The 113,669-nt window shown below is 63.0% G+C and carries 102 protein-coding genes, 1 tRNA gene and 5 pseudogenes (1 of these 108 running past the window's edge); 67 read left to right on the top strand and 41 right to left on the bottom strand.

The genetic code is table 11. The features are described 5' to 3' along the window. Both ABOA88_RS06145 and ABOA88_RS06140 read left to right on the top strand, forming a co-directional pair. On the top strand, positions 1-317 hold the 3' portion of the coding sequence (locus tag ABOA88_RS06145; protein WP_070576981.1) for an FKBP-type peptidyl-prolyl cis-trans isomerase. Its footprint begins 169 nt before the window's first position; only the last 317 of its 486 coding nucleotides appear in the window; its start codon lies beyond the left edge, outside the window; it ends in the stop codon at positions 315-317. 145 nt (positions 318-462) lie between these two features. After that, entirely contained in the window at positions 463-945 is a 483-nt protein-coding gene (locus tag ABOA88_RS06140) for a glutathione peroxidase (RefSeq protein WP_043213841.1), read from the top strand. 172 nt (positions 946-1,117) lie between these two features. Here the strand turns inward: ABOA88_RS06140 and ABOA88_RS06135 are convergent, their stop codons facing one another. Next, positions 1,118-2,335 carry a glycosyltransferase family 4 protein gene (locus tag ABOA88_RS06135; RefSeq protein ID WP_196169699.1) on the bottom strand — a complete coding sequence of 406 codons (1,218 nt, stop codon included), beginning with the start codon at positions 2,333-2,335 and terminating at the stop codon, positions 1,118-1,120. Positions 2,336-2,468: 133 nt separating this feature from the next. Here ABOA88_RS06135 and ABOA88_RS06130 point away from each other — a divergent pair. Continuing rightward, positions 2,469-3,284 (top strand): annotated as a pseudogene (locus tag ABOA88_RS06130) (PAS domain-containing protein); the annotation flags it as partial. Between the two features lie 114 nt (positions 3,285-3,398). Then, on the top strand, positions 3,399-3,830 hold the full coding sequence (locus tag ABOA88_RS06125) for a methyl-accepting chemotaxis protein (protein ID WP_404694411.1): 432 nt from the start codon (positions 3,399-3,401) through the stop codon (positions 3,828-3,830). A gap of 60 nt (positions 3,831-3,890) precedes the next feature. Here ABOA88_RS06125 and cysZ read toward each other — a convergent pair whose 3' ends face one another. Then, entirely contained in the window at positions 3,891-4,619 is a 729-nt protein-coding gene (gene cysZ / locus ABOA88_RS06120; protein ID WP_196169697.1) for a sulfate transporter CysZ, read from the bottom strand. A 326-nt stretch (positions 4,620-4,945) separates the two neighbouring features. Between cysZ and trxB the strand changes: the two genes are divergently transcribed. Beyond that, entirely contained in the window at positions 4,946-5,908 is a 963-nt protein-coding gene (gene trxB, locus ABOA88_RS06115; RefSeq protein ID WP_196169696.1) for a thioredoxin-disulfide reductase, read from the top strand. Positions 5,909-5,992: 84 nt separating this feature from the next. Here trxB and nadC read toward each other — a convergent pair whose 3' ends face one another. Next, positions 5,993-6,841 (bottom strand): carboxylating nicotinate-nucleotide diphosphorylase, encoded by an 849-nt coding sequence (gene nadC, locus ABOA88_RS06110; RefSeq protein ID WP_367851368.1) that lies wholly within the window; start codon positions 6,839-6,841, stop codon positions 5,993-5,995. Positions 6,842-7,078: 237 nt separating this feature from the next. On the opposite strand from nadC, the gene ABOA88_RS06105 reads away from it, so the two are divergent. The 5 genes and pseudogenes from ABOA88_RS06105 to ABOA88_RS06085 all read left to right on the top strand — a co-directional run bounded on the left by ABOA88_RS06105 (position 7,079) and on the right by ABOA88_RS06085 (position 13,003). Further along, on the top strand, positions 7,079-9,250 hold the full coding sequence (locus tag ABOA88_RS06105) for a DUF1631 domain-containing protein (RefSeq protein WP_196169837.1): 2,172 nt from the start codon (positions 7,079-7,081) through the stop codon (positions 9,248-9,250). 76 nt (positions 9,251-9,326) lie between these two features. Continuing rightward, positions 9,327-9,893, top strand: a complete 567-nt coding sequence (ampD, locus tag ABOA88_RS06100; RefSeq protein ID WP_196169694.1) for a 1,6-anhydro-N-acetylmuramyl-L-alanine amidase AmpD — start codon at positions 9,327-9,329, stop codon at positions 9,891-9,893. Beyond that, positions 9,890-10,720 (top strand): regulatory signaling modulator protein AmpE, encoded by an 831-nt coding sequence (ampE, locus tag ABOA88_RS06095; protein WP_196169693.1) that lies wholly within the window; start codon positions 9,890-9,892, stop codon positions 10,718-10,720. The genes ampD and ampE overlap by 4 nt, the downstream gene beginning before the upstream one ends. Before the next feature lie 264 nt (positions 10,721-10,984). After that, positions 10,985-12,100, top strand: a pseudogene (locus tag ABOA88_RS06090) (methyl-accepting chemotaxis protein); the annotation flags it as partial. Then, positions 12,074-13,003 carry a methyl-accepting chemotaxis protein gene (locus ABOA88_RS06085; RefSeq protein ID WP_419183384.1) on the top strand — a complete coding sequence of 310 codons (930 nt, stop codon included), beginning with the start codon at positions 12,074-12,076 and terminating at the stop codon, positions 13,001-13,003. The pseudogene ABOA88_RS06090 and the gene ABOA88_RS06085, both read left to right, overlap by 27 nt. 108 nt (positions 13,004-13,111) lie before the next feature. On the opposite strand, the gene ABOA88_RS06080 is transcribed toward ABOA88_RS06085, so the two are convergent. After that, complete coding sequence (locus ABOA88_RS06080; protein ID WP_367851370.1) at positions 13,112-13,888, bottom strand: TatD family hydrolase; 777 nt, start codon at positions 13,886-13,888, stop codon at positions 13,112-13,114. Between the two features lie 2 nt (positions 13,889-13,890). Then, positions 13,891-14,886 carry a catabolite repressor/activator gene (gene cra, locus ABOA88_RS06075; RefSeq protein ID WP_196169690.1) on the bottom strand — a complete coding sequence of 332 codons (996 nt, stop codon included), beginning with the start codon at positions 14,884-14,886 and terminating at the stop codon, positions 13,891-13,893. A 286-nt stretch (positions 14,887-15,172) separates the two neighbouring features. Between cra and ptsP the strand changes: the two genes are divergently transcribed. From ptsP to ABOA88_RS06060, 3 genes are read left to right on the top strand one after another with little or no spacing between them, the layout of a single operon-like run. Beyond that, entirely contained in the window at positions 15,173-18,025 is a 2,853-nt protein-coding gene (ptsP, locus tag ABOA88_RS06070) for a phosphoenolpyruvate--protein phosphotransferase (RefSeq protein ID WP_367851371.1), read from the top strand. A gap of 1 nt (position 18,026) precedes the next feature. Then, positions 18,027-18,977: a 1-phosphofructokinase gene (gene pfkB, locus ABOA88_RS06065; protein WP_367851372.1), complete on the top strand. Its 951-nt coding sequence runs from the start codon at positions 18,027-18,029 to the stop codon at positions 18,975-18,977. Next, positions 18,974-20,710, top strand: coding sequence for a PTS fructose-like transporter subunit IIB (locus ABOA88_RS06060; RefSeq protein ID WP_196169687.1), 1,737 nt, complete (start codon positions 18,974-18,976; stop codon positions 20,708-20,710). The genes pfkB and ABOA88_RS06060 overlap by 4 nt, the downstream gene beginning before the upstream one ends. A gap of 42 nt (positions 20,711-20,752) precedes the next feature. Here ABOA88_RS06060 and ABOA88_RS06055 read toward each other — a convergent pair whose 3' ends face one another. Then, the gene (locus ABOA88_RS06055; RefSeq protein WP_070577002.1) at positions 20,753-20,974 is read right to left on the bottom strand and encodes a DUF3820 family protein; all 222 of its coding nucleotides are present in this window, start codon (positions 20,972-20,974) and stop codon (positions 20,753-20,755) included. A gap of 200 nt (positions 20,975-21,174) precedes the next feature. Between ABOA88_RS06055 and ABOA88_RS06050 the strand changes: the two genes are divergently transcribed. Beyond that, a complete protein-coding gene (locus tag ABOA88_RS06050) occupies positions 21,175-21,651 on the top strand; it encodes a ferritin-like domain-containing protein (RefSeq protein WP_196169686.1) in 477 nt (158 codons plus the stop codon). Here the strand turns inward: ABOA88_RS06050 and ABOA88_RS06045 are convergent. The 3 genes from ABOA88_RS06045 to ABOA88_RS06035 all read right to left on the bottom strand — a co-directional run bounded on the left by ABOA88_RS06045 (position 21,648) and on the right by ABOA88_RS06035 (position 25,116). Continuing rightward, positions 21,648-23,144, bottom strand: coding sequence for a GGDEF domain-containing protein (locus ABOA88_RS06045; protein ID WP_367851373.1), 1,497 nt, complete (start codon positions 23,142-23,144; stop codon positions 21,648-21,650). The genes ABOA88_RS06050 and ABOA88_RS06045 overlap by 4 nt on opposite strands. Before the next feature lie 208 nt (positions 23,145-23,352). Next, positions 23,353-24,687: an OprD family porin gene (locus ABOA88_RS06040; RefSeq protein WP_367851374.1), complete on the bottom strand. Its 1,335-nt coding sequence runs from the start codon at positions 24,685-24,687 to the stop codon at positions 23,353-23,355. A 204-nt stretch (positions 24,688-24,891) separates the two neighbouring features. Next, positions 24,892-25,116: a hypothetical protein gene (locus ABOA88_RS06035; protein WP_196169683.1), complete on the bottom strand. Its 225-nt coding sequence runs from the start codon at positions 25,114-25,116 to the stop codon at positions 24,892-24,894. Positions 25,117-25,487: 371 nt separating this feature from the next. On the opposite strand from ABOA88_RS06035, the pseudogene ABOA88_RS06030 reads away from it, so the two are divergent. Further along, positions 25,488-25,769, top strand: a pseudogene (locus ABOA88_RS06030) (PAS domain-containing protein); the annotation flags it as partial. 309 nt (positions 25,770-26,078) lie between these two features. Further along, positions 26,079-27,071 (top strand): annotated as a pseudogene (locus ABOA88_RS06025) (methyl-accepting chemotaxis protein); the annotation flags it as partial. Position 27,072: 1 nt separating this feature from the next. Here ABOA88_RS06025 and ABOA88_RS06020 read toward each other — a convergent pair. The 4 genes from ABOA88_RS06020 to norR form a co-directional block, all read right to left on the bottom strand. Further along, complete coding sequence (locus tag ABOA88_RS06020) at positions 27,073-27,807, bottom strand: YkgJ family cysteine cluster protein (RefSeq protein WP_367851376.1); 735 nt, start codon at positions 27,805-27,807, stop codon at positions 27,073-27,075. After that, on the bottom strand, positions 27,804-28,115 hold the full coding sequence (locus tag ABOA88_RS06015; protein WP_196169680.1) for a hypothetical protein: 312 nt from the start codon (positions 28,113-28,115) through the stop codon (positions 27,804-27,806). The genes ABOA88_RS06020 and ABOA88_RS06015 overlap by 4 nt, the downstream gene beginning before the upstream one ends. A gap of 89 nt (positions 28,116-28,204) precedes the next feature. After that, a complete protein-coding gene (locus ABOA88_RS06010) occupies positions 28,205-29,104 on the bottom strand; it encodes a chemotaxis protein (RefSeq protein ID WP_196169679.1) in 900 nt (299 codons plus the stop codon). 155 nt (positions 29,105-29,259) lie between these two features. Next, complete coding sequence (gene norR, locus ABOA88_RS06005; RefSeq protein ID WP_196169678.1) at positions 29,260-30,813, bottom strand: nitric oxide reductase transcriptional regulator NorR; 1,554 nt, start codon at positions 30,811-30,813, stop codon at positions 29,260-29,262. A 156-nt stretch (positions 30,814-30,969) separates the two neighbouring features. Between norR and hmpA the strand changes: the two genes are divergently transcribed. The 10 genes from hmpA (at position 30,970) to ABOA88_RS05955 (ending at position 41,253) form a co-directional block, all read left to right on the top strand. After that, positions 30,970-32,148, top strand: coding sequence for an NO-inducible flavohemoprotein (gene hmpA, locus ABOA88_RS06000; RefSeq protein ID WP_196169677.1), 1,179 nt, complete (start codon positions 30,970-30,972; stop codon positions 32,146-32,148). 526 nt (positions 32,149-32,674) lie between these two features. Further along, entirely contained in the window at positions 32,675-33,181 is a 507-nt protein-coding gene (locus ABOA88_RS05995) for a disulfide bond formation protein B (RefSeq protein WP_196169676.1), read from the top strand. A gap of 557 nt (positions 33,182-33,738) precedes the next feature. Continuing rightward, entirely contained in the window at positions 33,739-34,683 is a 945-nt protein-coding gene (cyoA, locus tag ABOA88_RS05990) for a ubiquinol oxidase subunit II (RefSeq protein ID WP_043208031.1), read from the top strand. A gap of 3 nt (positions 34,684-34,686) precedes the next feature. After that, on the top strand, positions 34,687-36,705 hold the full coding sequence (gene cyoB / locus ABOA88_RS05985; protein WP_070094176.1) for a cytochrome o ubiquinol oxidase subunit I: 2,019 nt from the start codon (positions 34,687-34,689) through the stop codon (positions 36,703-36,705). A 3-nt stretch (positions 36,706-36,708) separates the two neighbouring features. Then, complete coding sequence (gene cyoC / locus ABOA88_RS05980; protein ID WP_043208035.1) at positions 36,709-37,332, top strand: cytochrome o ubiquinol oxidase subunit III; 624 nt, start codon at positions 36,709-36,711, stop codon at positions 37,330-37,332. After that, a complete protein-coding gene (gene cyoD, locus ABOA88_RS05975; protein WP_043208038.1) occupies positions 37,332-37,664 on the top strand; it encodes a cytochrome o ubiquinol oxidase subunit IV in 333 nt (110 codons plus the stop codon). The genes cyoC and cyoD overlap by 1 nt, the downstream gene beginning before the upstream one ends. Before the next feature lie 11 nt (positions 37,665-37,675). Then, positions 37,676-38,563 carry a heme o synthase gene (cyoE, locus tag ABOA88_RS05970; protein WP_196169675.1) on the top strand — a complete coding sequence of 296 codons (888 nt, stop codon included), beginning with the start codon at positions 37,676-37,678 and terminating at the stop codon, positions 38,561-38,563. 272 nt (positions 38,564-38,835) lie between these two features. After that, positions 38,836-40,044 carry an alanine transaminase gene (gene alaC / locus ABOA88_RS05965; RefSeq protein WP_070577021.1) on the top strand — a complete coding sequence of 403 codons (1,209 nt, stop codon included), beginning with the start codon at positions 38,836-38,838 and terminating at the stop codon, positions 40,042-40,044. A gap of 204 nt (positions 40,045-40,248) precedes the next feature. Next, positions 40,249-40,626 carry a YkgJ family cysteine cluster protein gene (locus ABOA88_RS05960; protein WP_043208043.1) on the top strand — a complete coding sequence of 126 codons (378 nt, stop codon included), beginning with the start codon at positions 40,249-40,251 and terminating at the stop codon, positions 40,624-40,626. A gap of 87 nt (positions 40,627-40,713) precedes the next feature. Then, positions 40,714-41,253 carry a hypothetical protein gene (locus ABOA88_RS05955; protein ID WP_367851377.1) on the top strand — a complete coding sequence of 180 codons (540 nt, stop codon included), beginning with the start codon at positions 40,714-40,716 and terminating at the stop codon, positions 41,251-41,253. A gap of 70 nt (positions 41,254-41,323) precedes the next feature. Here ABOA88_RS05955 and ABOA88_RS05950 read toward each other — a convergent pair whose 3' ends face one another. After that, positions 41,324-41,797 (bottom strand): DMT family transporter, encoded by a 474-nt coding sequence (locus tag ABOA88_RS05950; protein WP_196169673.1) that lies wholly within the window; start codon positions 41,795-41,797, stop codon positions 41,324-41,326. Between the two features lie 91 nt (positions 41,798-41,888). On the opposite strand from ABOA88_RS05950, the gene ABOA88_RS05945 reads away from it, so the two are divergent. After that, a complete protein-coding gene (locus ABOA88_RS05945) occupies positions 41,889-42,815 on the top strand; it encodes a LysR family transcriptional regulator (RefSeq protein WP_367851378.1) in 927 nt (308 codons plus the stop codon). Between the two features lie 83 nt (positions 42,816-42,898). On the opposite strand, the gene mnmH is transcribed toward ABOA88_RS05945, so the two are convergent. Then, positions 42,899-44,017, bottom strand: coding sequence for a tRNA 2-selenouridine(34) synthase MnmH (gene mnmH, locus ABOA88_RS05940; RefSeq protein ID WP_367851379.1), 1,119 nt, complete (start codon positions 44,015-44,017; stop codon positions 42,899-42,901). After that, on the bottom strand, positions 44,017-45,051 hold the full coding sequence (gene selD, locus ABOA88_RS05935) for a selenide, water dikinase SelD (RefSeq protein ID WP_367851380.1): 1,035 nt from the start codon (positions 45,049-45,051) through the stop codon (positions 44,017-44,019). Before selD ends, mnmH begins: the two co-directional genes overlap by 1 nt. Before the next feature lie 120 nt (positions 45,052-45,171). On the opposite strand from selD, the gene ABOA88_RS05930 reads away from it, so the two are divergent. The 5 genes and pseudogenes from ABOA88_RS05930 to ABOA88_RS05910 all read left to right on the top strand — a co-directional run. After that, positions 45,172-46,026, top strand: coding sequence for a putative selenate ABC transporter substrate-binding protein (locus ABOA88_RS05930; RefSeq protein ID WP_367851381.1), 855 nt, complete (start codon positions 45,172-45,174; stop codon positions 46,024-46,026). Beyond that, a complete protein-coding gene (locus tag ABOA88_RS05925) occupies positions 46,023-46,817 on the top strand; it encodes a phosphonate ABC transporter ATP-binding protein (protein ID WP_196169668.1) in 795 nt (264 codons plus the stop codon). Before ABOA88_RS05930 ends, ABOA88_RS05925 begins: the two co-directional genes overlap by 4 nt. Next, positions 46,811-47,638, top strand: a complete 828-nt coding sequence (locus ABOA88_RS05920) for a PhnE/PtxC family ABC transporter permease (protein ID WP_196169667.1) — start codon at positions 46,811-46,813, stop codon at positions 47,636-47,638. The genes ABOA88_RS05925 and ABOA88_RS05920 overlap by 7 nt, the downstream gene beginning before the upstream one ends. Next, complete coding sequence (gene phnE / locus ABOA88_RS05915) at positions 47,635-48,402, top strand: phosphonate ABC transporter, permease protein PhnE (RefSeq protein WP_196169666.1); 768 nt, start codon at positions 47,635-47,637, stop codon at positions 48,400-48,402. The genes ABOA88_RS05920 and phnE overlap by 4 nt, the downstream gene beginning before the upstream one ends. A 33-nt stretch (positions 48,403-48,435) precedes the next feature. After that, positions 48,436-48,565, top strand: a pseudogene (locus ABOA88_RS05910) (addiction module antidote protein); the annotation flags it as partial. Positions 48,566-48,574: 9 nt separating this feature from the next. Here ABOA88_RS05910 and ABOA88_RS05905 read toward each other — a convergent pair. From ABOA88_RS05905 to ABOA88_RS05895, 3 genes are all read right to left on the bottom strand, one after another. Next, the gene (locus tag ABOA88_RS05905; RefSeq protein ID WP_196169665.1) at positions 48,575-49,054 is read right to left on the bottom strand and encodes a GNAT family N-acetyltransferase; all 480 of its coding nucleotides are present in this window, start codon (positions 49,052-49,054) and stop codon (positions 48,575-48,577) included. A gap of 263 nt (positions 49,055-49,317) precedes the next feature. Continuing rightward, positions 49,318-50,433 carry a hypothetical protein gene (locus ABOA88_RS05900; protein WP_367851382.1) on the bottom strand — a complete coding sequence of 372 codons (1,116 nt, stop codon included), beginning with the start codon at positions 50,431-50,433 and terminating at the stop codon, positions 49,318-49,320. 134 nt (positions 50,434-50,567) lie between these two features. Then, a tRNA-Leu gene (locus ABOA88_RS05895) sits at positions 50,568-50,652 on the bottom strand. 108 nt (positions 50,653-50,760) lie between these two features. Here ABOA88_RS05895 and queA point away from each other — a divergent pair. The 6 genes from queA to ABOA88_RS05865 all read left to right on the top strand — a co-directional run bounded on the left by queA (position 50,761) and on the right by ABOA88_RS05865 (position 56,832). Continuing rightward, a complete protein-coding gene (gene queA, locus ABOA88_RS05890; protein ID WP_367851383.1) occupies positions 50,761-51,810 on the top strand; it encodes a tRNA preQ1(34) S-adenosylmethionine ribosyltransferase-isomerase QueA in 1,050 nt (349 codons plus the stop codon). Between the two features lie 14 nt (positions 51,811-51,824). Then, entirely contained in the window at positions 51,825-52,940 is a 1,116-nt protein-coding gene (gene tgt, locus ABOA88_RS05885; protein WP_167358102.1) for a tRNA guanosine(34) transglycosylase Tgt, read from the top strand. Positions 52,941-52,983: 43 nt separating this feature from the next. Continuing rightward, a complete protein-coding gene (gene yajC / locus ABOA88_RS05880) occupies positions 52,984-53,319 on the top strand; it encodes a preprotein translocase subunit YajC (protein WP_023382222.1) in 336 nt (111 codons plus the stop codon). A 63-nt stretch (positions 53,320-53,382) separates the two neighbouring features. Further along, the gene (secD, locus tag ABOA88_RS05875; protein ID WP_367851384.1) at positions 53,383-55,245 is read left to right on the top strand and encodes a protein translocase subunit SecD; all 1,863 of its coding nucleotides are present in this window, start codon (positions 53,383-53,385) and stop codon (positions 55,243-55,245) included. Between the two features lie 10 nt (positions 55,246-55,255). Then, complete coding sequence (gene secF, locus ABOA88_RS05870; protein ID WP_196169661.1) at positions 55,256-56,164, top strand: protein translocase subunit SecF; 909 nt, start codon at positions 55,256-55,258, stop codon at positions 56,162-56,164. Positions 56,165-56,283: 119 nt separating this feature from the next. After that, on the top strand, positions 56,284-56,832 hold the full coding sequence (locus tag ABOA88_RS05865; protein WP_043208074.1) for a glycine zipper 2TM domain-containing protein: 549 nt from the start codon (positions 56,284-56,286) through the stop codon (positions 56,830-56,832). A gap of 143 nt (positions 56,833-56,975) precedes the next feature. On the opposite strand, the gene suhB is transcribed toward ABOA88_RS05865, so the two are convergent. Beyond that, positions 56,976-57,794 carry a type III secretion system regulator SuhB gene (gene suhB / locus ABOA88_RS05860; protein WP_043208077.1) on the bottom strand — a complete coding sequence of 273 codons (819 nt, stop codon included), beginning with the start codon at positions 57,792-57,794 and terminating at the stop codon, positions 56,976-56,978. 150 nt (positions 57,795-57,944) lie between these two features. Between suhB and trmJ the strand changes: the two genes are divergently transcribed. The 21 genes from trmJ to ABOA88_RS05755 all read left to right on the top strand — a co-directional run bounded on the left by trmJ (position 57,945) and on the right by ABOA88_RS05755 (position 76,653). Continuing rightward, on the top strand, positions 57,945-58,715 hold the full coding sequence (gene trmJ, locus ABOA88_RS05855; protein WP_196169660.1) for a tRNA (cytosine(32)/uridine(32)-2'-O)-methyltransferase TrmJ: 771 nt from the start codon (positions 57,945-57,947) through the stop codon (positions 58,713-58,715). A 6-nt stretch (positions 58,716-58,721) separates the two neighbouring features. Beyond that, positions 58,722-59,507, top strand: coding sequence for a serine O-acetyltransferase (gene cysE / locus ABOA88_RS05850; RefSeq protein WP_196169659.1), 786 nt, complete (start codon positions 58,722-58,724; stop codon positions 59,505-59,507). Between the two features lie 168 nt (positions 59,508-59,675). After that, complete coding sequence (gene iscR, locus ABOA88_RS05845) at positions 59,676-60,167, top strand: Fe-S cluster assembly transcriptional regulator IscR (RefSeq protein WP_043208084.1); 492 nt, start codon at positions 59,676-59,678, stop codon at positions 60,165-60,167. A 42-nt stretch (positions 60,168-60,209) separates the two neighbouring features. After that, complete coding sequence (locus ABOA88_RS05840) at positions 60,210-61,424, top strand: IscS subfamily cysteine desulfurase (protein ID WP_043208086.1); 1,215 nt, start codon at positions 60,210-60,212, stop codon at positions 61,422-61,424. Positions 61,425-61,470: 46 nt separating this feature from the next. Further along, a complete protein-coding gene (gene iscU / locus ABOA88_RS05835; RefSeq protein WP_043208088.1) occupies positions 61,471-61,857 on the top strand; it encodes a Fe-S cluster assembly scaffold IscU in 387 nt (128 codons plus the stop codon). Between the two features lie 42 nt (positions 61,858-61,899). Then, positions 61,900-62,223 carry an iron-sulfur cluster assembly protein IscA gene (iscA, locus tag ABOA88_RS05830; RefSeq protein WP_043208089.1) on the top strand — a complete coding sequence of 108 codons (324 nt, stop codon included), beginning with the start codon at positions 61,900-61,902 and terminating at the stop codon, positions 62,221-62,223. Positions 62,224-62,231: 8 nt separating this feature from the next. Next, on the top strand, positions 62,232-62,753 hold the full coding sequence (gene hscB, locus ABOA88_RS05825; RefSeq protein ID WP_196169658.1) for a co-chaperone HscB: 522 nt from the start codon (positions 62,232-62,234) through the stop codon (positions 62,751-62,753). Between the two features lie 43 nt (positions 62,754-62,796). Further along, positions 62,797-64,659, top strand: coding sequence for a Fe-S protein assembly chaperone HscA (gene hscA / locus ABOA88_RS05820; RefSeq protein WP_196169657.1), 1,863 nt, complete (start codon positions 62,797-62,799; stop codon positions 64,657-64,659). Between the two features lie 3 nt (positions 64,660-64,662). After that, positions 64,663-65,004: an ISC system 2Fe-2S type ferredoxin gene (gene fdx, locus ABOA88_RS05815; RefSeq protein ID WP_043208095.1), complete on the top strand. Its 342-nt coding sequence runs from the start codon at positions 64,663-64,665 to the stop codon at positions 65,002-65,004. A 9-nt stretch (positions 65,005-65,013) separates the two neighbouring features. Then, positions 65,014-65,214, top strand: coding sequence for a Fe-S cluster assembly protein IscX (gene iscX, locus ABOA88_RS05810; RefSeq protein WP_196169656.1), 201 nt, complete (start codon positions 65,014-65,016; stop codon positions 65,212-65,214). Positions 65,215-65,303: 89 nt separating this feature from the next. Then, positions 65,304-65,735, top strand: coding sequence for a nucleoside-diphosphate kinase (ndk, locus tag ABOA88_RS05805; RefSeq protein ID WP_023382208.1), 432 nt, complete (start codon positions 65,304-65,306; stop codon positions 65,733-65,735). Positions 65,736-65,759: 24 nt separating this feature from the next. Continuing rightward, positions 65,760-66,905: a 23S rRNA (adenine(2503)-C(2))-methyltransferase RlmN gene (gene rlmN, locus ABOA88_RS05800; RefSeq protein ID WP_196163715.1), complete on the top strand. Its 1,146-nt coding sequence runs from the start codon at positions 65,760-65,762 to the stop codon at positions 66,903-66,905. Positions 66,906-66,917: 12 nt separating this feature from the next. Then, positions 66,918-67,679, top strand: a complete 762-nt coding sequence (gene pilW / locus ABOA88_RS05795) for a type IV pilus biogenesis/stability protein PilW (protein WP_196169655.1) — start codon at positions 66,918-66,920, stop codon at positions 67,677-67,679. Beyond that, positions 67,676-68,725 carry a RodZ domain-containing protein gene (locus tag ABOA88_RS05790; RefSeq protein WP_367851385.1) on the top strand — a complete coding sequence of 350 codons (1,050 nt, stop codon included), beginning with the start codon at positions 67,676-67,678 and terminating at the stop codon, positions 68,723-68,725. Before pilW ends, ABOA88_RS05790 begins: the two co-directional genes overlap by 4 nt. A gap of 2 nt (positions 68,726-68,727) precedes the next feature. After that, complete coding sequence (ispG, locus tag ABOA88_RS05785; protein ID WP_043208105.1) at positions 68,728-69,837, top strand: flavodoxin-dependent (E)-4-hydroxy-3-methylbut-2-enyl-diphosphate synthase; 1,110 nt, start codon at positions 68,728-68,730, stop codon at positions 69,835-69,837. A gap of 24 nt (positions 69,838-69,861) precedes the next feature. Beyond that, a complete protein-coding gene (gene hisS, locus ABOA88_RS05780; protein ID WP_196169653.1) occupies positions 69,862-71,151 on the top strand; it encodes a histidine--tRNA ligase in 1,290 nt (429 codons plus the stop codon). A 39-nt stretch (positions 71,152-71,190) separates the two neighbouring features. After that, a complete protein-coding gene (locus tag ABOA88_RS05775; RefSeq protein ID WP_070093056.1) occupies positions 71,191-71,832 on the top strand; it encodes a tetratricopeptide repeat protein in 642 nt (213 codons plus the stop codon). Position 71,833: 1 nt separating this feature from the next. Then, positions 71,834-72,976 (top strand): outer membrane protein assembly factor BamB, encoded by a 1,143-nt coding sequence (bamB, locus tag ABOA88_RS05770; protein ID WP_070577057.1) that lies wholly within the window; start codon positions 71,834-71,836, stop codon positions 72,974-72,976. Between the two features lie 117 nt (positions 72,977-73,093). Then, entirely contained in the window at positions 73,094-74,560 is a 1,467-nt protein-coding gene (gene der, locus ABOA88_RS05765; protein WP_196169652.1) for a ribosome biogenesis GTPase Der, read from the top strand. Positions 74,561-74,722: 162 nt separating this feature from the next. Further along, positions 74,723-75,871, top strand: coding sequence for a pyridoxal phosphate-dependent aminotransferase (locus ABOA88_RS05760; RefSeq protein ID WP_367851386.1), 1,149 nt, complete (start codon positions 74,723-74,725; stop codon positions 75,869-75,871). Then, entirely contained in the window at positions 75,859-76,653 is a 795-nt protein-coding gene (locus ABOA88_RS05755; protein WP_043208116.1) for an amidohydrolase, read from the top strand. Before ABOA88_RS05760 ends, ABOA88_RS05755 begins: the two co-directional genes overlap by 13 nt. 83 nt (positions 76,654-76,736) lie before the next feature. Here the strand turns inward: ABOA88_RS05755 and ABOA88_RS05750 are convergent, their stop codons facing one another. Further along, a complete protein-coding gene (locus tag ABOA88_RS05750; RefSeq protein WP_367851387.1) occupies positions 76,737-79,292 on the bottom strand; it encodes a PepSY domain-containing protein in 2,556 nt (851 codons plus the stop codon). Positions 79,293-79,400: 108 nt separating this feature from the next. Beyond that, complete coding sequence (locus tag ABOA88_RS05745) at positions 79,401-81,641, bottom strand: TonB-dependent receptor (protein ID WP_367851388.1); 2,241 nt, start codon at positions 81,639-81,641, stop codon at positions 79,401-79,403. 221 nt (positions 81,642-81,862) lie between these two features. On the opposite strand from ABOA88_RS05745, the gene ABOA88_RS05740 reads away from it, so the two are divergent. Next, a complete protein-coding gene (locus tag ABOA88_RS05740; RefSeq protein ID WP_196169648.1) occupies positions 81,863-82,543 on the top strand; it encodes a Fe2+-dependent dioxygenase in 681 nt (226 codons plus the stop codon). Between the two features lie 3 nt (positions 82,544-82,546). Beyond that, entirely contained in the window at positions 82,547-83,296 is a 750-nt protein-coding gene (locus ABOA88_RS05735; protein WP_367851389.1) for a tetratricopeptide repeat protein, read from the top strand. A 156-nt stretch (positions 83,297-83,452) separates the two neighbouring features. Here the strand turns inward: ABOA88_RS05735 and ABOA88_RS05730 are convergent, their stop codons facing one another. After that, positions 83,453-84,616 (bottom strand): type III PLP-dependent enzyme, encoded by a 1,164-nt coding sequence (locus ABOA88_RS05730; protein ID WP_196169646.1) that lies wholly within the window; start codon positions 84,614-84,616, stop codon positions 83,453-83,455. A 593-nt stretch (positions 84,617-85,209) separates the two neighbouring features. On the opposite strand from ABOA88_RS05730, the gene ABOA88_RS05725 reads away from it, so the two are divergent. The 3 genes from ABOA88_RS05725 (at position 85,210) to ABOA88_RS05715 (ending at position 89,225) form a co-directional block, all read left to right on the top strand. After that, positions 85,210-85,710, top strand: coding sequence for an RNA polymerase sigma factor (locus ABOA88_RS05725; RefSeq protein ID WP_196169645.1), 501 nt, complete (start codon positions 85,210-85,212; stop codon positions 85,708-85,710). A 17-nt stretch (positions 85,711-85,727) separates the two neighbouring features. After that, positions 85,728-86,690, top strand: coding sequence for a FecR family protein (locus ABOA88_RS05720; protein WP_367851390.1), 963 nt, complete (start codon positions 85,728-85,730; stop codon positions 86,688-86,690). A 108-nt stretch (positions 86,691-86,798) separates the two neighbouring features. Beyond that, complete coding sequence (locus ABOA88_RS05715) at positions 86,799-89,225, top strand: TonB-dependent siderophore receptor (RefSeq protein ID WP_367851391.1); 2,427 nt, start codon at positions 86,799-86,801, stop codon at positions 89,223-89,225. A gap of 84 nt (positions 89,226-89,309) precedes the next feature. On the opposite strand, the gene ABOA88_RS05710 is transcribed toward ABOA88_RS05715, so the two are convergent. From ABOA88_RS05710 to ABOA88_RS05695, 4 genes are read right to left on the bottom strand one after another with little or no spacing between them, the layout of a single operon-like run. Next, positions 89,310-90,470, bottom strand: coding sequence for an osmoprotectant ABC transporter ATP-binding protein OsmV (locus ABOA88_RS05710; protein WP_367851392.1), 1,161 nt, complete (start codon positions 90,468-90,470; stop codon positions 89,310-89,312). Then, entirely contained in the window at positions 90,467-91,120 is a 654-nt protein-coding gene (locus ABOA88_RS05705; protein ID WP_196169641.1) for an ABC transporter permease, read from the bottom strand. Before ABOA88_RS05705 ends, ABOA88_RS05710 begins: the two co-directional genes overlap by 4 nt. Continuing rightward, the gene (locus tag ABOA88_RS05700) at positions 91,117-92,028 is read right to left on the bottom strand and encodes a glycine betaine ABC transporter substrate-binding protein (RefSeq protein ID WP_196169640.1); all 912 of its coding nucleotides are present in this window, start codon (positions 92,026-92,028) and stop codon (positions 91,117-91,119) included. The genes ABOA88_RS05705 and ABOA88_RS05700 overlap by 4 nt, the downstream gene beginning before the upstream one ends. A gap of 13 nt (positions 92,029-92,041) precedes the next feature. Continuing rightward, positions 92,042-92,755, bottom strand: a complete 714-nt coding sequence (locus tag ABOA88_RS05695) for an ABC transporter permease (RefSeq protein ID WP_367851393.1) — start codon at positions 92,753-92,755, stop codon at positions 92,042-92,044. 568 nt (positions 92,756-93,323) lie between these two features. Between ABOA88_RS05695 and ABOA88_RS05690 the strand changes: the two genes are divergently transcribed. Then, positions 93,324-94,907, top strand: a complete 1,584-nt coding sequence (locus ABOA88_RS05690) for a peptide chain release factor 3 (protein WP_043208143.1) — start codon at positions 93,324-93,326, stop codon at positions 94,905-94,907. A gap of 83 nt (positions 94,908-94,990) precedes the next feature. Here ABOA88_RS05690 and ABOA88_RS05685 read toward each other — a convergent pair whose 3' ends face one another. The 13 genes from ABOA88_RS05685 to ABOA88_RS05625 all read right to left on the bottom strand — a co-directional run bounded on the left by ABOA88_RS05685 (position 94,991) and on the right by ABOA88_RS05625 (position 110,780). After that, positions 94,991-96,070, bottom strand: coding sequence for a polyamine ABC transporter substrate-binding protein (locus ABOA88_RS05685; RefSeq protein WP_196169638.1), 1,080 nt, complete (start codon positions 96,068-96,070; stop codon positions 94,991-94,993). 56 nt (positions 96,071-96,126) lie between these two features. Further along, positions 96,127-96,468 carry a cupin domain-containing protein gene (locus tag ABOA88_RS05680; RefSeq protein WP_043208147.1) on the bottom strand — a complete coding sequence of 114 codons (342 nt, stop codon included), beginning with the start codon at positions 96,466-96,468 and terminating at the stop codon, positions 96,127-96,129. A gap of 33 nt (positions 96,469-96,501) precedes the next feature. Beyond that, positions 96,502-97,908, bottom strand: a complete 1,407-nt coding sequence (locus ABOA88_RS05675; RefSeq protein WP_367851394.1) for an NAD(P)/FAD-dependent oxidoreductase — start codon at positions 97,906-97,908, stop codon at positions 96,502-96,504. 64 nt (positions 97,909-97,972) lie between these two features. Beyond that, positions 97,973-98,782, bottom strand: a complete 810-nt coding sequence (locus ABOA88_RS05670) for an AraC family transcriptional regulator (RefSeq protein WP_196169635.1) — start codon at positions 98,780-98,782, stop codon at positions 97,973-97,975. A gap of 352 nt (positions 98,783-99,134) precedes the next feature. Continuing rightward, the gene (locus ABOA88_RS05665) at positions 99,135-100,103 is read right to left on the bottom strand and encodes a peptide ABC transporter ATP-binding protein (protein WP_196169634.1); all 969 of its coding nucleotides are present in this window, start codon (positions 100,101-100,103) and stop codon (positions 99,135-99,137) included. Then, positions 100,103-101,071: an ABC transporter ATP-binding protein gene (locus ABOA88_RS05660; RefSeq protein WP_196169633.1), complete on the bottom strand. Its 969-nt coding sequence runs from the start codon at positions 101,069-101,071 to the stop codon at positions 100,103-100,105. The genes ABOA88_RS05665 and ABOA88_RS05660 overlap by 1 nt, the downstream gene beginning before the upstream one ends. A gap of 10 nt (positions 101,072-101,081) precedes the next feature. Further along, positions 101,082-102,008, bottom strand: coding sequence for an ABC transporter permease subunit (locus tag ABOA88_RS05655; protein ID WP_367851395.1), 927 nt, complete (start codon positions 102,006-102,008; stop codon positions 101,082-101,084). A gap of 10 nt (positions 102,009-102,018) precedes the next feature. Continuing rightward, positions 102,019-103,029 (bottom strand): ABC transporter permease subunit, encoded by a 1,011-nt coding sequence (locus ABOA88_RS05650; RefSeq protein WP_367851396.1) that lies wholly within the window; start codon positions 103,027-103,029, stop codon positions 102,019-102,021. A 78-nt stretch (positions 103,030-103,107) separates the two neighbouring features. After that, the gene (locus ABOA88_RS05645) at positions 103,108-104,703 is read right to left on the bottom strand and encodes an ABC transporter substrate-binding protein (RefSeq protein WP_196169631.1); all 1,596 of its coding nucleotides are present in this window, start codon (positions 104,701-104,703) and stop codon (positions 103,108-103,110) included. Between the two features lie 66 nt (positions 104,704-104,769). Next, positions 104,770-106,146: an OprD family porin gene (locus tag ABOA88_RS05640; protein WP_367851397.1), complete on the bottom strand. Its 1,377-nt coding sequence runs from the start codon at positions 106,144-106,146 to the stop codon at positions 104,770-104,772. A gap of 203 nt (positions 106,147-106,349) precedes the next feature. Continuing rightward, on the bottom strand, positions 106,350-107,942 hold the full coding sequence (locus tag ABOA88_RS05635) for an ABC transporter substrate-binding protein (protein WP_367851398.1): 1,593 nt from the start codon (positions 107,940-107,942) through the stop codon (positions 106,350-106,352). 162 nt (positions 107,943-108,104) lie between these two features. Further along, positions 108,105-109,730 (bottom strand): ABC transporter substrate-binding protein, encoded by a 1,626-nt coding sequence (locus tag ABOA88_RS05630; protein WP_196169628.1) that lies wholly within the window; start codon positions 109,728-109,730, stop codon positions 108,105-108,107. A 333-nt stretch (positions 109,731-110,063) separates the two neighbouring features. After that, positions 110,064-110,780, bottom strand: coding sequence for an SIMPL domain-containing protein (locus tag ABOA88_RS05625; RefSeq protein ID WP_043208170.1), 717 nt, complete (start codon positions 110,778-110,780; stop codon positions 110,064-110,066). A 198-nt stretch (positions 110,781-110,978) separates the two neighbouring features. Between ABOA88_RS05625 and ABOA88_RS05620 the strand changes: the two genes are divergently transcribed. Together ABOA88_RS05620 and ABOA88_RS05615 are read left to right on the top strand one after the other, a co-directional pair. After that, positions 110,979-112,238: an ATP-binding protein gene (locus ABOA88_RS05620; RefSeq protein WP_196169627.1), complete on the top strand. Its 1,260-nt coding sequence runs from the start codon at positions 110,979-110,981 to the stop codon at positions 112,236-112,238. Next, positions 112,235-112,795 (top strand): response regulator transcription factor, encoded by a 561-nt coding sequence (locus ABOA88_RS05615; protein WP_070093026.1) that lies wholly within the window; start codon positions 112,235-112,237, stop codon positions 112,793-112,795. Before ABOA88_RS05620 ends, ABOA88_RS05615 begins: the two co-directional genes overlap by 4 nt. Positions 112,796-113,477: 682 nt before the next feature. Here ABOA88_RS05615 and ABOA88_RS05610 read toward each other — a convergent pair. Then, positions 113,478-113,669: IS3 family transposase (locus ABOA88_RS05610; RefSeq protein WP_440127973.1), on the bottom strand; the 192-nt coding region annotated here is incomplete at its 5' end.

The following is a 113,669-nucleotide window of genomic DNA, read 5'->3' as shown; positions in this document are numbered from 1 at the left end:
AACTGAACGTCTCCGTCGAGCCTGAGGAAGCCTACGGCGAGTACCTGGCTGAACTGGTCAGCACCCTCAACCGCAGCCTGTTCGAAGGCGTCGATCAACTGGAAGTGGGCATGCAGTTCCACGCTTCGGCACCGGACGGCCAGATGCAGATCGTCACCATCCGCGACATCGACGGCGACGACATCACCGTCGACGGCAACCACCCGCTGGCCGGCCAGCGCCTGAACTTCAAGGTCAAGGTGGTCAATGTGCGTGACGCCAGCGACGAAGAAATCGCTCACCGCCACATCCACGGTGAAGGTGGCCATCACCACTGATTTTCTGCGCTAAGCTCAGAGAGTCGCCAGGCGCTCGGGCAAGCCGACTTGCCTTCCTTGGGGAAGGTGAACGGTTTGACCGCGCGCCTTTTTAGTGGGCGCAATTCGCCCCTGCGACAACCGGGAACCTGAGAGGGGAGTCATCATGAGTGCATTTCACGACCTGACGTTGAAGGCGCTGAACGGCGAGGATCTGCCCCTTGCACCGTTCAAGGGCCAGGTGGTGTTGGTGGTCAATGTCGCCTCCAAGTGTGGTTTGACACCGCAATACAAAGCCCTGGAGAACCTGTACCAGGATTACAAGGACAAAGGCTTCAACGTCCTCGGTTTGCCTTGCAACCAGTTCGCCGGGCAAGAGCCGGGCAGCGAGGAAGAAATCCAGGCGTTCTGCAGCCTCAACTACGGCGTGAGCTTCCCGTTGGGGGCCAAGCTCGAAGTCAACGGGCCGCAGCGTCATTCGCTGTATCGCCTGCTGGCGGGTGAGGGGGCCGAATTCCCCGGGGATATCACCTGGAACTTCGAGAAATTCCTGGTCGGCAAGGATGGCCGCGTCCTGGCGCGTTTCGCTCCGCGTACCACACCGGACGACCCGACGGTGGTCCAGGCGATCGAGAAGGCGCTGGCCTGATTCCTATCTCTTCGGGGCTTAAGTCCTGCAAGTCGCCAAACATCTCCTGCGGTTGCAGTCCATTCGCGGGTAAACCCGCTCCCACAGGGGCTCTGCCAGCCTGAAGGCCGGCGCAGGCCTGTGAGAGCGGGTTTACTCGCGAATGGGCCACCGTTTTGAGTCCGACGAGCGCTCAGCTGCGCGGTGTGGTCGAACCTTGCTTGATCGCCAGATCCGTCTTCACTGGCTCAGTGTTCACGATCCCGACTTGGCGACAAGCACTGGCCAGGTACCCTTCGAACTGCTCGACGATCGCCGGCCAGCCCTGGCGACTGGCGTGCTGGCGGGCATTCAGACGTACCCTGCGCAAGGTTTCCTGCTCTTCTATCAGCCAGCAGGCCGCGTCGATGAACGCCGCCTGGTCGCCCGGCATTGCCAACGCGCCGCTGTGCCCGTGGCGGATGTGCTGGGCGGCCGCCGCTTCGTCATAGGCGACCACTGCCAGGCCCGAGGCGAGGGCCTCGAGAACAACGTTGCCGAAGGTTTCGGTCAGACTCGGAAACAGGAACAGGTCGCCGCTGGCGTAGTGCTCGGCCAATACCTCGCCCCGTTGGGCGCCACAGAATACTGCGTCGGGCAACTGCTGTTCGAGCGTCTCGCGCTGGGGGCCGTCGCCGACGATGACCAGGCGCATACGGCGCTGTGGATAAGCCTGGCGCAAGGCCTCCATGCACGGTCGCAGCAGCCCCAGGTTCTTTTCCGCGGCCAGGCGGCCCACGTGCAGCACGGCAATGTCATCCGCGCCCAGGCCCCACCGCTCGCGCAACGCCTGGCTGCGCCGAGCCGGGTTGAACAGGCAGGCGTCGACGCCGCGGGCCATGAGTGCCAGGCGCTCGAAACCACGGCGCTCCAGCTCCAGGCGCTGGCTTGCACTCGGCACCAGGGTGATGGCGGTGCGCCGGTGAAACCAGCGCAGGTAATGAGTGAGCAGGCGCGTCAGCAGGCCCAGGCCGTACTGCCCCGAATACTGCGGGAAATTGGTATGAAAGCCGCTGACCACGGCAATCCCCAACTGGCGCGCCGCACGCAGGGCGCTGAGGCCCAGCGGCCCTTCGGTGGCAATGTAGAGCACGTCCGGGCGTTGCTTACGCCAGCGGCGCAGCAGTGTGCGCTTGGTGATCTCGCCCCACTGCAGGCCTGGGTAGCCCGGCAGTGGCCAGCCCCGGCAGAGCAACAGCTCATCCCCTTCGCTCTGTGGGGTGTCGCTGGCCTGCCTTGGGCGCACCAGCTCGACCTGATGACCACGTTGGCGCAGCCCTTCGCTGAGGCGACCCAGGGTGTTGGCCACGCCGTTGATCTCGGGTGGAAACGTCTCGCTGACAAGGGTGATACGCAGGGGCGGTCTGTTCATGACAAAAAGTTTCTACCCGCCGCATTGCGGTTCTGTGACGTCATTGTGACGTGCGGATGACGCCATTTTTTTGAAGGAAAAACGCTTGAAAATTTCCCCGGCGGGGTACTCAAGAATCCCCCAGGACCAGCCGATGCAGATGTATTCAACACTCGAGGTGCGCTCCGGGAGAGCGGTCATGTTCAACAGCAAACTCAAGAAAGAAATCCAACAGCTGCGTGAGGACCTGATGTCCATCGAGCAGGTCAAGAGCAGCCTGGACAGCGAGATGTTGGTGCTTCAGCTAGACCCCCACGGGCGCATCGAGTCGGTCAACAGCAACTTCGAAAAGGAGATGCTGTACAGCGCCGGGCAGTTGATTGGGCGCAACATAGAGGACATCGTGCCGCCTCATGTGAAGGACCTGGACTTCTACCACCGCATGAAAGGCGCCATCACCCGCGGCGAACACCTCAACGGCGCGTTCCGCCTGCTACGCGGCAACGGCGAGGAAGCCTGGCTGCGTTCGATCCTGCAGCCGGTCAAGAGCAGTGACGGGCGGATCAAGCATTTCAGCATGCACTCCAGCGATCTGACCCGCACCATCGAGTCTTCTCGCGAGCATGAAAGCCTGATCAAGGCGTTGATGCGCTCCACTGCGCTGATCGAGTTCAACCTGCAGGGCGAAGTGCTGACTGCCAACGATCGCTTCCTCAATGCGATGGGCTACACCCTGGAGCAGGTGCGCGGCAAACCTCACCGCATGTTCTGTGAGCCAGAGGAAGCCAACTCGGCAGCTTACCAAGCGTTCTGGGACAAGTTGCGCCGGGGCGAATTCGTCGCTGATCGTTTCAAACGCGTGGATGCCCATGGCCGGACCGTGTGGCTGGAAGCGTCCTACAACCCGATCATCGACGCCCACGATGTGCTGTACAAAGTGGTCAAGTTCGCCACCGTGATCACCGACCAGGTCAACCAGGAAATCGCCGTGGCCCAGGCTGCGGACATCGCCTACAACACCTCGCTGGGTACCGACGCCAGTGCCCGCAAGGCGACCGAAGTGGTCACCCAGACCGTCGATGTCATGCGCGGTCTGGAGAGCTCCATGCAGGATGCCGCCCAAGGTATCCAGGCACTGGACACCCAGTCCCGGGTGATCGGCTCGATCATCAAGACCATCAGCGACATTGCCGGGCAGACCAACCTGCTGGCGCTCAACGCCGCCATCGAAGCGGCGCGTGCCGGTGAGCAGGGGCGAGGGTTTGCCGTGGTCGCTGACGAAGTGCGCCAGCTCGCCTCGCGCACCAGCACCGCCACCGACGAGATCGCCAAGGTGGTGCAGCAGAACGAACAACTGGCCCAGGCGGCGGTGGACATCATCGACACCAGCAAGCGGCAGGCCGAGCAAGGCCTGACCCTGGCTGCCGAAACCGGCAGTGTGATCGTCGAGATCCAGGATGGGGCGAAGAAGGTAGTGGATGCGGTGGGGCAGTTTTCCAGCCAGTTGAATCATTGATGCCACGCCCTATGGGGGCGGGGTACCCGCGCAAGGGGCGCAGCGCGCCCCCTCGCTGGGTCAGCTGCGCTCACGGACCCAGAACAGCGTCGCGCCCGCCACTGCCGCGGGCATCATCACCACGTTCACCAGCGGGATCATCAGCGCCAGGTAGGTGATGCCGCCAAAGCCCAGCGACTGCCAGCGCTTTTCGCGCAGCCAAGCGAGCATGTCCTGCCAGCTCATCTTGTTGTTGTCCGCTGGGTAGTCGATGTACTGGATGGCCATCATCCAGACCCCGAAGATCAGCCACAACGGGGCGGCCACCACGTTGACCACCGGGATCAAGGACAGGATGAACAGGCCGATGGCCCGTGGCAGAAAATAGCCGAGCTTGCGCATTTCACGGCCAAAGGTGCGTGGCACCATGGCGATCAGTTCGCCCCAGCTGAACGCGGGGAAGTTATCCTGCCCTCGGACCACCACCTCGACCTTTTCGGCCAGAAACCCATTGAAGGGCGCGGCGATGACGTTGGCCACCAGGGTGAAGGTGAAGAACACCATGAGGATCACCAAGGCGACGAACAATGGCCACAGGATGTAGGTCAGAAAACTCAGCCAATTCGGTAGGGTGGGCATCAGGGTATCGACCCATAGGCTGAACTGATGCCCTGCGAAGTAGATCAGCCCGCCGAACAGCAACAGGTTGACCGTCAGCGGCAGCAGTACGAACAGGCGCAGGCTGGGGCTCATGACCAGTTTCAGCCCTTCGCGCAGGTACTGTGGGCCAGAGAGGACAGGGGCTTGCATCGAGACGCTCCGGATCAGGGGAAACGCGCTGACCTTACCGAGTTTGAGGCGTCGACGAAAGCCACCCAGCGCGGGAGCAACGGGCTGTAACAAAAGCGAGTGAAGATTTTCTATCGGTTTGCTCGGCAGATAGAGCCAGCCTATAAGGTGGATTGTCGAAGGATATTTCCTTAATCTCTGCGACCTCGCTACAGTGCGCTCAACTTTTTGGTTTCGGATCTGCGCGTCATAGGCTTCCCCAAGCGCTGCGTAGGTCCCTTTTCATTCCAGCCGGCACTGCCGGTGCACCGACGCCGGCCCAGCGGCCGTCTCGACAGGAGTTCGACATGTCTGAAGTACGTCATTCGCGCGTCATCATTCTCGGTTCCGGCCCTGCCGGTTACAGCGCCGCGGTCTATGCCGCCCGCGCCAACCTGAAGCCGCTGCTGATCACCGGCATGCAGGCGGGTGGTCAGCTGACCACCACCACCGAAGTCGACAACTGGCCGGGCGACCCCCACGGCCTGACCGGCCCGGCCCTGATGCAGCGCATGCAGGAGCACGCCGAGCGCTTCGAGACCGAGATCGTCTTCGACCACATCAACGCCGTGGACCTGGCCAACAAGCCGTTCACCCTGCGCGGCGACAGCGGTAGCTACACCTGCGACGCCCTGATCATCGCCACCGGTGCCAGCGCTCGCTACCTGGGTCTGCCGTCGGAAGAGGCCTTCATGGGCAAAGGCGTTTCGGCCTGCGCGACCTGCGACGGTTTCTTCTACCGCAACAAGCCGGTTGCGGTGGTGGGGGGTGGCAACACCGCCGTGGAAGAAGCGCTGTACCTGGCCAACATCGCCAGCAAGGTCACCCTGGTCCACCGCCGCGACACCTTCCGCGCCGAGAAGATCCTGGTCGACAAGCTGCACGCCCGTGTGGCCGAAGGCAAAATCGAGCTCAAGCTCAACGCCACCCTGGACGAAGTGCTTGGTGACAACATGGGCGTGACCGGTGCACGTCTGAAGAACAACGACGGCAGCAGCGACGAAATCAAGGTCGACGGCGTGTTCATCGCCATTGGCCACACCCCGAACACCTCGCTGTTCGAAGGCCAGCTGACCCTCAAGGACGGCTACCTGGTGGTCAACGGTGGCCGTGAAGGCAACGCCACCGCCACCAACATCGAAGGCGTGTTCGCGGCTGGCGACGTGGCCGACCACGTCTATCGCCAGGCGATCACCTCCGCCGGTGCCGGCTGCATGGCTGCACTGGACGTGGAGCGTTACCTGGACGGCTTGGCGAACGCTTCGTTCTAAGGCTTCGTCAGCGTCCACCGGGGCCTTGGGCTCCATACAAAAAAACCGGCCAGATGGCCGGTTTTTTTGTGCTTTGAAAAAGCCTTACAGGCTAAGGCGCATGGACAGGTCCACCGCCTTCACGTCCTTGGTCATGGCACCGATGGAAATGTAGTCCACGCCGGTCTCTGCGATCACCCGCAGCGTGCTCTCGTTCACGCCGCCGCTGGCCTCGAGCTTGGCCTTGCCGGCGGTGATGCTCACGGCTTCGCGCATTTCATCGAGGGTGAGTTCATCGAGCATGATGATATCGGCGCCGGCCGCCAAGGCCTGGCGCAGCTCGTCCAGGCTTTCGACCTCGATTTCCACAGGCTTGCCCGGCGCGATGCGGTGCGCTGCGTTGACGGCCTCGGCCACCCCGCCGCTGGCGGCGATATGGTTTTCCTTGATCAGGAACGCGTCGTACAGCCCGATGCGGTGGTTGTGGCAGCCGCCACAGGTGACTGCGTATTTCTGCGCCAGACGCAGGCCGGGGAGGGTCTTGCGGGTGTCGAGCAGGCGCACCTGGGTGCCCTGTACCAGGTCCGCAAGAAAGCGCGCCCGGGTCGCCACGCCCGACAGCATCTGCAGGAAGTTCAGCGCCGTGCGTTCGCCACTGAGCAGCGAGCGTGCCGGGCCTTCGAGGTGGAACAGCGCCTGGTTGGGCGTGGCCCGATCGCCATCGGAGACCTGCCAATGCACCGCGACCCGCGGGTCGAGCTGGCGGAACACCGCATCGACCCAGGCGGTACCGGCGATGGTGCAGTCCTCGCGGGTGATGATGGTTGCCTTGGCCAGGCGCTCGGCCGGAATCAGCTGGGCGGTGATGTCGCCACTGCCGATGTCTTCGAGCAGCGCGCGGCGCACGTTGGCTTCGATTTCGGCGGTCAGGTCGGCGAGGCGTAGGTTCGGCATGGTCGGCTCCACAAGCTAGGTGCGGCGATTATAGGGCAGGGGGGCGGCGTGTACAGCGGCAACCGGACTGACCTTTGGTCGGGACAGCTGAGCATTGTGGCGAATGGAGTGTCAGTTGCTGGCGTGTGAAGAACGCTCTAGTAGCTATCGGAATTTTTACCGATAATGCGCCCAGTATTTGGCGTCATGGTTTTGACTGGCATGACACCAACGCAAAACACCCACAAGGAGTCCGGGATGCAGAAAGAAGGCAAGGTAGTGCCTTTGGCGGTCGCCATCGATCGCGGGGCTCATGCGCCCTCGCCTTGCCTCCCGGTGCCGCTTCTGCAAGTGCGCGACCAGGCCGCATTGCAACTGCGCCAGGGGCTGCAGGCATTGTTCGACAATGCCGACGATACGCTCTTCGAAATGGCCGACAAGGCCCCTGATCGTTTCGAGCAGAACCTGTACTTCGAAGCCATGCGCGACCTGCGTCTGAAGCGCAAGCACATCGAGCGGGGCTTTCTCGACACTTTCTATGACGGCTTTGCCCAGGTAGGGCAGGCCGAAGCCTCGGCATTCACGGTCAGCGAGGACCCGCTCGGTTCGGCTCAGTTGGCGCGCACCGCCGCCTTCGAATCCATGGTCGGTCGCGTGCTGTCCCGTGATGGTCTTGCCCTGGAACACCTGGCGTTGCGTCTGCAGGCCCTGCTCGGCAACGCCACGGCGGCGCCGGACAACCCCCTGGGGCCGGACCGACTGTGCGGCTATTTCCTGGAGGCCGCGCGCAGCCAAGGCGTTACCCGCAGGGTCAAGCTGATCCTGCTCAAGCTGTTCGAACGCTACGTATTGCGTGAACTCGATCAGTTGTACGACCAAGCCAACCAATTGCTGGCTGACGCCGGTGTGTTGCCTGAGCTCAAGCCTACACCGCGCCGTCGTGCCGACGATCGTCGCCAATCCGCCCAACGGCTGTCGGCCGAGCTGGCGCGTGACGAAGCGCCGGAGCTCGATGGCGCAGGCCAGGCGTTCTTCGAGTCCGTGCAGGCGCTGCTGGTCCCAATCCGAGGCCGAATCGCGCCACGTGTGCAGCAGGTCGCCAGCGCCCAGCCGATCAGCACCGCCGACCTGCTGCGCCTGCTGTCGCATCTGCAGCACTATGTACCGGCCACCTGCGAGGCGGATGACTTCTCGCTTGGCCAGCAGTTGGAGCAATTGCTGCTGCGGGTGAGCGTGCGCAGCGGCACGCGTCGTCGGATCGACGCGGCTGACGAGGACACCCTCAATCTGGTCGGCCTGCTGTTCGACTTCATCCAGGCCGACAACAACTTGCCTGCGTCCCTGCGCGGGTTGATCGCTCGCTTGCACATTCCACTGCTCAAGGTCGCTCTGCTCGATAAAGGCCTGTTCAGTCGTGCCAGTCATCCCGCCCGGCGTCTGCTCAACGAGATTGCCGCCGCCGCGATTGGGTGGGAAAGCGGTAGTGAGGGCGTGCGCGACAGCTTGCATCTGCGCGTGGAGCGCGTGATCCAGCGTCTGCTCAACGACTTCACCGATGATTCCCGCGTGTTCGCCGATCTGCTCGAGGATTTTCTGGCGTTCAATCAGGAGGAGCGGCGACGCAACGAACTGCTCGAACAGCGCACCCGCGACGCCGAAGAGGGGCGTGCCCGGGCGCTGCAAGCCCGGCAACGGGTACAGCAGGCACTGAACCTGCGTCTGCAGGGGCGGATGCTGCCGCAAGCGGTGCTGCATATGCTGGTGCACGGCTGGAGCCAGGTCCTGCTGCTGGCCTGGCTCAAGGACGGCGAAGACTCCAGTGTCTGGCGCGATGGCCTGGCGACGCTCGATGCCCTGCTGGCCAGCATTGCTCCACACCGTGACCGACAGGCGCGGGAGCGCTTGTTGCAGCAGGTGCCGGTGCTGCTCAAGAACCTGCGTGACGGGCTGGCCGGGGTGGTCACCGAAGCCGCCGCGACCCGGGAGTTCTTCCTGCGGCTTGAGCAGTTGCACCTGCGTGCCTTTGCCGGCGGTGACATTTCATCCTCCGACGGCGCGCCTGACCTGGATGAGGTCTTGGTGGCCGAGCAGATCATCCTGGCGGTGGCCGATGAATCGGCCTGCGGCCCTTTGCTGCGCCTGGACGCGCAAGGCCCTGAGCTGGGACAGGTGCGGCGCCTGCGCATCGGTGCCTGGGTCGAGGTGAGGGATGACGACGAGCCCCTGCGCTGCAAGCTGGTGGCGGTGATCGACAGCAGCGACCGCTATGTCTTCGCCAATCGCACCGGCATGAAGGTGCGGGAGTGGAGCTGCGCCGGACTGGTCCAGGCCCTGCGGCGCGGTGAGGTTCGCCTGCTTGACGACGGCCTGTTGTTCGAGCGCGCGCTGGACGCGGTGCTTGAGCGATTACGCGGGCAGCAGGCGCGCTGAACAATCATTTACATGCAAGCCTGCCGGGCGCGGGGCATACTGGCAGCTCCTCCCTGGCGATTTCAGGATCTGCTCCATGCAATTGGACCGTGCGACTGGCTGGTTCTCCGGCGTCACCCACTGCCCCTCGCCGAATTTCAACGCGCGCCCTGAAGGCGAAGCCATCTCCCTGTTGGTCATCCACAACATCAGCCTGCCACCGGCCTGTTTCGGCACCGGCAAGGTTCAGCAGTTCTTCCAGAACCGGCTCGACCCCGCCGAGCACCCCTATTTCGAAAGCATCTGCCACCTCACCGTCTCGGCGCACCTGTTCGTCGAGCGGGACGGGGCGGTGACTCAGTTCGTATCTCTGCTGGACCGTGCCTGGCACGCCGGTGTTTCGCGCTTCGGCGAGCGCGAGGGCTGCAATGATTTTTCCATTGGTATCGAGTTGGAGGGCACCGATGAGCTGCCCTACACCGACGCCCAGTACCAGACCTTGAAGCAACTGACCGAGCAGATTCGCAGCGCGTGGCCGGTGATCGACCTCGGACGTATCTGCGGTCACAGCGACATCGCCCCGGAACGCAAGACCGACCCGGGCCCGGCTTTCGATTGGCGCCGCTACCGAGCGGCCCTGCAGTGCAGTGAGGACAACGCATGAGCTTTCTGGTGTTGGTGCTGGTGCTCTGGTTCGAGAAATTCTCGGCCCTGCGCCAGCGGTTGCAGCGCGACGGGTTCTTCATCGGCGAGCTGGTACGTCTGGAGCGCAGCGGCAAGGTGCACCCCTGGTGGACGCTGGCGATTCTGGTGCTGGCGCCTGTGGCGTTGCTGGTGCTGTTGCTGCACGTGCTGGATCCGGTGGCCTACGGCCTGCTGGCCTTGCCGGTGCACCTGGTGGTGCTGATCTACAGCCTCGGGCGTGGCGACATCAAGGCCTCCCTAGGGCCGTTTCGCGATGCCTGGCGCCGGGCCGATGACCAGGCCGCACTGCATGTGGCCGAGCGTGATCTGGGCCTGGTCGCCGACGACGCTCCTAGCTTGTTGGTGCGGGTGCAAGGGCATCTGCTGTGGCAGGCCTACCAGAGCTTCTTCGCGGTGATTTTCTGGTACTTCCTGCTCGGCCCGGGCGCGGCCTTGGCCTATCGCCTGCTGGCGCTGACTGTAGAGAACAGCCGACAGCCGGCACTCAAGGAACGCGCCGAGCAGTTGCGCCATGCCCTGGACTGGTTGCCGGTGCGGGTGCTGGCCCTGAGCTTTGCCCTGGTGGGCAACTTTGTCGCCGTGATGCGGGTGATGCTGCATGAACTGCTCAACTGGCACATCAGCGCGGGGCATCTGGTGGCGCGGGTCGGGCGCGTGGCGGACAGCATGCCCGAGGAGGAAGACACCCAGCGTGGGCTCGGTCGCCTGGACAGCCTCTGGGAATTGCTGCTGCGCTGCGCGGTGCTGTGGTATGCCTGCTTTGCGCTGTGGACGGTATTGGTCTGAGCGCTTTCCAGCAGGTGTCTTTGCCGGGGGAACGGCGATTTCTTCGCGGGTAAACCCGCTCCTACAGGGTTCAGCGGTGCTCTCGCTAACACTGCCGTACCTGTGGACGCGGCGGCACTATGTCGGCCTGCTGGCGAGTGAGCCGGGTCCACGCAAGCCTCGCTTAACCTTAAATTACAAACCTTGGATTCGATCTGCGATATACAAGTCCCTTGGCCGTTAATGGCCTTGTGCTACTTCGCAGAATAAAAAGAATCCAAGGAGATGCGCATGAAGCGTTTGCTCTATCCGGCCATCGCCCTGATGGACCGGCTGAGCTTCGGCTTGAAGTTCAGCCTGATCAGCACTTTGTTCTTCGTCCCCATGCTGGTCACCAGCTTCTATCTGGTGCGCGACGTCTACGACGAATTCCACGCCACCGGCGTCGAGCTGCAGGGCTTGGGCCCCTTGGATGGCGCCCTGACCCTGCGCAGCGATCTGGAAACCCTGGGCAACCTGTTGCAGATCAACGCCATGTTGGGCCAGTCGGGCCAGGCCGGTGACTTGGAGCAGCGCATCGATACGCTTGAGAAAAAAGTCGCCGCGGGGCTCGAGGCGATCCCCACGAGCGACCCACAGCTACAGGCCCGACGCGAAGAGTTGAGCGAGATCTTCACCCGCGCACGCAACGAGTCGTCCCTGCAAAGCAAGGCGGCCCTGTTCGACAAGCTGTTGGTTCAGGCTCAGGTCCTGACCAAGCAGGTGGCTAGCCAATCCGGGCTGGACCAGGACCACCAGGCCTCGGTGCGGCATCTAAGCGAGCTGCTGGGCAGCGCTACCGGTCAGGTGACCCAGACCTTGGGCGAGGGGCGGGCGCTGGGGGCCATGGCGTTGGGCCGGGGCTTCATCGACTCGGCCGGCAGCGCCCGCTTCGAAGACTTGTTGCAACGCTTGGAGCGGCTGTCTGCCGACTATGGCATTCGTCTGGACGACGCACTGGCCGCCGACCCGCGCGCAAGGACCGACTTGGCCGCGCTGGCCGAAGCCAGCCAGGCAACGGTGAAGCAGGCCGCGACCTTGTTCGAAGATCGCGTGGTGATGGCTGAAACCCTGGATGCGCCATGGCTTACGTTCTATCAGCAGGTCAGCGACCTGATGGAGCAGACCTACCGCCTCAACGACGCCATCCTCGCCCACCTTCAAGTGCAACTGCAGGACCGCCTGGACGAGCACCGTCTGCGCATGATCGCGTTGGTCGCCGCGCTGCTGGCGGTATTTGCCTTGATCATCTATCTGGACAGCGGCTTCTATGTGTCCATCCGCGAAACCCTGGGCAATCTGGGCGCGGCCATGGACAAGGTCGCTGCCGGCGACATGACCGTGAGTTTCAAGGCCCGCAGCCGCGATGAGCTTGGCGAGTTGGGTCAGGGCTTCAACCAGACGGTGTTGCGCATACGCGAACTGATCGATCAAGTGGGGCGGACCGTCTCGACGGTCGAGGAGCAAGCCGGGCAGGTGTTGGCCGTGTCGGTGCGCAGCAATCAGGCGGTCAGTGGCCAGCGTGAACAGATCGAGCAAGTGGCCACGGCCATGAACCAGATGAGTGCCACCTCCCAGGAGGTCGCCCGCAGCGCGGCCCTGGCTGCCGAAGGCGCGCAGCAGGTCAATCGCGAGAGCGCCACCGGCCGTGGCCTGGTGGAAAACCAGCAGGACAGCATCAGCCGCCTGGCCGGGGAGATTGACCAGAGCGTGGTTGCGGTCAATCAGCTGGCCGGTGACAGCCAGGCCATCGGCCGGGTGCTGGAGGTGATCCGCAGCATCGCCGAGCAGACCAACCTGCTGGCGCTCAACGCTGCCATCGAGGCGGCCCGGGCCGGCGAGCAGGGCAGGGGCTTTGCCGTGGTGGCCGATGAGGTGCGCACCTTGGCGCGTCGCACCCAGGACTCCACCGAGGAGATCGCCCAGATGATCCAGCGTCTGCAGGCGGGCGTCGGCGCGGCGGTCAAGGCCATGGGCAGCAGCCACCAGATGGCGGCGGGGACGGTGGACGAAGCACGCCAGGTGCAACAGGCGCTGGGCAACATCCTTGGTGCGGTGGGCGGCATTGTCGAGCAGAACCAGCAGATTGCCGCGGCCGTCGAGCAGCAGACCGCGGTGGCCCATGACATCGACCTGAACATCGTGGCGATCAACCGCGCTGCCCAGGACACTACTCAAGGCGCCTGCCAGACCGAAGAGTCCAGCCGGGCGCTGTCGAGCCAGGTGGACGAACTCAAGCGGCTGATCGGCGCGTTTCGCGTCTAGCCTGACTCGCGGGTAAAACGGGGAAAACCACGGAGAACTTGTGGGAGTCACTGTCCTGAACCGTGGCGACTTCTTCGCGGGTTTACCCGCGAATGGGCCTACGATGGCCTACCAGCCGAACAGCTCACAGGCATTGCTGCTGCTGATCTGAGCCAGGCGCTCGGCCTCTATGCCCATCACCTCGGCCAGCGCTTGGGTGATTTCCGGCAGGTGTTCCGGGCTGTTGCGCTCGCCGGGGAACATCACCGGTGCCATGTCCGGGGCGTCGGTCTCCAGCACCACGCTTTCCAGCGGCAACCGGGGCAAGGTCTTGCGCAGGCGCAGGGCCTGGGGCCAGGTGGCTGCGCCGCCCAGGCCCAGCCTGAAGCCGAGCTTGATGTATTCGCGGGCCTCTTCGTAGCTGCCGGCGAAGGCGTGGATGATGCCTGCGCGCGCGGGCTTGTAGCGCTTGAGGGTGGCGATCACCTGGGCATGGCTGCGGCGTACGTGCAGCAGGGCGGGCAGGTCGAAGTCGCAGGCCAGTTGCAACTGCGCCTCGAACAACGCCTGCTGGCGGTCCTTGTCCAGTTCCGGCAGGTAATAGTCCAGGCCGAACTCACCCACCGCACACAGGCGTGGGTCGCCGCGCAGACGTTCGAGCCAGGTGCGCAGTTGTGCCAGGTGCTCGGGGCGGTGCTGGTCGAGGTACACCGGATGCAGGCCCAGGGCCGCGAACAGCCGCTGTTCGCCACAGACCAGGTCCCACACCCGCTGCCAATTGGCCTGATACACCCCCAGCACCACCATGCGCTCCACGCCTCGCGCCGCCGCGTCGGTCAGCAGGCGGTCGCGGTCGGCGTCGAAGTCGGGGAAGTCCAGATGGGTGTGGGTGTCGATCAGGCGCATGGTCAGACTGCGTTGATGCGTTGCTTGAAGGTCCGGGCTACCGCATGCACGCCGGGCTCGTAGCGCTTGTCCTCGATTGCGGCCAGGGCCAGTTCCAAGGCGGTGGCGGCGATCAGGCCGTGCTGCTGGGCCATGGCGTTGACCGGCAGGGGCAGGAAGTCCAGCAACTGGTTGTCGCCGAAGGTGCCCAGTTGCAGTTGGCGCGAGTCGGCTGGGCGCGTCTGCAGGGTATCGAACACGCCCTGGAGCAACACGTAGGAGGTGGTCACCAGGGCGTCGGGCAGGCCGCCGAAGTCCTCGATCAGTTGCTGCATCAGGCGCTGGCCACATTCGCGGCTGAAGGCTTCGCCCTGGTAGCGGCGCACCTGGCCGGTGAACGGTAGCAGGGCTTCGTCGAAACCGCCGGCACGGGCCTGGCTGACCGACAGCTCCGGGCGTGCGCCGATCAGGGCGATGCTGGCTGGGCGGGTATCCAGTAGGCTCTGGGCCAGTTGGCGGCTGGCGTCGCGGTCGTCGCTGATCACTGAGCAGAAGTATTCGGGGGCCATGCGTCGGTCGATGGCGATGACCGGTAGGCCTTTGTCCTGCAGCTCACGATAGCTTTCGTCATCCGGCGGCAGGCAACTGGCGACGAACAGCGCATCGCAACGACGGGCGCGGAACAGCTGCTGCAATTGGCGTTCGCTGTCGGGCTGGTCATCGCTGCTGGCGATCAGCAACTGGTAGCCGCGGGCGCGGGCACCCTGCTCGAGTTGCTTGGCAATGCGGGCGTAGCTGGGGTTCTCCAGATCCGGGAGAATGAAGCCCAGGGTACGGGTGTGTCGGCTGCGCAGGCCGGCTGCCTGGGGGTTGGGCGTGAAGCCATGGGCCTCGACCACCGCACGCACACGCTCGACGGTGCTGTTGCTGATGCGCTGCTGTTCGGCCTTGCCATTGATGACGTAGCTGGCGGTGGTCACGGACACACCGGCCAGACGGGCGATATCGCTGAGTTTCACCGAATTTTCCTTGTTATTACCGGGGCTGCCTGCGAGGCCGGACCGGGTAGTTTCACCTGGCGCCGGGGCCCTGGGCAGGAGACCATTGTCGCAATTGTCCGACAGGATGGGGCTTTTTCGTCGGAAGATTATCGAGTAACGTGGCCACCTGGTCAGGTTAAACGATTCAGCAGGCAAATTTTCTGCCCCGTGTACCGTCTGCGCAAGACCGTTGAACAGACCCGATTCGTGGAATTCACAACAATACCTCAGGTCCCCGCCCCGGGGGCTGCAAAAGGAGAAGGTCATGCTGGAGCTCGCTCAGGAGCAGATCGCTATGGACCAGGTGGCTATCGACAAGGCCGAGGCACTGCGCCTTCTGGCCGATCGATTGGTCGCCGATGGCCTGGTCGCCGAGGGTTACCTGCAAGGGCTCCTGGACCGCGAGGCGCAAGGCTCGACATTCCTTGGCCAGGGTATCGCCATCCCCCACGGCACGCCGCAGACCCGCGACCAGGTCTTCGCCACCGGCGTGCGCTTGTTGCAGTTTCCCGAGGGGGTGGACTGGGGAGAGGGTCAGATTGTCTACCTGGCCATCGGCATTGCCGCCCGGTCCGACGAGCACCTGCGCTTGCTGCAATTGCTGACCCGTGCCCTGGGCGAGACCGACCTGGCCGAGGCCCTGCGCCGTGCCTCCAGCGCTGAAGCGTTGCTCAAGCTGTTGCAAGGCGCACCCCAGGCCCTGGCGCTGGACGCGCAACTGGTGGGGCTGAGCCTGGCCGCTGAAGACTTCGATGAGCTGGCCTGGCGTGGCGCGCGGCTGCTGCAACGTGCCGGCTGCGTCGATGCCGGGTTTGCCAACGTGCTGCAACAGGCCGAGCCGCTGCCCCTGGGCGAGGGGCTGTGGTGGCTGCACAGCGAGCGCCTGGTGCGCCAGCCAGGTCTGGCCTTCGTTACGCCGCAGCAACCGCTGCGCTACCGTGACCAGCCGCTCAATGGCCTTTTCTGCCTCGCCAGCCTGGGTGTCGCTCATCAAGCCTTGCTCGAGCGCCTGTGTGAAGTGCTGATCGAAGGCCGTGGGCAAATGCTCTACCAGGCGCCCAACAGCCGCGCCGTGCTGCAGGTGCTCGGTGGTGAGGCCCCGGCCGACTGGCCGAGCGTTTGCGTGGTGTTGGCCAACCCCCACGGTTTGCATGCCCGTCCCGCCAAGGTACTGGCCCAGCTGGCCAAAGGTTTCGAGGGCGAGTTGCGTGTCCGCCTGCAGGACAGTGTTGAGCCGGCAGTGTCGCTCAAGAGCCTGAGCAAGCTGCTCAGCCTCGGGGCCCGGCGCGGCCAGACGCTGGAGCTGATCGCCGAACCCAGCATTGCCAACGACGCCCTGCCGGTCTTGCTGGCGGCCATCGAGCAAGGCCTGGGCGAGGTGGTGGAGCCGCTGCCCGAAGCGGCCTCGCCAAGTGTTCAAGAGCCTGTGCAGACGCTCCAGGCGCCAGCGGCCGGTAGCGTCGTCCAGGGTGTCGGCGCTGCGCCGGGCATCGCCAGCGGCCCGGCCTTTGTGCAGGTAGAGCGCCAGATCGATTACCCGCTACGCGGCGAGTCGCCTGCCCAGGAGCGGCAAAAGCTGCGCGATGCGCTGGCGACGGTGAATGCCGAGCTGCAGGCGCTGGTGGAGCGTAGCGACCCCTCGATCGGCGAGATCTTCGTCACCCACCAGGAAATGCTTGCCGACCCGGGCCTGAGCGATGAAGTCGAGCAGCGACTGGCCCAGGGCGAGAGCGCGGCGGCCGCCTGGATGACGGTGATCGACAGCGCGGCGCGTCAGCAGGAGGCGTTGCACGACACCCTGCTTGCCGAGCGTGCTGCGGATCTGCGTGACATCGGCCGGCGCGTGCTGGCGCAACTGTGCGGTGTCCAGGACATCCCCGAACCCCAGCAGCCCTATGTGCTGGTGAAGGCCGAGGTGGGCCCGTCGGATGTGGCCCGCCTGGACCCGGCCCGAGTCGCCGGTATCGTCACCGCCCAAGGCGGTGCTACGGCCCACAGTGCGATTGTTGCCCGCGCGCTGGGCATCCCGGCGGTGGTGGGGGCCGGTGCCGCCATTCTGTTGCTGGAGGCCGGCACGCCGTTGTTGCTCGATGGCCAGCGTGGCCGAGTCAGCGTTGCGCCGGCGGCCGATGACCTGCAGCGGGCCCTGGCCGAGCGCGACCTGCGCGAGCAACGCCTGCAGGCCGCCTGGGCCAAGCGTCACGAGCCGGCGGTGACCCGCGATGGCCATGCGGTCGAAGTGTTCGCCAACATCGGCGAGAGCACGGGGATCGACAAGGTGGTGGAGCAGGGCGCCGAAGGCGTCGGCCTGCTGCGCACTGAACTGATCTTCATGGCCCACCCCCAGGCACCTGACATTGCCACCCAGGAGGCTGAGTACCGCCGTGTGCTCGATGGCCTGGACGGGCGTCCCCTGGTGGTGCGCACGCTGGATGTGGGGGGCGACAAACCGCTGCCGTACTGGCCGATCGACGCCGAGGAAAACCCCTTCCTTGGGGTTCGCGGTGTGCGCCTGACCCTGCAGCGTCCTCAGGTGATGGAAGCACAGCTGCGCGCCTTGCTGCTGGCGGCCGATGACCGCCCCCTGCGCATCATGTTCCCGATGGTCGGACAGGTGCATGAATGGCGCGAGGCCAAGGCCATGGTCGATCGCCTGCGTGCGCAAATCCCGGTGGCTGACCTACAAGTGGGCATCATGGTCGAGGTGCCGTCAGCGGCGCTGCTGGCACCACAACTGGCGCGTGAAGTGGATTTCTTCAGTATCGGCACCAACGACCTGACCCAGTACACCCTGGCCATCGACCGTGGCCACCCGAGCCTTTCGGCCCAGGCAGACGGCCTACACCCGGCGGTGCTGCAACTGATCGACATGACCGTGCGCGCCGCCCACGCCCAAGGCAAATGGGTGGGCGTGTGCGGCGAGTTGGCGGCGGACCCGCAGGCGGTCGCGGTGCTGCTGGGCCTGGATGTGGACGAGCTGAGCGTCGCGGCCCGCAGCATCGCCGAAGTCAAGGCGCTGGTTCGCCAGGCCGATCACCAGACGGCACGCGCCCTGGCGCGCGAGGCTTTGCAACAAGACAGCGCCGCGGCGGTCCGGGCGCTGGTGGAGCGTTATTGAAATGGCCAAGATCCTCACCCTTACCCTGAACCCGGCGCTCGACATCACCGTCAGCCTGGATACCCTGCGCCCCGGCCATGTCAATCGCAGCCACAGCCAGCACAGCCATGCCGCGGGCAAGGGGCTGAACGTGGCCCAGGTCCTGGCCGACCTAGGCCACAGCGTGACCGTGGGCGGCTTTCTGGGGCGCGACAACCTGGAACCGTTCGAGGCGCTGATCGCCTGGCGCGGCTTTGCCGACTGTTTCGTCCGGGTACCGGGCGAGACCCGTAGCAACATCAAACTGGTGGAGGCCGATGGCCGGGTCACCGACATCAATGGTCAGGGGCCGGCAGTTGAGGAGGCAGCCCGTGTCGCCTTGCTACGTCGTCTGGAACAGGTGGCGGTGGGGCACGATGCGGTGGTGGTGGCCGGCAGTCTGCCCCGAGGTGTCGATGCGCAGTGGTTCCATCAGCTACTGCTGCAACTGAAGCAGCAGGGCTTGAAGATCGCCCTGGACACCAGCGGCGAAGCCTTGCGTGTCGGCCTGCAGGTCGGGCCCTGGCTGGTCAAGCCCAACACCGAGGAGCTCGGCGAGGCGCTGGGTGCAAAGGTGGACACCGCGCAAGCGCAGCGTCTGGCCGCCGAGCGGCTGCTGGCCAGCGGCGTCGAGCACGTGGTGGTGTCCCAGGGCGAGCAGGGCGTGAGCTGGTTTGCCCAAGGTCGTCCACCCCTGGATGGGCGACCGCCGAAGGTGCAGGTGGCCAGCACTGTCGGCGCCGGTGATTCGCTGGTCGCGGGCATGGTCCATGGCCTGCTGCTAGGTGAGCCGCGCGAACAGACGCTGCGCCGGGCCACGGCCATCGCCGCCCAGGCGGTCACTCAGGTCGGCTTCGGGATTCGCGACCGCGAACAGCTGGCGCGCCTGGAAAACGCTGTGCAACTGACAGAACAACAAGAGGGTTGCCGATGAACATCGCCATCATCACCGCCTGCCCCAACGGCCAGGTGTCCAGCGTGCTGAGCGCGCGTCTGCTGTCGGCTGCCGCCCGGCAACGCGGCTGGGGCGCTGTGGTCGAGGTGCAGGATGTCGAACGTGCCGAGGCACGCTTGAGCCCGGCGCAGATCGCCGAGGCCGACTGGGTACTGGTGGTCAGCACCGGCCCCGTGGATCTGGAGCGCTTCGTCGGCAAGCGGGTCTACCGCAGCACACCGGCCCAGGCCCTGGCGGATCGGGAGCGTTTTCTGGATGAGGCGCCAGCCCAGGCCCAGGTGCTGGAGGCGCAGACGCCTGCGGTGCCCACGGCGATCGGTACGCTGCCAAAGGTCGTTGCTGTCACTGCCTGCCCGACCGGTGTGGCCCACACCTTCATGGCCGCCGAAGCGCTGCAACAGGCTGCCAAGGACTTGGGCTATCAATTGACGGTGGAAACCCAAGGCTCGGTAGGGGCGCGCAATCCGCTCTCGGCCGAGGCCATCGCCGACGCCGATGTGGTATTGCTGGCCGCCGACATCGAAGTGCCCACGGCGCGCTTTGCCGGCAAACGCATCTACCGCTGTGGTACTGGTATCGCGCTTAAGCAGGCGCGCACCATCCTCGACAAGGCCCTGGCCGAAGGCAAGGTCGAGGTGGGGGGGGAGGCTGCCACTGAAACCGTGAAGAAAAGCGAGAAGAGCGGTGTCTACAAACACCTGCTCACCGGTGTGTCGTTCATGCTGCCGATGGTGGTGGCCGGTGGCCTGTTGATCGCTTTGTCGTTTGTCTTCGGCATCGAGGCCTACAAGGAACCTGGCACCTTGCCTGCGGCCTTGATGCAGATCGGCGGCGAGGCGGCGTTCAAGCTGATGGTGCCGCTGCTGGCCGGCTATATCGCCTGGTCCATCGCCGACCGCCCGGGGCTAGCCCCGGGCATGATCGGTGGTCTGCTTGCCAGCACCTTGGGCGCGGGCTTCATCGGCGGCATCATCGCGGGCTTTCTGGCCGGCTACAGCGCCAAGGCCATCAGCCGTTGGGCGCGCCTGCCGAGCAGCCTCGAGGCGCTCAAGCCGATCCTGATCATTCCGCTATTGGCCAGTCTGTTCACCGGATTGGTGATGATCTACGTGGTCGGCCAGCCAGTGGCGGCGATGCTCGAAGGCTTGACGCGCTTTCTCGACAGCATGGGCACCACCAACGCCATTCTGCTCGGGCTGTTGCTGGGCGGCATGATGTGTGTCGATCTGGGCGGGCCGATCAACAAGGCGGCCTATGCCTTCTCGGTGGGGCTGCTGGCCTCGTCCAGCTATGCACCGATGGCGGCGACCATGGCCGCAGGGATGGTGCCGCCGATCGGCCTGGGCATCGCCAGCTTCCTGGCCCGGCGCAAGTTCGCCCAGAGCGAGCGCGAGGCGGGCAAGGCGGCATTGGCCCTGGGGCTGTGCTTCATCTCCGAGGGCGCGATCCCGTTCGCCGCCAAGGACCCGCTGCGGGTGATCCCGGCCAGTGTCGCGGGCGGCGCGCTGACCGGGGCGCTGTCGATGTACTTTGGCTGCAAGCTGATGGCGCCCCATGGCGGGCTGTTCGTGCTGCTGATCCCCAACGCGATCAATCATGCGCTGCTGTACCTGCTGGCGATCTTGGCGGGCAGCCTGCTGACGGCGGTGGTGTACGCGCTGATCAAGAAGGGCGAGCGTGTGGAGTTGACGGTGGCGCCGGCAAAAGGCTGAAGAAAGCTGGAGCCTGGGGCCGTACCGCGGCTCCAGGCGGGTTCAGCGGCGGTGTTTCTGGCGCAACGGTGTCAGCAGTTCACCCAGCCCGTTGTGGTCGATCTCGTGCATCAACGCCAGCAATCCACCCAGCTCTCCAGGAGGGAAGCCCTTGCGGGCGAACCAGGCCAGGTAGTCGCCGGGCAGGTCGGCGATCAGGCGGCCTTGGTATTTGCCAAAGGGCATGGTGCGGGTGACCAGCAGTTGCAGGGTTTCAGGTTTCATCGCCAGCCCTTCGCCGAACAAAGCGCCGACCATACTGCAAACTGCACGAACCCCCAAGCGGCGATCATGCAGAACGCGGTTCAAGGCGTTTTATTAATGAATCGTAATTTGTTGATTTAGCTGGCATTTATCCGTATCGCGGATTTGGCACGATGCCTGCTCCATTCCAGGTGACTATCACCTGCCAAGGAGTTCGCGCCATGAGTCATCCAAACAACGACGTGATCGATGTGCTCAACGACCTGATCGAGTACAGCAAGGACGGCGAGAAGGGTTTCAAGGAGTCGGCCGAAGACGTCAAGAACACCGAGTTGAAGGCGTTCTTCGTGCAGCGTGCCGGTGAATGCGCCAGCGCTGCTGCCGAGCTGCAGAGCGAGGTTCGTCGTCTGGGCGGCGACCCGGAAACCTCTACAAGCCTCAGTGGCGACCTGCATCGGGGCTGGGTCAACTTCAAGTCGATGCTGACCGGCAAGAGCGAGGAAGCGGTCCTCAACGAGGTCGAGCGCGGCGAGGACTTCGCCCTGAAGGCCTACAAGGATGCCCGCGAGAAACTGGTCAAGCTCGGCCGCAGCGCCAGTGACCAGACTTACGCGTTGGTGGAAAAGCAGTTGCAAGGCGTGCAGCGCAACCATGACCAAGTCAAAGCCTTGCGCGACGCCGCGCGCGCCCGGTCCTAAACCTCCGGGTCCTCGACACGGTTGCGGCCGTTGGCCTTGGCCCGGTAGAGCGCCTCGTCCGCGCTTCCCAGCAGGCCTGTCAGGTCCTGCTGGGGGCCGGGGACGTGCACGCCGATACCAATGCTGACGGTCACCGGTCGCTCGTCGCCTGCAAAGGTCGGCAGCGCCTCGACCTGGGCGCGGATGCGCTCGGCGAGCAGGCGCGCCCCCGCCAAGTCCGTCTCCGGTAGCACCACCTGAAATTCCTCCCCGCCATACCGCGCCGCCAGATCCGCGGGGCGGCGAATACAGTGTTCGAGCGTATGGGCGACTTCACGCAGGGCATGGTCGCCCCCCGCATGGCCGTGGCGCTGGTTGAACGCTTTGAAGTGATCCACATCCACCATGAGAATGGCCAGCGGCTGGCGATTGCGCTGGGCCCGCGCCCATTCCTGTCGCAGCACCTGATCGAGATGCCGGCGATTGGCCAGGCCCGTGAGGCTGTCGGTGGCCGCCAGGGTCGCCAGGCATTGCTCGGCTTCGTGACGACGACGCAATTCGCGCCCAAGCAGCAGGGTCAGCCAGAGGATGCCGATGCACAGCATGCCGGTCGCCACGCTGACCAGGATCGCGGTGCGTCGCCAGGACTGAAACACCTCGTCGGTCGAGTCCACCACCAGGACGATCAACGGCAGGTCGGCGACCCGGGCGAACGTATAGATATGCGGTGTGCCGGCCGAACCGGAGTGCGCGGTGAAGCTGCCGCTGCGTTCGCTCAGGATGCGCTGGAAATTGGGCCGTTCGCGGTAATTGCTGCCGATCATCGGGTCCTGCGGCCGGGATGGCTGGCGGGCCAGCAATTGCCCGTCGGTGTTGAGCAGGTTGATGCTGCTGTCGTTGCCGATGTCCAGCCGTTCGAACAGCTCGCTGAAATAGGACAGGCGCAGGGCACCGGAGGCGATGCCGGCGAATTCGCCATCGGGGCCGGAAATGCGCCGGCTGAAACTGATGCACCAATCCAGATCGCCCAGGCGTGCTTTGAACGGCGGGCTGATGAACAACCCAAGGCCCGGGCGGTCGCGATGGGCCTTGAAGGCGACGCTGTCGCTCAGATCACCTTGCCTCGGCGGCACGCTGAGCGAGTCGCCGAGCACCTTGCCCTGGGCATCGACCCAGAGGATATCGCCCCGCACGGGGGCGGCGAAGGTCTGGTTGAACAGGATTTGTTGGCGCAGCTCAGGCGAGGTATCCAGCAGTTCAGGGTGCTTCACCGCCCAGATCAGCCCGTGCAGGGTCTGGTCGTAGAGTTCGACGTTGCGCAGGATATCGCTTTCGATGAGCTGGACGATGTTGCTGGAGGAACGTTTGGCCGATTGTTCGACACTGTCGCGCTCGCGGCTCAGCAGATAGCTGACAATCGCCACGATGGCGAGCACGGCAAGGCAACTGCCCAGGTTGAGGATCAGTTCGGGGTGCGACCTGTACAGGGTAAAGCGCGATGATCGGGTGGGCATGTTCGCTACTGCACAGGCGGGGCCATTATGCGGCGGCGGTATTCTAGGGAAGCCGGAATTGTCGGACAAGATTCGTTCGACGGAAAAACGATGCCGGCCGCTGTACGGTCTATCCCAGGCTTCGCCCGCTCCCACAGGGGCTATGGTGCCCTCTGCAGGCGCGGGCTTGCCCCGCGATCGAGGGCAAAGCCCTCGCCGGGGCTTCGGGTCAGAAGATGTTCAACGGATAGTCGACGATCACCCGGACTTCATCGTTGTCGCTGTTGCCATCGATGGCGGCATAGCCCTGGCTGCCGCGATGGCTGGCGTAGCGCAACAGCACCGACAGGTCCTTGAGGCTGCCTTCCTGGAAGACGTACTTCACGTCCAGGTCGCGCTCCCAATGCATGGCGTTCTTGCCTTCGGGGTTGTAGTACGCGTAGTGGGTGGTGTCCTGGTCGGCCTTGGTCAGGTCCGCTTCACCGCGCGAGTACGACAGCGAGGTGCTCAGGCCGGGCATGCCGAGGCCGGTGAAGTCGTAGTCGTACTGCAGTTTCCAGGACCGCTCGTTGGGCGCGTTGAAGTCCGAATACATGCGCGAGTTGTCCAGGTACACGCTGTCGCCCAGGTTGATGTAGTCGAACGGCGTATTGCCGTTCACACGCTGGTACGCGGCCGTGATGCTGTGGTAGCCGGCATTGACCGTGAAATGCAGGCTGTAGGTGTTGTTGTCGATATTGCCCAGCAGCGCCTGACCGGTGTCCTGGGTGTGATAGAAGTGCAGGCCTGGGTTGAGGCTGACCAGGTCGTTGACCACATAGGTGTAGTCGAAGTCGACGTAGTACTGGTTCCAGATGTCCTTCAGTTCGGCGGCATAGAGATTGGTGGTGACGTTCTCGGTACCGCTCCAGGACAACCCGGCCCAGGTCAGGTGCTCACTCTTGGTGCCATCGTCCAAGCTGCCGTAGTAGGTATCGATACGACGATGCCCGCTCTGGTTGTACGGCTTGGTGAAGCTGGCCTGGCCACCTTCGAGCAGCAACCCGTCGATGCTGGTGTTGGTCAGGCTCACGCCGCGGAAGGTCTGCGGCAGCATGCGCGACTCGCCACCGGCGATCACCGGGTTGGTGAGGAACAGGTCACCGGCCTTGAGCTCGGTGTCGAAGGCCTTGAACTTGATCGCCGCGCCCGCAGTGGAGAACGAATGTGGGGCCGCCCCCGGTTCGCCATCGTCCTGTACGTGTGTTGGCAGGATGCTGGTGCCGGAGTGGCCGCCACCGCCGTCGAGCTTCAGGCCCAGCATGGCATGGGCATCGACACCGACGCCGATCACGCCTGGGGTATAGCCGGACTCGAAACGCGCAACGAAACCTTGGCCCCATTCCCGCAAGTCGCGCTCACCGGGGTTGAGGTTGTTGCGATTGAAGTAGGCATTACGAAAATGCAGGTTCAGGGAAGAACCTTCGATGAAGCCATCAGCCTTGTCTTCATCGGCCTGAACAGCGAACGGCATCGTTGCAGTCAGTGCAATGAACAGCGGGGTAAAACGAAACGCGGAAGGCACCGGTACGAGCTCCTTTGGTTTGGCGGTGGGGTCGTTGTTGTTCTGCGAAGTGCAAGTTTCTTGTTATGTACGCAACAGCCTGGCTGATAGTTTTGGCACATAAAAAAAGCCGCTGATCGGCAGCGGCTTTGAAAGGCTAACATATTGGCGCACTGGGCGCCCGTGTGAGAGCCAAGGGAAAAAACAGGAGCGGTAAACAGTCGATCAGCTGTCGGCGCTGTCGTCGGCGATGGCCTTGGAAGCTGTCTGCTGTGCGTCTTTTGCAGCATCTGCCTTCTGTGCGGCATAGGCTTCGCGAGCCTGCTGATGGACCACTGCAAGTTCTGCGTTACGGGCAGCGAAGGCCGGCGATTCTTCAGCCATGGCCAGAGGCGACAACAACAGGGAAGACAGAATGAAAACGCTGGCAACACCCATACTGTTGGACATTTAAAACAACCTTCTTGCGATGCAAGTGTTAACGAGGACAGGCATAAGTTAGTCCCTTCAAACACAAGGAAACAGGCTGAAGTTGGATAAGCACTGTTACGCAAAAAGTAATGATTGGCTGCGAAAGCGCCCGGATCTAATGCGCAAACCCGCGTCCTTGAGCGCTTGGCAGGCAAAATGCCGAAGGGGTTGACCCCCGCCGCGCTGCGCACGAAAAACACCCCACTGTGCATCAAGGCTGACAGGCCATCCGTTTCAGCTGGTTGGTGGCCAATTGCCAATATGCTGCTCTGGATCAATGTTTTGTCAGTCATTGGCCCTAGAGTCGAACGCCCTGCCGATTTTCCCTACAACAACAACGAGTGCCTCCGATGAAGTGCAATTTGCCTGTTACCGGTCGCCAAGTGGATTACCCCGGCGATGCCAACATCCTGTCCACCACCGATCTGGACAGCCGGATCACCTATGCCAACGACGATTTCGTGCGGATCAGCGGGTTCACTCGCGATGAGTTGTTGGGCCAAGCGCACCATATCGTGCGCCACCCAGACATGCCGCCCCAGGCGTTCGAACAGATGTGGGGGGCGCTCAAGGCTGGGCGCTCCTGGATGGGGTTGGTGAAGAACCGCTGCAAGAACGGCGACCATTACTGGGTCAGTGCGTTCGTTTCGCCGATCAGCAGCGGTGGCAGAACCATCGAGTACCAGTCGGTGCGCACCCGGCCTAGCGCCGAGCAGGTGGCGGCGGCCGAGCGCTGCTATCAACAGCTGCGTGAAGGGCGGCGCAACTGGCGCACGCGCCTGCCGGTGCTTGGCCTGGGGCTGCGGCTGTCGCTGGGCGTCGCGGTGGCGCTGGCGCTGGTGGTCGGCGTCGGGCATGGCTGGCAGGGCGTGCCGCTTTGGTGGTCGCTGGCGCAAATCATGCTTGCAGCCGGGGCCAGCAGTGCGCTGTTGATCTGGCAGCTACGTCCCTTCGAGCGCTTGCGTCAGCAGGCCTTGGCGATTGCCGACAACCCGCTGAGCCAGCAGTTGTACACCGGGAGGCGCGATGCCATCGGCCAGATCGAATTCGCTATGCGCATGCTCAAGGCCCAGTTGGGTGCGGTGGTGGGGCGCATCGGCGATACCTCGGCGCGCCTGGCCGGGCATTCCGGGTCGTTGGTGCAGGCGCTGCAGGCCAGCCATGCCAACAGCCTGGAGCAGCAGGAAGAGGCGGATCAGGTGGCCACTGCCATTCACCAGATGAGCGCCAGTGTCGCCCAGGTGGCCAGCAGCGCGCAGTTGGCGGCCGTGGCCGCCAACCAGGCCGAAGATGAAACCCAGGCCGGCCACCAGGTGGTGGACCGCAATCGCTGCGCGATCCAGGACCTGGCCGGCTCGTTGGTCGAGGCCAGTGATGCGGTCCATCAACTGGAACAGCACAGCAGCGAGATTTCCGGGGTGCTCGATGTGATCCGGGGCATCGCCGAGCAGACCAACCTGCTGGCGCTCAATGCGGCCATCGAGGCCGCACGTGCGGGCGATCAGGGCCGAGGCTTCGCCGTGGTGGCTGACGAGGTGCGTGGCCTGGCCCAGCGCACCACGCAATCGACCCATGAGATCCAGCGCATGATCGGCACGCTGCAGGAAGGGGCTCGCGCCGCGGTGCAGGTGATGCGCCAGAGCAGCAGCCATGCCGGGCACAGCGTCGAGCAGGCGCAACTGGCCAGTGGTGCGCTCGATGGCATCAGCGCGCGGGTCAACCAGATTAATGAGATGAGCTTGCAGATCGCCGCCGCGGTGGAGCAGCAGAGCCAGGTGAGCGAAAACATCAACCGCAACATCATCAGCATCCGCGAGGCCAGCGAGGCGACGGTCGATGTCGGCCAGCGCAGCCACGCCAATGCGACCGACGTGGCGGACCTCGCCATGGACCTGCGGCGTCTGGCTGATGAGTTCTGGCGCCGTTGCCAGTGAATCAGAAGCCAATGAAGGCGTAGTAGAGCGGCGGCTCGGCGGTGGTCGACAGGCCGAGTGCGGCCAGCTCGTGTATCAGAGGCGGGGCTTCGATGTGCAAGGTCCAGGGCACCCGGTTGTCGGCCGGCACCTGTTCCAGGGCCGCGGCGAATGCCTCCATGGCGGGCAGGTAGGCCGTGAAACCGTTGCCCTTGAGGGCGCTGGTGGTCATGCCCAAGGCCTGGCAGAGGGCGACCTTGGCGGCGATGTCGTCACGGTCGGCCTGGCGCGAGGCTTCGATCAGGGCGCGCAGGTGCGGGTCCACCAGCGACTGGCCGTGGATCAGCTCAGGGCCTTGGGTCCAGGCATCGGGCGGGCAGTCTTTGTTTTCCGGGCGCAGGGGCAGGTGCGGGTTGATCTCGGCGGGGTAGATGCGGCACACCAGCGGGCGGGTTTCATAGATGGTGCACAGGTCGTTGTCGTCCAGATTGCGGCAACGGCCCGGGTTGAAGGCTGCGAAGGTCACCGACACGTGCAGCTGGGCCGTGCCGCAGGCGACTGGGTAGGCCCGGCGCAGCACATGGTCGCGTTGTTCTGTCGGCATGCCGGGGCCGTCGCAGACGAACCCTTCGATCAGCACCACCACCTGGCCGCCGTTGGCCGCCCATTGGCGGGTTTCGTCCAGGGTCAGCGGTACATGATGGCCGGTGCAGCACTTGCCGCAGCCGGTGCAGGCGAAACGAATGCTGTCGTTCACGGTGCGCCCGGGCTCCATTCGCTGACGAAGGCCTGGTGACGCTGGCGGTCATACAGGCACAGCTCGGTGCCGGTGCGCTGCGGCATGTGCTTTTGCGGGTAGATGCCCTCGATCAGCAGGGCACTGTAGCCCACCTGGTCGTCGAACTCCGCAGGTTTGCCACGGGCGTGAGCATCCTTGAGCTGGCTGGCGGCCAGGCAGCCCTTGAGCATCTGTTGGCGTTGTTCATTCCAGGCTTGGCTGCTGGAAGCCTGGGCCATGCCGCTGGCGAGGGCATAGGTGATCAGAAGGGTGCTGAGAAACTTCATACAGGGTACCGGCAACAAAACAACCGAAGGGCGCGAATTATGCCCGAGTCGTCCCTGGCAGCAAGCCAGGGAAATTGTCGCTGACTATATCAGTGCTCGGCGAAGACCACGGCCCGCGCCGCCACCACCAGACAATCGGTCAGCTCTGGCGAAGAGAACTTGGTGAGGATCGCGTTGGCGCCGGCCAGCTTGGCTTTTTCGCCGCTCATGGTGCTGTCCAGCGAGGTGTGCAGCAGTACATAGATGTGCTGGAAGTCCGGGCTTTCCCGCAGGGTGCGGGTGAAGGCGTAGCCGTCCATCTCGGACATCTCGATGTCCGAGACGATGATGTTGATTTCCCGCTCGGTGCCTTGCAGCTCCAGCAGCACGTTGATTGCATCTTTGGCGCTGCGCGCGGTGTGGCATTCGATGCCTAGGTTGCGCAGGGTATGGATCGACTGCTGCAAGGCCACTTGGCTGTCATCCACCACCAGGATGTTGGCGGCCGCCAGCAGGCTGGCGTCTTCCTCGCTGAGTTCGCCTGGGTGCGGTTCTGGCTCGGGTGGGGCGATGGCGTGGATGACCTTTTCGATGTCCAGCACCTGCACCAAGGTGTTGTCGACCCGGGTCACTCCGGTGATGAACGAGCGGTTGCCCGAGCCGTAGGGTGGCGGCTTGATGTCGGTGCTCAGGCAGTGAACGATGCGGCTCACCGCCTGCACATGCAGGCCCTGGCGCGAACGGCTGATCTCGGTGACGATCAGGCAGCCGCCGGATGGGTCGGCCAACGGCTGCTCGCCGATGGCGCGGGACAGGTCGATCACCGACAACGGGTTGCCGCGCAGTGTCGCCACGCCTTTGACGTGCGGATGCGACTCCGGCAAGCGGGTCAGCGGCGGGCAGGGGATGATCTCGCTGACTTTGAGCAGGTTGATCGCCATCAGCTTGCCGCTGCGCAAGGTGAACAGCAGCAGGGACAACGAGTCCGCACGGGCGTTTTGCGTGGCCATGGGCAACCTTCGAGTCTGTCGGTAATAAAAGGAGGATGCCGGGTTATCGGCCTGTTGGGGCCAGGCTTTAGGTTGTGGTGCGGTCAATCGCAGGCTTTGCCTGGGCAGGTATCGACAGCGCTGAGCTTTTTGCAGTGGCGCGACCGGGGGCTGGGTCAGCGCAACCCCAGGCGCTTGGCCAGGCGGCTGAGGTTGGCGCGATCGAGCCCCAGCTCGCGCGCCGCCGCTGCCCAGTTGTCCTGATGGCGCTCAAGGCAAGCGCCGATCACCTGCCGCTGATAATCGTCCACCGCTTCGCGCAAGCCACCCTCGGGCAGGTTGAGCAGTGGCTGGGCCGGGGCAGGGGAGGGGGAGTGACTGGGCGCAAGGACAGTGTGCAGGTCCAGGTCGCTGGCTTCCAGGGTCAGGATACGAGGACGCTCGGGATGCTGGCCGAGGGCCTTGAGTGCCGAACGGCCAATCAGATGCTCAAGTTCGCGCACATTGCCAGGCCAGTCGTAGGCCAGCAGGGCGGCCTGGGCGTCGGCGCTCAGGCGCAGGCTGTTCAGGCCCAGGCGGGAGCGGTTCTGCTCGAGGAAGTATCCGGCAATCAGCAACACATCACGGCCACGCTCTCGCAGTGGCGGGACCTGCAGCGGGTAGACACTCAGACGATGGTAGAAATCGGCACGGTAGTGACCGTTGCGCACTTCCATGGCCAGGTCGCGGTTGGTGGCCGCGATCAGGCGCACATCGACCCGGTGTTCGCGATCCGAGCCCAGGCGCTGCAACTGCCCGCTTTGCAGGACCCGCAGCAGCTTGGCCTGCACCGTCAGGGGCAGTTCGCCCACCTCGTCGAGAAACAGCGTGCCGCCATTGGCCAACTCGAATTTGCCGCGCCGCTCGCCATGGGCGCCGGTGAAAGCGCCGCGCACATGGCCGAACAGTTCGCTCTCCACCAGCGTGTCGGGCAGAGCGGCGCAGTTGAGGCTGATCAGCGGTTTGTTGGCGCGGTTGCTGGCCTGGTGCAGGGCCTGGGCCACGAGCTCCTTGCCGACACCCGTCTCGCCGGTGATCAGCACGGTCAGGTCGCTGCCGCCGACCAGGCGGATTTCCTCCAGCAAGCGTTTGTGCGCCTTGCTCTGACCGATCAGCTCTTTGGCTTGCCCGCTGGCCTGGCGATAGACCTCGGCGCGTTGGTGTTCATCCTCCGCGCGCAGGGCCAAGTCCTCGATGCGCTCGGCCACGGTGACAGTGGCCGCGGCAAGGCTGGCGAAGGCTTCCAGGGACTCGAGTTCCAGGCTCTGGAAACGCCCGGGCGTGAGGGCGTCGAGGGTGACCAGGCCCCAGGGCTGCTCATCGACCATCAAGGGGCAGCCCATGCAGTCGTGCACCTGCAGGTCGGCATGTGGCGCGTTGACCAAGCCGTCGTACGGGTCAGGCAGTTCGCTGTCGCTGGCGAAGCGGGTCGGGCCGGGACGGCTGAGCAGGATCTGGAAGCGCGGGTGTTCACTGACCCTGAAGCGCCGACCCAGCGTATCGGGCGCCAGGCCATCGACTGCCAGCGGCACCAGCCATTCGCCATCCAGGCGCAACAAGGCGGCGGCATCGCATGGCAGCAGGTTGCGCATGGCTTGCAGCAGGCGGCGATAGCGCTCCTGGTCCGGGAGGTCGCGGGATAGATCGCTGACCAGAGGGAGCAGGGAGGTGAGCAGTGGGCGTGTAGTCATATGGACTCCTATTGGTCGATATGACTATACGCGCATTGGTGTCGTTTTGACTCGCATTGCTTGAAAGCCCTGTAAACACTGGGTTCAAAAGTTGGCACGGTTGATGAAATACCGAGGGCAGACCATTTCAAGCCCTAGGCTCAGGAGTCGTTCCAAATGCTCAATGCCGAACAACGTGCAATCATCAAAGCCACTGTCCCGCTGCTCGAAAGCGGAGGCGAGGCCCTGACGACCCATTTCTACAAGATGATGCTCAGCGAGTACCCCGAAGTACGCCCGCTGTTCAACCAGGCCCACCAGGCCAGCGGCGACCAGCCGCGCGCCCTGGCCAATGGCGTGCTGATGTATGCCCGTCACATCGACCAGTTGGAGCAACTCGGTGGCCTGGTCGGGCAGATCATCAACAAGCATGTCGCCTTGCAGATCCTGCCCGAGCACTATCCGATCGTCGGCAGTTGCCTGCTGCGCGCCATCGAGGAAGTCCTCGGCAAGGACATCGCCACCCCTGAGGTGATCGAGGCCTGGGGGGCGGCCTACGGGCAATTGGCCGATATCCTGATCGGCGCCGAAGAAAGCCTCTATAAACAGAAGGAAGAAGCCGCCGGTGGCTGGCGCGGTACCCGTGAGTTTCGTCTGGTGCGTCGGGAGCAGGAGAGCAGCGAGATCGTCTCTTTCTATTTCGCACCGGTGGATGGCAAGCCGGTCCTGAAAGCCGAGCCTGGCCAGTACATCGGCCTGCAGCTGTTCATCGATGGTGTCGAGCAGCGCCGCAACTATTCTCTGTCTGCCCTGTGCGATGGCGAGCAGTACCGCATCAGCGTCAAGCGTGAGGCCGGTGGCAAGGTGTCCAATTACCTGCATCACCAACTGCAGGTCGGCCAGACCCTGCAGTTGTTCCCGCCGTCCGGGGATTTCACCTTGACGCACAGCGACAAGCCCCTGGTGTTGATCAGCGGGGGCGTGGGCATCACGCCGACCCTGGCCATGGTCCAGGCCGCCTTGCAGACGCAACGCCCGGTGCATTTCATTCATTGCGCGCGCAATGGGGCGGTACACGCCTTCCGTGACTGGATCGATGGCCTGGCTGCGCGTCATCCACAGCTCAAGCGCTTCTACTGCTATGCCGAGCAGGACGGCAAAGGCGAGGCCGACGCGGTCGGCCTGCTGAGCCAGGAGCAGTTGGGCCAATGGCTGCCAGCCGAGCGTGATGTGGATGCCTACTTCCTGGGCCCGAAAGGCTTCATGGCGGCGGTCAAGCGCCACCTCAAGGACCTGGGCGTGCCCGAGCAACAGAGCCGCTACGAATTCTTCGGGCCGGCGGCGGCGCTGGAGTGAGGCCTCGATAGTCCGGTCAGTCCGTTCGTAGGGAAACCCGCTCCCACAAGATGTGCGCCAGTCCTTGTGGGAGCGGGTTCGCCCGCGAAGCGAACGACGCTGGAGTTCCATCCCAATCGCTGGCAAGCCAGCTCCCGTACGCGGTGCTCCCGAACGTGGGTAATCGAGACGAAACGAACGCGACATCGTTCGTGCGGGGGCTGGCTTGCCAGCGATTGGGCCTGTAGGTCGCTTCTTATATAGAAGGAGATGAAATAAGCGGGGCCAATTTCATCTTTAATCTTCCTTTAATCACTGTATCCTTCACTCCCGGGTGTCGAGGGGCGTTCGCCTGTCCGACATCCGGGTTGCCGCTTTTTGGCGGCTGACGTTGAACCGACGTCGCCCCGGCTGGTCTGAAGTCGTCATCGGATAGCCCCGCGCAGTGCTATCACGCCGCTTCCTCGACGCACGTGTAGACTGTCGCCCAGGCAGGCCATTGCCCCGACAGGCCCGGCACTGCCTCTATCCATCGAAGGAATCGGTAATGAACGAACAAACATCGCGCCTGAATCGCGAACGGCGCTTCCTGGTGCTGCTGGGTGTGATCTGCCTGTCGTTGATTGGCGGGGCGCTCTACATGCAGGTAGTGCTCGGCGAGGCCCCATGCCCGTTGTGTATCCTGCAACGCTATGCGCTGCTGCTGATCGCGGTGTTCGCCTTCCTTGCTGCCGCCATGCCGGGAAAACGCAGCCTGACGTTCTTCGAGGCGTTGGTGGTGCTCAGCGCGATCGGCGGAATCGTTGCGGCCGGCAACCATGTGTATATACTCGCGCACCCGATGGTCAGTTGCGGTATCGACACGCTGCAACCGATCGTCGATGACCTGCCGCTGGCGCAGGTCTGGCCACTGGCGTTCCAGGTCGATGGATTCTGCAGTACGCCATACCCGCCGATCCTCGGGTTGTCCCTGGCTCAGTGGGCACTTCTGGCGTTCGTCCTCACTGCCATCCTGGTGCCGCTGGGCATCTATCGGAACCGACGCAAGGCTTAGACAAAAGTCCCGCTTCCGGCCTCTTCTGTTGCACGACGAGAAACCAAAAGAAACTTGCCTCCCGCTTGACTCAGATCAACCACGAAGCCTTGCGCAATGCGGGTTCCAGGTCTATCAAGCGGGGTGCGACAAACTGTCGCGAAGTTGATTTTCCCTTCTGTATTGTTACCAAATCCGTAAAAGACTGTTGCGCAATAAGTCATAGTCAAGGGTGGGCGACCTATCTACAATCGCCCCCAATTTCCGTTCGGCACTGCTTGCAAGTCGCAGGATTGAAGGAAGCCGAGGCTCCTTTTTGCTGACTTCGTCAAGTTTCGCCCAACGGCGATACCGGGCGGACCCCCCTCCGCGTTTTCCCGCACCAAATGGACTTGGTCTGAAGTACAGGCCTGTTGCCTACGAAACCATAAGCACCGCTAACCCGCTTGACGCCAAGGTCCTGCAGTCGGACCTCCGGCAGGAGCGAGTACGGGCGCGAAATGCCTCACTTGGCAGGACGAAGTGTTGGCTACCAAAACACAAATTGCATTGAAGCAAGCTGATCTAGAGGTCGTGAGATGAGTAAAAAGCGTTACCCCAGACTGTTTGGCATATTGCCCTTTTTAGGCATGCTTTTACTCAGTGGGTGCAACTGGACCCTGCTCGACCCGAAGGGCCAGGTCGGCATTGAGCAAAAGAACCTGATCCTGATCGCCACTGGCCTGATGCTGCTGGTCGTCGTACCGGTCATCATCATGACCATCGCGTTCGCGTGGAAGTACCGTGCTTCCAACAAGGCTGCCACCTACACGCCCGACTGGTCGCATTCGACCAAGATCGAGGCGGCTGTCTGGATCATCCCGATCCTGATCATCATTGCCCTGGGCTACGTCACCTACCACTCCACCCACAAACTGGACCCTTACCGTCCACTGGATTCCGAAGTGAAGCCGGTGCAGATCGACGTGGTCGCGCTGGACTGGAAGTGGCTGTTCATCTACCCGGAGCAGGGCATCGCCACCGTCAACAAGATCGTCTTCCCGGCTAACACCCCGGTCAACTTCCGCGTGACCTCCGACGCCGTGATGAACTCCTTCTTCATCCCGGGCCTGGGCGGCCAGATCTACGCCATGGCCGGCATGACCACCAAACTGCACCTGATCGCCAACGAGAACGGCGAATTCGACGGTATCAGCGCCAACTACAGCGGTGCTGGCTTCACCGGCATGAAATTCAAGGCTACTGCCACCTCCCAGGAAGACTTCGACAAGTGGGTCGCCGAGGTCAAGCAGTCGCCGAAGAAGCTGGACAAGGCTGAATACGACGCCTTGGCCAAACCAAGCGAAAACAACCCAGTCGCGCTGTATAGCGAGGCTTCGCCTGACCAGTTCCAGCTGATCGTCGACAAGTACGAAGGCATGAACCGCGGTCGTCCGAGCCACGAAGAAGCAGGCAGCAAAGATCTGGCCACTACCAAGGGTGTGGAATCGAGTATGCAACCAGCTGCCGGTGCAGAGGAGTAAGAGATGTTCGGTAAATTAAGCCTGGAGGCGATACCCTATCACGAGCCGATAGTCATGGTGACGCTTGCCATGATTGCGCTCGGTGGTATCGCTGTCGTCGGTGCTATCACCTATTTCCGCAAGTGGACCTACTTGTGGACCGAGTGGCTGACCACGGTCGACCACAAGAAAATCGGGGTGATGTACATCATCGTCGCGATGGTCATGCTGCTGCGCGGCTTCGCCGACGCCATCATGATGCGTACCCAGCTGGCTGCCGCTACCGGCGGCGCCGAAGGCTACCTGCCGCCTGAACACTATGACCAGATCTTCACCGCCCACGGTGTGATCATGATCATCTTCATGGCGATGCCGTTCTTCACCGGCCTGATGAACCTGGCGGTTCCTCTGCAGATCGGTGCACGTGACGTTGCCTTCCCGTTCCTGAACTCCCTGAGCTTCTACCTGCTGCTGGCAGGCGTGCTGCTGGTCAACATCTCCCTGGGCGTTGGTGAATTCGCCAAGACCGGTTGGGTTGCCTATCCGCCGCTTGCGGGTATCCAGTACAGCCCTGGCGTGGGTGTGGACTACTACATCTGGGCGCTACAGCTATCCGGCTTGGGTACGACGCTTACCGGTGTGAACTTCCTCGTCACCGTGATGAAGATGCGCGCGCCTGGCATGAAGCTGATGGACATGCCGATCTTCACCTGGACCTGCACCTGGGCCAACGTGCTGATCGTCGCTTCCTTCCCGATCCTGACCGCTGCACTGGCTCTGCTGACTGTTGACCGTTATCTGGACTTCCACATCTTCACCAACGAGCTTGGTGGGAACCCGATGATGTACGTCAACCTGTTCTGGGCCTGGGGTCACCCTGAGGTTTACATCCTGATCCTGCCGGCCTTCGGTGTGTTCTCGGAAGTCACCTCGACCTTCGCTGGCAAGCGTCTGTTCGGCCACCACTCGATGATCTACGCATCGGGCGCGATCGCCGTTCTGGGCTTTGCCGTCTGGCTGCACCACTTCTTCACCATGGGTGCAGGCGCGAGCGTCAACACCTTCTTCGGTCTGGCGACGATGCTGATCTCCATTCCGACCGGTGTGAAGCTGTTCAACTGGCTGTTCACCATCTACCAGGGCCGTCTGCGCTTCACCGCGCCGATCATGTGGACCCTGGGCTTCATGGTCACCTTCTCGATCGGTGGTATGACCGGCGTTCTGCTGGCTGTTCCAGGTGCTGACTTCGTTCTGCACAACAGCCTGTTCGTTATCGCCCACTTCCACAACGTGATCATCGGTGGTGCGGTGTTCGGCTACATCGCCGGCTTCGCCTACTGGTTCCCGAAAGCCTTCGGTTTCACCCTGAACGAGAAGTGGGGCAAGGCTGCCTTCTGGTTCTGGATCTCCGGCTTCTACGTAGCGTTCATGCCGCTGTACGCCCTGGGCTTCATGGGTATGACCCGTCGTCTGAACCACTCGGACAACCCGGCTTGGGAACCCTACCTGTACGTTGCCGTCGTTGGCGCCGTGCTGATCCTGTTCGGTATCGCATGCCAGCTGATCCAGCTGTACGTATCGGTCCGCGACCGCAACCAGAACCTGGACGTCACTGGCGATCCATGGGGTGGCCGTACCCTGGAATGGTCGACTTCGTCGCCACCTCCGTTCTACAACTTCGCCCACATGCCTGAGAAGGTTGGCCTGGACGCCTGGCACGAAGCCAAGGAAGCCGGTGTCGCCTACAAGCCTGCGGCCAAGTACGAAGCGATCCACATGCCGAGCAATACCTCCACCGGTTTGTTCATGGGCCTGTTCCTGACCGTCTTCGGCTTCGCATTCATCTGGCACATCTGGTGGCTGGTTGGCGCGAGCCTGGTTGCAACCATCGCTGTCTTCGTTCGCCACGCCGCGCGTGACGACCAGGGCTACATGGTTCCGGCCGAAGAAGTGGCGCGCATCGAAGGCGAGCGCATGAAAGCGCTGGCCAAAGCAGGTGCTCTGCCTGCCGGCGCACGTGTCGAATCGTTTGAGCGGGTGTAATCAATGTCCAGTCAAGTAATCCACGCCGGCGCTCATGGTCACGACCATGGGCACGACGATCACCACCACGACTCGGGCCAGATGACCGTACTCGGTTTCTGGCTGTACCTGATGACCGACTGCATCCTGTTTGCGTCGCTCTTCGCCACCTACGCGGTGCTGTCCGGCAGTTTTGCCGGCGGCCCGTCGGGTCATGACATCTTCCAGCTCGATTTCGTAGCTGTTGAAACCGCACTGCTGCTGCTGTCCTCGATCACCTTCGGCTTTGCCATGCTGCAGATGTTCAAGGGCAACAAAGGTGGCGTGCTGGGCTGGCTGGCCATCACCTTCCTGTTCGGTGCTGGCTTCATCGCGATGGAAGTCTATGAGTTCCATCACCTGATCGGCGAAGGCTTCGGCCCGAACCGCAGCGGCTTCCTGTCGGGCTTCTTCGCCCTGGTCGGCACCCACGGTCTGCACGTGACTGCCGGTCTGATCTGGATGGCTGTCCTGATGTATCAGATCAGCACCAAGGGCATCACCCCGACCGCCAAGACCCGCATGAGCTGCCTGAGCCTGTTCTGGCACTTCCTGGACGTGGTCTGGATCTGCGTATTCACCGTCGTCTACCTGCTGGGAGTTCTGTAATGGCTAGCGCACACGACACTCATCACGAAGGCAACCACGGCAGCGTCAAGTCGTACGCGATCGGCTTCATCCTGTCGATCATCCTGACCGCGATCCCGTTCGGTCTGGTGATGTACCCGAGCCTGCCGAAGAACCTGACCGTCCTGATCGTGGTGGCCATGGCCGTCATTCAGGTGGTGGTGCACCTGGTGTACTTCCTGCACATGGACCGCTCGAAAGAGCAGCGTTCGAATGTGTCGACGTTCCTGTTCACCACTCTCGTAATCGCTCTGTTGGTCGGCCTGTCGCTGTGGATCATGTTCAGCATCCACATCGAAATGATGGCCAAGTGAGGTAAGACTGCATGTCCGTGAAGCACTTTATCCAAATCACCAAACCGGGGATCATTTTCGGTAACGTGCTTTCCGTGGCAGGCGGTTTCTTCCTTGCCTCGAAGGGCCATGTGGACTTCGCCCTGTTCCTGGCGGTAGTGGTGGGGACCTCTCTGGTCGTCGCGTCCGGTTGCGTGTTCAACAACTGCATCGACCGCGACATCGACCAGAAGATGGAGCGCACCAAGAACCGCGTCATGGTTCAGGGCGGCATGTCGCTGACCCTCGCGCTGATCTACGCCACCCTGCTTGGGGTGGCGGGCTTCAGCCTGTTGTATGTCCAGGCCAATCCGCTCTCGGCGTTCTGCGCAGCTGTCGGCTTCGTCGTCTACGTCGGCTTCTACAGCCTGTGGCTCAAGCGCAAGTCGGTGCACGGCACCTTGGTCGGCAGCCTGTCCGGTGCCATGCCTCCGGTGATCGGTTACTGCGCCGTCAGCAACAGCTTCGACCTGGCTGCAGTGACGCTGCTGGTGATGTTCAGCCTGTGGCAGATGCCACACAGCTTTGCCATCGCCATCTTCCGCTTCAAGGATTACAGCGCTGCCAACATTCCGGTCCTGCCGGTGGCACGCGGTATTCTCGCGGCGAAGAAGCAGATCGTGCTGTACGTACTGGCCTTCGTGCTCGCCACCCTGATGCTGACCCTGGGCGGTTACGCCGGCCTGGGTTACCTCGTCGTGGCAGCTGCCATGGGCCTGTACTGGCTGTACATGGCCTGGGGCGGCTACAAGGCTGAGGACGACAGCAAGTGGGCCCGCAAGGTCTTCGGTTTCTCCATCCTCACCGTCACTGCCCTGAGCGTGATGATGTCGGTGGACAGCCAGACTGCCGCGGACGTGCTGATGACCTACGCACGCTGATACAGACGCCTGTTACACGAAAACCCCGGCCTTGTGCCGGGGTTTTTTTATGCCTGTAGTGTTTGTGGCGGCTTCTTCGCGCGGTTAGCGGTGTAAGGGCCAGCCCAGGCAACGTAAATCTAATGAATTCGATAAATAAGCCTAAAAAGATCTAATAAAACAGGAGATCATCCTTTACAGGTTGTATGTTTCGGCACTATCTTCTGATTTGGCCGCCGCAGCGGCCCACGTCGCTCGGACGGTTCCGGGCGCTTACGTCATTCGAGGAAGCCATGGCCAACCCAGGTTCGCCGCGCCGCTTTGCGCGCATCGATCGTCTCCCCCCTTACGTCTTCAACATCACAGCCGAGCTCAAGATGGCCGCCCGCCGCCGTGGCGAGGACATCATCGACCTGAGCATGGGCAACCCCGACGGCGCCACGCCACCGCACATTGTCGAGAAGCTGGTCCAGGTCGCCCAACGGGAAGACACCCACGGTTATTCCACGTCCCGCGGTATCCCGCGTCTGCGCCGCGCTATCTCGCGCTGGTACCAAGAGCGCTACGAGGTCGAGATCGACCCGGAAACCGAAGCCATCGTCACTATCGGTTCCAAGGAAGGCCTGGCTCACTTGATGCTCGGCACTCTCGACCACGGCGACACGGTGCTGGTGCCCAACCCCAGTTACCCGATTCACATCTACGGCGCGGTGATTGCCGGTGCCCAGGTGCGTTCGGTGCCGCTGGTGCCGGGCGTAGACTTCTTCAATGAGCTGGAGCGGGCGATCCGCGAATCGATCCCCAAGCCCAAGATGATGATCCTGGGTTTCCCGTCCAACCCGACCGCCCAGTGCGTCGAGCTGGACTTCTTCGAGCGCGTGGTCGCGCTGGCCAAGCAGTATGACGTGCTGGTAGTTCACGACCTGGCCTACGCCGACATTGTCTATGACGGCTGGAAAGCCCCCTCGATCATGCAGGTGCCAGGCGCCAAGGACATCGCAGTGGAATTCTTCACCCTGTCCAAGAGCTACAACATGGCCGGCTGGCGTATCGGCTTCATGGTCGGCAACCCGGAGCTGGTCAGCGCGCTGGCGCGGATCAAGAGCTACCACGACTACGGCACCTTCACGCCGTTGCAGGTCGCGGCCATCGCGGCGCTTGAAGGCGACCAGCAGTGCGTGCGAGATATCGCCGAGCAGTACCGCCAACGCCGCAACCTGCTGGTCAAGGGGCTGCACGAGATCGGCTGGATGGTCGAGAACCCCAAGGCCTCGATGTACGTCTGGGCGAAGATTCCCGAGGCCTACGCTCACCTGGGCTCGCTGGAGTTCTCCAAGAAGCTGTTGGCCGAGGCCAAGGTCTGTGTGTCGCCGGGGATCGGCTTTGGCGACTATGGGGATGACCATGTGCGCTTCGCCCTGATCGAGAACCAGGACCGTATTCGCCAGGCCATTCGCGGCATTCGGCAGATGTTCAGGGCCGATGGCTTGACGCGCAAATAAGCTTCAAGCTTCAAGCCGCAAGAGGCCCGCATGAGCATGGGCCTTTTGCGGCTTTTCAATTTTGACGCAGCAAGTCTTCTTGCCGCTTGCCGCTGACAAGCGGTGGATTTTTTTGCTTTCCCCCTCTTCTCAGCCACCCCCGCTTGGACTGAGAATGGCGCGCGGGCCCAGCCCTCATAACAACAACCCTCCCTCCGTGCCATCATGTCCGAATACAACCCTTGCCTTGACTGCGGCGCCTGCTGCGGGTACTTCCGTGTGTCTTTTTTCTGGGGCGAATGCCAATCCGCCGGGGGCGTTGTGCCCGACGACCTGGTGGTCCAGATCAACCCAACCCGGGTCGCCATGATCGGCACCGACGCCAAACCTTGCCGCTGCACGGCCTTGGGTGGCGAGATCGGCAAGCAGGTCGCTTGCACCATTTACGAAAACCGCTCGAGCCCTTGCCGAGAATTCGAAGCCTCGTGGGTCAACGGTGTGCACAACCCCAGCTGTGACGCTGCCCGCGCACATTATGGGCTGCCGCCGCTGGAGGCCAACGAGCCGCACTGGCCGGAGGATGACGGGGCCGAAGTGGCCTGACGCGGGCTTGTTGCGGGAAACCACCTGTTGTGTGAAACACAGGTGCTGTATGGTTTCAGGTTCGTCCAAATACCCTGGAGCCCGAGGTTGTCTGCCTATTACCTGCCCTTGAGCCTGCTTCTGTACCTGATCGGCCTGTTTTTTGACGGCGCCTTGATGGGGGCAGGCCGGCACATGCCAGCCTTGCAGATGCTGCTTTATGGGCCCTGGGGCGTACCGTTCGGCCTGTATCAATGGTTCGCCAACCCGTTGCTGTTGCTGGCGGTGCTGGCCCATCGGCGCTTTCGTCGGCTGGCATTGCTGTTGGGGGTGTGCGCCCTGTACCTGGCGCTCAGTAGCCTGGGTATCGAGCGGCTGCCAGACAACCAGAGCTATGCTTTCCAGGACGTCACCGGCTTTGGTGCCGGCTTCTACTTGTGGAGTCTGGCGATCCTGGCGTTCTGCCTGGGGCAGGGCTGGTGGTGCTGGAGGGCCCGGCGCGCCGACGACATGCCCGGCTGGCACTGGCTCGATGTGGCACTGATTGCTGCGATCGCCGTCACGATGTATGCAGGCACTCAGATGCCTGCGCTGCATTTCGATGTGGACAAGGTGCTGATGCCGCCGGAGTCGTCACAGTCGCTGTGACCCACTCCCACACGCACCGTGGACTAGGGGAGAGCGGGTTTACCCGCGAAGAGGCGGCGCAGGCAACACATCAGCGAGACGTACCCCACTGCACCACCAGCATCCCCATCACGATCATCCCCACGCCCGCCAGACGCAGAGCGTTGACCGGCCGTTCCGGCAACCCCATCAACCCCCATTGGTCGATCAGCAGTGACGACAGCACCTGCCCGGCGATCACGCAGACGATGAATCCCGCAGCCCCCAACCGGGGTGTCAGTACCAGCGCTGCGGTGATGTAGAGCACGCCCGCCACACCGCCAAACCAGGCCCACCAGGGTGCCTGGGCCAAGTTCTGCAATTGCGGCACTGGCGCGCGCATCATCAGCAAGGCAGGGACCAGCATCAGCAGGCTGACGGTCAGCGATACCCCCGCCGCCCACAGAGGGTGTCCCAGCAAGCGACCGAGCGCGGCATTGCTGCCGGCCTGGAAAGGTACGGCCGCGCCTGCCAGCAACGCAACGAGCAAAGGGAGGACGGCTGAGAGGGAGAGGGCGTGTGGCATCGAATGGCTCCTGTGGAAAAACACTAGGCGCAGTGTTGTTTATCCATTTCAATGATGGAAATTCGAAATTCACACAGGCTGTATTCGTCAGATGGATGATTTGCGCCGTATCGACCTCAACCTGCTGTTGACCCTGCATGCCTTGCTCAGCGAGCAGCATGTTTCCCGGGCTGCCGTACGCCTGCACCGCAGCCAGCCTGCCGTGAGCCATGCGCTGGCCCAGCTACGAGACATCTTCGCCGACCCACTGTTGGTGCGCCGGGGCGGCCGTCTGCACTTGAGCAGTCGTGCCCAGGCCCTGCGTGAGCCACTGGAGCAGGCTCTCGAACAGCTCGACGGCCTCTTGGGCAGTCCGCGTTTCGAACCGAACCGGGCGCGCCGCACCTTTCGCCTGGCAATGTCGGACTATGGTGCGCGGGTGGTGTTGCCGGGATTGATGCGCACGCTCAGAGAGGAGGCGCCAGGCATCGACCTGGTGGTGTCCCAAGGCAGCCGTGAGGCGATGGTCGGACAATTGATCGATGGTGAAGTGGACTTGGCGTTGGGTGTGTTTCCCGATCTGCCTTCGGAAGTGCGGATGCAGGTGCTGTTCGAGGAGTCGTTCATCTGCCTGGCGGATCGCCACAGTCTGCCGGCGCGCACAGGGCTTTCGCTGGCCCAGTGGCTGGCGCGTCCTCACGTGCTGGTGGCCGTGCGACCGGGCATAGACAACGAGATCGACCTGGCGCTCCAGGCGTCGGGTCAGGGGCGACGGATCGCGCTCACCCTGCCGCACTGGGGCGTGGCCCAAGGCGTTATCAGCGGTACGGACCTCATTCTGACCGTGGCCCGCCGTAGCCTGGCGGGTACCCGGCTCGACCCTGGGCTGCGCTGCTTTGCGCCACCACTGCCGATCGCGCCGTTTGCCTTTACCCAGGCCTGGCACGCCCGGCGCGAGGGCGATGCCGGTCACCGCTGGCTGCGTGAACTCATCCGTACGCTTTGCGATGAACACGATGTGCCGAACTTAGCCAGTTGAGCGCAGGGTTATGAGGATGGCACCGTCGCCACGGGAGCGCCGGTCCGGCGCCCCCGACTTGTCCCGGGCAGGGGCGCGTGGCACTAAGGTGCGACGCGTGGCTCGCGTTTGGCCCGGGCCTTGAGGTATTCGCGCACCTCGACCCCGTCCCCGGCAAACTCGATACGCTCTGCCTTGGCTTCGCGTTGGTAGGCGTACATCGGGTCGTAGTATTCGTTGAGCAACCCTTCGATCCATCCCCGGTGCAGATCCACCGCGCCACTGCGCAACTGCTCGTCCAGGGCCTGACCCAGCAGCGCCGACAACCGCTGGAAGCGCTCACCGCCCAAGCGCTTGTGGATGTTGCCCATGCTTTGCAGCATGCGTTCGGCGAACAGCCGACGGCCGTCTTCTTCGCCATGCAAGGCGACGAACTCGGCGCACAGGTTGATCACGTAGTCACGCAGGATGCGCTCCACGCGGTTTTCGAAGCTGTCTTCCAGCCATACCAGTGGGTACTGCTGCATGCCCTGGTACAGCTCCAGGGGCACCGAGCAACTTCCGACGATGCGCCCTTCATCTTCCAGAACGAACTGCTGCATCCCGCGGGCGCGCTTCTTCAGGATGTCGATGGCCAGCTGGTTTTCGAAATCGATCTGTGCCGGCTGCGCCGTAGCCCGCTTGCCGAAGCTCGAGCCGCGGTGGTTGGCGTGGCCTTCGAGGTCGAGCACGTTGTCCAACTGAAGCAGCACGTCGGTCTTGCCCGTGCCGGTGAGACCGCCCACCAGCACGAAGTCGCATTGCTCGACAGCTTGCAAGGTGGTTTCCAGCAGGAAGGTCCGCATGGCCTTGTAGCCACCTTTGACCTTCGGGTACTGGATGCCGGCCTCGTCCTTCAGCCAGCCCTGGACGATCTGCGAGCGCAGGCCGCCGCGGAAACAGTACAAGTAGCCGTCAGGGTGGGCCTTGGCGAACGCCGCCCAGGCTTCCAGGCGCGCCTGCTTGATGGCGCCGCCGACCAGCTGGTGACCCAGGGCGATGGCGGCGGCCTGGCCTTGCTGCTTGTAGCAGGTGCCGACCTTTTGCCGCTCCTGATCGTTCATCAGCGGCAGGTTGACGGCGCCGGGGAAGGCGCCCTTGGCGAATTCGATCGGCGCGCGCATGTCCATCATCGGCACGTCGTCGAGGAACAGTTGGCGGTAGTCGGTGCAGTCGTTGCGCATCAAAGCACCTCGACCGCGTGGGTCTGTCGCTCGACCAGCTCGCCGATCGGCGAGAGGGCCAGGTTCAGTTCTGCGGCTACGGCGAGGAATTCGGCCTCGCCCTCGGGGCTGACCGCCACCAGCAATCCACCGCTGGTCTGCGGGTCGCACAGCAGGTGCTTCTGGTCTTCGCTCAAGGCTCCGATCTTGTGGCCGTAGCTGTCGAAGTTGCGCAGGGTGCCGCCAGGGATGCAGCCCTCGGCCAGGTAGTGATCGACGCTGGGCAGGCGTGGCACGGCATTGTAGCGCAGGTGCGCCGTCAGGCCGCTGCCTTCGGCCAGCTCCACAAGGTGGCCGAGCAGGCCGAATCCGGTGACGTCGGTCATGGCCTTGACGCCGTCGAGCTTGCCGAAGCGGCTGCCGGGGGTATTAAGGGTGCACATCCAGTCGCGGGCCAGGCCCTGGTCCTGGGTGCGCAGCTTCGCCTTTTTCTCGGCGGTGGTGAGGATGCCGATGCCCAGGGGCTTGGTCAGGTACAGGCGGCAGCCGACGTGGGCGGTGTCGTTGCGCTTGAGGTGGCGCTTGCTGACCACGCCGGTGACTGCCAGGCCGAAGATCGGCTCGGGCGCGTCGATGGAGTGACCACCGGCCAGCGGGATACCGGCTTCGGCGCACACGGCGCGCCCGCCGCGGATGACTTCGCGGGCGACTTCCGGCGGCAAGACGTTGACCGGCCAGCCGAGGATGGCGATGGCCATCAGCGGGTCGCCGCCCATGGCGTAGATATCGCTGATGGCGTTGGTGGCAGCGATGCGGCCGAAATCGTAAGGGTCGTCGACGATCGGCATGAAGAAGTCGGTGGTCGAGACCACGCCGCGTTCATCGTCCAGGGCGTACACGGCGGCATCGTCGCGCGAGGCGTTACCGACCCAGAGTTTCGGGTCCAGGGCCTGGGTGCCGCTTTCGGCGAGAATCACATCCAGCACCTTGGGGGAGATCTTGCAACCACAGCCGGCGCCATGGCTGTACTGGGTCAGACGAATCGGTTCGCTCATACGCACCTCGGATTTTCGTGATGCGCGATTGTAGCAAAGCTGGCCTTTGCGCCAGCGGCTCTTATAATCCCCCGGTCGGCGCGTTGCCGGCCTTTCCCCGCTATTGAACCGGAGAATCCCATGCTCAAACGTCCCCTGGCGGTCGCCGCCGGTCTCGTGCTGTCTTGCTGTGCCGTCATTGCCCAGGCTGCTGACACCCTGCGGGTAAGCGCCATCCCGGACGAAGCGCCGACCGAACTGCTGCGCAAGTTCAAGCCGCTGGGTGAATACCTATCCAAGCAGTTGGGCATGGACGTGAAGTTCGTACCGGTGGCCGATTACCCGGCGGTGGTCGAGTCGCTGGCCTCCAATCGCCTGGACATGGCCTGGCTGGGCGGATTCACCTTCGTCCAGGTGCACCTGAAGGACCCGACCGCCACGCCGCTGGTGCAGCGCGAGCAGGATGCCCAGTTCACGTCCAAGTTCATCACCGCCAACCCGGACGTGAAGAGCCTGGCCGACCTCAAGGGCAAGTCGTTCGCCTTCGGTTCGATCTCCTCGACTTCCGGCAGCCTGATGCCGCGCTACTTCATGCTCAAGGAAGACAACATCAAGCCTGAGAGCTACTTCAGCCGCGTTGCCTACTCCGGCGCCCACGATGCTACCGTGGCCTGGGTCCAGGCGGGCAAGGTCGATGGTGGTGTGCTCAACGCCAGTGTCTGGCAGAAGCTGGTCGATGCTGGCAAGGTCGACACCAGCAAGGTCAAGGTCTTTGCCACCACCCCGACCTACTACGACTACAACTGGACCGTGCGTGGCAACATGGACCCGGCCCTGAAAGCGAAGATCAAGGCAGCCTTCCTGGCGCTGGACCCGGCCAACCCGGAGCACAAGGCGATCCTCGACCTGCAGGCCGCCAGCCGCTTCATCGAAACCCAGCCTGAAAACTACGCAGGCACCGAGCAAGCTGCCCGTGAGGCCGGTCTGCTCAAGTGACTATCCATCTGCACGGCGCCGGCCTGCGCCATGGCCAGGTTCGCGCCCTCGATGCGGTGAGCCTGCGCATCGACAAAGGTGAGCGGGTGGCGATCATCGGCCCTTCCGGGGCCGGCAAGTCCAGCCTGCTGCACCTGATGGCGACGGCTGTCCAGCCCAGTGCCGGGCGCCTGGAACTGCTCGGCGAGCAGCCTTGGGCGCTGTCTGCCAGGGCCCGCCAGCGCCTGCGCGCGCGGGTCGGCCTGGTGCACCAGGCGCCGCCGTTGCCACCGCGCCAGCGCGTGGTCACGGCGGTGCTGGCCGGGCGCCTGGGGCAATGGGGCATCTTGCGTGGCCTGCTCAACTTGATCTACCCGAGCGATGTGCCTGGGGCTCGTCAGGCGTTGGCCGAGCTGGGGCTGGCGGACAAGCTGTTCGTTCAGTGTGGGCAGTTGTCCGGCGGTCAGTTGCAGCGGGTCGGCATTGCCCGAGCGTTGTATCAGCGGCCTGAAGTATTGCTGGCCGATGAGCCGGTTTCGGCCATGGACCCGGTGCTCGCCGACCACAGCCTGGCTCTGCTCAATCGTCATGCCCAGGACAACGGCGTGACCTTGGTGGCCAGCCTGCACGCAGTCGATCTGGCGCTGGCGCACTTTCCCCGAGTGATCGGGATTCGCGAAGGTCAGGTCGCATTCGACTGCCCGGCCCAGGCGGTGACCGAGAGCCTGCTCGATGCACTCTATGCCAACGAACAGCTGGCCTCGCCGCCCACCCCTGGGCCGACCCTGACGGTACAGATTCCGCGATGCTGAAGGCCGACACACGCGACCCTGCGGCATTGCCCCGGCTGTTGCTGACCCTGCTCGCTCTGGCGTTGCTGTGGCCTGGGCTGCGCTTGAGCGAGCTGAACCCTGGTGTGCTGCTGCAGGCGGAAAACCGTCAGCAGATGGGCAGCTTCGTCAGCGCTTTCTGGCCACCGGCGCACGACGCCGACTTTCTCTCGCTGCTCTTCGAAGCCACCTTGCAGACACTGGCCGTGGCCACCGCTGGCATGGCCTTGGCGCTGCTGCTCGCCGTGCCGACCAGCCTTCTGGCCAGTCGCGCCCTGTCGCTGAGGGCCGCCTCACGGGGTGGTCGCCCGGGGCTTTGGTCGCGGCTGCTGCGTATGCCGGTGCGCGGTTTGCTGGTGTTTCTGCGCAGCGTGCCGGAGATCGTCTGGGCCTTGTTGTTCGTGCGCGCCGTAGGCCTGGGGCCTACGGCTGGCGTGCTGGCGATTGCCATCACCTACGCCGGCATGCTCGGCAAGGTCTACGCGGAAATCTTCGAATCGGTCGACCAGCGCCCGGCCCATGCGCTGTTGCAGGCCGGAAGCGGGCGGTTGATGGCGTTCTTCTACGGCATCCTGCCGGGTGCTGCGGCGGAGGTGGTGTCCTACACCGTGTATCGCTGGGAGTGTGCGGTGCGCGCCTCGGTGGTGATGGGCTTTGTCGGTGCGGGCGGCCTGGGGCAGCAGATCGACCTGTCCATGCGTATGTTCGCCGGGGCCGAGGTGGCGAGCATGCTGTTGGCGTTCCTGGTGCTGGTGATGCTCGCTGATCTGCTCAGTCGCTTCCTGCGCGGGAGGCTGGTATGAACCGTCTGATCAACCTGCTGGTGATCGCCGCCATCCTCAGCGCTGTGGTCGCTTCGTTCAGCTACCTGGAGCTGGACATGGCGTCGGTGATCGGCAATGGCGGGCTGGCGCAGATGGGCGAGTACGCCCACCGCTTCCTCAGTCCGGACCTCTCTTCGGAGCATCTGAAGGCGGTGGGGCAGGGCGCCCTCGAAACGTTGGCCATGTCCGGCCTCGGCACGCTGCTGGCGATGATCCTGGGCTTGCTGTTGGCATTGCCGGCGGCCGGGCGTTTCGGCTGGCCGCTACAGGCCGTTGCGCGCATGGTGCTCAATGCCTTGCGCGCCATTCCTGAACTGGTCTGGGCAGCCCTGACAGTGCTCGCCGCAGGCCTCGGCCCGAATGCCGGGACCCTGGCCCTGGCCTTGCACACCGCCGGCGTGCTGGGCCGGCTGTTCGCTGAGGCCCTGGAGAATGCGCCGCCAGAACCTGCCGCGGCCATTCGCCTGCAAGGTGGTAGCCAAGCCGCGGCATTCTGCTTTGGCACCCTGCCCAACCTCTGGCCGCAATTGCTTGCCTACAGCCTCTACCGTTGGGAAAACAACATCCGCATGGCCAGCGTGCTCGGCTTCGTCGGTGCTGGCGGCTTGGGGCAGATGCTCTACACCACCCTGAGCCTGTTCCAAGAAGCCCAGGCCAGCACCGTGATCATCGGCATGCTGGTGCTGGTGTTGCTGGTGGATGCCTTCAGCGACGTGCTGCGGCAACGCTACGTGCGCGCCTGAGTCGTGGGGCCGCTGTCACTCGTGACTGCAGACAGCGGCCCAGGTCATGAAAGCCTTAACAAGGCGCTAAGGCCCGGTGCGAAACCACGCTTCGATACCGTTTTGAGGGGGATTCGTGTGCTGGGAATCGACCTTCGCCCAACCTCATTCCGTGTCGCGTTGACTCCATGTTCTATGCGAGCACCTGCCTCATCTGCACCAATGCCACCCGGCTGCCATTCGGCGCCTGGCGCTCTTCGATGCCAAACGGCACGAAGCCTAGCTGTGGATAAAGCAGCAACCCCGCCGTGTTGTGGTTGAAGCACGACACCCACACCTCCCGCGCCGCGTACTGCTCCCGAGCTAGGGCGATCATGTGTTGCACCAGGTAGCGTGCCACCCCATGGCCACGGGCGGCCGGGGCGACGACTACATTGCCCAGCGCACAGATGCCGCCGTGCTCGGCTTTATAGAAATTGGCAAAGCCCAGCACCACCCCATCGCCCTCGACCACCGTCGAGCCGCTGCGCTGTGCGATGGCATCGCTCAGTTGGTCGGGCGTGAGCGGGTAGGTGGCCTTGGGGAACATGTAGAACAGCTCGTCCGGGCCTTGGGGGAAACAGCAGATGGCCGGGATGTCATCGTTGTGGACTGGGCGGTGTGACAACTTCATGGGTATGCCTTTGATGATGGGCCTTTATGTACATACTGCTGGCATTGCCAATCTCGTAGCAAGACGGACAGGCGTGGGAGCGCCTGAGCGACGCGCGCCGTGTGGGTGCTGGTTTGTCGCGCGATGGAGTGCGTAGCGTTCGCCTGGTCGGTTGATTCAGGTGATCAGGTGAGCGCCTTGCTCCATCGGCATCAAGGTCATCCGCCAGCGATCCGATGCCTGTCGCAACCTCGATGCCCATCGGCGTCATTGCTCGTTTAGCGTCAATCACGCGGCCCATCGGGGTGCAGCCAGAGTCGGATGGAGCTATAGGCGAACTCCTCGGGTTTGCTGGCCTTGCTGGTACGGGATGTCTTGACCTTGTATCGATCGTCGTCGTGTACCACCAGCAGCGTCGATGACGACATGACCTCCAACCCCTCGGGTTTGTTACCAAAACGCACTGGGGCTCCAGTCCTGTCCACGACCAGGCGTGGAGTGAGCGCTTGACGCTCCAGCAAAGGCCGGACAGGAATGGACCACAGGTAGCCGCCAATGGACGTGTCGTCTTCGGTGCTGGTCAGCGCATATAGGGTTCGCTTATCGAATCGATCGTATTCGATCGAGGCCAGCCCCAATACCTCGTCGCTTCCTGGCACCTTCGGCGTGAATTCGAAAAGCAGCTGAAAATCACCGGTCAAGCGCATCTGTCCTGAGGCCATCGTGAAAGGCGCGACCAGGATCTTGAAAACATCCTCCGAATGCTTGTAGTCCTCGCCCTGCTTGCGTACGCCCAGCAGAAGCTTATTGTCAGGGGCTACGGACATGCCTTCGATCTGGAAGAACGGGGCGCCCAGCGCCTTGGCGATTTGAGCATGCAGTTCGCGCGAGCTCGTGATACCGCCCCGACTCGAAGGCGAAAGCACCTGAACGGCGTCCGGACGGTCGACTGGCCAATAGAGAATGGTGCTGTAGGCGTCGTTGCTTGGGTCCGCGTCGGTGCCGACACGGTTGAAGGCACTGCTAGCGATCAAGTATCGCCCATCGAGCGTACGCGTCATGGCTTCGAGCTTGCGAACCTGATTGAACGCGGGGTTGATCAGTGGAGTGGGTGTGTGGGGGGCGATCTTGTGTTTCTTCTTGGCTAGGCTGAAAAGCGGTGTAACGCCAGTGCCAGGCAGGGGTTTATCGTTGGCAAAAATCAGCCGGTTGCCGGCATGAGCGACTGCTGAAACCTCGCAGCGGGTCGATGAGTCAGGAGGTATAGGATGGTCGACGCAGCGCGCCGTGGCATGCTTAACGCTGAGGGCTAGGCGTTTGGGGTGGTCGGTGGGGTGGGCGGTGGCGTTGGTGACGCCGGCGAACATAAGGCTCGCCAGGATGAAAGAGCGGTAGATCATGTGGGAGGACCCCGTTGTTTGAGTGAACACTCAGCGTGTGGTTCACGGACGGGGGAGGTCGATTCGGTAACGTTTCCCTGTGCAGGGAGGCAGGCATAAAAAAACCGACCATAAGGTCGGTTTCTTTCGGATCTTGGTGCCCCGAGGGAGACTCGAACTCCCACTCCTTTCGAAAACGGATTTTGAATCCGCCGCGTCTACCAATTCCGCCATCAGGGCTTGTGGTGGCGCAGTATAGAGAGCCGCCGTGGGTCGGTCAATCGGGTTTCATGGTCAATTTTCGTTCGTTGGGCTAAACTTTCCGACCCTGTCGAACCGAACACCATCATGCGCGTCGCCGATTTTTCCTTCGAACTCCCCGATTCCCTGATCGCCCGTCATCCCCTGGCCGAGCGCCATGGCAGCCGTCTGCTGGTCCTAGATGGGCCGAGCGGGGAGCTGGCGCACCGGCAATTCACCGACTTGCTGGAGTACCTGCGCCCCGGCGACCTGATGATCTTCAACAATACCCGGGTGATCCCGGCGCGGTTGTTTGGCCAGAAGGCCTCCGGCGGCAAGCTGGAAGTGCTGGTCGAGCGCGTGCTGGACAGCCACCGGGTGCTGGCCCATGTGCGTGCCAGCAAGGCGCCCAAGCCGGGCACGCAGATCCTCATCGATGGCGGTGGCCAGGCCGAGATGGTGGCGCGCCACGAGACGCTGTTCGAGCTGCGCTTCACCGAGGAGGTCCTGCCACTGCTGGAGCGTGTCGGGCACATGCCGCTGCCGCCGTACATCGACCGCCCGGACGAAGGTGCCGACCGCGAGCGATACCAGACGGTCTATGCCGAGCGCGCAGGCGCCGTGGCGGCGCCGACTGCAGGCCTGCATTTCGATGAGGCGCTGCTGGAAAAAATCGCCGCCAAGGGCGTGGCACGTGCTTTCGTCACCTTGCATGTGGGCGCCGGTACCTTCCAGCCTGTGCGCGTGGACAAGATCGAAGACCACCACATGCACAAGGAGTGGCTGGAGGTCAGCCAGGAGGTGGTGGACGCCGTCCAGGCCTGTCGCGCCCGAGGTGGCCGGGTAGTTGCCGTGGGTACCACCAGCGTGCGCTCGCTGGAGAGCGCCGCCCGTGATGGCCAGTTGAAGGCTTTCAGCGGCGACACCGATATCTTCATCTACCCGGGTCGGCCGTTCCATGTGGTCGATGCCCTGGTCACCAACTTCCACCTGCCGGAGTCCACGCTGCTCATGCTGGTCTCGGCCTTCGCCGGCTACCCCGAGACCATGGCTGCCTACGCGGCGGCGGTCGAGCAGGGGTACCGCTTCTTCAGTTACGGTGATGCCATGTTCATCACCCGCAATCCGGCGCCACGCGGCCCCGAGGATCAAGCATGAGTCGCACCTGTCGAATGTCGTTCGAACTGCTGGCCACCGACGGCAAGGCCCGTCGTGGCCGCCTGACCTTCCCCCGTGGCACGGTAGAGACTCCGGCGTTCATGCCGGTGGGCACCTATGGCACGGTCAAGGGCATGCTGCCACGCGACATCGAAGCCATCGGCGCCGAGATCATCCTGGGCAACACCTTCCACCTGTGGCTGCGTCCCGGCACCGAGGTGATCAAGAAGCATGGTAGCCTGCACGATTTCATGCAGTGGAAAGGCCCGATTCTCACCGACTCCGGTGGTTTCCAGGTGTTCAGCCTCGGCGCCATGCGCAAGATCAAGGAAGAGGGCGTGACCTTCGCCTCTCCGGTCGATGGCTCCAAGGTGTTCATGGGGCCTGAGGAGTCCATGCAGGTCCAGCGTGACCTGGGCTCGGACATCGTGATGATCTTCGACGAGTGCACGCCATACCCGGCCGAGCACGACGTGGCGCGCACCTCCATGGAGCTGTCGCTGCGCTGGGCTCAGCGCTCGAAGAATGCTCATGCCGACAACACTGCGGCGCTGTTCGGTATCGTTCAGGGCGGTATGTATCAAGACCTGCGCATGCGCTCGCTCGAAGCGCTTGAAAACATCGGTTTTGACGGCCTGGCCATTGGTGGTCTGTCGGTGGGCGAGCCCAAGCACGAGATGATCAAGGTGCTGGACTACCTGCCAGGCCAGATGCCGGCTGACAAACCTCGTTACCTTATGGGGGTAGGCAAGCCGGAGGATCTTGTAGAGGGTGTGCGCCGCGGCGTCGACATGTTCGACTGCGTGATGCCGACGCGCAATGCGCGCAACGGTCATCTGTTCGTCGATACCGGGGTGATCAAGATCCGTAACGCGTTCCATCGTCATGATGATTCGCCGCTCGATCCGACCTGTGATTGCTACACCTGCACCAACTTCTCGCGCGCGTATCTTCATCATCTGGATAAATGCGGCGAAATGTTGAGCAGCATGCTGAATACCATCCACAACTTGCGCCATTACCAGCGCTTGATGGCCGGTTTACGCGAGGCTATTCAACAAGGTAAATTGGCCGCCTTTGTCGACGCCTTCTACGCCAAGCGCGGGCTGCCTGTGCCGCCTTTGGACTGACTGTTCGCATTCATTATTAGAAAATATCCATTAGGAGTGCCCAATGAGCTTCTTGATTCCCGCCGCCTACGCGGACGCTGCAGCCCCTGCCGCCGGTCCTGCCGGTACCGGCTTTGAATGGATCTTCCTGGTCGGTTTCCTGGTCATCTTCTATCTGATGATCTGGCGCCCGCAGGCCAAGCGCGCCAAGGAGCAGAAGAACCTGCTGAGCAACTTGCAAAAAGGTGACGAAGTTGTCACCAACGGCGGCATCGCCGGCAAGATCGTCAAGGTCTCCGATGACTTCGTGGTACTGGAAGTGTCCGACAACGTCGAGCTGAAGTTCCAGAAGGGCGCCGTTGCCGCGACCCTGCCAAAAGGTACGCTCAAGGCTATCTGAGTTACCGGTTATCTTTTCCAGTCGGGGCGCGCAACGCGCCCCGCGTCTTGAACGGGCGGCGTGATGCTGAACAAATACCCTCTGTGGAAATACCTGCTGATCCTGGTGGTACTGGCGATCGGCTTTATTTATTCCGCTCCCAACCTCTACCCGGATGACCCGGCGGTGCAGATCAGCGGTGCGAGCTCCGCGCTGCATGTGAGCCAGGCCGATTTGGATCGCGCCACCAAGGCGCTGACCGATGCCGGTATCGCCGTCAAGGGCGGCAGCCTGGGTGAGAAGGGCAGTGCGCTGGTGCGCCTGACCAACCAGGAAGACCAGCTCCCGGCCAAGGATGTGGTGCGCAAGGCACTGGGCGATGATTACGTCGTGGCCCTGAACCTCGCCCAGACCACCCCGCAATGGCTGCGCAGCCTCGGCGCCAGCCCGATGAAACTGGGTCTGGACCTGTCCGGTGGTGTGCACTTCCTGCTGGAAGTGGACATGGACAAGGCCATGAGCGCCCGAATGAAAGTCTACGAAGGCGAGGTCAAGACCTTGCTGCGCAAAGAGCGCATCCGCTACCGCAGCCTGCCTCAGCAGGACGGCGCGATCATGCTGGGCTTCGCCGACGATGCCACCCGCGAACAGGCCCGTAGCCTGGTCCGCAAGAATTTCAATGACTTCGACCTGACCACCACCGAGCGCAACGAGCTCGCCGTGCTGCGTCTGGCGCTGACCCCGGCCAAAGTCGCCGAGATCCGCGAATACTCGATCAAGCAGAACCTGACCACCGTCCGTAACCGGGTCAACGAGCTGGGCGTTGCCGAGCCGCTGGTTCAGCGTCAGGGTGCAAACCGCATCGTGGTCGAGCTGCCAGGCGTACAGGACACCGCAGAGGCCAAGCGTATCCTGGGCAAGACCGCCAACCTGGAGTTCCGCTTCGGCGCCGAGCCGGGCGCGTCCAAGGCTACCACCGAGGTCTTCGAGTTCCGCGAAGGCGGCCGTTCCGCTGCAGTCGAGCGTGGCCTGATCATCACAGGTGACCAGGTGACCGACGCCCAGGCCAGCTTCGATGAGCATGGCCGTCCGCAGGTGAACATCCGTCTCGACGGTCACGGCGGCGAACTGATGAGCCGCGCCACCCGTACCAATGTTGGGCGCAGCATGGCGGTGATCTTCATCGAGCAGAAGCCGATGACCCGCTACGAGAAGCAGATGGTCAACGGTGTCGAGAAAGACGTCGCGGTCCAGACCTTCAAGGAAGAGAAGAAGATCATCAGCCTGGCGACCATCCAGTCGCCGCTGGGCAGCCAGTTCCGTATCACTGGCCTGAACGGCCAGGGCGAATCGTCCGAGCTGGCCCTGCTGCTGCGCGCTGGTGGCCTGGCGGCGCCGATGTACTTCGCCGAAGAGCGCACCATTGGCCCGAGCCTGGGTGCTGACAACATCACCAAAGGTATCGATGCGTCCCTATGGGGCATGCTGTTCGTCTCGCTGTTCATCATCGCCATCTACCGAGCCTTCGGCGTGTTGGCGACCATCGCTCTGGCGGGCAACATGGTGCTGCTGCTGGCGCTGATGTCGCTGCTCGGTGCCACCCTGACCCTGCCGGGTATCGCCGGTATCGTACTGACCATGGGTATGGCGGTAGACGCCAACGTGCTGATCTTCTCGCGTATCCGGGAAGAGATCGCAGCGGGCATGTCGGTACAGCGCGCCATCCATGAAGGCTTCAATCGTGCCTACTCGGCGATCGTCGATGCCAACCTGACCACGCTGCTGGTCGGCGGCATCCTGTTCGCCATGGGTACCGGCCCGGTCAAAGGCTTCGCGGTCACCATGTCCCTCGGGATTTTCACCTCGATGTTCACCGCCGTCATGATGACCCGTGCACTGGTCAACCTGACTTGTGGCGGGCGTGACATCAAGAAGCTGTGGGTTTGAGGGAGCTGACATGAAAACCATCAACTTCATGGGCGTACGCAACGTCGCGTTCGCCATCACCGCGCTCCTGACTGTCCTGGCGTTGTTCAGCTGGTGGCAAAAGGGCCTGAACTTCGGCCTGGACTTTACCGGCGGTACGCTGATCGAGCTGACCTATGAGCGTCCTGCGGACCTCAAGGCGGTACGTGCCGAGCTGGTCGACTCCGGCTTCCACGAGGCTGTGGTGCAGAGCTTTGGTGCCACCACCGACCTGCTGGTGCGTATGCCTGGTGACGACCCGCAATTGGGTAACAAGGTGGCCGCAGCCCTGCAGAAGGCGGGCGGCGACAACCCGGCGACCGTCAAGCGTGTCGAGTTCGTCGGCCCGCAGGTAGGTGAGGAGCTGCGTGACCAGGGCGGCCTGGGCATGCTCCTGGCCCTGGGCGGCATCCTGGTCTACCTGGCATTCCGCTTCCAGTGGAAGTTCGCCGTTGGTGCGATCGTCTCGCTGATCCACGACGTGGTGGTGACGCTGGGTATCCTGTCGTTCTTCCAGATCACCTTCGACCTGACGGTGCTGGCGGCGGTGCTGGCGATCATTGGTTACTCGCTCAACGACACCATCGTCGTCTTCGACCGGGTTCGTGAGAACTTCCGCGTCATGCGCAAGGCCTCGCTGATCGAGAACATCAACGTTTCGACCACTCAGACCCTGCTGCGTACCATCGCCACCTCGGTGTCGACCTTGCTGGCTATCGCCGCGCTGCTGTTCTTCGGTGGCGATAACCTGTTCGGCTTCTCCCTGGCGCTGTTCATCGGTGTCATGGCGGGTACCTACTCGTCGATCTACATCGCCAACGTGGTGCTGATCTGGCTGAATCTGAGCAGTGAAGACCTGATTCCGCCTGCCAAGACTGACGGTGTGGACGATCGTCCGTAAGCTGTTTCCTGCGCCATTTGGCGTAAAGAGAGGCGCGAGTACTGAACTCGCGCCTTTTTTTTTGCTCCAAGGCTGGGAGAAGGCGGGCGCGAGCCCGCGGGTACGATCAGGAGGTTCACGTGAATAAATCAATGCTGGTGGGTGCGGTTCTGGGTGCTGTCGGTGTAACCGCCGGAGGTGCTGTGGCGACCTACAGCTTGGTGAACAAAGGGCCGGAGTACGCCCAGGTTACGGACGTGCAGCCCATCAAGGAAACCATCAAGACGCCGCGTCAGGTCTGTCGGGACGTCGCGGTCACGCGCCAGGCGCCGGTCAAGGACCAGCACCAGATCGCAGGTACCGTGGTTGGAGCAATCGCAGGTGGCCTGCTGGGTAACCAGATCGGTGGCGGTACCGGCAAGAAGATTGCGACCGTGGCCGGTGCGGTCGGTGGCGGCTATGCGGGGAACAAGGTGCAGGAGGGTATGCAGGAGCGTGACACCTATACCACCACGCAAACCCGCTGCAACACCGTCAATGACTTGAGCGAGAAAGTGGTCGGCTACAACGTGACCTATTCCATTGGTGACAAGGTCGGGCGGGTGAAAATGAACCACGAACCGGGTTCGACCATTCCGCTGGACAAGAACGGCAATCTGGTCCTTAGCGAAAACCAGGCAGGCCAGTGACGCTCACGCCGGCACCCTGGTGCTGGCCTTGTCGCGGGTAAAACCGCTCCCACAGGTGCTAGGCTTGCACTGAGCTTGTGGTGTTTCTCTGAGCCATAAAAAAAGCACCCCGAGGGGTGCTTTTTTTATGCAGCAATCGGCGCTTAGCGCTTCATGTGCTCGGGCAGGTGCGGCTGAATGGCAGTCAGCACGGCCTTGAAGCACTTGATATTGCCCGCGACGATGTGGCCTTTGTCGAGGAAGTCGTGGCCGCCATTGAAGTCGCTCACCAGGCCGCCAGCTTCCTGGATCAGCAGTACGCCAGCGGCCATGTCCCACTCGGACAGGCCCGACTCCCAGAAGGCGTCGAAACGGCCGGCGGCAACGTAGGCCAGGTCCAGGCTGGCGGAGCCGGCGCGGCGGATGCCGGCGGTCTGGCCAGTCAGGGCGCGGAACATGCCCAGGTAGTTGTCCAGATCGGCCATCTGGTTGTCGCGGAACGGGAAGCCAGTGCCCAGCAGGGCGCCTTCCAGACTGGTGCGCGAGCTGACGCGCAGGCGACGGCCGTTGAGCTGGGCGCCGCGACCGCGGCTGGCGGTGAATTCTTCCTGGCGAACCGGGTCGACGATGACGGCGTGCTCGAGGCGGCCACGGTACTTGCAGGCGATGCTAACGGCGAAGTGAGGAACGCCACGCAGGAAGTTGGTGGTACCGTCCAGTGGGTCGATGATCCACAGGTAGTCCTTGCCTTCCTCGCCGGAGCCGGCGTGCAGGCCGGTCTCTTCACCCTGGATGGAGTGGTTCGGGTAGGCCTTGCGCAGGGCATTGACGATGGTTTGCTCGGCGGCGCGATCGACTTCGGAGACGTAATCCTTGGCGTCTTTCTCGTCGACCTTGAGGCTATCCAGGCGTTCGATGGAGCGGAAAATCAGTTCACTGGCGCTGCGAGCGGCGCGCAGCGCGATATTCAGCATAGGCTGCATGGGCGTTTCACCTGGGATGTTAAAGAAGAAAGCCGCACATTCTATCAGAAAACTGTTCCGGCAGAAGGGTGACATTTGCTTTCATGGCGTTACGTCTGTCGGTTCTGTAAGATCGACTCCCCCTTTTCCTGTCTCTGTGAGCTCTACACCTTGCTGCAAAATATTCGTGTTGTTCTGGTCAATACCAGCCACCCCGGCAATATCGGCGGCGCTGCGCGAGCCATGAAAAACATGGGCTTGTCGCGCCTGGTGCTGGTTCAGCCACTGGATTTCCCCGCGGTGGACGCCACCGCCCGCGCATCGGGCGCCGATGACGTGCTGGAAAATGCCCAAGTGGTCGATAGCCTCGAAGAGGCGCTGGTCGGCTGTAGTCTGGCGATCGGCACCAGTGCCCGCGACCGCAGCATTCCTTGGCCCTTGCTCGACCCCCGCGAATGCGGTGCAAAGACCGTCGAGCAGGCGGGGGCTGGTGAGGAAATCGCCCTGGTGTTCGGTCGTGAGCACGCCGGTCTGACCAACGAAGAGCTGCAGCGATGTCACTTCCACGTGCACATTCCCTCGAACCCCGACTTCAGTTCGCTGAACCTTGCCGCCGCGGTCCAGGTGCTCGCCTACGAGGTGCGCATGGCTTGGCTGGCGGCACAAGGTTCGCCAACCAAGGTCGAGAAGTTCGAAGCCAACTCGCTGCGTAGCGGTGAGCTGGCGACCATGGACGAAATGGAGCTGTTCTATGAACACCTGGAGAAGACCCTGGTGGAAATCGGCTTCCTCGACCCTGAAAAGCCCAAGCATCTGATGCCGCGACTGCGCAGGCTCTATGGGCGCAGCTCGGTCAATCGTTCGGAAATGAGCATTTTGCGCGGCATTCTCACCGAGACCCAGAAAGTCGCCCGGGGCGAGCCGCATAAACGGAAGGACTAGAAAGAAATGTTCGAGCGTCTGCGTGAAGATATCCAGAGCGTATTCCATCGTGACCCTGCGGCGCGCAACGCCTTCGAGGTGCTGACCTGCTACCCGGGCATGCATGCGATCTGGCTGCACCGTCTGGGCCATGCCTTGTGGATTCGCGACTTCAAATGGCTGGCGCGCCTGGTGTCGAACTTCGGTCGCTGGCTCACCGGCATCGAGATCCATCCGGGAGCGACCATCGGCCGACGTTTCTTCATCGACCATGGTATGGGCATCGTCATTGGCGAAACCGCCGAGATCGGCGACGATGTCACCCTCTACCAGGGCGTGACCCTCGGCGGCACCAGCTGGAACAAGGGCAAGCGCCATCCGACCCTGGAGAACGGTGTGGTGGTGGGAGCGGGGGCCAAGGTGCTCGGCCCGTTCACTGTCGGAGCCGGGGCCAAGATAGGTTCCAATGCCGTGGTTACCAAGGCGGTGCCGGCGGGCGCCACGGCGGTTGGCATTCCGGGGCGTATCATCGTCAAGACCGAGGACGCCGAGGTCGAGGCCAAGCGCAAGGCCATGGCTGAAAAGATCGGCTTTGATGCCTACGGCGTCAGCGGCGACATGCCTGACCCGGTCGCCCGTGCAATTGGCCAGATGCTCGATCATCTGCAAGCGGTCGACGAGCGGCTGGAGGGTATGTGCGGGGCGCTGACCAAGCTCGGTAGTGATTATTGTGGCAAGGAGCTGCCTGCGCTGCCCGAGGAAGACTTCGTCGAAGTCAAGCAGGCCGCACAGAGCGACACTCAGCCGCATTGATTACGGCGCCATGACACACGGGGCGTGTGCTCGCGCCCCTGGTCTGTTAAACTCGCGCCCGCCTCCCTGAAGCAAACCCGACTAAAGCACTAGGTCTAATAGTTGACTTAAATGCTCGGGAATCGCATACTCGCTCACATCCTGTAACTCCCGTGGTACCCACTAGCCATGCGACTGACTACCAAAGGCCGATATGCCGTGACTGCCATGCTCGATCTGGCGTTGCACGCGCAGCATGGGCCGGTGTCTTTGGCCGACATTTCCGAGCGCCAGGGCATTTCCCTCTCTTATCTGGAGCAGCTGTTCGCCAAGTTGCGCCGCAGCAGCCTGGTCTCCAGCGTGCGCGGCCCGGGTGGCGGCTACCAGCTGTCGCGGGGCATGGAAACCATCCAGGTGGCCCAGGTCATCGATGCGGTCAACGAATCGGTCGATGCCACCCGTTGCCAGGGCTTGGGGGACTGTCACGCCGGTGACACCTGTCTGACCCATCACCTGTGGTGCGACCTCAGCCAGCAGATCCATGAATTTCTCAGTGGTATCAGCCTGGCCGACCTCGTCATGCGCCGCGAGGTGCAGGAAGTTGCCCACCGCCAGGACCTGCGACGCGTCGCGGGCCGTACCGCCCAGCTGGACAAGATTGAGACGTCCGCCGTCGACTGATAGCAGCGACGAGCGACGCCACCGCCTGATAGGAGATACTCAATGAAGTTGCCGATCTACCTCGATTACTCCGCGACCACTCCGGTCGATCCCCGCGTCGCCCAGAAGATGGCCGACTGCCTGCTGGTCGACGGGAACTTCGGTAACCCGGCCTCGCGCTCCCACGTCTTCGGCTGGAAGGCCGAAGAAGCGGTCGAGAACGGCCGTCGCCAGGTTGCCGAGCTGATCAACGCCGACCCGCGCGAGATCGTCTGGACCAGCGGTGCCACCGAGTCCGACAACCTCGCCCTCAAAGGCGTGGCGCACTTCTATCAGACCAAGGGCAAGCACATCATTACCTCCAAGATCGAGCACAAGGCGGTCCTGGATACCGCTCGCCAGCTCGAGCGTGAAGGTTTCGAGGTCACCTACCTGGAACCGGGCGAGGACGGCATCGTCACCCCGGCCATGGTCGAGGCTGCTCTGCGCGAAGACACCATCCTGGTCTCGCTGATGCACGTGAACAACGAAGTCGGCTCGATCAACGACATCGCCGCCATCGGTGAGCTGACCCGCTCGCGTGGCGTGCTGTTCCACGTTGACGCCGCACAGTCGGCCGGCAAGGTCGAGATCGATCTGCAGAAGCTCAAGGTCGACCTGATGTCGTTCTCGGCGCACAAGGTTTATGGTCCGAAGGGCATCGGTGCGCTGTACGTCAGCCGCAAGCCGCGTGTACGCCTGGAAGCCATCATCCATGGTGGTGGTCATGAGCGCGGCATGCGTTCGGGCACCCTGCCGACCCACCAGATCGTTGGCATGGGCGAAGCCTTCGCCATCGCCAAGCAGGAAATGGCCGCCGAGAACGCGCGCATCAAGGCCCTGAGCGACCGCTTCTTCGAGCAGGTATCCAACCTCGAAGAGCTGTACGTCAACGGCAGCCGCACGGCCCGCGTGCCGCACAACCTGAACCTGAGCTTCAACTACGTTGAAGGCGAGTCGCTGCTGATGTCGCTCAAGGACATCGCCGTATCGTCCGGTTCGGCCTGTACCTCTGCTTCGCTCGAGCCGTCCTACGTGCTGCGCGCCCTGGGGCGCAACGACGAACTGGCGCACAGCTCGATCCGCTTCTCCTTCGGCCGCTTCACTACCGAGGAAGAAGTCGACTACGCCGCGCAGAAAGTCTGCGAGGCCGTGAACAAACTGCGTGAGCTGTCGCCGCTGTGGGACATGTACAAAGACGGCGTTGACATCTCCAAGATCGAGTGGGCCGCCCACTAAGCAGTCGCCAGCAAGAGCGGCTCCCTGATGAGGAAGGAATTGCACCATGGCATACAGTGAAAAGGTCATCGACCACTACGAAAACCCACGCAACGTCGGCAAGATGAACGCCGATGATCCGGATGTCGGTACCGGCATGGTCGGCGCGCCGGCTTGCGGCGACGTCATGCGCCTGCAGATCAAGGTCAACGAGCAGGGTGTCATCGAAGACGCCAAGTTCAAGACCTACGGTTGCGGCTCGGCCATCGCCTCCAGCTCCCTGGCCACCGAGTGGATGAAGGGTAAGACCCTGGACGAGGCCGAGACCATCAAGAACACCCAGCTGGCCGAAGAACTGGCGTTGCCGCCAGTGAAGATCCACTGCTCCGTACTCGCCGAGGACGCCATCAAGGCGGCCGTGCGCGATTACAAGCAGAAGAAAGGCTTGCTCTAAGTCGCCTGTCGCAAGGCCACTGACGTTGAGGAAAGAGTTCCGATGGCTATCAGCATGACAGAAGCCGCCGCCAACCATGTGCGGCGTTCCCTCGAAGGGCGCGGCAAGGGCGAAGGCATCCGCCTGGGTGTGCGCACCACCGGCTGCTCGGGCCTGGCCTACGTCCTGGAGTTCGTCGATGAACTGGCCGCCGAAGACCAGGTGTTCGAGAACCATGGCGTGAAGGTCATCATCGACCCGAAGAGCCTGGTGTACCTCGATGGCACCGAGCTGGACTTCGTCAAGGAAGGGTTGAACGAAGGCTTCAAGTTCAACAACCCCAACGTGCGCGGTGAGTGTGGCTGCGGCGAAAGCTTCAATGTCTGAGGCTTGACGTGGGTACTCCTTGCCATTTCGCCCTGTTTGACCTCCAGCCTGGCTTCCGTCTGGACCTCGATAAGCTGGCCAATCGCTACCGCGAGCTGGCCCGCGAGGTCCATCCGGACCGTTTCGCCGATGCCTCCGAGCGTGAGCAGCGCGTGGCGCTGGAAAAATCGGCGGCTCTGAACGACGCCTACCAGACCTTGCGCAGCGCACCGCGCCGTGCCCGTTACCTGCTGGCCATCAGTGGCCATGAAGTGCCCCAGGAAGTCACCGTGCACGACCCGGACTTCCTCCTGCAACAGATGCAGTGGCGCGAAGAGCTCGAAGAGCTGCAGGACGAAGCCGATCTGGACGGTGTGGCGGTGTTCAAGAAGCGCCTTAAGGTCGCACAGGAGACGTTGAACGAGGACTTCGCCGCCTGCTGGGACGTGGCTGCCGAGCGTGACAGGGCTGAGCGCCTGATGCGCCGCATGCAGTTCCTCGACAAGCTCGCCCAGGAAGTGCGCCAACTCGAAGAGCGCCTCGACGATTAACTCCGGCGTTGCCCGTGACGACGCCTAAGGTACTCAGATAAGCATGGCCCTACTGCAGATCGCCGAACCCGGTCAAAGCCCTCAGCCGCACCAGCGTCGCCTGGCCGTGGGGATTGACCTGGGCACCACCAATTCCCTGGTCGCTGCCGTGCGCAGTGGTCGCAGCGAACCCCTGCCCGATGCGCAGGGCAGCGTCATTTTGCCGTCCGCGGTGCGCTACCTTGACGGCCGCAGCGAAGTCGGCCTGGCTGCGCGCGAAGCCGCGTCCAGCGATCCGCTCAACACCATCCTGTCGGTCAAGCGCCTGATGGGGCGTGGCCTGGCCGACGTCAAGCAATTGGGTGAGCAACTGCCGTACCGCTTCGTCGGCGGCGAGTCGCATATGCCGTTCATCGACACTGTCCAGGGACCGAAGAGCCCGGTGGAAGTGTCCGCAGACATTCTCAAGGTATTGCGCCAGCGCGCGGAGGAGACCCTCGGTGGCGAGCTGGTGGGCGCTGTGATCACCGTTCCGGCCTATTTCGACGATGCCCAGCGCCAGGCCACCAAGGACGCCGCGCGCCTGGCCGGTCTGAACGTCTTGCGCCTGCTCAACGAGCCTACCGCAGCTGCCGTGGCCTATGGCCTGGACCAGAACGCCGAAGGCCTGGTGGCCATCTATGACCTGGGTGGTGGCACCTTCGATATTTCCATCCTGCGCCTGACCGGCGGTGTCTTCGAAGTGCTCGCCACAGGCGGCGACACGGCCTTGGGTGGCGACGATTTCGACCATGCCATCGCCGGCTGGCTCATTGAGCAGGCCGGCCTTTCGTCCGACCTTGACCCGTCTGCCCAACGCCAGCTGTTGCAGGCTGCCTGTGCCGCCAAGGAGGCCCTGACCGACGCCGATGTCGTCAGCGTGCGTCATGGCGCCTGGCAGGGAGAGTTGAGCCGTGCCGGTTTCGAAGCGCTGATCGAACCGTTGATTGCCCGTAGTCTCAAGGCCTGCCGCCGCGCCGTGCGCGACAGTGGCATTGAGCTGGAGGAGGTCGGTGCAGTGGTGATGGTCGGTGGATCGACCCGCGTACCTCGTGTGCGTGAGGCGGTGGGTGGCCTGTTCGGCCGCACGCCGCTGACATCGATCGACCCGGACCAGGTAGTTGCCATCGGTGCTGCCATCCAGGCCGACACGCTGGCCGGCAACCGCCGTGAAGGCGGCGAACTGCTTCTGCTGGACGTCATCCCGCTTTCCCTGGGCCTTGAGACCATGGGCGGGCTGATGGAGAAGGTGATCCCGCGCAACACGACCATTCCGGTGGCTCGCGCGCAGGAGTTCACCACCTACAAGGATGGCCAGTCGGCCATGATGATCCACGTCCTGCAGGGCGAGCGCGAGCTGATCAGCGATTGCCGTTCGCTGGCGCGCTTCGAGCTGCGCGGCATCCCGGCCATGGTGGCGGGCGCGGCGAAGATCCGCGTCACCTTCCAGGTGGATGCCGATGGCCTGCTCAGCGTCTCGGCCCGTGAGCTGGGCTCGGGCGTTGAGTCCAGTATCCAGGTCAAGCCGTCCTACGGGCTGACCGACGGCGAGATCGCCCGAATGCTCAAGGATTCCTTCGAGCATGCCGGTTCCGACAAGCAGGCGCGCCAGTTGCGCGAGCACCAGGTCGACGGTGAGCGCCTGCTCGAAGCGGTGCAGGGCGCCCTGGATGCCGATGGTGATCGACTGCTAAGCAGCGAAGAGCGCGAAGCGATCGAGTACCAGATGCAAGAATTGCGTGATTTGCTCAGCGGCACCGATGGCGCGGCCATCGAGCAGCAGACCAAGCGTCTGTCGCAGGTGACCGATGCATTTGCCGCCCGTCGCCTTGATTCGACGGTCAAAGCCGCACTGGCCGGGCGCAACCTGAATGAGATCGAGGAGTAACCGATGCCCCAGGTGATTTTCCTGCCGCACGAGAAGTTCTGCCCGGATGGGCTGGTGGTGGAGGTGGAGCCAGGCACCAATATCCTGGAGTTGGCTCACGAGCACCACATCGAAATGGAGAGCGCCTGCGGTGGCGTTTGTGCCTGCACCACCTGTCATTGCATCGTCCGCGAGGGTTTCGACTCGCTGGAGGAAGCCGATGAGCTGGAAGAGGATATGCTGGACAAGGCCTGGGGCCTGGAGGCTCAATCGCGCCTGGCCTGCCAGGTGATCGTCGGGGAAGAAGACCTGACCATCGAGATCCCCAAGTATTCGCTCAACCACGCCGCCGAAGCGCCGCACTGAGGTTCCAGCATGAGCCTGAAATGGATTGATGTACTTGAGATCGCCATCCAGCTTGCGGAAAGCAAGCCGGACGTCGATCCTCGTTATGTGAATTTCGTCGATCTGCACCGCTGGGTGCTGGCTTTGCCAGACTTCAGCGACGATCCGTCACGCGGCGGTGAGAAAGTGCTCGAGGCCATCCAGGCGGCCTGGATCGAAGAAGCCGACTGAGCGTTACCTGCAGGTTAGGCAATCCCCTGGAACCCGCGTATAATTCGCGGGTTTAATTTTTCGCAACACTCAATTTTCTGGAGTTATCCATGGCTGTTCAACGTACTTTCTCCATCATCAAGCCTGACGCCGTCGCCAAGAACGTCATCGGCGAAATCACCACTCGTTTCGAGAAAGCCGGCCTGCGCGTCGTCGCTTCGAAAATGAAGCAACTGTCCAAAGCCGAAGCCGAAGGCTTCTACGCTGAGCACAAAGAGCGCGGTTTCTTCGCTGATCTGGTTGCCTTCATGACTTCCGGCCCGGTCATCGTTCAGGTTCTGGAAGGCGAAAACGCCGTTCTGGCCAACCGTGAGCTGATGGGCGCTACCAACCCGAAAGAAGCTGCTGCCGGCACCATCCGCGCCGACTTCGCCGTTTCCATCGACGAGAACGCTGTCCACGGTTCCGACTCGGAAGCTTCGGCTGCCCGCGAAATCGCTTACTTCTTCTCCGCTACCGAGCTGTGCGACCGCATTCGCTAAGCGAAGCAGGTCTTGGGTGATTCCATGAGTGACATGACTGGCAAGATCAACCTGTTGGGCCTGACCCTGCAGGAAATGGAAAAATTCTTCGAGTCCATCGGAGAGAAGCGTTTTCGTGCCGGTCAGGTCATGAAATGGATTCACCACTTTGGCGTCGATGATTTCGCCGCCATGACCAATGTCGGCAAGGCCTTGCGCGAAAAGCTCGAGGCCGTTGCCGAGATTCGGGCTCCGGAAGTGGTCAGCGAAGACATTTCCGCCGACGGTACCCGCAAGTGGGTGGTCCGCGTTGCCTCCGGCAGTTGCGTCGAGACCGTCTACATTCCCACCGACGATCGCGGCACCCTCTGCGTTTCGTCCCAAGCCGGCTGTGCGCTGGATTGCAGTTTCTGCTCCACCGGCAAGCAAGGCTTCAACAGCAACCTCACTGCCGCCGAAGTGATCGGTCAGGTGTGGCTTGCCAACAAATCCTTCGGGACCGTCCCGGCCAAGATCGACCGCGCTATCACCAACGTGGTCATGATGGGCATGGGCGAACCGCTTTTGAATTTCGACAATGTCATCGCCGCCATGAAGATCATGATGGATGATCTGGGCTATGGCATTTCCAAGCGCCGCGTCACGTTGTCCACCTCGGGCGTGGTGCCTATGATCGACGAGCTGGCCAAGCACATCGATGTGTCCCTGGCCCTGTCGCTGCACGCACCCAATGACGAACTGCGCAACCAACTGGTACCGATCAACAAGAAGTACCCGCTGAAGATGCTGCTGGATTCGTGCATGGGCTACATGTCGACCCTGGGCGGCAAGCGTGTGCTCACCATCGAGTACACCCTGCTCAAGGACGTCAACGACCAGCCCGAGCATGCCGCCCAGATGATCGAGCTGCTGCGTGATGTGCCGTGCAAGATCAACTTGATCCCGTTCAACCCGTTCCCGCATTCGGGCTACGAGCGGCCGAGCAACAATGCCATCCGCCGCTTCCAGGATCTGCTGCACCACGGTGGCTTCAACGTCACCACCCGCACCACCCGCGGCGAAGACATCGATGCCGCCTGTGGTCAGTTGGTCGGCCAGGTCATGGATCGCACCCGTCGTAGTGAGCGCTACATCGCCGTGCGCCAGTTGAGCGCCGACGCAGAGCGCCAAGACAACGCCCCGCGCCACTGACGGTACCCGCCCATGACCTTGCGCGCCGCGCTGTCGATCCTGTCGCTTTCGCTGCTGGCCGGCTGCGTGTCCGGTGGGGCGGGCGACCCTCTGTCCAGCCGCCAGGGGCGCGAGGAGGCGGGGCGGGCCTACGTGCAACTGGGCCTGGGTTATTTGCAACAAGGTTTGACCGGGCAGGCCAAGGCTCCTTTGGTGCGTGCCTTGACCCTCAACGGCGGCGACGCCGATGCCCATGCGGCCCTGGCGCTGGTGTTCCAGGCCGAAGGCGAGCCGGAACTGGCCGAGGCGCATTTGCGCAAGGCCCTGGCAGCGCGACCGGGGGACACGCGGATTCGCAACAATTACGGCAGTTTCCTTTATGCTCAAGGGCAATTTGCCAAGGCCGAGCAGATGTTTCGCCAAGCCGCTGCCGATACCCTGTATCCTGAGCGCTCGCGAATCTACGAGAACCTTGGCTTGGTCGCCCTGAGGCTCGAGCGTCGGGACCAGGCGCATGAGTATCTGGTCAAAGCCCTGCAACTCGATCCGCGGCAACCGAAGGCATTGCTCGAAATGGCTGAGTTGTCCTACGAAAACAGGCATTATGTGCCGGCCCGGGACTACTACGATCGTTTCAGCCAGCTGAACGACCCGAGCGCCCGTAGCCTGTTGCTGGGCAGCCGCCTTGCCCAGGCATTCGACGAGCCTGGCACGGTGGTCGAGCTGGGCCAGCAATTACAACGACTTTATCCCGGTACACCGGAATATCAGCAATACCTGTCGGAGCAACGATGAAAGCCGCGCACCCCGAAGTAGCAGCAGCGACTCGCCAGAATCCCGGTGAGGTCTTGCGCCAGGCCCGCGAGAACCGGGAATGGTCGCAAGCCGAGGTGGCCCGCAAGCTCAACCTCACGGTAAGTTCGTTGAACAACCTTGAAAACGGCGCCTTCGACAAGCTGCCAGGGCACACTTTTGCCCGCGGTTACATCCGTGCCTATGCCAAGCTGATGGACATGGACCAGGCGCCTTTGGTGGAGGCATTCGATCACTACACCGGCACCCACGCCAAGGGCAGCGAGGTCCATTCACTGGGCCGGATCGAAGAGCCGGTGCGTCTGTCGCACAACATCCTGCGCGGCGTCAGCCTGCTGTTGCTGGTGGTCGTGGTCGGTGGTGGCTTCTTCTGGTGGCAGGACCAGAGCAGCCTGCGCGGCAAGGACCTGGCCAAGATCGCCCTGGAGCATGTCGAGGTCGAAAGCGCCGACGGCACCACTCAGATCCACCCGTTGGACGAGCCGGAAGACCAGGCTGTCACCGAAGGCCAGCAACCTGAAGTCTCGCCGCTGCCGCTCGAGCAGGCCACCGAGGGCTCTGCGCCTGAGGCCGCCATCAGCAGCGAAGCACCGACAACCACGAGCGAAGCCCCTGCAGCCACGCCAGCGCTTTCGGCCCCAGTTGCAGCCCCGACCGCCAACACGCCTGTGGCATCTGCTACGCCTGTGGTGCCCGCCGCCGCTGTTCCGTCGACACCGGTCGCTCCGGTCGCACCAGCCAACGCACCGGTCACTGTCGCTGCGACCCCGTCCGAAGTGCCGGTGGGCAGCGCCAAGGTTCAAATCCAGTTCACCGCCGATTGCTGGACCCAGGTCACCGACGGCAACGGTAAGGTGCTGTTCAGCGCCATCAAACGCAAGGGCGACAGCCTCGACCTGAGCGGCAAACCGCCGTTCTCGGTACGCCTGGGCTTTGCCCGTGGCGCCCAGGTCAGCTACAACGGCCAGCCGGTCGACGTAGCTCCGTTCACCAGTGGCGAGACCGCTCGCCTGAAGTTGGGACAGTAACCATGCACGGCGAATCTCCGATCAAACGTCGCGAATCCCGGAAGATCTGGGTCGGCAATGTACCCGTGGGCGGCGATGCTCCCATCGCGGTGCAGAGCATGACCAACACCGACACCAATGACGTCGCCGCCACGGTCGCGCAAATCCAGCGCTTGGTCGATGCAGGCGTCGATATCGTCCGCGTGTCGGTACCGGACATGGACGCCGCCGAGGCGTTCGGCCGCATCAAGCAGCAGGTCAGCGTGCCGCTCGTCGCCGATATCCACTTCGACTATCGCATCGCGTTGCGCGTGGCTGAACTGGGCGTCGACTGTCTGCGCATCAACCCGGGCAACATCGGCCGCGAGGACCGCGTGCGTGCAGTGGTAGACGCCGCCCGTGACCGTGGTATTCCGATCCGTATTGGTGTCAACGCCGGCTCCCTGGAGAAGGACCTGCAGAAGAAATACGGCGAACCGACCCCGGCAGCGCTGGTCGAGTCGGCATTGCGCCATGTCGAGCACCTGGATCGCCTGGACTTCCAGGACTTCAAGGTCAGCGTCAAGGCGTCCGACGTGTTCATGGCCGTGGAGGCCTACCGCTTGCTGGCCAAGCAGATCGTCCAACCGCTGCACCTGGGCATCACCGAAGCCGGTGGCTTGCGTTCGGGGACGGTGAAATCCGCTGTCGGCCTCGGTATGCTGCTGGCCGAAGGCATTGGCGATACCATCCGCATTTCCCTGGCCGCCGACCCGGTCGAGGAAGTGAAGGTCGGCTACGACATCCTCAAGTCGCTGCACCTGCGTTCGCGTGGTATCAACTTCATCGCCTGCCCGAGTTGCTCGCGCCAGAACTTCGATGTGGTCAAGACCATGAACGAGCTGGAAGGGCGCCTGGAAGACCTGCTGGTACCGTTGGACGTGGCCGTGATCGGCTGCGTGGTCAACGGCCCGGGCGAAGCCAAGGAATCCCACGTGGGCCTGACCGGCGGCACGCCGAACCTGGTCTACATCGACGGCAAACCGTCGCAGAAGCTGACCAATGACAACCTGGTCGATGAGTTGGAAAAACTCATCCGCCAGAAAGCGGCCGAAAAGGCCGAGGCCGACGCGGCGCTGATCGCCCGCGGCTGATACCCAGATTCGTAAGGACTTTTCGTGAGCAAATCGCTGCAAGCCATCCGTGGCATGAACGACATCCTGCCCGACCAGTCGCCCCTGTGGCGCTACTTCGAAGGTACTGTGGCCGGCCTGCTGGACACCTATGGCTACAGCCAGATCCGCACGCCGATCGTCGAATTCACCGAGCTTTTCAAGCGCTCGATTGGTGAAGTCACCGATATCGTCGAAAAAGAGATGTACACCTTCGAGGACCGCAACGGCGATTCGCTCACCTTGCGTCCTGAAGGCACTGCCGCCTGCGTGCGCGCCGTGCTTGAGCACGGCATCACCGGCAATGGCCAGGTGCAGAAGCTGTGGTACGTCGGCCAGATGTTCCGCCACGAGCGCCCGCAGAAGGGCCGCTACCGCCAGTTCCACCAGATCGGTGTCGAGGTGTTCAACCTTGAAGGTCCGGACGTAGATGCCGAGCTGATCATGCTGACCTGGCGCCTGTGGGGCCTGCTGGGCATCCAGGATGCGGTCAAGCTCGAACTCAACAGCCTGGGCACCAGCGAGGCCCGTGCCCGCTACCGCGATGCGTTGGTCGAGTTCCTGTCGGCACGTCTCGAGCAATTGGACGAAGACAGCCAGCGTCGCCTCAAGAGCAACCCACTGCGTATCCTCGACAGCAAGGACCAGGGTACCCAGGCAGTGCTGGTCGGCGCGCCGAAACTCGAAGACTACCTGGACGAAGAGTCCCGCGTGCACTTCGAGGGCCTCAAGGCTCGTCTGGACGCCGCCGGCATTCCGTTTGTGATCAACACCAAGCTGGTCCGCGGGCTGGACTACTACAGCAAGACCGTGTTCGAGTGGGTCACCGACAAGCTCGGCGCCCAGGGCACGGTCTGTGCCGGTGGCCGCTATGACGGGCTGGTCGAGCAGATGGGCGGCAAGCCGACCCCGGGCGTGGGTTTCGCCATGGGTATCGAGCGCCTGATCCTGCTGCTGGAGACCCTGGGCAAGGTGCCCGAGTCCATCAGCCGTCAGATCGACGTCTACCTGTGCGCCTTCGGCGAGCAGGCGGAGCTGGCCGGATTGCGTCTTTCCGAGGCCCTGCGTGATCGCCTGCCGGGTCTGCGCCTGGCGGTCAACGCCGGTGGCGGCAGCTTCAAGAGCCAGTTCAAGAAGGCCGACAAGAGCGGGGCGCTGTTCGCCCTGATCCTTGGTGATGACGAACTGGCGCAGCAAATGATTGGATTCAAGCCCCTGCGTGGCCAGGGCGAACAACAGAACATTGCCTGGGATGCTCTGGCCGAGCACCTGCAAGCCGCTGTCGCGCAGGCGTGACAGGGTCAAACAGCCGAATTGCTGAAAAGGAGTATTGGGGTGTCGAGTACCGATGATGATGGCCTGGCCGCAGCCAAGGACTGGTGGAACCGCAACGGCAAGCCGCTGCTGACCGGTGCCCTGCTGGCTGGCGTGGTGGTTATGGGCTGGCAGACCTGGCACAAGTACCAGAACAACCAGTCGCAAGGCGCCTCGGCCCTGTACCAGGCCCTGCTGGAAACCAGCCTGACGCCAAGCGGTCAGCCAGACGCAACCAAGGTTGCGGAACTGTCCGGCAAGCTCAAGAGCGAGTTCGGTGGCTCGGCCTATGCCCAGTACGGCAGCCTGTTCGTGGCCAAGGTCGCGGTCGACAGCGGCAAGCTTGACGACGCCGCCGCCGAGCTCAAGAGCGTGATGGACAAGCCGGCCGATGCCACCTTGGGTGAGATTGCACGTCAGCGTCTGGCCCGTGTACTGGCCGCCCAGGACAAAGCCGAAGAAGCCCTCAAGCTGCTCGACGGTGATGCCGACAAGGCCTTCCTGGCCAGCCGCGAAGAACTCAAGGGCGATTTGCTGGTCCAGCTGGGGCGCGCCGACGATGCCCATAGCGCCTATGAAAAAGCCAAGGCCGCGTTGTCCGATGACGCTGCGGTCGGTGGCCTGCAACTGAAGCTGGATGACCTGGCCAAAGGGGACGCCTGACGTGATCGGTTGGAAACAAGCAGCAGTGCTCACCCTGGCCGTGCTGGCCGCAGGTTGCAGCAGCAACAGCAAGAAGGAACTGCCTCCGGCCGAGCTGACCAAGTTCACCGAGGAGGTGGTGCTCAAGAAGCAGTGGAGCCGCTCGATCGGCGACGGCCAGGGTGAGACATACAACACCTTGGTTCCGGCCATCGAGAACGACCGCATCTATGCCTCCGACGTCAACGGTCGGGTCATGGCCCTGAACCGCATCGACGGCGACGTGGTGTGGAAGAAGGACTTGGACCTGTCGGTCTCCGGCGCAGTCGGCGTGGGTTACGGTCTGGTCATGCTCGGTACCCTCAAGGGCGAAGTCATTGCCCTGGATGCCAGCACCGGCGAAGAGCGCTGGCGTTCTCGGGTGACCAGCGAAGTGCTGGCGCCGCCTGCCAACAACGGTGACGTGGTGGTGGTGCAGACCCAGGACGACCGTTTGATCGGCCTCGACGCTGCCACCGGTGACCGCCTGTGGATCTATGAGAACACCCCGGCCGTACTGACCCTGCGCGGCACCGGCGCACCTGTGGTGACCAACCGCCTGGCCGTGGCCGGCCTGTCCACCGGCAAGGTGGTCGCGGTGGATGTGCGCAACGGTGTGCCGGTGTGGGAGAGCCGCGTGGCCATTCCGCAGGGCCGTTCGGAGCTCGACCGCGTGGTGGACATCGACGGCGGCCTGCTGCTGTCCGGCGGCACCCTGTACGTGAGTACCTACCAGGGCCGCGTTGCGGGCCTGGACCTGGAAACCGGTCGTGTGCTGTGGCAGCGCGATGCCTCCAGCTACGTCGGTGTCGCCCAGGGCTTCGGCAACGTCTATGTCAGCGAAGCGTCGGGCACCGTGGAAAGCGTCGATGAGCGCTCGTCCAGCGCTCTGTGGACCAACGACTCCATGGCGCGCCGCCAGCTGTCGGCACCGGAAGTGTTCTCCAGCTATGTGGCCGTGGGTGATTTCGAGGGCTACCTGCATCTGCTCAGCCAGGTCGATGGTCGCTTCGTGGGTCGCGAGCGGATCGACAGCGATGGCCTGCGCGCCCGTCCCCTGGTGGTCGGCGACACCATCTACGTCTTTGGCAACAGCGGCAAACTCGAGGCACTGACCATCCGCTGAAGCTAAGCTTGAGGCCGGATACGGCCTCGGGCCGCGGCGCATGATGCACCGCACGAACTCCGGCCGCTGCCTTGCAGCGGCCTTTGCATTTTCAAGAATTCAAGAGTGGAGAGCCGCATGGTTCCCGTAATCGCCCTGGTGGGACGGCCGAACGTCGGCAAATCCACCATGTTCAACCGCCTGACCAAGACCCGCGATGCCATCGTCGGTGACCTCTCGGGCCTGACCCGTGACCGCCAGTATGGTGATGCCACCTGGCAGGGTCGTTCCTACATCCTGATCGACACCGGTGGTATCACCGGTGATGAAGTGGGCATGGACGAGAAGATGGCCGAGCAATCGCTGATGGCCATCGAAGAAGCCGACTATGTGCTGTTCCTGGTCGATGCCCGCGCCGGTATGACCGCCGCTGACCAGATGATCGCCGAGCACCTGCGCAAGCGGAACAAAGAGGCGATCCTGGTCGCCAACAAGATCGACAACATCGATGCGGACGTTGCCCGCGCTGAGTTCTCGCCACTGGGCATGGGTAATGCCATTCCGGTCGCCGGTTCCCAGGGGCGTGGCATCAACGCCCTGATGGAAGCCGTGCTGGGCCACATTCCGCGCGACAAGGTCGAGGAAGCCCTTGACGAAGACGTCGCCGAAGGTGAAGAGGCCGCACGGATTCCTGGGCCGAGCGAGAAGGATGGCATCAAGATCGCCATCATCGGTCGTCCCAACGTCGGCAAGTCGACCCTGGTCAACCGCATGCTCGGTGAAGAGCGCGTGGTGGTCTACGACCAGCCGGGCACTACTCGGGACAGTATCTACATCCCGTTCGAGCGTGACGATGAGAAGTACACCTTCATCGACACCGCCGGGGTGCGCAAGCGCGGCAAGATCCACGAGGAAGTCGAGAAATTCTCGGTGGTCAAGACGCTGCAGGCGATCAAGGACGCCAACGTGGTGATCTTTGTCATGGATGCCCGTGAAGGCGTGGTCGACCACGACCTGAACCTGCTGGGCTTCGCCCTGGAAGCAGGTCGTGCCATCGTTATCGCCCTGAACAAGTGGGACGGCATGGAGCCGAGCGAGCGCGATTACGTGAAGACGGAGCTCGAGCGCCGGCTATTCTTCGTCGACTTCGCCGACATCCACTTCATCTCTGCGCTGCACGGCACCGGTGTGGGCCACCTGTACAAATCCGTGCAGGCTGCGTTCAAGTCGGCAGTCACTCGCTGGCCGACCAGCCGCCTGACCCAGATCCTTGAGGACGCCATCAGCGAGCACCAGCCGCCGATGGTCAACGGTCGTCGCATCAAGCTGCGTTACGCCCACCTCGGTGGGGCGAACCCGCCGCTGATCGTGATCCACGGCAACCAGACCGACAAGATCCCGCGGTCGTACTCGCGTTACCTGGAAAACACCTACCGCCGGGTGCTCAAGCTGGTCGGCACGCCGATCCGTATCGAGTACAAGGGCAGCGACAACCCGTTCGAGGGCAAGAAGAACACCCTCACCGATCGTCAGGTCAACAAGAAGCGCCGCCTGATGTCGCACCACAAGAAAGCCGAGAAGAAGCGCAAGGACAAGCGCAAGTAAGCGGCGAGCTTCAGGCCTCAAGAGAGAGCTGTGCACTGTGTCCTGCTTTTTCTTGCTGCTTGAAGCTTTTCGCTTGTGGCTTCGTCCTTTTTCCTGACCGCTCGATCCGCTATGCTCGGGCTCTACCCCGTGCCGTATGCAGTGTTCAGGAAAGAGGGCTTCATGATCCGCAGCAAATTGCCGAACGTCGGCACGACCATCTTCACCACCATGTCGCAGTTGGCCGTGCAGACAGGTGCGCTCAACCTGTCCCAGGGCTTTCCGGATTTCGACGCGCCCCAGGCGCTGCTCGACGCGGTGTGCCGCCATGTCATGGCCGGCCATAACCAATACTCGCCGATGGCCGGCCTGCCAGCCTTGCGCCAGCAAGTGGCGGCCAAGATCGCACGTCTGTATGGCGTGACGGTCGATGCCGATCATGAAGTGACCATCACGCCAGGTGCCACCGAGGCGATCTTCTGTGCCATCCAGGCAGTGATCCAGGCGGGCGACGAGGTAATCGTCTTCGATCCGTCCTATGACAGCTATGAGCCGTCCGTGGAACTGGCCGGTGGGCGCTGCGTGCATGTGCAGCTCTGCGATGGCGATTTCCGTATCGATTGGCAGAAGTTCAGCGATGCGCTGACGCCGCGCACGCGCATGGTCATCCTGAATTCGCCACACAACCCCAGCGGCGCATTGATCAGCCGTGCGGATCTGGACCAGCTGGCGCGCCTGATCGAAGGCCGCGATATCTACCTGGTCAGTGACGAAGTGTACGAGCACCTGATCTATGACGGCGTGCGCCATGCCAGCGTACTGGCCCATGAGCAGCTGTATTCACGCGCATTCGTGATCAGCTCGTTCGGCAAGACTTATCACGTCACTGGCTGGAAGACCGGCTATGTGGTGGCGCCACCGGCGTTGAGCGTGGAGCTTCGCAAGGTCCACCAGTACGTCAACTTCTGTGGCGTAACGCCCTTGCAGTGTGCCCTGGCCGATTTCATGGCCGAGCACCCTGAGCACCTGGATGAACTGCCGGGTTTCTATCAGGCCAAGCGCGACCTGTTCTGCGACTTGCTGCAGGACTCGCGTTTCACCTTCACCCGTACCCCAGGGACTTACTTCCAGCTGGTGGATTATTCGCAGATACGCCCGGACCTGGGTGATGTCGAAATGTCTCTGTGGCTGACCCGTGAGCACGGCGTGGCGACCATTCCGGTTTCGGTGTTCTATCAGCAACCCATCCCCGAGCAACGCCTGGTGCGCCTGTGCTTTGCCAAACGTGAGGAGACGCTGCGTCAGGCGGCGGAAAAACTATGCGCGATCTGAGCCAACTGCCTAACCTGAAAGTCGCCCTGGTGCAGACAACCTTGGCTTGGCACGACCGTGAAGCCAACTATGCGCATTTCGAAGAGCTGTTGGCCCAGGTGGGCGAGGCGGATCTGGTGATCCTTCCCGAGATGTTCACCACCGGTTTCTCCATGGAGTCCGAAAGCCTCGCCGAGCCTGAGAATGGCCCCACCTACAAATGGCTCAAGGCCCAGGCCAAGAAGTTCGATACGGTGATCACCGGCAGCGTGATCATCCAGGCCGCCGATGGCAGCCACCGCAACCGCTTGCTGTGGGCGCGGCCCGATGGCGAGATCCTGCATTACGACAAGCGCCACCTGTTCCGCATGGCCGGCGAGCACCGGCACTACACACCAGGCGAGCGGCAGGTGCAGTTCGAGCTCAAAGGGTGGCGCGTGCGCCCACTGATCTGCTACGACCTGCGTTTCCCTGTGTGGAGCCGTGATGCCCAGGACACCGACCTGCTGCTTTATACCGCCAACTGGCCGGCTGCGCGCCGTCAGCACTGGAACCGCCTGTTACCGGCGCGGGGGATCGAGAACCTGTGCTATGTGGCGGCGGTGAACCGTGTCGGCACCGACGGCAAGGGCTTTGCCTATTCGGGCGACAGCCAGGTGCTGGATTTCCAGGGGGAGAGCCTTCTCAGTGCCGGCGAAGCCGATGGTGTGTTCACCGTGGTGCTACGGGCGGCGGAGCTGGCGGCGTATCGCGCACGTTTCCCGGCCAACCTGGATGCCGATACCTTCGAACTGCATTATTGAATCTTTCGCAGGTCAACCCGCTCCCACCAGTACTGCGCCGAGCCTGAGGACAGCGCAATGCTTGTAGGTGCGGGTTTACTCAATCAGTACACATCCCGCCGATACCGCCCATCCTCGATCAACTGCTGTACCCGCTCGGCCCCAAGGACTCCATTGAGCGCTGCGTCCACGCCCGCGGCCATTCCCTGCAAGCTTCCGCAGACATAGACACACGCCCCGTCGGCCACCCAGCGCTTGAGCACCTCGGCCTGCTGCAACAGCACATCCTGCACATAGACTTTCTCCGCTTGGTCCCGTGAAAACGCCAGGTCCAGTCGTTGCAGGTCTCCAGCGGCCAACCAGGCCTGAAGCTCGTCCCCACACAGCAAGTCATGGGCACGGTTGCGCTCGCCGAATAGCAACCAGTTGCGCGTTTCGCCAGCGGCGATACGCGCCTTGAGCAGGCTACGCAGGCCTGCAAGGCCTGTGCCGTTGCCGATCAGGATCATCGGCGCGGGGGCGTCCGGCAGGCGGAAGCCGCTGTTGCGGCGCAGGCGCAGGCTGACATTGCCCTGCAGCGGTAGATATTCGGTCAGCCAACCCGAGCCCAGGCCCAGGCTGCCGTCGGGGTGCCGTTCCTGACGCACGATCAGCTCCAGCACGCCGTCGCTGGCGATCGACGCGATGGAGTATTCCCGTGGGGTGATGGGAATCAAGGCATCGACCACTGCCTGGGCATGCAGGCCCACCAGATGTTCCCGGCCCAGTGGCAACTGGCGGGTGGCCAGGGCCTGACCGAGAGGCTCGCGCAGGCCGTCCAGTTGCACCGGGGTCGTCACGTCCAGTCCCAGGCCGGCGAGCAAAGCGTCAATGCGCGGTTGGCTGTTGCGTGGCAGGACCTCTACCAGATCACCTGCTTCCCAGGTGTGGGGTTGGTCTGACTGCAGCCCCAGCAAGTAGACTGATGCGCCCTGGCTGCCTGGGTTCAGGCATTGGCGCTGGCGCAGGGTCCAGTTGGCGAACGATGGCGCTTGCCAGGCGGTCACCGGCTGGGCTCCGGTCAGTTGGGCGAGTGCCTGTTGCCACTGCAGCAGGGCTGCCGGGTCAGCGTTGTCCACCTCCACCGGGCTGAATGCATGGGTGGCGCCGCGTTCGCCCAACCAGGCCTGAAGCCTGCGGGCGAAGCCACAGAAGTGCGGGTACTGGCGATCGCCCAGCGCGAGTACGGCGTAGTTCAGGTGGTCCAGCGCCCACGGTTGGCCGAGCACCTTGCGCTCGAAGGCGCGGGCGCTGTCAGGGGCTTCGCCGTCGCCGAAGGTACTCACCACGAACAGCGCGCGACGGGCCTGTTGGAGGTCGGCTTCACCCAGTTCGGCCAGCGCTCGGACTTGCACTGGCAGCCCGGCCGCTTGCAGTTGGCCGGCGCTCTGCCAGGCCAGCTGTTCGGCGAAACCGCTCTGGCTGGCGAAACCGATCAGCCAGCTGTCGCCACCCGCCTTGGCGGGGGCTACCGAGCTGCGGGCCGCCCGTACTTGGCGTTTCTTGCGTCGGCGATCGAGGTACAGCAGCCAGCCGGTGATGAAGAACAGCGGCATGGTCAGGCTGGCCACGGTGACGATGATCCGACCTGGCAGACCGAAGTAGCTGCCCACGTGCAAGGCGTAGACGCTCTGCAGCAATTGCGCCTTGAACGATTTGTCGGTGTAGCGCTTGTGGCGTTTCACCTGGCCGGTGGCCGGGTCCAGCGTCAGAGTGTTGAAGGCGCGCTCGTGGTCGGCACCTTCGAGGAGGTAGAACAGCGTCGCCGGCTGCCCACCGGCAGGCGGCAGGCGCAAGTTGTAGGTCACCAGGCTGGGGCCTGCGGCCTCCTTGAGGCTGGTCCAGATGGCGTCATAATCCACCACCAGGGGCGGTGCGTCCTTGTCGAGCTTCTGCGGGCCGTGGCGGCCACGGCCTTCGCCACGCTTGTGCTGTTGCCCGGCGGCGGGGGCGTCGGCCAGTAGTTTGTTCAGGCCTTCGCGGTACCATTCGTAGGACCAGAACAGGCCGGTCAGGGCGAACAGCAGATAGAACAGCAGGCACCAGGTCCCGGCGACGGCGTGCAGGTCCCAGTTGAAGGCGCGGCCTTTCTTGGCCCACTCCAGCGTCAGCCATGCCCGCCAGTTCAACGCCTGACGTGGCCAGCGCAGATACAGGCCTGAGAGGCAGAAGAACACCAGCATCAGGGTGCAGGCACCAGTAATCTGCCGACCGGTGTCGCCCATGGCCAAGAAGCGATGCAGCTGCAGCATCAGGTTGAAGAAGCCTTGCCCCGTGACGTCACCCTGGAACTGGCCGGTGTAGGGGTCGACATAGCGCATCTGGCCGCGACGCTCGCCTGGTGGCGGCTGGAAGAAAATGCGCGCGGCATTGCCATCGCGGGTATCGACCCACAGCATCGAGACGGTGTCGCCCTGGGCCGCTTCGACCCGGCGCACCAGCTCGGCCGGCGGCAGCACGCCTTCCTGGCGTACCTGGACCTTGAGCACGTCGGGATTGAACAGGCGCAGCAGTTCTTCCTGGAACGAATAAACCGCCCCGGTGATGCCCATCAACGCCAGCACCAGGCCAGCGGTGATGCCAAAGAACCAGTGCAATTGGAACAGCGACTTCTTCACCACATCGTTCACCTTGTCTGGACGCCGGGCGAGGCGCGGCGTGCATTATGCCTTGGTACGCGAAAGCCCCGGTCACCGGAAAGGTGAGCGGGGCTTTGGGGCGCGACTTGATTAGAAGTGGAAGTTCGCGCTCATCAGTGCAGTCCGCCCTGGAGCGACGTGTGCATAGTGTGGAGCGAACACCTGGTCGAAATAGCGCTTGTCGGTCAGGTTCTGCACGTTGAGTTGCAAATCGACGTTCTTGGTCAGGCGATAGGTCGCCATTGCATCGTAACGCCAGTACGACGGTACCTCGACCGAGTTGGCTTCATCGCCAAAGCGGGAATCCATGAAGGTAGCGCCTGCACCAATGGTCAGTTGCGGAACGATGTCGTAGGTAGACCAGAAGGTGAAGCTGTTACGCGGCGTGTTAGGCATGTGGTTGCCCTTGTTCGCTGGGGTCGTGGTCTTCACGATCTCGCTTTCCATATAGGTGTAGCCGCCATAGACCTTCCATTTCTGGGTGAGGTTGCCCGCGTATGTGAGCTCGAGGCCTTGGACGCGCTGCTCACCGTCTAGTACTTGGTAGCTGGCATTGTCAGGGTCCGTTACCCGCGCATTGGTCTTGTCGGTGCGGAACAGCGCAGCGGTCAGCGAGAGGTTGTCATCGAAGAAGTCCCACTTCGTGCCGATCTCGTAGTTGCGGTTACGTTCTGGATCGAGATCGCTGTTGTTTCTTGCCAGATCCAAGCCACCGTTGCCGCTGGTTTCACCTGAAGGGTTGCTCGAGGTTGACCATGCGGCATAGATGCTGCCGTTGGGCAGAGGGTTGTAGACCACACCCATCTGGTAGTTCCACAGATGAGTATTGTTCTCGCGCGAGAAGCTGCCGGCCGGACCATTACGACCTGCATTGGCGTAACCACTGGATTTGGTCTGGTAGTCGTCGTAGCGCAGCCCCATATTCAGCGACCATTGTTCATTGAACTTCAACGTGTCGAAGACGTAGACAGCGCTGGTCTTGGTGTCGGTGTCGGTGAATGCCTTGCTGTCGGTGATGGTGCCGGACCATGCGTCATCCGGAGATGGGTCATACAGACTGGTGCAGTCGCCAGATGCCAGAAGAGCAGGGGTGCACGTGGTGCCGTTACCCGCCGCGGATTTGATGTCGTAGCCACGGTTGTGCGTATCGCTATAGGTGAACTCCAATCCAGTGACGAGGCTGTGTTCGATGGAGCCGGTATTGAACTTGGCGCTCAAGTCGGTCTGGTTGACCCAGCCTTTGGAGGTCGAATTCCGGTTCTTGGTTGCGCGGTAGACCATGCCATTGGCCACGTTGCCCTTGCTGTCGTCAGGGTTGGTGACGATGTAGTCCAGGGTTGAACGCGACATGCGGAAACTGTTGGACAGCGTCAGATTTTCGTTGAAGTCGTGCTCGATCTTGATCGTGCCGCTGTCGTTGGAGGTCTTGCGATAGTCGCGATCATTCAGACCGTAGAAGTTGTCGCGATCCACAGGGGCGGGTTTGTCGACGTTGTACTTGCTGCGATTGGCGCTGCGCGTGAGTGGAATCCCGTAGTCCGGCATGTCGTCGGTCTTGAGGTGATAGTAACCAACGGTCACGCGAGTATCGGTACCGAGGCCGAACGCGAACGAGGGGGCGACACCCCAGCGGCTGACATCCACGTCATCTCGACCGGCGACGTTGGCTTCGTGCTTCATCAGGTTCAGGCGAAACGCCGAAGTGTCGGTCAATTGCTTGTTCAGGTCTAGCGTGGTCCGCTTGGTCTGATCAGAGCCCCAGGTAAAGCCACCGTTATAGGCATCACCGAGCTTGGCGGTTTTGGTTACCAGATTCAGGCTGCCACCTGTGGAGCCTGCACCGGTGAAGGCCGATCCCGGGCCTTTGCTGACTTCGATCGATTCGACGTTGAAAATTTCACGGCTCTGCGAAGCCACGTCGCGCATGCCATCGACGAACACATCGCTTTCTGCGTTGAAACCGCGAATGATCGGACGGTCGCCTGCCGGGTTGCCCCCTTCGCCAGCACCGAAGGTGATACCAGGGGTCGTACGCAATGCATCCACGAGGCTGGTAGCGCCCGTATCACGAATGACCTGCTGTGGAATGACGGTGACACTCTTGGGTGTTTCGCGCAGCGGCGCCGTGTACTTCTTCGAGGTTGCCGTGTCGGTCTTGTAGCTGGTGGTGTCTTGTGCCGCGTTCACACTGGTGGCATCCAGCGAAACGACGCCATCGGTTGGCTGTTCCGCCGCTAGGGCGAACTGGGCGGCGGAGGAAGCAGTAATGGCAACGCCGATGGCGGAGGCGAGCAGACGTGGTGAACTCACAGCAGATGGCACGTGACGCATTTCGATGAACCTTCCCCAAGGTTTGAAGTCGGCGGATCTTAATGCAAGCAATTTAGAGTCTCAATTGAGAATCGTTAACAGTCGCGAGAAACTTACAATCTTTACAATTTCTCTTTACGGTTTTCCTGTGCTGAAACGTCTAAAGCGGCGTGTGGGGCTTGTCGGGTGCAAAAGGGAATCAATATCATTGGCGACCTTCCTACCTATTAGGTGCCACCGCCATGCTGCTTCACATTCCCGGCCTGTTCGACGCCGACGAACTCTCCCGCATCCGTGAGGCGCTGGAGCAGGCGGACTGGGCCGATGGCAAGGTCACCGCGGGCTATCAGTCGGCCAAGGCCAAGCACAACCTGCAGTTGCCAGAAGGGCACGCGCTGGCCAAAGAGATCGGTAGCGCCTTGATCGATCGTCTGTGGCGCAATCCGCTGTTCATGTCCGCGGCATTGCCGCACAAGGTTTTTCCACCGCTGATCAACTGCTACCGCGAAGGCGGCAATTTCGACTTTCACATCGACAATGCGCTGCGTCAGCCTAAGGGCAGCCCCGAGCGGATACGCACGGATGTCTCTTCCACGTTGTTCTTGAGCGACCCAGACAGCTACGACGGCGGCGAGTTGGTGATCCAGGACACCTACGGTGTGCAGCAGGTCAAGCTGGCGGCCGGCGATATGGTGCTGTATCCCGGTACGAGCCTGCACAAGGTCAACCCGGTCACCCGTGGGGCGCGCTATGCGGCGTTTTTCTGGACCCAAAGCCTGGTGCGCGAGGACAGCCAGCGCACCTTGCTGTTCGAGATGGACAATGCCATCCGCCAATTGACCGCCGATGTCCCCGATCACCCGTCGTTGCTGCAACTGACCGGCACTTATCACAACCTGCTGCGCCGCTGGGCCGAGGTCTGAGCCGTGTCGTATCAGTTGCGTCGTGAAGAAGTCGTCGATATCGCAGGTCTGCAAGCCATGCTCGAACAAAGCCCTGGCAAGGCGGCGCAAGCCATCCTGGCCGCGGCGCAGCGGGGGGCTGTCGAGGCGCAGTTGCTACTCGGGCAGATCCTGCTGGATGGCCGCGGCATCGAGCAGGATCGGGCGCTGGCGCGGCAGTGGTTTGGTATTGCGGCCCAAGGCGGCAGCGCCATGGGGCACAACATGCTGGGGCGATGCCTGGAGCATGGCTGGGGCGGGGAAAGCGACCTGGGCATGGCCGCTGCTCACTATCGCAAGGCGGCTGACGCCGGGCTCGACTGGGGGCTGTACAACTATGCCAACCTGCTGGGCACCGGGCGAGGCGTCGCCGTGGACCAGGCACAGGCGTTGAGCTGCTATGAAAAGGCTGCGCACCTGGGCCACGCCAAGTCGATGAACCTGTATGGCCGTTACCTGGAGCAGGGGATCGCCACCGCTGCCAGTCCGGTGCGCGCGGTGCGCTGGTACCGCCGTTCGGCCGAGGCGGGGGATTTTCGCGGCATGTTCAGCCTGGCGATGGTGCTCGTCGAACGGGGGCAGTTGGCCGAGGCCCAGCCCTGGCTGGAGCGGGCGCGGATCGAGGGGAACCTGAATTTTCTGCGCAGTGCCTTGGTGACCTTGCAGCAGGCGGGGCCGATGCTGATGGCGTTTGCCGCGAGGTATGCCGAAGAACTGCAAAGGCGTATGCCTTGAAGGCGTCTTTACGTCCCTTTCGCGGGTAAATCCGCTCCACCAGGCCCGTGCTGGGCCCGGTTACCCGCGAAGAAGACGCCAGGGAGTGAGGCAATCGCTCCACAGGCAGGGCAGGGGTGCACACATGAAAACGGGGCCTCGCGGCCCCGTTGTGCATTACAGGTAGTACGCCTTCAGCGGCGGGAAGCCGTTGAACTCCACCGCGCTGTAGCTGGTGGTGTAGGCGCCGGTGGACAGCCAGTAGAGGCGGTCACCGATGGCCAGGTTCAGTGGCAGGCCGTACTTGTAGTGCTCGTACATGATGTCGGCGCTGTCGCAGGTGGGGCCGGCGATGACCACTTCTTCGGTCTCGCCCTTCTTCTCGGTCCAGATCGGGAACTTGATCGACTCGTCCATGGTTTCGATCAGGCCGGAGAACTTGCCCACGTCGGTGTAGATCCAGCGCTCGACAGCGGTGCGAGACTTGCGGGCCACCAGCACCACTTCGCTGACCAGGATGCCGGCGTTGGCGATCAGCGAGCGGCCTGGCTCGAGGATGATTTCCGGCAGGTCGTCACCGAAGTCTTCCTTGAGGAAGCGGATGATTTCCTCGGCGTACGTCTCGAGGCTGTTGGTGCGGGTGATGTAGTTGGCCGGGAAACCGCCGCCCATGTTGATCAGCTTGAGCTCGATGCCGTCTTCTTCCTTCAGGCGCTCGAAGATCACCTTGACCTTGGCGATGGCCGCGTCCCAGACACTGATGTCGCGTTGCTGGGAGCCGACGTGGAAGGAGACGCCGTAAGGCACCAGGCCCAGGTCACGCGCCAGGATCAGCAGGTCCATGGCCATGTCGGTCTGGCAGCCGAACTTGCGCGAGAGCGGCCAGTCGGCAGTGGTGGAGCCTTCGGTGAGGATGCGCACGTAGACTTTCGAACCGGGTGCGGCCTTGGCGATGTTGCGCAGGTCTGCTTCGGAGTCGGTGGCGTACAGGCGCACGCCCTTCTCGTAGAAGTAGCGGATGTCCTTGGACTTCTTGATGGTGTTGCCGTAGCTGATGCGGTCGGCGGTGACGCCACGGCCCAGCACTTTGTCCAGCTCGTAGATCGAGGCGATATCGAAGCTCGAGCCTTTTTCCTTGAGCAGGTCGATGATCTCGACCGCCGGGTTGGCCTTGACGGCGTAGTAGACCTTGGCGAATTCAAAGCCTGCGCGCAGGTCGTCATAGGCCTGGCTGATCATCTGGGTGTCGATGAGTACGAACGGGGTTTCCTGCTTGTCGGCGAACGCCTTCATCTTCTGGAAGGTGTCACGCGCGAAATAGTCTTCGACCTGGATCGACATGCTGAGGGACTCCATGGGCAAACTGAAAAATTAAGTGGTGCAAACTGAACGTCCTCCGTATCCCCACTTTGGTTCGCCTACTTCCCAAGGCATGTCGCCGAAAGCAAAAAGGTCAACCGTGCCCGTGAAGCGGAGCGGCGGGTGACCTTGCTGTCTCGTCGTCAGTACTTGAGCCGGATGGATCGTTTCCAGCATGGACGTTCGGCGCGCACTTTAGGGCGTGAGGAATGCAGAATCAACAGGCAATCCCGGCACGTTCGTCGCGATTTGGCCACCTGCTACTGGAATAACCGACCTGTGTGAACGCCTGATGTTCCCAAGCGTAAAAAATTGTGGAATGGACCGCGCGGCCCCCTTCACAGGCGAGCCCCCGAAAAAGACGCCATGGTGTTCTCTCGGCTGCGCGTGACTGACGACAGACCACAGATCAGTGGCGCCAAAGTGTTCATATTTATGGCCACTTGAGGGGCGCGTCAGATCGATTGAAATTCCGATAAATTTTTTGTTACCGATCCCTTGGTCGGGCCGGTTCATCGCTGATTTGCCGTCGTTTATGAGAAGCATTACTATTCGCGGCCTCGTACTGCCCCTAGATGGCCTCGACCATGTCTGGACACAAAGGCTTCCTCGATCACTATCACGAGTTGATCGGCACCTGGACGCGCAAGCTGCGCAACCGTCCACAGGCCGAGGATCTCGCCCATGACGCTTTCGTGCGGGTGTTGGAGAACCCGCGAGAGGTCATCGAGCAGCCGCGCGCCTACCTGCACCAGACTGCCCGCAACATTGCCGTGGACGGTTACCGCCGTGAGGACCGGCGCCAGGCTCTGGAAGAGGAGATGTTCGATGAAGGCGCCGCAGGCAATGGGGATCCGGAAGCCTATGTGCATGCCCTGGAACTGGCTGACAGCGTCGAGCGCGCCCTGGCCGAGCTGCCGGTCAATTGCCGGCAGGTGTTCATCTGGCAGAAGCTCGAGGGGCTGACCCAGGCGGAAATTGCCGCGCGCATGGGCCTGAGCAAGAACATGGTCGAAAAGTATATGATCCGCACGCTCCGGCATCTGCGTGAGCACCTGGATGTGTCCACCCGATGAGTCAGGAGACCCTTTGCATGAAACAGCCCGGCGCCGAAGACGTGCGCGAACAGGCCGCCGAATGGTTCGCGCGTATCCAGGATGCGCCGGGTGATGCCCAGTTGCAGGCGCGCTTGCAGCAGTGGCTTAAGGCCCATCCTCGCCACCGCGAGGAGTACGACCTGCTCGAGCGGTTGTGGCAGGCCGCCGAACACATCCCGGCCCAGCGTCTGGAGGCGTTGTGCGTACCTGAGCCTGTGCTGCTCCTGCCCCGTCGGCGTTTCCTGCAGCAGGCCCTGGCGGCGGGTGTGGGCGCCGCCGCCCTTGGACTGGGCTGGCGCGGCTGGCAATACACACGCGAAAACCATAGCCAAGACCTGCAGACCGCCTTGGGCGAACGCCGTGATATCGAGCTGCCGGACGGCTCGCAACTGCAACTCAATGGCGCGACTCGCCTGAGCGTGAGGTTCAGCGCCGGGCAGCGACAGGTCGTGCTCGAGGCGGGCGAAGTGATGTTCAGTGTCGCCCATGACCGCGCACGGCCTTTCGTGGTCGACACCGCCCAGGGACGCGTCACCGTGACCGGGACCCGTTTCGATGTGCGCCTGGATCGCGGGCACACCCGGGTGGCCGTGGAGCAGGGCTCTGTCAAGGTGGAGGGGGCTTCGGGTCCATCGGCGCAGCTCACCGCCGGCCTGGGTGCGCATATCGATCCGCAAGGCCAGGTCGTGGCGCCGTACCCTGTGGATGCGGCTGCCGTGACGGCCTGGCGCCACGGCAAGCTGGTCTTCGACAACGCCACCTTGGCCGAGGTGGTGGCGGAAGTCTCCCGTTACCGCAGCCAGCCACTGCGCGTCGCCCCTGGCAAGACGGCGGGCCTGCGCCTGTCCAGCACCTTCAGTGTCGATGACACCGACGCACTGCTGCGGGCCCTGCCGAGCATCCTGCCGGTGGCCATCAAGACCCACGGCGACGGCTCCAGCGAAATTATCGCGAAATAGATTCAGGTTTTTTTTCACTCGTTCGTCTTCCTCGCCAGCTGCAACTGCCAAGCATTTCCATTTGCGTGTGGTTGGCGTTCATCCGGACTTTCAGGATTCTTCGACGACGTGAACAACAACAAGCCCTTCCTGCGTTTGCCTTCCCTCGCGCTGGCCCTGGCGATCAGTGCCGCCACGGCCAATGCCTACGCCGAACAAACGCCGGCGACGATCCAAATCCAGGCCCAGCCCCTGGCTTCGGCTTTGAGCCAGTTGGGGCAACAGACCAACCTGCAATTGTTCTTCAGCCCTGAACTGGTGGCGGGCAAGCAGGCCCCGGCGGTCTCGGGAAATCTTGCGCCGGAGCAGGCGCTGCAACAATTGTTGCAAGGCAGTGGGCTGACCTATGAGCTGTCCCAGGGCACCGTGGTGGTCAAGCCGGCCGAGAGCGCAGGCGTATTGACCACCGGCAGCCTTGAGCTGGCGCCCACCGACGTCAAAGTGGTCGGCGACTGGCTGGGGGATGCCCAGCAGAGTGTGGTGCAGAGCCATCCCGGCGCGCGCACCGTGGTACGTCGCGAGGCCATGGTGGAAAAGGGCGCGATGAACGTACGCGACGTGCTGCGCGGCATCCCCGGTGTGCAAGTCCAGGATTCCAATGGCACCGGTGGCAGCGACCTGTCGCTCAACGTGGGGGTGCGCGGCCTGACATCGCGCCTGTCGCCGCGCTCGACGGTGTTGATCGACGGCATTCCCGCCGCCTTCGCGCCCTATGGCCAGCCACAGCTGTCCATGGCGCCAATCTCCTCGGGCAACCTCGACAGCATCGATGTGGTCCGCGGCGCAGGCTCCGTGCGCTATGGCCCGCAAAACGTCGGCGGGGTGATCAACTTCGTGACCCGTGCCATTCCGGAGAAAGCCTCGGGTGAGTTGTCCACCACGTTGGAAACCTCTCGCCATGGCGGCTGGAAACACACCGAGTCGGCGTTCGTCGGCGGCACCGCCGACAACGGCATGGGCGTGGCATTGCTCTATACCGGCGTGAACGGCAACGGTTACCGCAGCAGCAACAACGGCAATGACATCGACGACGTCATCCTCAAGACCCACTGGGCGCCCACCGACAGCGACGAGTTCTGGCTCAACTTCCATTACTACGATGGTCGGGCCGACATGCCCGGTGGCCTGACCCAGGCGCAGTTCAACCATGACCCCTTCCAGTCGGTGCGCGACTACGACTACTTCGCCGGCCGTCGCAAGGACGTGTCGTTCAAGTGGCAGCGTCAGCTCGACGAGGCCACCCAGTTCGAAGTGCTGACCTATTACACCGACAGTTTCCGCGGCAGCGCCATCGCCGACCGCACCATGAAGACCCTGTCGTCATACCCGCGCAATTACCACACCTTCGCCATCGAGCCGCGCCTGTCGCGGATCTTCTTCGCCGGCCCCACCACCCAGGAAGTCAGCGTCGGCTATCGCTACCTGAAGGAAGCCATGCGCGAGCAGTCTTCGCAGCTGGCGCTGATCGACAACGTGCCGACGCCGGCCCCGGGTTCCGACGGCCATGTCATCCAGGACCGTAGCGGGGGCACCGAAGCCAGTGCCTACTACATCGACGACAAGATCGACGTGGGCAACTGGACCATCACCCCCGGCATCCGCTTCGAGCACATCAATACCGACTGGCGCGACCGCCCGGTCCTGGATGGAGACTACAAGCGCGTCCCAGAGAAAAACCGCAGCGTCACCAGCAACGAACCCCTGCCAGCATTGAGCGTGATGTATCACCTGTCCGATGCCTGGAAGCTGTTCGCCAACTACGAGACCTCCTTCGGCAGCCTGCAGTACTTCCAGCTTGGGCAGGGCGGTAAAGGCGACAGTACCGCCAATGGCCTGGAGCCGGAAAAGGCCAAGACCTACGAGATCGGCACGCGTTATGACGACGGCCATTTCGCGGGCGAGCTGACCGCGTTCTACATCGACTTCGACGACGAGCTGCAATACATCAGCAACGAGGTGGGCTGGACCAACCTGGGGGCGACCAAGCACCAGGGCATCGAAGCCGCCGTGCGTTATGACCTGTCCGGGTTGGATGCACGCCTGCAAGGGCTGACGGCCAACGCAGGCTACACCTATACCCGCGCCACCTACGAAGGCGAGATCCCTGGCTTCAAAGGCCGTGACCTGCCGTTCTACTCCCGCCAGGTGGCCACGGCGGGGCTGCGCTACGAGATGAACCGCTGGACCTGGAATCTGGATGCTTATGCCCAGTCCAAGCAGCGCTCGCCAGGCACGGGGATTACCAATGGCCAGTTCAACGGCAACTACATCACCGAGCCGAGTGCCGATGGACGGTTCGGCGATATTCCGGGCTATGTCACCTGGCATGCCCGTGGTGGGTATGACTTCGGGCCGCAGCTGTCGAACCTGAAGCTGGCGGCGGGTGTGAAGAACCTCTTCGACAAGCAGTACTACACCCGCTCCAGCGACAACAACGCCGGGCTCTATGTGGGTGAACCGCGCACCTTCTATGTGCAGGCCAGTGTAGGGTTCTGACACCGGTGGTGCCTGATTCGAGGGTAAACCCGCTCCCACTGGTACAACGCTATTTGCTGTGGGAGCGGAGTTTACCCGCGCTCCTTAGAGGGAGGCGGCCGCCTCGGCCGGCGAAACGATACTGGTCTTGCCCCCACGCGAACGCCCCGAGCTCAGGTAGGCCGCAATGGACTCCTGGGTCACCTCGCCCAGGAACACCTGCTCGGCATCGAGCACGGGTAACCATGCACGATTGAACTCATACATCCGCGACAGGAGGATGCGCAGGTGTTCATCGTGGGCGGCGGTGGCGTTGAACGGTCGCAGGAAATCGCCACAGCTCCCTTGCTGGCGATGCAGATCGCGTCGGCGCACGTAGCCCAATGCCCGGTTCTGCGCATCGGTGACCACCACGTAGCGGCGGTCATGCTCGTCCATCAGCTCCAGGGCATCGCTCACGGTCGTCTCGGGGCTCAGGCACGGGGCGTTGTCTGCGGCATCCTCAGCACGCACCAGCAACAGTCGCTTCAAGGTGCTGTCCTGGCCGACGAAATTGCTCACGAAGTCATCCACCGGATGGGCCAGCAAGGTGTCCGGGTGGTCGAGCTGCAGCAGTTTGCCGGCGCGGAAGATGGCGATTTTGTCGCCTAGCTTGATTGCCTCGTCGATGTCATGGCTGACCATGATCACGGTCTTGTTCAGCGCCCGTTGCATCTCGAAGAACTCGTTCTGGATCATCTCGCGGTTGATCGGGTCGACCGCGCCGAAAGGTTCATCCATCAGCAGCACCGGTGCTTCGGCGGCCAAGGCACGGATCACGCCGATCCGCTGTTGCTGACCACCTGAAAGTTCACGCGGGTAGCGCTGCAGGTACTGCTTGGGTTCGAGCTTGATCATGTGCATCAGCTCGCGGGCGCGCTCGTGGCATCGTTGCTTGTCCCAGCCCAGCAAGCGCGGTACGACCGTGATGTTTTCCTCGATGGTCATGTTGGGGAACAGGCCGATTTGCTGGATCACGTAGCCAATGTGGCGACGTAGGGTCACCTCATCCAGGGCGCTGGTGTCCTCGCCATTGATCAATACCTGGCCGCTGGTCGGTGTGATCAGGCGGTTGATCATCTTCAGGGTAGTGCTCTTGCCGCAGCCCGAGGGGCCGAGGAACACGCAGATTTCGCCTTCGTTGACGGTGAGGCTGACCGCGTCGACGGCTTTGACGTCCTTGCCGTTGACGTTGAAGGTCTTGCTGAGGTTCTTCAGTTCGATCATGGGCGCAGTCCTTCCGGAGTCAGGGCACGTTGCAGGGTTTGCAGAAGCAGGTCGGCGATGATCGCCAGCAGGCTGACCAGCACGGCGCCGACCAGCAGCATGGACATGTCGCTGCGGCTGATGGAGGTGAGAATGAGCACACCCAGGCCGCCAGCGCCGATGGTGGCGGCGATGGTCATCACGCCGATGTTCATCACCACGGCGGTGCGCACGCCGGCAAGAATCACCGGCACCGCGATGGGCAACTCGACCATGCGCAGGCGCTGGCCGAAGGTCATGCCGATGCCGCGCGCCGCTTCACGGATGCCGGGTTCGACGTTGGTCAGGGCCAGGTAGGTGTTGCGCATGATCGGCAGCAGCGAATAGAGGAATACTGCCGTGATCGCCGGCAATGGCCCCAGGCCCTGGCCGAACTTGGAGTAGAACGGCAGCAGCAGGCCGAACAGGGCAATCGAAGGGACGGTCAGCAGCACCGTGGCGCTGGCCTGTAGGGGGCCTGCCAGGGACGGGAAGCGTGTCATCAAGACCCCCAAGGGTACGCCGACCAAGATCGCCAGGCCCACGGCCACGCCCACCAGGGTGATGTGCTGGCCGGTCAGGTGCAGGACCTGGGCCCAGTCCAGATGGGTGAACGTATCGAGCAGGTTCATGGCTGTACCTCGCTGATCGGGTGCTCGCGTAGGAATGCCGCAGCCACGGTCGCCGGGCTCTGGTGCTCGACATCGACCTGGGCGTTGAGTGCGCGCATGGTCTGGTCGTCGAGCAGCTCGGCCAGAGGCTTGAGCAGGTCGGCCAGTCGCGGGTTGGCGTCGAGCGTCTGCTGGCGCACCACCGGGGCGGCGGTGTAGTCAGGGAAGTAGTGCTTGTCGTCTTCGAGCAGCTTGAGGTTGAACGCGTTCAGGCGCCCGTCGGTGGTGTACACCAGGCCGGCGAAGACTTGGTTATTGCGCATTGCGGTATAGACCAGGCCGCCGTCCATCTGGCGAATGTTGCGCCGGTCGAGCGGCAGGTCGTACAGCTCGCGCAGCCCCACCAGGCCGTCCGGGCGATTGGCGAACTCGGTGTCCAGTGCCACCAGGTGATTGCGCTCACGCTCGTCGCGCAGCACTCGCTGCAACTGACTGATGGTGTTGAGCTGCGGGTAGGCCTTGGCCACGGCTTGGGGCAGGCCCAGGGCATAGGTGTTGCTGAACTTCGATGGGGTCAGCCAGACCAGGCCCTTCTCGGCGTCCAGTGCCTTGACCCTGGCGTAGGTGGCCTCGGCGCTGGGCATTCGCTCGTCGATGTGGTTGTAGGAGACCAGCGAGACCCCGGTGTATTCCCACATCAGGTCGAGTTGGCCGGTTTCCTGGGCCTGGCGTGCAAGGTTGCTGCCCAGGCCTTCGGTGACGCGCACGGTATAGCCGTTGGCGCGCAGGTATTGAGCGGTGATTTCGGCGAGCACGGTCTGTTCGGTGAAGACCCGCGCGCCGATGCGAATCAGCGGTTTTTCCGCTGCCTGGGCGAGCCCTGCGAACAGCATGGCCGCGCCCAGGAGCAAGGCGATTTTCTTGTTCATCGGTTCCCTCTTTTTATCGGGTCAGGCCGCGTTCCAGCCAGCGCTTGCTGGAAAGGCTCACCAAGGCATCGAGCGCCAGTGCCAGCAAGGCCGTGCAGGCTGCGCCCAGCAGCAGTTGCGGCTGGTTGTTCAGGGCGATGCCGGGGAAGATCAGGCTGCCCAGGCTGTTGGCGCCGATCAGGAAGGCCAGGGGGGCGGTGCCCACGTTCAGCGCCAGGGCCACGCGCACACCGCCGACGATGATCGGCACAGCGTTGGGCAGCTCTACCTGCCAAAGTTGCTGGCGCGCGGTCATGCCGATGCCGGTGGCGGCTTCCTTGAGCGAGGCGGGGACGTTCTTCAGGCCTTCGTAGGTGTTGCGCACGATGGGCAGGAGGGAGGCGAGGAACAGGGCGAAGATCGCAGGGCCTGCGCCGATGCCCAGGACACTCAGGGCAATGGCCAGGACGGCCAGGGGAGGGATGGTGTTGCCAACGTTGAACAGCTGCATGAAGCGCTCGGCCTTGTCGACCCTGTGCGGTCGACTCAAGGCAATGCCGGCGGGGATACCCACGGCCAACGACGCCGCCATCGAAGCCAGTACCAGCACCAGGTGCGCTTGCAGGTAGAACCAAAGGTCTTCGCGATAACGCGCGAAGGTATCGATGCCGATCCAGTGGACCAGCAGGGCCAGGATGACGAGCACGGCGGCCCATCCCAACAGCCCTTTGCCATAGCGTTCAGCCACAGGCGGACTCCTTTTCAGTCGGCGAACACACTCCCGTGGCGGGCGCCATACCTGGCGCCAGGCAGTGTGGTCGCGAGTAGCAGCGTGACGTACTGAAGACAGGCGGTCACGCCATGAGCCGAACCCCGTCGGGCCCGAAATGCAGATGAAACACGCCCTGAACCGAGGCGGGTTGCAGGGGAGTGGACGTCTCCGTGGCGTTAAAGGTTCCCATCTGAGGAGGCGTTTGGCCAGTGTTAATCACTGGCTTGGCGGAAAAATCACGCGATAAAAAATCGTGGATAGTACGTGAGGGCGTTGAAGTACCTGCTATTCGGCGGTTTGCCGTAAGGCGACTAGGGCTGGGCAATTTTCTTGGTTATTCGCTTTATGTCGAGGCTCTCGGCGGAACACTTGAGCTTTTAGCGCGTATGCCTGGGTATGCACCGGTCACGCTTGAAGGCTCTCTGAGGCACCGGCGACTCGCAAGATTCAAAGCTGATGCCCAATGGCCTCAGGCGGGTTTTGGCCCTGCTCCGACTTCAGGTATGATATTGCCCCTTTTTGATCCCAAGTCAGGCGATTTCCCATGACCAACCAGGCCGCCGAAGTCGCGAAGCGCCGCACTTTCGCCATCATTTCCCACCCCGACGCTGGTAAGACCACCATCACCGAGAAGCTCCTGCTGATGGGCAAGGCCATTGCCGTCGCCGGTACCGTGAAGTCGCGCAAGTCCGACCGCCACGCCACCTCCGACTGGATGGAAATGGAGAAGCAGCGCGGCATCTCCATCACCACCTCGGTGATGCAGTTCCCCTACCGCGAGCACATGATCAACCTGCTCGACACCCCCGGCCACGAGGACTTCTCCGAAGATACCTACCGCACCCTGACCGCGGTCGACTCGGCACTGATGGTGCTCGACGGCGGTAAAGGTGTAGAGCCGCGGACCATCGCCCTGATGGATGTCTGCCGCCTGCGCGACACGCCGATCGTCAGCTTCATCAACAAACTCGACCGCGACATCCGTGACCCGATCGAACTGCTCGACGAGATCGAGGCGGTCCTGAAGATCAAGGCTGCGCCGATCACCTGGCCGATCGGTTGCTACCGTGATTTCAAGGGTGTGTACCACCTCACCGGCGACTACATCGTCGTCTATACCCCGGGCCACGGCCATGAGCGCACCGAAGCCAAGATCATCCAGAAGCTGGACTCCGACGAGGCCCGTGCGCACCTGGGCGACCAGTACGATTCGTTCGTCGAGCAGCTGGAACTGGTGCAGGGCGCCTGCCATGAGTTCAACCAGGACGAGTTCATCAACGGTCAGCTGACCCCTGTGTTCTTCGGTACCGCCCTTGGCAACTTCGGTGTCGACCATGTGCTCGATGCAGTTGTCGATTGGGCACCGCGTCCGCTGGGCCGCGTGGCGCACGAGCGTACCGTCGAGCCTGTGGAAGAGAAGTTCACCGGCTTCGTGTTCAAGATCCAGGCGAACATGGACCCGAAACACCGCGACCGCATCGCCTTCATGCGGATCTGCTCGGGCAAGTACGAAAAAGGCATGAAGATGCGCCACGTGCGCCTGGGCAAGGACCTGCGCATCGGCGATGCGCTGACGTTCTTCTCCTCCGAACGTGAACAGCTCGAAGAGGCTTATGCCGGCGACATCATCGGCTTGCATAACCATGGCACCATCCAGATCGGCGACACCTTCACCGAAGGCGAGGCGCTGGGCTTCACGGGTATTCCACACTTCGCCCCGGAACTCTTCCGCCGCGTGCGCCTGAAGGACCCGCTCAAGTCCAAGCAATTGCGCCAGGGCCTGCAACAGCTGGCCGAAGAAGGCGCGACCCAGGTGTTCTTCCCCGAGCGCAGCAACGACATCATCCTCGGCGCCGTGGGTGTGCTGCAGTTCGATGTGGTCGCCAGCCGCCTGAAGGAAGAGTACAAGGTCGAATGTGCCTACGAGCCCATCACCGTCTGGTCGGCGCGCTGGATCAGCTGCGACGACAAGAAGAAGCTCGAGGAATTCCAGAACAAGGCCATGGAGAACCTGGCCATCGACGGTGGCGGTCACCTGACCTACCTGGCGCCGACCCGGGTGAACCTGTCATTGATGGAAGAGCGCTGGCCGGACATCAAGTTCCGCGCCACTCGCGAGCACCACTAACAGAGCAGCGGCAAGCTACAAGCAGCGCGAGCCTGAACGGGCTCCGCTTTTCTTGCCGCTTGCCGCTTCACAGCTGACGACTGTCAGTTGCCTGCTTTGATGCTGGTCCAGATCCGTGTACGAATGCGGTCGATCTTCGCCGGCATCGCCTCCAGGGCATACAGCTTGCCCAGCACCTCGTCACTCGGGTAGATCATGCTGTTGGCCTTGAGCTTCGGGTCCACCAGGCTGTCTGCCTTCAAGTTGCCGTTGGCGTACTGCACATAGTCGCTGATATTGGCCATCACCTCTGGCTGCAACAGGTAGTTCATGTAGGCGTAGCCGGCTTTTTCGTCCGGTGCGTCGGCGGGCATGGCGACCATGTCGAACCACAGCGGCGCCCCTTCCTTGGGTATCGAGTAGCCCACCTTCACCCCATTGTTCGCCTCTTCGGCGCGGTTCTTCGCCTGCAGCACATCCCCCGAGAAACCTACCACCACGCAGATATCGCCATTGGCCAGGTCGCCGGTGTACTTGGATGAGTGGAAGTAGCTGATGTACGGCCGCACCTGCATCAACAGCGCCTTGGCTTTGTCGTAATCGGCCGGGTTCTGGCTGTGGTGCGGCAGGCCCAGGTAGTGCAGGGCGATCGGCAGCAGTTCCGGGCCGTTGTCCAGCACGGCAACGCCGCAGCTTTTGAGTTTGGAAATGTTCTCGGGCTTGAAGATCAGGTCCCAGGAGTCCACCGGCGCATTGTCGCCCAGTACTGCCTTGACCTTGTCGATGTTGTAGCCAATGCCGGTGCTGCCCCAGAGGTAGGGGAAGCCATAGCGGTTGCCCGGGTCGTTCACCTCCAGCGCCTTGAGCAGCACCGGGTTGAGGTTGTGCCAGTTGGGCAACTGGCTCTTGTCCAGCGGCTTGAGGGCTTTGCCCTGGATCTGCCGGGCCATGAAGTGGTTGGAGGGGAACACCACGTCGTAGCCGGAGTTGCCCGTCATCAGCTTGCCGTCGAGGGTCTCGTTGCTGTCGAACACGTCATAGGTCGGCTTGATGCCGGTGGCCTGCTGGAACTGCTTGAGGGTGTCAGGGGCGATGTAGCTGGACCAGTTGTAGATCTTCACCGAGTCGGCGGCGTTGGCCACGCAGGTGGCGAGCATCAGAGGGGCGAGCAGGAGGGTGCGCATGTCCGGTATACCTTGCTGTGCTTGTTGTTATCGAAGGGCGGCAGGCGATCGTCGGATCAGAAAATCAGAACGTAGGTCTTGCGCACTGTTTCCTGGATATCCCAGGTGCCGGTGCTGTTGGCCGGCAGCATCAGGGCGTCGCCGGCTTCGATGAGCAAGGGCTCGCCACCGTCGGGGGTGAAGGTGCAGCGGCCCTTGATGAAATGGCAGAACTCCTGCTGCACGATCTGCCGCCGCCAGCGCCCCGGGGTGCACTCCCAGATGCCGGTTTCGACGCCGTCGTTGCGTTCGACGCAGGTCACGGAGGTGACCGCGACCGGCTCGCCGAGAGGAACGGCGACAGGACTGGTGCTTTCCAGGGTGACGCTGCCCGTGTGCTTGAACTGGGTGATGCTCATGACCTTGGATCCTGTGTGGTGGTTTGGGTTGAATCAGCGCATGAAACCTTCCATGAAGTCGGCAAGCGTGCGGGCCAGGCGCCTTCGCCAAGGGGGGCTGCCGGGCTGGGCGAGGGTCTGGTCCTCGTACACGAAGCTTCGGATGATCGCGTTGTAGCCCAGCCAGCGGCAGGGCTCGGGCGGCCAGCTGGCCAGGCCCGACAGCGGGCGGTTGTCGTACACCCAAGGCTGTGCGGTCAGGGCGTTGTGCTGGCCGAGTATCAACGCGGCCAGGGTGCGTCCGCCCAGGTTGGTGGCGCCGACGCCTTCGCCGCCATAGCCGCCCGACAACGCGATGCCGCGCTGGCGATCGCACAGCATGTGCGGGTGGAAGCGCCGGGCCATGCCCAGGTTGCCGCCCCAGGAATGGGTGATGCGCACGTCCTTGAGCTGCGGGAACAGGTCGCCGAACAGGTAGCGGCGCAGGGCGATCTCGCTGTCGGTGAGGCTGAAGTCTTCCCGCAGCCGGCCGCCGAAGCGGTAGCCGCCACGGGCACCGAACACCAGGCGGTTGTCGGCGGTGCGTTGGCCATAGGTGACTTGGCGGCTGCCCTCGCTGAAGGCCTGGCCCTGGTTCAGGCCGATCTGTGCCCAGGTCGATTCCGGCAGGGGTTCGGTGGCCACCAGCAGGCTCTGCACGGGCAACTGATGCCGGCCCAGGGGCGGCAGGCTGGCGGCGTAGCCTTCCACGGCTGGCACGATCCACTGGCTGCGGATCGTCGCCTGGGGCGTACGTACCTCGCCGGTTCGCCAGTCGATGGCCGGGGTGTTCTCGTAGATCGGTACGCCCAGACGTTCGACCGCACGGGCCAGGCCGCGCACGAGCTTGGCCGGCTGGAGCGTTGCGACATGCGGGCTGAAGATCGCGCCATAGGCATTGCTCACCCGCAACTGGCCATTCAACGCCTCGGGCCCCAGCCAGCGGTAGTCGTCTTCATTCATGCCTTGGCGATAGAGGTCATCCAGGTAGGCGCGCAGACTGCGTTCCTGCTCCGGGTAACGGGCGGCGCAATAGAGCACGCCGCCTTTGCGGTAGTCGCAGTCGATGCCTTCGCGTTGCAGGACGCTGTGGACCTCGTCGGGGATGCCATGCAGCAGGTCGGTACTGGCGCGGCGTTGCTGGGGCGAGAGGGTGGCGAGCATCCGGTCCTCGCCAAGCAGGTTGCCCATCAGCCAGCCGCCATTACGGCCCGAGGCGCCGTAACCTGCGATATTGGCATCGATCACCGCGATGTTCAGTTGTGGCGCCTGGCGCTTGAGGTAGTAGGCAGTCCACAGGCCTGTGTAGCCGGCGCCGATGATGCACACGTCCACCTCCAGGTCCTGGCCCAGGGCAGGGCGGGCGCAGAGTGGCTCCTCGAGCTGGTCCATCCAAAGGCTGATCGTACGCCAGGCTTGCATCGGGTTCGGCTCCACATCCGTAAAGGTCTGTGGGCGATCCTAGTGGCGTGTGGGGAGGGTTGTCTTACGTGCGTGCACGCAGGGAAATCTGCTTCACATAGGCCTTGGGCGACAAACCGGTGTGTTCGCGGAAGCACTTGTAGAACGCCGACAGCGAATTGAAACCCGCGGCAAAAGCCAGGTCGTCGACCGGGGTAGTGGCGTGCTGGGCATCGAGGCTGGCCAGCAGGTGCTGCAGGCGGGCCTGGTTGACGTAACGGTAGAAGCTTTGGCCCAGCACCTGGTTGAGCAGGTAGGAAATCTGATTGCGGCTGTAGCCGCTGTGGTCGGCGACCTGTTGCAGGTCCAGCTCCGGGTTAAGGTAGGGGCGCTGTCGCTGAAAGTAGTGCTCCAGGTCCTGGGCCATGGTGGAGAGCTGGCGCGGTGACAGGCCCAGGCGGCTGGTGGCCGGACGCGGGTTGGTGCGGCTGGCGCCTTGGGCATCACGACGTACCAAGGTAGCGTATTCGTTGATGCGCCAGATCAGCCCATCCTTGACGGTGATCGCCTCGCTGGCCTGGAACGCCACCAATCCCTCTCCGCCCTGGACTGTGACTTCGTACTGGATGAACGCTGTGCAGCCGTCCACGCGGATGCGGTCGCTGTGCACGATGTCTTCGCCGGCCTGGTGGGGCAGTGAGGCACGAACGTAGTCGCGCAGCTCATCGATGCCGAGCACGCGGTTCTGGAAGAAGTCGTGGTACTGGATGTCAGGGTGGTACAGCGCCATCACGCCGTCGAGGTCGCGGTGCTTCCAGCACAGGTGGTAGCGCAGCACGGTGTCGGCGGTGAGCGGGGTTTGCTCGGGGCCGTCGGGGAGGGTAGTGGCGGTCATGGACACTGATAGTGCATTGCAGAACACCCTGGCGCAAGGCCACGGATCCGGCATATTGCACGGTATTGCCGAGCGGCTTGTCGGCTAAGCCGTTGATTCCACTGAGGGTGATTTTTCAGTGAGACTGGCATGGGCGCTGCAGCTGTCTTTTCACCAACGAATGGGAGAAAGGCCATGCGCTCGATACTGCTTTGGATGATTGGGGTGCCGATCCCGGTGATCATCTTGATCTGGTTCTTCATGCATTGAGGCACAGGGCCACTGTGCGGCCTGTTCGCGGGTAACCCGCTCCCACAGGGGAAGCGGGAATCCTTTTGAGGCGGGTTTACCCGCGAACAGGGTCTAAACCGATCTAGAGAAACTGCTCGGCATAGTGGCAGGCCACTTGCCGCGTACTCACCTGCCTCAACGCTGGTATTTCCTTGGCGCAGCGCTCGGTGGCATACGGGCAACGCTTGTGGAATGCACAGCCTGCCGGTGGATTGAGTGGGTTGGGCAGCTCACCGGCGATGCGGATCTTCGGCTTGAGCGGATCGGGGTGAATCGCCGGGGTCGCCGACAGCAGCGCCTGAGTGTAGGGGTGCAGGGGTTTCTCGTAGATATCCTCCTTGGGCCCCATCTCCGCCGGGCGACCCAGGTACATCACCAGCACCTGGTCGGCCACGTGTCGCACTACCGCCAGGTTGTGGGAGATGAACACGTAGGCGGTGTTGAACTCCTTCTGCAGGTCCATGAACAGGTTCAGCACCTGCGCCTGGATCGACACGTCGAGTGCCGACGTCGGCTCGTCGGCCACCAGCACTTTCGGCTGCAGCATCATCGCCCGGGCCAGGGCGATGCGCTGGCGCTGGCCGCCAGAAAACATGTGCGGATAGCGCTGGTAGTGCTCCGGACGCAGGCCGACCTGCTCCATCATTTTCTGCACTTTCTCGCGGCGCTCGGTCTTGCTCAACGAGGTGTTGATCAGCAGCGGTTCTGCGAGTTGGTCACCGATCTTCTGTCGCGGGTTGAGCGAGGCGTAAGGGCTCTGGAAGACCATCTGCACGTCGCGGCGCAGTTGCTTGCGCTCGGCCTTGCTGGCGCCTTTGACCTCCGTTCCGGCGATCTGCAGGGAGCCGGAGGACGGCTCCTCGATCAGCGTCAGGGCTCGGGCCAGGGTGGACTTGCCGCAGCCGGATTCGCCGACCACGGCCAGGGTCTTGCCGGCCTCCAGTTCGAACGACACGCCATTGAGGGCGCGCACCAGCGCATGGCCCTTGAACAGGCCGCGGGAGACTTCGTAATGGCGGGTCAGTTCACGGGCGGATAGGACGACGGTCATCACGCCACCTCCTGGTTCAGCGGATAGAAGCAACGCACCAGGCTATGGGCCTGGGGATCGAGAGGCGGACGCTGCTGGCGGCAGTTGTCCTGCACGTAGGGGCAGCGCGGTGACAGCAGGCAGCCCTTGGGCCGGTCGTAACGCCCGGGCACGATGCCTGGCAGGGTGGCCAGGCGCTCGGCCCCGATGCTGTGCTCGGGGATGGCAGCCAGCAAGGCTTCGCTGTAGGGGTGGGCGGGGAGGTCGAACAGTTCCGGCACCTGTCCCACTTCCACGGCCTGGCCGGCATACATCACGCACACGCGCTTGGCGGTCTCGGCCACCACGGCCAGGTCGTGGGTGATGAGAATGAGCGCCATGTTGCGCTCTTTCTGCAGGTTCACCAGCAGCTCCATGATCTGTGCCTGGATGGTCACATCCAGCGCTGTGGTCGGTTCGTCGGCAATCAGCAGCTTGGGTTCACCGGCAATCGCCATGGCGATTGCCACACGTTGGCTCATGCCGCCGGAGAGCTGGTGGGGGTAGGCGTCCAGGCGGCTTTCGGCGGCCGGGATCTCGACTTTCTTGAGCAGCTCCAGGGCCCGCTGTCGGGCAGCCTTGCCCTTCAGACCCAGGTGCTGGCGCAGGACTTCCTCGATCTGATAGCCCACGGTGTAGCTGGGATTCAGGGCGGTCATCGGGTCCTGGAAGACCATGGCGATGTCCTTGCCCACGACCTTGCGCCGTTGCCGGCCGCTCAGCTTGAGCATGTCGGTGCCGTCGAAATTGAGCACGTCGGCGGTGATGCGCCCGGGGGCGTCGATCAGGCCCATCAGGGCCATCATGGTCACCGACTTGCCGGAGCCGGACTCGCCGACGATGGCGAGGATCTCGCCGGCGTCCACCGCAAGGTCCAGGCCGTCCACTACGGGGACGGCGTTGGCGTCGCCGAAGCGCACGTTCAGGTTGTTGATCTGCAACAGTGACATGGCGTTCTCCTCAGGCGGCGTTCTTGAGTTTCGGGTCCAGCGCATCGCGCAGGCCGTCGCCCATCAGGTTGATTGCCAACACACTGAGCAGGATCGTCAGGCCCGGCAGGCTCACCACCCACCAGGCGCGTTCGATATAGTCACGGGCCGAGGCCAGCATGGTGCCCCATTCGGGCGTCGGCGGCTGCACGCCCAGGCCCAGGAAACCCAGGGCGGCGGCGTCGAGGATCGCCGAGGAGAAGCTCAAGGTGGCCTGCACGATCAGCGGCGCCATGCAGTTAGGCAGCACGGTGACGAACATCAGGCGCGGCAGGCCTGCACCGGCCAGACGTGCGGCGGTGACGTAGTCGCGGTTCAGCTCGCCCATCACCGCGGCGCGGGTCAGGCGTACGTAGGAGGGCAGCGAGACGATGGCGATGGCGATCACGGTGTTGATCAGGCCAGGGCCGAGGATGGCGACGATGGCCACGGCCAGCAGCAGCGACGGCAGGGCCAGCATCACGTCCATCAGGCGCATGATCGAAGGGCCGAGGAACTGCGGGAAGAACCCGGCCAGCAGGCCCAGCAGGATGCCGGGGATCAGCGACATCACCACTGACGACAGGCCGATCAGCAGCGACAGTCGCGCACCCTGGATCAAGCGCGAGAGCAGGTCGCGACCGAGCTCGTCGGTGCCGAGGATGAACTGCCAGGTGCCACCTTCGAGCCACACCGGCGGGGTGAGCAGGAAGTCGCGGTATTGCTCGCTCGGGTTGTGCGGCGCGATCCAGGGGGCGAACAGCGCGCAGAACACGATCAGGCATATGAAGGCAAGGCCGGCCACGGCGCCTTTATTGCGCGAGAAGGCCTGCCAGAACTCTTTGTACGGGGAGGGGTAGAGCAGGCTCTGGTCCACTGGGCTGGCCGGTGTGACGGATTTTGGAATAGGGCTAGTCATGGCTTGGGCCTCAGCGCTGATGACGGATGCGTGGGTTGGCCAGGCCGTAGAGGATGTCCACGACGAAGTTGACCAGGATCACCAGGCAGGCGATGAGCAGGATGCCGTTCTGGACCACGGGGTAGTCACGGGCGCCGATGGCTTCGATCAGCCACTTGCCGATGCCCGGCCAGGAGAAGATGGTTTCGGTGAGCACGGCACCGGCGAGCAAGGTGCCGACCTGCAGGCCGAATACTGTCAGCACCGGGATCAGCGCGTTGCGCAGGCCGTGGATGAACACCACGCGGGCGGGCGACAGGCCCTTGGCGCGGGCGGTGCGAATGTAGTCTTCGCGCAGGACTTCGAGCATGGAGGAGCGGGTCATGCGGGCGATCACTGCCAGGGGGATGGTGCCCAGCACGATGGCCGGCAGGATCAGGTGCATGACGGCGTCCTTGAACGCGCCTTCCTCTTCGCTGAGCAGTGTGTCGATCAACATGAAGCCGGTTTTCGGCTCGATGTCGTAGAGCAGGTCGATACGCCCGGAGACCGGCGTCCAGCCCAGACTCACCGAGAAGAACATGATCAAGATCAGGCCCCACCAGAAGATCGGCATGGAGTAGCCGGCCAGCGAGACGCCCATGACCCCGTGGTCGAACAGCGAGCCGCGCTTGAGCGCGGCGATCACCCCGGCCAACAGGCCGACGATGCCAGCGAACAGCAAGGCGGCGAAGGCCAGTTCGAGGGTGGCGGGGAACAGGGTGAGAAATTCGTTCCACACGCTCTCGCGCGTGCGTAGGGACTCGCCCAGGTCGCCCTGGGCCAGCTTGCCGATGTAGTCCAGGTACTGGACCGGCAGTGGTTTGTTCAGGCCCAGGCGCTCCATGGCCTGGGCGTGCATTTCAGGGTCGACCCTGCGCTCGCCCATCATTACTTCCACCGGGTCGCCGGGGATCAGGCGTATGAGCGCGAAGGTCAGCAGGGTGATGCCGAAGAAGGTCGGAATCAGCAAGCCGAGGCGCCGGGCAATAAAACTCAACATCGTCGGGTGTACCTCATTAAGCCGGTCAGGCGGTGCCGCCGGTTCCCGTGTGGGTCGCCGGCGGTCGTTGTTGTTGTGTTACTTCACCTTGGTGGTGGCGAAGTTGTTGTTGGTCAGAGGGTTGATCACGTAACCCTCCACGTTGTCACGCATGGCGGTGAACATCTTGGGATGGGCCATGTTGATCCAGGGTTGATCGTCATCGTACACCCTCATGGCCTCGGCATAGACCCATCCGCGCTCCTCGTCCTTGGTGATCGTGCGTGCGCGGGTGATCAGATCCTGGAACGTCGTGTTGCACCAGCGGGCGTAGTTCTCGCCGTTCTTCGCGGCTTCGCAGCTGAGCAGCGGGCCGAGGAAGTTGTCCGGGTCACCGTTGTCGCTGGCCCAGCCGGCAGACACCAGGTCGGCTTCACCGGCTTTGGCACGGCGCAGCATTTCGGCCCATTCCATCACCCGGATGTCCAGCTTGATGCCGATCTGGGCCAGGTCCGCCTGGAGCATCTCGGCGGACAGCCGTGGGTTGGGGTTGGTTGGCCCGCCGCCATTACGGGTGAAGAGGGTCATCACGGTCCCTTGCGGAACGCCGGCCTCCTTCAACAGCGCCCGGGCCTTGTCGAGGTCGCGTGGCGGATTCTGGATCATCACGTTGTTGCCCAGCATGGTGTGCGGGTACGGATTGACCGCCTCGGTCGCGTTGCCTTTGCCGAACAGCTGGTCGATGTGATGCTGGCGGTCGAAGGCCATGTTGAGGGCTTTGCGCACGCGTACGTCATTCAAGTACTTGTGTTCCGTGTTCATGGCGATGTAGCCCGTCACCAGCGCCTCGATCTCGGCAACCTTGAGTTTCGGGTCGGCCTTGATCGCCGGCACGTCGTCCGGCTTTGGATACAGGGCGATCTGGCACTCATTGGCGCGCAGCTTTTGCAGGCGCACGTTGCTGTCGGTGGCGATGGCGAAGATCAGCGCGTCTGCCGGTGGCTTGCCACGGAAGTAGTCCGGATTGGGCTTGTAGCGAACTTGGGCGTCCTTGTTGTAGCGCTGGAAGATGAACGGCCCGGTGCCGATCGGCTTGCTGTTGAGCTCGCCGGTCTTGCCGGCCTTGAGCAACTGGTCGCCGTACTCGGCGGAGTAGATCGAGGTGAAGGCCATGGCCATGTCGCGCAGGAAGGGGGCTTCCGGGCGGGTCAGGGTGATCACCACGGTGTGGTCGTCGGTCTTGCTTACCGACTTGAGCAAGCCCTTGAAGGCCATGCTCTCGAAGTAGGGGTAGCCAACGCTGGTCTTGTCGTGCCAGGGATGGTTCGGGTCGAGCTGGCGATTGAGGCTCCACAGCACGTCATCGGCGTTGAAGTCGCGGGTGGGTTTGAAGTACGGGGTGGTGTGGAACTTGACGCCTTCGCGCAGGTGGAAGGTGTAGGTCAGCCCGTCCTGGCTGATGTCCCAGCTTTTGGCCAGCGCCGGCTGGATATCGGTGGTACCGGGCTTGAAGTCGACCAGGCGGTTGAAGAGCGCCTCGGCCGAGGCGTCGGCGGTGACCGCAGTGGTGTACTGGACGATGTCGAAGCCTTCCGGGCTCGCCTCGGTGCACACCACCAACGGCTTGGCCGCGAGCTGGGTCGCGGCGCCCAGAAGGACGGCCGCCAAGGCGGCACGTAGTGGTAGCGATGTCATGGAACCTCCCTGCAGATTGTTCCAGCGTAGCGCTTCGGCCCGCACAAGGCGGGCCGAGCGTTTGGGTCAGAGAATGTTGAACGGAATGGTGGTGACGACACGCAGCTCGTCCAGGCTACCGTCGGCCTGGGCCTTGCTGGCGCGGTGCGCGGTGTAGGTGGCGCGGATGCTGGTGTCTTTCAGCGGACCGCTCTGCACGGCGTAGCTGGTGCCGATGCCCCACTCATAGTGGGTCTCGCCATCCATGCCTTTGACGTCGTAGGCATCGCCCCGGTAGTGGGTGCCGTCGATACCCCAGCCGCGGGCGTTGTAGACGTTGAACTTCAAGCCAGGCACGCCATAGGGGGCCATGTTCAGCACGTAGGAGATCTGCAGGGACTTCTCGTTGGGGCCGTTGAAGTCCGACAGCAGCGAGTTGGCCAGGTAGATGCCGTTGGTTTCGTGCAAGTAGTCGAAGTACTCGTTGCCGTTGACCTGCTGCCAGGAGGCGCTGAGCGTGTGGGCCTGGTGGGTGAGGCCGAACGACAGGCTGTAGGTGTCGTTGTCGATCTCGCCCATCTTCTTGCTGCCGGTATCCACGGTCTTGTAGTAGTTCAGGCCTGTGGTCAGGCTCAGCACCGCGCTGTCGCCCAGCACGTGGTTGGCGCCGAAATAGTACTGGTTCCAGAAGTCGTCGACCTTGGTGGCGTAGAGGCTGGTGGAGAGGCTCTTGAACGGCTGGTAGTTGACGCCGGCGGTGCTGGCACGGTCGGTTTCGACGCCATTGCCATACTCGCTGCGAAACTTGCTCAGGCTCTGCTCGGTACGGGGCGAGACGCGGTCGAAGGTGCCCAGGTCGAACGACAGGTTGTCGAATTCGGCGCTGTGCAGGAACGCACCCTGGAAGCTCGACGGCAACGCGCGGTTGCCGATGTAGGAGATCATCGGCGTGTCCACCGACTGGCGGCCCACGGTAAGGGTGCTGTTGGAGACACGCGCCTTGACGTTGCCCAAGCCCATCTTGCTCCACTGGCCGATCACGTCGCCATCGCTGTGGGTCAGCGTGCGGTTGTTCGGACCGGCCACCGCAGCGCGGCCACGCTCAAGGGCGATGGCGTTGTAGCCGGCGGCTTCGACGGCGAAGCCCACGGTGCCTTGGGTGAAGCCTGAGCTGTAGTTCAGGATGGTGCCCTGCACCCAGTTGTCACGGCTGTGAGTTCGGCGCTGAGTCCCGTCGCTCTTGTAGTACTTGAACAGCGGTGCGCGGGTGGCGCGTTCACGGGCGTACCAGTTGCGCGTGCTGCCGGTCAGGCTCTGGCCTTCGAGAAAGCCTGTGGCCTCGGCCTGTTCGCTGCTGGATTTGAGGGTGACCGGGACGAAGTCCTGGCTGACGGGGTCGGCCTGGGCTGTGGCGGACAATGCGCCTAACGACAGGGCCAGTGCGGTAAAGGTTGTACGTCTCAAGGTGAAGCTCCCTTTCTATTTCTAGTTATTCCCGCGCCTTGTGGGCTGGGGGTTTTGCTGCGGTGTTGCCAGGGGTGCCGCGGGATCGCCGGGCAGAGTCGGGGGCGTTGTGCTGGCGGTGCCGGTCTCTTCATGGGTAAATCCGCTGCCGCAGGGGCGGTGATCAGTGCGGGAGCGGGTTTACTCGCGAAGAGATGGGCTAATCAGTCAACACTCACACCGGAAAAGTCGTTGCGTCCAAAGGGGCTGACGCGAAAGTCCTTGACCTTGGCGCTGATCGGCTGGTTGACCGTGGAGTGGGCCACCGGGGTGATCGGCACCTGTTGCTTGAGACGTTGCTGGGCTTGCTGATAGAGCCGGGTGCGCTGTTCGCGGTCGGTGACCTGCTTGGCCTGCTTGACCAGCGTGTCGTACTCACGGTCGCACCACAGGGAATAGTTGTTGCTGCCGATGGCATCGCAGCTGTACAGGGTCCCCAGCCAGTTGTCCGGGTCGCCGTTGTCGCCGGTCCAACCGATCAGGGCGATGTCGTGCTCGCCGTTTTTCATGCGCTTGAGGTATTCACCCCATTCGTAACTGACGATCCTGGCCTTGATGCCGACCTTGGCCCAGTCGGCCTGGAGCATCTCGGCCATCAGCTTGGCATTGGGGTTGTAGGGCCGCTGTACCGGCATGGCCCACAGGGTCACTTCGGTGCCTTCCTTGACGCCGGCGGCCTTGAGCTGTTCGCGGGCCTTGGCGGGGTTGAAACCTGCGTCCTTGATGGTTTCGTCATAGGACCACTGGGTCGGCGGCATGGCGTTGACCGCCGGCTGGCCGGAGTCCTGGTACACGGCCTGGATGATCGCCTGCTTGTTCACGGCCATGTCCATGGCCTGGCGCACCTCGAGGCGATCAAAGGGCGGATGCTGGGTGTTGTAGGCGATATAGCCGAGGTTGAAGCCCGGCTTCTGCAGCACGCTCAGCTTGCTGTCGGCCTTGATCGCTGGAAGGTCGGCGGGGCGTGGGTGCAAGGTGACCTGGCATTCGTTGCGACGTAGTTTCTGGATGCGTACCGAAGGGTCGATGTTGATGGAGAACACCAGGTTGTCGAGCTTGACCTGCTCCGGCGCCCAATAGGCCGGGTTGCCCTTGTAGCGAATCTGCGAATCCTTCTGGTAACGCTGGAACACGAACGGTCCGGTGCCGATCGGCTTTTGGTTGATGTCGCTGGCGCGACCTTCGGCCAGCAGGTGGTCGGCGTACTCGGCGGAGAGGATCGAGGCGAAGCTCATGGCGAGGTTCTGGATGAACGCGGCATCGACACTGTTGAGGGTGAACACCACGGTCAGCGGGCCGGTCTTGTCGACCTTGGCGATGTTCTTGTCCAGGCCCATGCTGACGAAGTAGGGGAACTCGGTGGGGTAGGCCTTGCGGAAGGGGTGCTGCTTGTCGAGCATGCGATTGAAGGTGAACAGCACATCGTCGGCGTTGAAGTCACGGCTTGGTGTGAAGCCCTTGTTGCCATGGAACTTCACGCCTTCGCGCAGGTGGAAGGTGTAGCGCAAGCCATCCTCGGAGACCTCCCAGCGGGTCGCCAGTGCTGGATGCACGGCGGTGCCGCCTCGCTCGAATTCGACCAGGCGGTTGTAGATCGGCTCGGCGGCATCGTTATCAGTGGCGCTGGTGTACTGGGCGGTGTCGAAGCCGGCCGGGCTGCCTTCGGAGCAGAACACCAGGTTCTTGGCGAGCAGGTCGGTGGCCTGGGTCATCAGGCCGAGGCCGAGCAGGGGGCCGAGGAGGGTGATGGGGCGCATGGCTAGTCCTTTTGCATCTGTCGTGCCGTAACCTTGTAGGAATCGCGGCAACAAGAATCCGATCCCGCTGCGGGTGGCATCGGGAGGGCGCTTGGTTCTGGGAGGCGCTCTTGGCGCGGGATGTCACCGTGGGCGCTCAGGCCCACGGCACAGGGGCTGGCCCTATTTCTCCACGCTGACGCCGTAGAAGGAGTTCAGGGCGAACGGGCTGATCTTGAAGCCCTTCACCTTGTCGCTCATCGGTTGATAGACGGTGGAGTGAGCGATCGGCGTGATCGGCACCTGCTCCTTGAGGATGTGCTGCGCTTTTTGATACAGCTCGGTGCGCTTGGCCTGGTCGGAAGTGGCCTTGGCCTGCTTGATCAGGTCGTCGTAGGGCTTGTAGCACCACTTGGAGAAGTTGTTCCCATCCATGGCATCGCAGCCGTAGAGGGTACCCAGCCAGTTGTCGGGGTCACCGTTGTCGCCGCTCCAGCCGATCAGCATGGCGCCTTGCTCGCCGCCCTTGGAACGCTTGATGTACTCGCCCCATTCGTAGCTGACGATCTTGGCCTTGATGCCGATCTTGGCCCAGTCGGACTGGAGCATCTCGGCCATCAGCTTGGCGTTGGGGTTGTAGGGGCGCTGCACGGGCATGGCCCACAGGGTGATCTCGGTGCCTTCCTTGACCCCGGCTTCCTTGAGCAACTGCTTGGCTTTCTCCGGGTCGTACTTGGCATCCTTGATGGTGGTGTCGTAAGACCACTGCGTCGGCGGCATGGCGTTGACCGCCAGTTGGCCTGCGCCCTGGTACACCGATTCGATGATCTGCTGCTTGTTCACCGCCATGTCCAGCGCCTGGCGGACTTTCAGCTGAGACAGAGGGTTGGCTTCGTTGCTGCCCTTGATCTTGTCCATCACGTTGTAGGCGATGTAACCGAGGTTGAAGCCAGCCTGTTCAGGCATCTGAAGTTTCGGATCCTTCTTCAGCGGCTCGATGTCGGCAGGGCGAGGGAACAGGGTGACCTGGCACTCGTTCTTCTTGAGCTTCTGCATGCGTACCGAGGCGTCGGTGCTGATGGCGAAGATCAGGTTGTCGATCTTCACGTCATCGGGGTTCCAGTAGTCCTTGTTGCCCTTGAAACGGATCTGGGCGTCCTTCTGGTACTTGCTGAACACGAACGGGCCGGTGCCGATCGGTTTTTGGTTGATGTCGGCTGCCTTGCCCTGCTTGAGCAGTTGGTCGGCGTACTCGGCGGACTGGATCGAGGCGAAGCTCATGGCGAGGTTCTGGATGAAGGCGGCGTCCACCTCGTTGAGGGTGAAGCGTACGGTGTGATCGTCGACCTTTTCGAGACGGGCGATGTTTTTGTCCATGCCCATGTCGGTGAAGTAGGGGAATTCGGTGGGGTAGGCTTTGCGGAACGGATGGTTCTTGTCGAGCATGCGGTTGAAGGTGAACAGCACGTCGTCGGCGTTGAACTCGCGGGTCGGCTTGAAGAAGTCGGTGGTGTGGAACTTGACGCCTTCGCGCAGGTGGAAGGTGTAGGTCTTGCCGTCGTCGGAGACGTCCCACTTGGTCGCCAGCCCCGGGATGACGGCAGTGCCGCCGCGCTCGAACTGGGTCAGGCGGTTGAAGACGGTTTCGGCCGAGGCGTCGAAGTCGGTTCCTGTGGTGTATTGGCCCGGGTCGAAGCCTGCGGGGCTGCCTTCGGAGCAGAACACCAGGTTGGACGCGGCAAGCGCGGAGGGTGCGCCGGCGAGCAAGCCTGCGCCGACCAGGAACGGAATGACTGCGTGTTTAAGCATGGTGGCCTCATTGTTGTCATTTTTCGATTGAGGCGGCCTCGTGAGCCGACCTGCGGATACTTATGCAGGGTAGATTGCCAATGCAACAGGCAGAGGGATAGTTGACGTCAAAATTGTGGGACTAACGTACATGGATGTCGCATCCATGTAATTTTCAGGAAAGTTGAACGTTTGCGCTGGTTTTTTGCAGGCAATTTGCCAGATGTTTTTTATCTTTGAGGTCAATAGAAAGCGGCTAGAGAGCTGTAGGAATCAGACTTTGGAACTGTCAGTTCCAGAAACCACATCAAAGCGACGGGCATTGCACCCGCCGCTTCGGTTCACTGAGGTCGATCAGGGCATCTGGACTTCGATCAGGCCATCGGCGTTCATGCTGACTTCGCTGGTACCGGCTTCGATGTCCGGCGCGGGAGCGGCTTCATCGGCTGCCATGGCCTTCATGGCCATCGGCGCGCTGCGCAGGTAGGGGCGTGGGTAGCCGCTGCTGTTGAGGTTCAGGCTGACCACTTTGTAGCCTTTGCCGCCGAGGGCTTCGGTGGCCAATTGGGCGCGTGCCTTGAAGGCGTCGACGGCCTCCTTGAGCAGGGCGTCCTCGTTGCTCTTGCGGGTGGCTTGGGCGATGGAGAAGTCCATGCCGCCCATTTTCAGGTCTTGGAGCAGCTCCCCGGTGAGCTTGGACAGGGCCGGGAAGTCGGCGCTTTCCAGGCGCAGTTCGGCGCGTTCGCGCCAGCCGGTGATCTTCTGGCCTTTGCTGTCATAGACCGGGTAGCTGTTGCGGCTGCCCTGGCTGATCTTCACGTCCTTGACCTGGCGTGCCTGCTGCACGGCCTTGTTCATGGTCTCGGTGATTTCCTTGGCCAGCTTGCCCGGGTCGTTGTTCTGGGCTTCGCTGTACAGGGTTACGACCATCAGGTCGCGCGCCACTTCCTTGGTGACTTCGGCGCGCAGCGATACCTGGTTGTAGCGCGGCGCATCGTCCGCCAACGCCGGCAGGCTGGCCAGCAGGCCACAGGACAGGATCAGCGCGGTGCCACGACGGGGGATGTGCATGTAGGACTCCTTGGCAAATGAAGGCGCGGGCATTGTCCATCCCGCGCATGGCCCATCAGACCGGGAACAGTGTAGTGGGTTCCTAAATGCCATCATGAACCTGTGACAAAGTGTGGCGCTTTGCCGCATCGCTGCAGTGGGGCGCCCGGCTTCGGTATACTCCGGACGATTTTCCTGGAGCACTCATCAGGAGAGCTCATGCTCGCTGCCGCACATCCGCTGTCCGCTACGCGCCAGAACCTCTGGCGTCTGACCTTCATTCGTATCCTGGTCCTGGCTGCCCAGGCTGGCTCCGTGGGCGTGGCCTACTGGACCGAACTGGTCCCGCTGCCCTGGCTGTCGCTGGCCATCACCCTGGCCCTGTCGTCGTTACTGTGTGCTTTCACCGCCCTGCGCCTGCGCCTGTCGCTGCCGGTCACCGAACTCGAGTACGCCCTGCAGCTGGCGTGTGACCTGCTGATCCACAGTGCCCTGCTGTACTACTCGGGCGGCTCGACCAACCCGTTCGTTTCCTACTACCTGGTACCGCTGGCGATCGCCGCGGTGACCTTGCCATGGATCTATTCGCTGGTGCTGTCCGGCATTGCGCTGGTGGCCTATAGCCTGTTGCTGGTGCAGTTCTACCCGCTCGAGACCCTGCCCATGGCGCGGGAGAAGATGCAGGTCTATGGCATGTGGTTGAGCATTGCCTTGGCGGCCGGCGTGATCACGTTCTTCGCCGCACGCATGGCCGAGGAGCTTCGTCGCCAGGAAAAACTGCGCGCCGATCGCCGCGAGGAGAGCCTGCGAGACGAGCAACTGCTGGCCGTGGCCACCCAGGCCGCTGGCGCCGCCCACGAACTGGGCACGCCTCTGGCGACCATGAGCGTGCTGCTCAATGAAATGCGTCAGGACCACGCAGACCCGCAATTGCAGGAAGACCTGGAGATCCTTCAGGACCAGGTCAAGCTGTGCAAGGAGACCTTGCAGCAACTGGTCCGCGCCGCCGAAGCCAACCGTCGCCTGAGCGTGGTCGAGCAGGAGGTGACCGCCTGGCTGGATGAAGCGCTCAACCGCTGGCACCTGATGCGCCCGGAGGCGACCTACCGCTTCCAGCGCCTGCGCGATGGCCAGGTTCCGCGCCTAACGCCCCCCCCGGACCTGACCCAGGCCCTGCTCAATCTGCTTAACAACGCCGCCGACGCCTGCCCCGAGGATCTGGAAGTGCGCCTGGACTGGAACGCCCAGGACATCATCATCACGATCCGCGATCACGGCCCTGGCGTTCCCGTCGCCATCGCCGAGGCGATCGGCAAACCCTTCTTTACCACCAAAGGCAAAGGTTTCGGCCTGGGCCTTTTCCTGAGCAAGGCCAGCGTGACCCGTGCTGGCGGCTCGGTGAAACTCTATAGTCATGAACAGGGCGGCACCCTCACCGAGCTGCGCCTGCCCCATGGCAAGCGAGGAGATGAACGATGAGCGAAGAAAACCTGGTCGAAGGCGAAGAGCTGCCGCACTTGTTGCTGGTGGACGACGACGCCACCTTCACCCGCGTAATGGCGCGGGCCATGAGCCGCCGCGGTTTCCGTGTGAGCACGGCCTCCTCTGCCGAGGAGGGGTTGGTGCTGGCCAAGCAGGACGTGCCTGATTACGCGACCCTGGACCTCAAGATGGACGGCGATTCCGGGCTAGCGCTGCTGCCCAAGCTGCTGGAGCTGGACCCGGAGATGCGGGTGTTGATCCTGACGGGCTATTCGAGCATCGCCACTGCGGTTGAGGCTATCAAGCGCGGTGCCTGCAACTACCTGTGCAAGCCGGCGGACGCTGATGATGTGTTGGCGGCGCTGTTGTCTGAGCATGCGGACCTCGATTCGCTGGTGCCGGAGAACCCGATGTCGGTGGATCGCCTGCAGTGGGAGCATATCCAGCGGGTGTTGGCCGAGCATGATGGGAACATATCCGCGACGGCGCGGGCCCTTGGGATGCATCGGCGCACGTTGCAGCGTAAGTTGCAGAAGCGGCCTGTGCGGCGGTGAGGCTTTGTGGTTTGTGGGTTGTGGGTTGTGGGTTTTGAGGTTTGTGGGCTTATCCGTTTGATTTGGCGACGGTTAGTCACCTTTCCGCCTTTACGGCGGGTCACTTTTGGTCTTGGCCAAAAGTAACCAAAAGCCGCGCGCCCCTGCATCCGGCCCGGCGCTTCGCACCGGGTCCCCTCGCTGCGGTGTCTTACGGGGCCTCGCGGCCTCCGGCTGGCTGCGCCAGCCTCCATCTCGCGACTTCGGCTACGCCGAAGGGCGCTACGCGCCTGCCCCTACAGACACCTCCGCTCGGCCTGCTGATGGGGCGCAAGTTACGGGCGGCGCCTGGACTGGCGTTGTTTCATTCAGTGGTTTTTGTGGTGAGCTTTTGGTCTCTTCGCGGGTAACAAACACCCAAACAATTAACTTGTTTGCCGTTGCTTTTGATGCGCGTCGGTTCAGACACCACCCATCGCGACCTCAGAAGGCCGAGTGGAGGTGTCTGTAGGGGCAGGCGCGCAGCGCCCTTCGGCGGTAGCCGAGGACGCGAGATGGAGGCTGGCGCAGCCAGCCGGAGGCCGCGGAGCCCCGCAAGACACCGCAGCGAGGGAACCCCGGAGCGCAGCGCAGGGGCCGGATGTGGGAGCCAGCGGCTTTTGCTGGGCCTGTTCCCCGACAGCGGACGCCAAGAAGCCGTTTTTCAAATCGTCCGCTTTAGCCTTTTCGCGTAGTCGTTCGGTGAGCGGTAGCCCAGCGCTGAATGCAGTCGACAACTGTTGTAGAACCCGTGGATATAGCCGGCAATCGATACATAAGCTTGTCTCTTGTTCGGGTAGACCCCGCGGGCTTCCTCTCTCTTCAGGGTGGCGAAAAAGCTTTCTGCCACTGCATT

The organism is Pseudomonas sp. PKS (genome assembly GCF_051913525.1).
GTDB lineage: Bacteria > Pseudomonadota > Gammaproteobacteria > Pseudomonadales > Pseudomonadaceae > Aquipseudomonas > Aquipseudomonas guariconensis_D.
The sequence above is the reverse complement of the archived record's forward strand: the minus strand, read 5'-3'. Positions and strand labels throughout refer to the sequence as shown.

Excerpts from the sequence above, each read along its gene's own strand:
- ABOA88_RS05670 (WP_196169635.1), bottom strand. The coding sequence starts at position 98,782 with ATGACCGCCACTACCCTCCCCGACGGCCCCGAGCAAACCCCGCTCACC.
- ABOA88_RS06125 (WP_404694411.1), top strand. The coding sequence starts at position 3,399 with ATGCGCGGTCTGGAGAGCTCCATGCAGGATGCCGCCCAAGGTATCCAG.
- ABOA88_RS05920 (WP_196169667.1), top strand. The coding sequence starts at position 46,811 with ATGCTGAAGGCCGACACACGCGACCCTGCGGCATTGCCCCGGCTGTTG.
- ABOA88_RS05645 (WP_196169631.1), bottom strand. The coding sequence starts at position 104,703 with ATGACATCGCTACCACTACGTGCCGCCTTGGCGGCCGTCCTTCTGGGC.
- ABOA88_RS05945 (WP_367851378.1), top strand. The coding sequence starts at position 41,889 with ATGGATGATTTGCGCCGTATCGACCTCAACCTGCTGTTGACCCTGCAT.
- ABOA88_RS06035 (WP_196169683.1), bottom strand. The coding sequence starts at position 25,116 with ATGTCCAACAGTATGGGTGTTGCCAGCGTTTTCATTCTGTCTTCCCTG.
- secD (WP_367851384.1), top strand. The coding sequence starts at position 53,383 with ATGCTGAACAAATACCCTCTGTGGAAATACCTGCTGATCCTGGTGGTA.
- ABOA88_RS05620 (WP_196169627.1), top strand. The coding sequence starts at position 110,979 with ATGCTCGCTGCCGCACATCCGCTGTCCGCTACGCGCCAGAACCTCTGG.
- cysE (WP_196169659.1), top strand. The coding sequence starts at position 58,722 with ATGTTCGAGCGTCTGCGTGAAGATATCCAGAGCGTATTCCATCGTGAC.
- mnmH (WP_367851379.1), bottom strand. The coding sequence starts at position 44,017 with ATGCGCAACGACTGCACCGACTACCGCCAACTGTTCCTCGACGACGTG.
- ABOA88_RS05710 (WP_367851392.1), bottom strand. The coding sequence starts at position 90,470 with ATGATCGAACTGAAGAACCTCAGCAAGACCTTCAACGTCAACGGCAAG.
- ABOA88_RS06015 (WP_196169680.1), bottom strand. The coding sequence starts at position 28,115 with ATGAAGTTTCTCAGCACCCTTCTGATCACCTATGCCCTCGCCAGCGGC.
- ABOA88_RS05790 (WP_367851385.1), top strand. The coding sequence starts at position 67,676 with ATGAAAGCCGCGCACCCCGAAGTAGCAGCAGCGACTCGCCAGAATCCC.
- ABOA88_RS05720 (WP_367851390.1), top strand. The coding sequence starts at position 85,728 with ATGAAACAGCCCGGCGCCGAAGACGTGCGCGAACAGGCCGCCGAATGG.
- pfkB (WP_367851372.1), top strand. The coding sequence starts at position 18,027 with ATGGCCAAGATCCTCACCCTTACCCTGAACCCGGCGCTCGACATCACC.
- ABOA88_RS05960 (WP_043208043.1), top strand. The coding sequence starts at position 40,249 with ATGTCCGAATACAACCCTTGCCTTGACTGCGGCGCCTGCTGCGGGTAC.
- cyoC (WP_043208035.1), top strand. The coding sequence starts at position 36,709 with ATGTCCAGTCAAGTAATCCACGCCGGCGCTCATGGTCACGACCATGGG.
- selD (WP_367851380.1), bottom strand. The coding sequence starts at position 45,051 with ATGAGCGAACCGATTCGTCTGACCCAGTACAGCCATGGCGCCGGCTGT.
- ABOA88_RS05635 (WP_367851398.1), bottom strand. The coding sequence starts at position 107,942 with ATGCGCCCCATCACCCTCCTCGGCCCCCTGCTCGGCCTCGGCCTGATG.
- ABOA88_RS06045 (WP_367851373.1), bottom strand. The coding sequence starts at position 23,144 with ATGCCCACCCGATCATCGCGCTTTACCCTGTACAGGTCGCACCCCGAA.
- ABOA88_RS05650 (WP_367851396.1), bottom strand. The coding sequence starts at position 103,029 with ATGTTGAGTTTTATTGCCCGGCGCCTCGGCTTGCTGATTCCGACCTTC.
- queA (WP_367851383.1), top strand. The coding sequence starts at position 50,761 with ATGCGCGTCGCCGATTTTTCCTTCGAACTCCCCGATTCCCTGATCGCC.
- ABOA88_RS05690 (WP_043208143.1), top strand. The coding sequence starts at position 93,324 with ATGACCAACCAGGCCGCCGAAGTCGCGAAGCGCCGCACTTTCGCCATC.
- der (WP_196169652.1), top strand. The coding sequence starts at position 73,094 with ATGGTTCCCGTAATCGCCCTGGTGGGACGGCCGAACGTCGGCAAATCC.
- cyoA (WP_043208031.1), top strand. The coding sequence starts at position 33,739 with ATGAGTAAAAAGCGTTACCCCAGACTGTTTGGCATATTGCCCTTTTTA.
- ABOA88_RS05680 (WP_043208147.1), bottom strand. The coding sequence starts at position 96,468 with ATGAGCATCACCCAGTTCAAGCACACGGGCAGCGTCACCCTGGAAAGC.
- ABOA88_RS05625 (WP_043208170.1), bottom strand. The coding sequence starts at position 110,780 with ATGCACATCCCCCGTCGTGGCACCGCGCTGATCCTGTCCTGTGGCCTG.
- ABOA88_RS05760 (WP_367851386.1), top strand. The coding sequence starts at position 74,723 with ATGATCCGCAGCAAATTGCCGAACGTCGGCACGACCATCTTCACCACC.
- ABOA88_RS05730 (WP_196169646.1), bottom strand. The coding sequence starts at position 84,616 with ATGTCGATCCAGGTCGAAGACTATTTCGCGCGTGACACCTTCCAGAAG.
- ispG (WP_043208105.1), top strand. The coding sequence starts at position 68,728 with ATGCACGGCGAATCTCCGATCAAACGTCGCGAATCCCGGAAGATCTGG.
- fdx (WP_043208095.1), top strand. The coding sequence starts at position 64,663 with ATGCCCCAGGTGATTTTCCTGCCGCACGAGAAGTTCTGCCCGGATGGG.
- ABOA88_RS05655 (WP_367851395.1), bottom strand. The coding sequence starts at position 102,008 with ATGACTAGCCCTATTCCAAAATCCGTCACACCGGCCAGCCCAGTGGAC.
- ptsP (WP_367851371.1), top strand. The coding sequence starts at position 15,173 with ATGCTGGAGCTCGCTCAGGAGCAGATCGCTATGGACCAGGTGGCTATC.
- rlmN (WP_196163715.1), top strand. The coding sequence starts at position 65,760 with ATGAGTGACATGACTGGCAAGATCAACCTGTTGGGCCTGACCCTGCAG.
- ABOA88_RS05840 (WP_043208086.1), top strand. The coding sequence starts at position 60,210 with ATGAAGTTGCCGATCTACCTCGATTACTCCGCGACCACTCCGGTCGAT.
- trxB (WP_196169696.1), top strand. The coding sequence starts at position 4,946 with ATGTCTGAAGTACGTCATTCGCGCGTCATCATTCTCGGTTCCGGCCCT.
- hmpA (WP_196169677.1), top strand. The coding sequence starts at position 30,970 with ATGCTCAATGCCGAACAACGTGCAATCATCAAAGCCACTGTCCCGCTG.
- iscX (WP_196169656.1), top strand. The coding sequence starts at position 65,014 with ATGAGCCTGAAATGGATTGATGTACTTGAGATCGCCATCCAGCTTGCG.
- ABOA88_RS06060 (WP_196169687.1), top strand. The coding sequence starts at position 18,974 with ATGAACATCGCCATCATCACCGCCTGCCCCAACGGCCAGGTGTCCAGC.
- ABOA88_RS06050 (WP_196169686.1), top strand. The coding sequence starts at position 21,175 with ATGAGTCATCCAAACAACGACGTGATCGATGTGCTCAACGACCTGATC.
- ABOA88_RS06010 (WP_196169679.1), bottom strand. The coding sequence starts at position 29,104 with ATGGCCACGCAAAACGCCCGTGCGGACTCGTTGTCCCTGCTGCTGTTC.
- nadC (WP_367851368.1), bottom strand. The coding sequence starts at position 6,841 with ATGCCGAACCTACGCCTCGCCGACCTGACCGCCGAAATCGAAGCCAAC.
- ndk (WP_023382208.1), top strand. The coding sequence starts at position 65,304 with ATGGCTGTTCAACGTACTTTCTCCATCATCAAGCCTGACGCCGTCGCC.
- ABOA88_RS05905 (WP_196169665.1), bottom strand. The coding sequence starts at position 49,054 with ATGAAGTTGTCACACCGCCCAGTCCACAACGATGACATCCCGGCCATC.
- ABOA88_RS05930 (WP_367851381.1), top strand. The coding sequence starts at position 45,172 with ATGCTCAAACGTCCCCTGGCGGTCGCCGCCGGTCTCGTGCTGTCTTGC.
- phnE (WP_196169666.1), top strand. The coding sequence starts at position 47,635 with ATGAACCGTCTGATCAACCTGCTGGTGATCGCCGCCATCCTCAGCGCT.
- ABOA88_RS05700 (WP_196169640.1), bottom strand. The coding sequence starts at position 92,028 with ATGAACAAGAAAATCGCCTTGCTCCTGGGCGCGGCCATGCTGTTCGCA.
- hscA (WP_196169657.1), top strand. The coding sequence starts at position 62,797 with ATGGCCCTACTGCAGATCGCCGAACCCGGTCAAAGCCCTCAGCCGCAC.
- ABOA88_RS05615 (WP_070093026.1), top strand. The coding sequence starts at position 112,235 with ATGAGCGAAGAAAACCTGGTCGAAGGCGAAGAGCTGCCGCACTTGTTG.
- ABOA88_RS05745 (WP_367851388.1), bottom strand. The coding sequence starts at position 81,641 with ATGCGTCACGTGCCATCTGCTGTGAGTTCACCACGTCTGCTCGCCTCC.
- cyoB (WP_070094176.1), top strand. The coding sequence starts at position 34,687 with ATGTTCGGTAAATTAAGCCTGGAGGCGATACCCTATCACGAGCCGATA.
- iscR (WP_043208084.1), top strand. The coding sequence starts at position 59,676 with ATGCGACTGACTACCAAAGGCCGATATGCCGTGACTGCCATGCTCGAT.
- ABOA88_RS06105 (WP_196169837.1), top strand. The coding sequence starts at position 7,079 with ATGCAGAAAGAAGGCAAGGTAGTGCCTTTGGCGGTCGCCATCGATCGC.
- secF (WP_196169661.1), top strand. The coding sequence starts at position 55,256 with ATGAAAACCATCAACTTCATGGGCGTACGCAACGTCGCGTTCGCCATC.
- pilW (WP_196169655.1), top strand. The coding sequence starts at position 66,918 with ATGACCTTGCGCGCCGCGCTGTCGATCCTGTCGCTTTCGCTGCTGGCC.
- ABOA88_RS05950 (WP_196169673.1), bottom strand. The coding sequence starts at position 41,797 with ATGCCACACGCCCTCTCCCTCTCAGCCGTCCTCCCTTTGCTCGTTGCG.
- iscU (WP_043208088.1), top strand. The coding sequence starts at position 61,471 with ATGGCATACAGTGAAAAGGTCATCGACCACTACGAAAACCCACGCAAC.
- cyoE (WP_196169675.1), top strand. The coding sequence starts at position 37,676 with ATGTCCGTGAAGCACTTTATCCAAATCACCAAACCGGGGATCATTTTC.
- ABOA88_RS05685 (WP_196169638.1), bottom strand. The coding sequence starts at position 96,070 with ATGCGCACCCTCCTGCTCGCCCCTCTGATGCTCGCCACCTGCGTGGCC.
- ABOA88_RS06085 (WP_419183384.1), top strand. The coding sequence starts at position 12,074 with ATGACCGTGAGTTTCAAGGCCCGCAGCCGCGATGAGCTTGGCGAGTTG.
- ABOA88_RS05705 (WP_196169641.1), bottom strand. The coding sequence starts at position 91,120 with ATGAACCTGCTCGATACGTTCACCCATCTGGACTGGGCCCAGGTCCTG.
- yajC (WP_023382222.1), top strand. The coding sequence starts at position 52,984 with ATGAGCTTCTTGATTCCCGCCGCCTACGCGGACGCTGCAGCCCCTGCC.
- ABOA88_RS05630 (WP_196169628.1), bottom strand. The coding sequence starts at position 109,730 with ATGCTTAAACACGCAGTCATTCCGTTCCTGGTCGGCGCAGGCTTGCTC.
- cysZ (WP_196169697.1), bottom strand. The coding sequence starts at position 4,619 with ATGCAAGCCCCTGTCCTCTCTGGCCCACAGTACCTGCGCGAAGGGCTG.
- ABOA88_RS05725 (WP_196169645.1), top strand. The coding sequence starts at position 85,210 with ATGGCCTCGACCATGTCTGGACACAAAGGCTTCCTCGATCACTATCAC.
- ABOA88_RS05675 (WP_367851394.1), bottom strand. The coding sequence starts at position 97,908 with ATGCAAGCCTGGCGTACGATCAGCCTTTGGATGGACCAGCTCGAGGAG.
- alaC (WP_070577021.1), top strand. The coding sequence starts at position 38,836 with ATGGCCAACCCAGGTTCGCCGCGCCGCTTTGCGCGCATCGATCGTCTC.
- ABOA88_RS05995 (WP_196169676.1), top strand. The coding sequence starts at position 32,675 with ATGAACGAACAAACATCGCGCCTGAATCGCGAACGGCGCTTCCTGGTG.
- ABOA88_RS05740 (WP_196169648.1), top strand. The coding sequence starts at position 81,863 with ATGCTGCTTCACATTCCCGGCCTGTTCGACGCCGACGAACTCTCCCGC.
- ABOA88_RS05660 (WP_196169633.1), bottom strand. The coding sequence starts at position 101,071 with ATGTCACTGTTGCAGATCAACAACCTGAACGTGCGCTTCGGCGACGCC.
- cyoD (WP_043208038.1), top strand. The coding sequence starts at position 37,332 with ATGGCTAGCGCACACGACACTCATCACGAAGGCAACCACGGCAGCGTC.
- ABOA88_RS05900 (WP_367851382.1), bottom strand. The coding sequence starts at position 50,433 with ATGATCTACCGCTCTTTCATCCTGGCGAGCCTTATGTTCGCCGGCGTC.
- ABOA88_RS06080 (WP_367851370.1), bottom strand. The coding sequence starts at position 13,888 with ATGCGCCTGATCGACACCCACACCCATCTGGACTTCCCCGACTTCGAC.
- ABOA88_RS06055 (WP_070577002.1), bottom strand. The coding sequence starts at position 20,974 with ATGAAACCTGAAACCCTGCAACTGCTGGTCACCCGCACCATGCCCTTT.
- iscA (WP_043208089.1), top strand. The coding sequence starts at position 61,900 with ATGGCTATCAGCATGACAGAAGCCGCCGCCAACCATGTGCGGCGTTCC.
- ABOA88_RS05665 (WP_196169634.1), bottom strand. The coding sequence starts at position 100,103 with ATGACCGTCGTCCTATCCGCCCGTGAACTGACCCGCCATTACGAAGTC.
- ABOA88_RS06140 (WP_043213841.1), top strand. The coding sequence starts at position 463 with ATGAGTGCATTTCACGACCTGACGTTGAAGGCGCTGAACGGCGAGGAT.
- ampE (WP_196169693.1), top strand. The coding sequence starts at position 9,890 with ATGAGCTTTCTGGTGTTGGTGCTGGTGCTCTGGTTCGAGAAATTCTCG.
- ABOA88_RS06135 (WP_196169699.1), bottom strand. The coding sequence starts at position 2,335 with ATGAACAGACCGCCCCTGCGTATCACCCTTGTCAGCGAGACGTTTCCA.
- norR (WP_196169678.1), bottom strand. The coding sequence starts at position 30,813 with ATGACTACACGCCCACTGCTCACCTCCCTGCTCCCTCTGGTCAGCGAT.
- ampD (WP_196169694.1), top strand. The coding sequence starts at position 9,327 with ATGCAATTGGACCGTGCGACTGGCTGGTTCTCCGGCGTCACCCACTGC.
- tgt (WP_167358102.1), top strand. The coding sequence starts at position 51,825 with ATGTCGTTCGAACTGCTGGCCACCGACGGCAAGGCCCGTCGTGGCCGC.
- ABOA88_RS05755 (WP_043208116.1), top strand. The coding sequence starts at position 75,859 with ATGCGCGATCTGAGCCAACTGCCTAACCTGAAAGTCGCCCTGGTGCAG.
- suhB (WP_043208077.1), bottom strand. The coding sequence starts at position 57,794 with ATGCAGCCTATGCTGAATATCGCGCTGCGCGCCGCTCGCAGCGCCAGT.